The organism is Psychrobacter sp. (assembly GCF_041554015.1).
In the GTDB taxonomy this organism is placed as follows: domain Bacteria; phylum Pseudomonadota; class Gammaproteobacteria; order Pseudomonadales; family Moraxellaceae; genus Psychrobacter.
In genome coordinates this window covers 1-94,609 of record NZ_JBFFMS010000007.1, presented here as the reverse complement: position 1 = coordinate 94,609, position 94,609 = coordinate 1, and the positions used below count along the sequence as shown (strand labels likewise).

Below are 94,609 nucleotides of genomic sequence, written 5' to 3'. Positions count from 1 at the left end.
TTGCTTAAGCGCCTTAAGACTGTCCATCGTCCACGTATGAGCAGGTGGGTTGTTCAATGTTAGCGTTGCAGTATGACCATCAATCGATAGTTTTAAGTTGGTATAATCCGTCATGATCAAACATCCTTATCATAAAATCATTTTATTCATATAATAGGTTAGCGCAGCTGGCTCAATGCCTCGTCTTGCATGAGCTGACGCGAGACAATCACGCGCATAATCTCATTGGTGCCTTCCAAAATTTGATGTACGCGCAAATCTCGCACATGACGCTCAAGCGGATATTCATTGAGATAGCCGTAACCACCGTGTAGTTGCAGTGCTTCGTTAGCGACATCAAAACAAAGATCAGTCGATAAGCGCTTTGCCATTGCGCAATAAGTAGAGGCTTGCGCATCGTTATTATCGACTTTGCTCGCCGCTAAATACAGCATTTGTCGTGCGGTGATGGTTTGAGTCAACATATCGGCAAGCTTAAATTGAACCGACTGTAAGCTGGCAATCGGGCTACCAAACTGACTGCGCTCTTGTACGTAATTGGTCGCTGTCTCAAGCGCCGCTTGCGCTGTCCCTACTGCACAGATACCAATATTAATCCGGCCGCCATCAAGCCCCTTCATAGCAATACGAAAGCCTTGACCTTCTTCGCCTATCAAATTTTCTACTGGAACTTTGACATCTTTAAAGCTAATCGTCCGTGTCGGCTGTGCTTTCCAGCCCATTTTATGCTCGTTTTTGCCGTATTCAATACCAGCGCTATCAGCATCAACTACGAACGCTGAAATCCCCTTTGGTCCTGCGCCGCCCGTACGTGCCATGACTACCAATATATCGGTTGAGCCCGCCCCTGAAATAAAGGTTTTTTCGCCATTAAGGACATAATATTCGCCTTGCTTATCGGCTTTGGTGCGCAGTGATGCGGCATCAGAGCCCGCATTAGGTTCTGTTAAGCAGTAGCTGCCAAGCCATTCACCACTGACCATATTTGGCAAATATTTTTTGCACAATGTATCACTGCCAAACTCACCAATCATCCAGCCTGCCATATTATGAATACTCATATAAGCAGCGACCGCAGTATCACCCCATGCTAGCTCTTCAAAAACCATGGCAGAATCTAAACGCGGCAAGCCCAAGCCATCATATTCAGGGTTGGTATATAACCCTAAAAAGCCAAGCTCGCCTGATTTTTTGATCACATCAATTGGGAAGTGCGAGGTGCGATCCCATTCAGCGGCATTGGGCTTTAGCTCTTTTTGGGCAAACTGTCTGGCAGTTTGGCGAAAGGCAATTTGGTCATCGGTTAATGAAAAATCCATGGGGTCATCCTTGTGCTGAATAGGGTGTATTAAGTCGTCAGTGCAAATATAGGTGATTCAGCGTTAAATTGAAATAGTCGTATTGACACCGCGACTTGCTTCATCATCAAACCAGCGCGCCGTAACAGTCTTGGTTTGGGTATAAAATTGCACTGCTTGCTTACCATAAGGACCCAAATCACCAAGCTTGCTAGCACGTGAGCCTGAGAATGAGAACATCGGTAGTGGCACAGGAATCGGCAAGTTAATACCGATTTGACCGACTTGGATGTCTTGCTGGAACTTATGCGCGGCAGCTCCTGACTGAGTGAAGATAGCCGTACCATTACCATGCGGGTTGGCATTCAGCATCTCTATCGCTTCATCTAAGCTATTAGCGCGCATGATACACAGGACAGGTCCAAAGATTTCTTCTTTATAAATTTGCATATCGCTAGTGACATTATCAAAGATAGTTGGGCCTACAAAGTTGCCCTTTTCATAACCTTCAACCGTAATGCCACGACCATCAAGTATCAAGCTCGCTCCTTCTTCTACCCCTGTGCCAATCAAATGCTCAACACGCGCTTTTGCCGCAGGAGAAATCAATGGACCCAAATCTTTATCATGTTTACCGGCTGAGACTATTAAACCTTCTGCTTTGGCCTTAATATCATCAATCCACTCACCTGCAGCACCGACTAGGACAACGACAGACAGCGCCATACAACGTTGGCCAGCAGCGCCAAAGGCAGCACCTGCTAGCTGATTAAGGGTTTGCTCTTTATTGGCATCTGGCAGGATAACGCCATGGTTTTTCGCGCCCATCATACACTGAGCGCGTTTACCTGATTGACTAGCACGCTCATAAACGTGTTTGCCGACGTTGGTCGAACCAACAAAAGAGACTGCTTTGATGTCAGGATGATCACAAATCGCATCAACGGTAGCTTTGCCGCCATGGACGACGTTTAGCACCCCTTCAGGTACACCCGCTTCAACCGCAAGCTCAACCAGACGCATGGTCACCATCGGATCCTGCTCAGAAGGTTTTAAGATAAAAGTATTACCCGTGGCAATCGCCATTGGGAACATCCACAGTGGAATCATCGCTGGGAAGTTAAACGGCGTGATGCCTGCACAAACACCCAGTGGCTGCCAAATACTATAGGTATCAACGCCTGAGGCAACGTTTTCAACAAAGTCGCCAATCTGCAAGTTGGCAATACCCGCTGCATGCTCAACCACTTCTAAACCACGGAACACATCACCGCGTGCATCAGCAATCGTCTTGCCCTGCTCTGCGGTCAAGATTTCTGCCAGCTCATCCATATGGTCGCGAATCAGCGCCTGATACTTTAAAAAGATACGAGCACGTGTAGTAATCGGTGTTTTGCGCCACGTTTGAAAAGCCTTTTGAGCGGCAGCGACGGCTTGATTGATTTCATCATCAGTGGTTTGCGGTACTTTGGCAATGACTTCTTGAGTGGCAGGATCAGTAATATCAATCCATTCGCTAGTATTAGAATCAACAAATCGACCATTGATGAGCTGCTGAACGTGGTGCATAAGATATCCTTATCTTGTTTGCAAGACTGTCATTAGCTGACGTCTTAGAATATTGAAAGTTTTGAATTTATCATTTTGTTATATGATTTTAAAATGATTTATTTCGTATCGTTATTGACTATAACAATAAAACAATTTTAGGGTCAAGCTCTTTATGTTGCTTTTAGCAAAGTTAATGTTAATGACCGATTTATTTATCATTATTGGTAAGTTATTCGCGACAATAAAAAAAGCCCATGAGCATTCATGAGCTTTTTAGATAAAGATAATTTTAAAGTGTTGTTTAAAGCATGCCTAAAAATGTGCCTAGTAATCTTTCATAGATTGCTTGACCGCATCGATGGCCGTTGGATTATCTAGGGTAGACATATCACCAGTAGGCTTATCCTCTGCTAACGCCCGAATGGCACGGCGTAAGATTTTACCAGAGCGTGTCTTTGGTAGTGCTTGCGGGAAATAAATCGCCGCAGGCCTTGCAATACCGCCTAAGGATTTTACCACCGCGCCAATGACCTGCTGCTCAAGGCGGAAGCGGTTTTCAGTGGTTGCCACCAGTTCATGGTCTTTTAGCACACAAAAAGCTATCGGCAGCTCGCCTTTTAGCTCATCTTGAATACCCACCACCGCGCACTCTGCGACCTCGGCATGGGTACTAATCGCCTCTTCAATCTCTTGAGTACCCAGTCTATGACCGGCGACGTTGATGACATCATCAGTACGACCTAGGATATGAAAATAGCCGTCTTCATCAACGACTGCATAGTCTGACGTCGAATACTGATTGCTATCCGTTAAGCTAAAATAGCTGTCAATAAAGCGCTTATCATTACGCCAAACCGTGGTCAAACAGCCCGGTGGCAAGGGTGCGCGAATTGCCAGTAAACCTTTTTCACCCGCTTTACATGGTTCTCCAGTTTCTTCATTGATGACCTGCGCATCGTAGCCATACATAGGATAGCCAGGTGAGCCTTGTTTATGCGCTTTATCATTAAACTTGGGCGTATTACTTAAAATCGGCCAACCTGACTCTGTCTGCCAATAATGGTCTAAAATCGGTACGCCTAAATGCTTGGTCAGCCAGCTGGCAGTCGACTCATCTAGTGGCTCACCTGCCAAAAAGAAGGATTTGACGCTTGAGACATCGTAACGCGTCATCCATGTCTCATCTTGCTTTTTGAGCATACGTACACCAGTCGGTGCGGTGAATAAGATATTAACCTTGTTGGCTTCTACAATTCGCCACCAGATACCAGGATTTGGTAGATGCGGTAAGCCTTCATACATAACACTGGTCATGCCGGCGAGCAATGGCGCATAGATAGTATAAGAATGCCCAACAGCCCAGCCGATATCGGATATCGCCCAAAACGTCTCGCCCGCCTTACCGTCGTAGATATAGTCCATCGATGTGGTCAGTGCGACCGCATGACCGCCCGTATCACGCTGTACGCCTTTGGGTGTGCCCGTCGTACCAGAAGTGTAAAGCAGATATGATGGCGTATTAGACTCAAGCCATACAGGTTCGACGATAGCATTGGCTTCACAGCTGATCCGGCGCTCAGTGGCATAGTCGACATCTAGCTCTTTTACGTCAAACGGCAAAATACCACGGTTGACCACCACCACATGCTCAGGCTTGGTGGTTGCCTGCTCAATACCTTGATTGACAAGGCTCTTATAATTGACGACTTTACCACCGCGCAAACCAGCATCTACTGTGATGACCATTTTTGCCTCAGCATCATCCATACGAATGGCTAAGTTATGGGCAGCAAAGCCGCCAAATACCACCGAATGCATCGCACCGATACGCGCACAGGCGAGCATGGCATAAGCGGCTTCTAAAATCATCGGCATATAAATGATGACACGATCGCCCTTCTCAATACCATGACGTTTTAATATATCGGCAAAATAATTCACTTCTTTATAAAGGTCGTTATAAGTCAAACGGCGCTTGGTGTAATCGGTATAAAACTCAACGTTATTGCCCAAGTCTTTAAAGGCATCGACCACAGCAGGATAGGTCTCTATCAGTTCTTGATTAACCTCTGATGACAGCCAAATAAAGGCGTCCTGCTCTGCGCGCTCTGCAAGGTGACGATCGACACAGTTATAACAAAGATTGGTTTCACCGCCGACAAACCACTTGGCAAATGGCAAATGACTGTCATCAAGGATTTGTTCAGGCTCTTTATGCCAATAGATACGCTTGGCTTGCTCTGCCCAAAACGCTTCTTTATTTTCGATCGATGCGCGATAAATATCAGCAAACTCTTGAGTACTAGCAGCTTGAGTGCTAGTGAGTGTCTGAAATGTTGGGGTTGACGCTTGATTGGTCATTGCAGTGGCGGTTTGCGCGCTCATAGTAGCTGTCCTTAGCATAAATGATGGGTGATGCGATATGATGTGTCCGATAATATCATAATATAAGACTGGCTATCCCGGCCAGCTATCCTTACCAAACTAAAAAACCGATACACTACGTATCGATTTAGTGTATCGGTTTAAAATGTAGCAGAGCCAATCATAAAGGTCAACTGTTAAGCAAGCTATCTGCTCAATAGTTGACCTACGTGAAAGATTATACGTCGGACTGTTTATACTTCAGTCTGATTGGCATACATCTCACGCATCACTTTTTTGTCATGTTTACCAACCGAGGTTTTTGGTAGCTCGTTGACAAACTTAAACTGATTGGGCACGCCGTATTTTGGAATAATACCGCGTGATACCGCCTGCTCGGCCAGTGCTTTGATATCTTCAGCTTTGATATCTTCAGCTTTGGTATCTTGGCAGTTTGGTTTAAGTACTACCAGTGCCAATGGACGCTCGCCCCATTGCTGATCAGGCACCCCAATCACCGACACATCTGCTACCGCAGGATGTAGGGATAGGATTGTCTCAATCTCTAGCGAGGAGATCCATTCGCCACCTGATTTAATCACATCTTTTAAGCGATCGGTGATTTTGATATAGCCATCAGGACGTATATAAGCAATGTCTTGGGTGTGCATATAACCGTTTTCCCATAGCTCTTTGCCAGCGTCATCATTTTTTAGATAGCTTTGGGTGAGCCACGGTGCGCGTAATACCAGCTCGCCAGTATTGTCTTGACCCATACCGACCGGCTGATTGCTCCCTCCCCATACTTGCGCATCTACCATAAGTACAGGCTTACCCGTCATACAACGGCGGGCGATATCGTCTTCTTGACTCAGCTGCGGCTCATTAAGACTAAAATCCGTCAAACTGATAAGAGGCGCAGTCTCTGACATCCCATAACCGGTATAGACTTCAATACCCTGATCCATCGCCGCTTTTGCCAAGCCCTCTGTCAATCGTGAACCACCAATGATCATTTTTAGACCATTAAAGCTGGCACCGCGATCTTGCGCTTCTTTGAGGATCATTTGCAAAATGGTCGGTACACAGTGGGTGATACTGACCTTCTCATTAATAATCAAATCCATCAACAAATCGGGGGCATAACGACCCGGATAAACTTGCTTCAGTCCTGTCATGGTCGCCGTAAATGGAAAACCCCATGCATGGACATGGAACATCGGGGTCATCGGCATATACACATCGCCATAGCTGACGCCTTGCTTATTTGGCAACATACCAATCGACGCCGCTTCAGTCAGCGTATGCAGTACCAATTGGCGATGACTAAAGAACACCCCTTTTGGGTCACCTGTCGTACCTGAGGTATAAAAGGTCGTAGCAATGGTATTTTCATCAAAATCTGGGAAATCAAAATGGTCAGCAGCGCCATCAAGTAGCGCTTCATATTCCCCTTTGACACGGTTCTGATTGCCACCGAATACGCCGTCAGAAGTGACACCGTTATCATCTAGCCAAATGATGTGCTCGATGCTGGAGTTTTCAAATTGATAATCTTTGACCAGTGGCGCAAATTCAGAATTGAGTAGCAGAACTTTTGGTTTTGCATGATTGATGGTATAAAGGACTTTATCGGGTGACAGGCGGATATTGACCGTTTGCAAAATATACTCTGACATCGGTACAGCAAAGTAGGATTCCAAATAGCGGTGACTGTCCCAATCCATCACAGCGACCACGTCACCAGCATCAAGATTTAAGCCATCTAGAACATTTGCCAAACGATTGATACGATTAAACAAATCTTTGTAAGTGAAACGTTTTTTATCTGCATAAATGATTTCTTGATCTTGTGAGACGGTTTTGGCACGGTTTAATAACTGCTTGACCAATAGCGGAAAATCATAGGCAGATGGCGCGCTGTGATAGATATTTGACATAAGTTTGACGTCCTTGTTTATAGTATTTTTGGGTGCCGATAAAAACTGACTGTCATGTATAATTACAGGCTGATATTTTTATCAATAACCTCTTGATAGTAAGAAAAAACCAGCCTTATGTAAAGGCGTGACACGTAAGTAAGACAATACTCGGTGTTCAGAAATAATCGCCTTTCACTCTCTGAGCTTATGATAGCTTATTCTATCTCTTATATTCATTTATCTGGCATTAAGCAGGACGCGGTTTTGTTTTTACCATGCCAAAACTTGCCACTAAAAGCGCCAATATTTGCACAAATAATAATAGCCAAACGGTCAATGACCACTCCCCATGAGCATAAACGATACCGCATAGCCATGCACCCATGGTACCACCTGCATAATACGCCATATAATACAAACCTGAGGCTAATGAACGTCCTTTTTTGACATTGACGGCGATATAACTGATGGTTGCCGCTTGGGTGACAAAGACGCCTGACGACATAATAGCAAGCCCGACAACGATGCCCCATAGCGGCGTGACCAGCGTTAATAACGCCCCAAGCATCGAAAAGATTACTGCCACTCGAACGGTGCGCGCTGCCCCAAATCGGCGTAACAGTGTCGTCGATAATGGTGTAATAACGACGCCGATTAAATATACTGCAAAGATATTGGCAAGGGCGCCGGTACCAAGCTCATAAGGCGTGCCAGCAAGATGCAAGTTAATAAAGGTAAAGCAGCCAACGAGTGAAAACAGCACACAAGCACCGAGCAAACATGCCGTTACCACGTAACGGTTGGTCAGATGCTCGCCCAGCGTCTGCATCGCTGAGCGAAAATTTGGATTGGCCACAAAATGTTGCGACGATGGCAACATCTTGCCAACCCAGAGAGCTCCGATAAGTGTCATGGCTGCCATCACATAGTAGCCTGCACGCCAGCCTATCAACTCATGCAGATGACCCAGCAAAAACCGCCCCATAAAGCCGCCGAGTACCGAACCTGAGACATAAAAAGACATCAGCTCTGTGACAGCCCGCCCCTCAAATTCCTCACCGATATAGGCAATGGTCACCACCGTAATACCGGGGACAGACAATCCTTGCATGAAGCGCCACATCCCCATCCAGCCAATACTTGGGCTTTGGGCAATCAATGCTGTGGGTATCGCTAAAAATAGTAACGCACCAACAATAAAGGATTTGCGACCGACCGCATCAGACAGCATCCCTAAAAACGGTGACATGATAGCAATCGCCATTACTGTTGCACCAACAACCATCCCTGCCTGCACTTCAGTAGCTGAAAAATCCACCATTAGTACTGGCAACACAGCTTGGATAGAATATACCTGCAAAAAGGCAAACATTCCTATCAAACCGATCGTTAGCTTCAGTATCCATGAAGGAGAATCAAAGGATATCTGTGTCGTGTTGTTATTTATATGATTATTCAAAAGAGTGCTGACTTTAGAAAAGGCTCTTTTAGCTTAGGCTAAATGGGCGTGGGTAATAGAAAGGTGACAATACAAAAGGTAAATATATAGCTGAGTGTCAAAGTAATGAAATAGTAAAGTAATGAAGTAGTATTTTATCACAGCCCATATCACACTCAGATTTTGCTATGTTATTAACATACGCTCAACACGTTAATGGTAATCGCTCGAATGGCAGTAGCCTGCAAATTTAAGCCTAGAACGATAAAAACGGCTTATAAAGCGCTCAATAACAAACTGCGAATAAACTCAAACACCTATTGAGTCAGCCTAGGTAGGGTGCTATTTTACAGTCCCTGATTGTATATGGCACTTATCAGCCACAAAAATGGGCGTAAAATAACGATTTGTCCGCATTTCTGCTACAGTACCGCCCCTAGTATCACATATATTACCTGCCGCTTTAGCTAAAATACTATGCTCAATTTAAGAAGGATGTGAGTCATGATTAATACCAAAATATATAAGTCCGTCTATACCTTAGCGGAAAAACTGCTCGAAGCCGATAGAAAAGGACATCAAGAAGCCTTTAATTGGCTGTATGGCGAGCTAAAAGCAGTTTGTGTCGATAATGAAAATACTGATAAAGACCACCCAGAGCAATGGGAGACGCTGGCAGACTTCACCGCAGACTTTGACGAAGCGTTAGTCATTTATGACAAAGCGCTTGAGAAAGCCAAAGCCATCAACTCAAAAGACCATTTATCATCGATTGCGTTTTCGATGGCGGTTATTCAAGTTGAGTTGGGACAAAAAGATACTGCAATCACTAGCCTACAAAACGCAAAAATCACTGCCAATAAAATCGAAGATAAAGAGTTTAAAGCGGAAATCGATGAATTGCTTACCAAGTTGTTAGTAGAGTAAACCGCTCAAAATTTCAATCCGATGCCAACATAACATCAAATCAATACATTTTTACCTTCGTATGTTGGTACATATCCTGCTATCTTTTTTATGGCAAACTTTATATACCTATACATACACCTGACGATATATTAGTAGCCGTAAGGCCATTAATATACTTTAAGAAAACAAACCATAAGGATACGTATTAATGAGCGATAAAATCATAGATTTGGGTGCAGGATTTTGGAACATTCGTGGTACGTTTCGCCTAGGCGGTGTGCTGAATATCGGCACGCATTGCTCATTGATTAAGCTTGCCTCTGGGCGGTTTATTTTTTTAGACAGCTATACCTTGACTGATGAGGTACGAGCGCAAGTAATGACGCTAACCAATAATGGGCAAGATGTCGAAGCCGTGCTGAACGTGCATCCTTTTCATACGGTACACTGCGCGCAGATGGCAAAAGATTTTCCGCAAGCAACCTTTTATGGCAGCAGTCGCCATCATAAAAAAGTACCTGAGGTACAGTGGGCAGAAGAGTTGGTCGAAAGTGATGCGGTCGCTAAGCGTTATACCGAGCTTGAATTTTCGCTATCACAAGGCATCCACTATATCGCACCCAATGAGATGATCCATGCAGGTTCGCTGCTGGTATTCCATCCTGCCAGTAACAGCTTACACGTTGACGATACGTTTATGAGTCCGCCGACCAAATTACTAGAAGCGGTGTTGCCTGAGTTATTGCTGCATCCAACGACCAAAAAAGCGCTGAAAAATGAGCCAGACGCCGGTAAGCAATACTGCGATTGGGCAAGCAACTTGGCGCATGACTGGCGCGAGGTACGCAACTTTTGCGCAGCACATTCTTATTTGGTCAAATTTAAAGAGGGTGAGTTTGAGAAAGCCTTATTAAAAGCGATTGCAAAAGCACGTCCTAAGCTTGAAAACGCGTAATGACGGATAATATAAATAAAGACCCTTGATTTATGAAAATCCACTTAACCTATATAACAACCTCACCCATTTTGGCTGAAATTTGCTACAATACGCCCAATTTTGAGTGACTATTTTACCAAGCTTTATAATGACTAAGCACCAAGTCTTATACTGACTGATTTTATTACTATATTGAGAGCATGTTATGGGTTTTAATTGCGGCATTGTCGGTCTACCAAACGTGGGTAAATCCACCCTGTTTAACGCCTTGACCAAAGCGGGTATCGCCGCTGAAAACTTTCCATTTTGTACCAAAGATCCCAATACTGGTATCGTTCCAGTACCTGACCCACGCCTGAAAAAACTGGCTGATATCGTCAACCCTGAGCGCGTATTGCCGACAACGATGGAATTTGTCGACATTGCAGGTTTGGTCGCTGGCGCCTCAAAAGGCGAAGGCATGGGCAACCAGTTCTTAGCCAATATCCGCGAGACTGATGCCATTGCTCACGTGGTACGCTGTTTTGATGATGATAACGTCGTCCACGTTGATGGTCGCGTCAGCCCTATCGATGATATCGAAACCATCAATACCGAGCTTGCATTGGCAGATTTAGAGGCTGTTGAGCGTGCTATCCACAACCAAACCAAAAAGGCGAAAGGTGGCGATAAAGACGCGCAAGCATTGCTTGATGTGTTTAAAAAAGTTGAGCCATTATTAGCAGAAGGTAAAGCGGCACGTGCAGCAAACCTTGATAGCGATGAGAAAAAACTCATCAGAAGTTATGGTCTAATCACACTAAAGCCTACCATGTATATCGCTAACGTTGCTGAGGACGGCTTTGAGAATAATCCATATCTTGATGCGGTACGTGACTATGCGACGGGCGAAGACTCTATCGTTATCGCGCTATGCAACCAAATCGAATCTGAGATTGCTCAGCTTGATGAAGACGATAAAAAAGACTTCTTAGCTGAGATGGACATGGAAGAGGCCGGTCTTGATCAAGTGATTCGTGGTGGTTATGATTTGCTTGATATGCAGACTTACTTTACCGCTGGTGTAAAAGAGGTCCGCGCATGGACAGTCGCTGTTGGTGCAACCGCTCCTCAAGCCGCTGGTGTGATTCATACCGATTTTGAGCGTGGTTTTATTCGCGCTGAAGTCATTGCTTATGATGATTTTATTGAATATAACGGCGAAAAAGGCGCTGCCGCTGCCGGTAAATCACGCTTAGAAGGCAAAACCTATATCGTGCAAGATGGCGATGTGATGCATTTCCGTTTTAACGTTTAAGGCTTAACCTTTTAACATCTAACACTAGATAGCGTGTTTACACAGTCTTAGCATAGAACAACCAAAAGCCAGCCTTGATGCTGGCTTTTTTTATTATACTGGGAGCGACAACCATTAAATAATAAGAATAAAGGATTAGGTACTATGATCACCCTTATCAATAAACCCTTAAATAGCCGTAGCCATTGGGCAACACTATTTAGTGCCCAGCGTTTAGGCAGCCATAAAAAAGCCCCTGCCGAGGACAGTGCGCGCTCTTCTTTTCACAAAGATTACGACCGATTGGTGTTTTCACACTCTTTTCGGCAGCTAAATCAAAAGACGCAAGTTCACCCATTGACCAATCAGCTCGGTATTCATACCCGACTTACGCATTCGCTAGAGGTTTCTTGTATTGGGCGCTCTTTGGGTATTATGGCAGCAGAGAAGCTACATGATAAACTGGATGGCGGCTTACCAGATGGCGTATCGCCCGCTGATATCGGCGTCATCGTACAAGCGGCCTGCCTTGCCCATGATATCGGCAATCCGCCGTTTGGGCATGCAGGAGAATATGCTATTCGTGACTGGTTTATGGATTCTAAACGTCAAACTATTCTGAACAATATGAGCCACAATGAGCAATTAGACTTGCTGGCTTATGAGGGTAACGCACAAGGATTTCGCATACTTACCCGTAATGAGCATCACCCTGATGTGGGCGGTATGCGCTTGACTTGTGCCACGCTAGGCGCGTTTATGAAATACCCTTGGCTTGCAACGCATAGTAATCATGACCTTCAAAGCAGTCATCAAAGCACGCTGCAGAGCAGGATATCCGCTCAGGCAGAAAAAAAGGCACAGAAATTTGGCTGCTTTGATAGTGAAGCTAGTCAGCTTGAGAAGCTGGCAGCCCACCTCCATTTGCCGCGCTCATTGCACCATGGTGGTTATGCCCGTCATCCGCTGGCGTACTTATTAGAAGCTGCCGACGATATTTGCTATGCGCTGATAGACTTAGAAGATGGTATCAATCTAAATATGCTGACGTATCACGAGGTTGCAGCGATATTTTATGAGCTGATTGGTGAGCGACCTTGTACCATTAGCTTGCCTGCGCATATGTCCATCAGGCAACATTTGGCGTCGCTACGTGCACGGGCAATGATGCGATTGGTCAATACCGTCACTGATGCCTTTGTTGATAATAGCGAGGCGATGCTAGCGGGTACATTACAAGGGAGCCTATTTGCTCACTGTGATGCGACCGTTCAACAGGGTATTACTAAAGCCAAAGATTTGGCGCGTGAAAAAATCTTTAATCATCCAAGTAAAGTGCGCATGGAGCTAATGGCCAATCAATGTCTGCATCGCCTGTTAGATGCTTTTATGCCGTTAGCTTGGACAAATGAGATAAGCACACCGATGTCCTTTGAGCAACAGCGACTGCTTATGTTGCTACAGCCACATCTTGATGAGCATCACCGCGTTTTAACAGATGATATTTATCAAAATATGCTCAATGTCTTAGACTTTATAACGGGTATGAATGACCATGAAGCTTATCGTTTGGCACAAGAACTACAGGGACATTGGGGAACCATCGTCTAGAACCTAGGTCTAAAAATCAAATTATCCGCTAAACCGAGCTATTTTATTCGTATTTTTACAATGAAATGAGTATGATAGACATCTATTGGTTAATTTTGAAATATTATGAGCAGTCGCGAACAAAAAAAACTTCAAACTCGGCACGCCTTTTTTAATGCAGTGCTTGATTTATGTATGACAGGACAATCTTTTAGCTCTATTAGTCTCAGGCAAGTCACGCGCGAGGTTGGTGTGGTGCCGACCGCATTTTATCGCCATTTTGACGATATGGAATCGCTTGGTCGCGCTTTGGTGATTGAGGAGCTGGGCGGTACCTTAGCAACTTTAAGTGAGAGTCTACATATTGGACGTAAACGCAGCTTTGAGCGTCAAATCGCCAAGAGTATTCAGCTATTTTTACATATGGTCAGCGAGCAACCATACTATTGGCAGTTTTTGGTCAGTGAGCGCTATGGTGGCTCGGATGCTGTCCGCAAAGCCATCAATGAGCTTATCAAACAGCATGGACAAAGCCTAGCAGACGACTTGGCGCTACAGCCGGCGTTTACCCATATTAATACTTATGATCGCAGACTGCTGGCTGAGGCTGGGGTCAATATGTTCTTTTCTTGGATTATCGATTGGCTAGAGCTGACCTATACTGAAGATCATGATGATGAAGTGGACTTGGCTGAAATTGAGCAGCGCAAGCAGCTGATGCTACATAATTGTACGCGCCAAGCGCAGATGTTATTTTATGGCGCTTATAATTGGAAATCTACTGAAGAAACCCATCTAAGTGATGAATAACAGATATCTTTGAGTGCCATTTGGTAGTTATTATTTCATGATAACCATCAAAAGCTTGGTCGAAAAGCCCAAAGTCGCTGCGTCACCACGCGAACCTCTTTGGGCTTTTTGTTGTCAGTATTCTTGTCACTGCTATTATTACTATTAGCGCTATTGGCATTACTGGCACCATCGTTCGTATTGCTGCTATTGCCTATATTATCTGTCGCAGTCTTACTAATAATAATGGTTGCATAGCGCTGTCTTACCTGACCAACAGTTGCATTATCCGTAGCAGTGATAAGTGCTGTAAACGCTTGGCTATCAACAGCTAATAAAGGTGTAATGGCTTTTCGCTGCTTTTCATCAAGCGTACTCAACATTGGCAGCTGCCATATCTCATTAATCGATTCGAATACCTGCTTTTCTCGCAGCTCAACGATGCTTTGCATTTGCTGAGCAGTTGCGCCATCGATTAGAGCAGCCAGTACTACCGGACTGGCTGTATTGATATTAATAGGCAAATAATGCGGCACTACTGTGATATAAGGTCGTAACGCTGCCAATACCTCCGCATTGACACCTTTCACATTTTGCAGCTGATCCATATTGACCAATCCTTGATTGGGCACGTCGCTATCTGCTGAACCATTTGACTGCTGACTGTAAACCGTACTTTCATCACCGCCATCTCGGTAAACTTCACTGTCTGCATCTTGATAATCAAGGATAGCAATAGCAATATCTGGTGCCAAATTCAATTGGGTCAAAAGCCTTTCAAAGACGATTAAAGCTGGTGTATCAACTGCCCCATTTTGATAGAGATTATTGATGTTAAAGCGACTGGCTTCATCACGCATCTCAATGCCAATACTATGCGTGCCTAAAGTATAAGGAGGTATAGGCTTTGCCCAAATATCTTGCACGCTATCAGTGTCATTAAGATGAGCATCAGCACGAATCATCGTAACGGCCAATTGCTGACCGGCGTCGATATCGTGTAAGAGCTGGTTTTGATCAAATAACAAGCCGCTGCGTCTAATGGCAATTTTTTGGCTGGCAAGCATCGCTCCTGCAACCACTGTAATACTGACCACTAATAATAAAATAGTCAGTAGTGCGACACCGCGCTGAGAATTGGCTTTCATGGGCATAGCGGGCATGCTTGGCATATATTAAATTCCGTTCTCTGAATTATTATTATCTACATTGCCATTGGCTGTATCACTGTTGCCGTTGCCGTTGCCGTTGCCGTTGCCGTTGCCGTTGCCGTTGCCGTTGCCGTTAGAATTATCAGGGGTATTATTTTTATTTGCATGATTATTTGGTATTGGCTGGACAGCAAGCGCCCACTGCCAAGTGATCGGCATATCTTGATAAGTAAAAGTGATAGCAACTCCTTTCGGTAGCAGCATTGTCTCAGCAGCCTCAGTCTGAGCCGTAGTTGACACCGCCCCTTGTCCAAATTGGCTGTTCAAGCTGGCACTGTTATTATTGTCTTTACTGGGAAACTTTGTACTGATTTCTGGCAAATACGCGTGCCATTGCCCTGCTGTCACGCCTTCAAGCAAGACACTATCCAAGCTGATGCTATCACTGCCTCCCCCTATACTGGCATATTGACGGCGAATTAAACGCTCATCAGCAAAAATATATTCAACGTGCTGCATGCTAGGACTGCTTTGATAACGGGGATCAGGATCAGCAAAACGGACAAAGCTGATACGCTCATTATCCACCCTCATAAAAGGCTCAGGCGCAGGCTGTAGCGCATTTTCTTGATTGCTATTATTTGCCTTATCAACATTTAGGGCAGCCGTATTTTGAGTATCTACTGCTTGATAAGGAATGATTTGTCCCATATCTTGCTGTAATTGTAAGTACGCATATTGTAATACAGCCAAGTTATCTGCATGGAGCTGGGCCCGTTCTCGAGCGCGGTTAACGCTATCGAATACCTGCCAGCCTGCCACTGCAAGCATGGCAAATATCGCCATGGCAACCATCAGCTCAAGCAAGGTAAATCCATGCTGCGATCTCACAGAATACCTCCATTTGGGTTTGCGCCGGTCAAATCCAAACTGCCTATCTCTTGCTCAGGATTGCTAAGTATCATATTGATATCATTAACCGCGTTACCCGCTTGACCATCTATGATGGGCGCAACGGCGATATTCACCTCTTTTAATGCTGGCGTTATACCGCCGCTTACAGTCATCGTAATTTGCCAGTCACGACCTTGAGCATTGATAGTTTGGGTACTGTTAGCTGTTAGCCATGTCCCTTGAATACGCAAATCAGCAGCAGCATTTTGGGCAACAAAATGCGCAAGCGTGCGCGTACGCAGCACATCTACCGAGCTCAAATAAGCGCTACTTGCACGGCTCGCCGCAACTGCCACTACTGCTAAAATTGCCAAAGCAACCATTACTTCTATTAAGGTAAATCCGCTCTCGTGCTTGGATGCAGTAGGCGTTTGGCCTATTTGAGCAAAATTGTCATTATTAGTCATCCGCTAAGACCCTTTTCCTATCGATATACTGCCATCAGGCATCAGGGTGATAACCTCACCGACCAAGCGTGAATGATGGCGTATCTCGATGGTAACCGGTGCCGCTTGCCCTGTGCCAAACCATAAAACTTGTGGTACGTTTTGGTCGGTAAACCACGGCTGTAACGCTTGATGTTGTCCTGTACTGGATACATCTCCAGCATCTAGGCTTTGTATGGCCAAGCTCACCCCAGCGGGCAACTCAGGTAAGCTAACTTCCGGCTCAAGCTCCCAACTTGGCGTCGGTAATGTATTGCCTCCAGAGGTTGACATATTGGCTAAGTCAGCGGACAGCTCCATTGAATTTTTGGATGTGCTATCGCCACTAGAAGACGTTGAACTGTCTGTTTGATAAGCGATATAAGGATTGGATAGCGTAACGATAACCGGAGCAACTTGACCTTGCTTATTTGCTTGCAGGCTCAAACCCATCGGCTGCATACGCTCAGCCGATAACAGCCGAACGTAGCTCAATGAATCTGTCAGATGCTCATAAAAAGCGCGGTTTTTACGCGATTCGCTACTACCGACCGATAAACTCATCATGCCAGCAAAGATAGATAAAATAACGACGACGACGACGATTTCAACCAGCGTAAAGCCAGATTGGGTATGATGAGCTGTCATCAATGATGAGGGTTTTGACATGCATTTTGACATACAGAAATCATCTAGGATGGCGTCATTGCTTTAAAAATGACGTTATATTGGATGTGATATCAAACGAGAAAGGATTGATTGTAACCAATAAAGGTTAATGTGCTGCCATACAGAAGATAACAACACGGACCGTTATAAAATAATAGCTGACTGCGTTTAAAATAGAATAAAAAGCTAGTAATTGGTATTACGGTGTTCTTCTGACTCAGTTTCTATTTGCTCTACCAGCTCTTGCATATCCTCATCCATCACCTCGTCATCGACCGCTGGATAATGGCTTGGCAACTCAAGCATTTGCTGCACAAAAGCATAACGCAAGGTATCACGGCGACCTAAGTAGCGCTGATAAAAACTTGAGTTTAATAATCCTGCGCCGCCTTGACCCATCGCCCAAATCGAGGACAAATAATCGCGCGTACTTAAGCTGCTATGCTGCTCTTGAAGATACGCACTGATAATATCAATCAAACGCTTCATGCGCTGACGACGAATATCGTAAAGCTCACCAAACAGGCGATTCAAACCCGTCACCGATGCCGCCAAACGCTCTTCAATTTGGTTCAGTAGCATGGCTTTTTGCGGATTAAACAGTTGCTGGAAAATCATACGTGCGACGCCTGCCGATGGACAGTCATCAATACGGTTAATCTCAAACAACTGCTCTTCGTAACGAATAATAATACGCAAGTAGAGCTCATCTTTACTAGAAAAATGTTTATACAGGGTACCTTTGGCCAAATCAAGCTGGTCTGCCAAACTGTCTAAAGTGATATCACCATCGCCTGACTCAAGTAGCAACTGCTCCGCCATTGCTAAGATATTCTCTTCTCGTGCCTTGAATTGATGCTGACGACTCATAACCTCTCCTAAAACTTGACAATATCATGCATATGACCACAGTTTGCATTGGTCTATCGCCCTCTAGAGTATGAAGCCATACCATGTCTGCGCGAGCACCACAATAAAGGAATATGCTTATGTTTACTAATTAATCGTTTATAATCATGCAGTTATGTTTGTATCTATCAATATATCATCGATAAACGGTCGCATGGTCAATAAATGACTGAGTGGTCATAGCATAACCATTTTACTGGTACTGCGCCAGTAAATTCTCAAAGTTTTTTGCAGTCAACATTCCCACTTCCTCTGCACTACAACCGTACATCTCTGCGATACAGCTGGCGACATAAGGCACATATGCCGGCTAATTGGGTCGACCACGTTTTGGCACAGGCGCTAAATAAGGGCTGTCGGTTTCGATGAGTATTCTGTCCCTTGGCATATTTTGCGCTGCATCTTTGATATTTTGTGCACTCTTAAAGCTAACAATGCCAGAGAATGAGATATAAAACCCTAAGTCCAAAGCACGTTTGGCCGTCTCCCAATCCTCAGTAAAGCAATGAATAATGCCATGTTCTGCACCTTCTGCTTTTAGAATATCAATGGTATCTTCTTTGGCATCACGCATATGGATAACAAGCGGTTTTTTCAGGCTTTGGCTGGCATGAATATGACGGGCAAGGCTGTCTTGCTGTGCTTTTTTATTTTCTGTCGACCAATAATAATCCAATCCCGTCTCGCCTATTGCCCATACATGGTCAGCATTTGCCGTTTCTATCAAACGCTCAACGGTTGCCGCTTGTAAGACATCGATGTCCTCACAAGGATGAATGCCGACGCTCATACCAAGATTTAAGGTGTCATCGCCATATGTTTTGACGATATTGGCAATTTCATCGTATTCAGCAAAATCACACATAATCGCCATGGCACGAGTGACATTGGCTTCCTTCATCGCGGCAATAGCGCCTGACAATTGACCGTCGTACTTGGTCAAATCTAAACGGTTAAGATGACAGTGACTATCGGTAAACATAAGTAATCTCGTTATTAAAAAATAAATAAAATATCTTAGAACAATGTCTTAGAAAAAGACTTAGCAATCGTAAGAGTATTCATTGCTTTGATAAGGGCGCTTTTCAAGTCATGATTAGCAAGCTTATTTTTAATGCAAAGGCAGCTTTTAATGAAGCGGAACTACGCGCATTACCTCTTCTATGGTCGTTACCCCTTCACTAATACGCTTTGCTCCAGATAAGCGCAGCGGCTGTACGCCTTCACGGTATGCTTGTTGTTTAAGCGCATCTAAATTGGCATCAGCGGCAACCAGCTTCTTTAGCTCATTCGATAAGGGCATGATCTCATACAGTCCAACTCGACCTTGATAACCCGTATGGCGGCAATGCTCGCAACCCTGTGCCTTATAAATCTGCGCTGGCACGGACGCGCGCCACGGCTGTACCAATTCTTGCCACTGAATAGCAATCTCGCTGTCTTGGCCTACATTGAAGGCTTGCTTACAATGCGGACATAATGTCCGTAACAGACGCTGCGCCATGATGCCCAGTATCGTGGCCGAGGTTAAAAAAGGCTGAATACCCAAATCATGCAGACGGGTGATTGAGCTTGGCGCATCGTTAGTATGCAGAGTCGATAGTACCAAGTGCCCTGTTAACGATGCTTGCACCGCCATATTGGCAGTCTCAGCATCGCGAATCTCACCGACCATTATGATATCAGGGTCTTGGCGCATCAAAGAGCGAATACCATCAGCGAAATGCAAATCAACCCCTGGATTGACCTGCATTTGATTAAAGGTGGGCTCAATCATTTCAATCGGGTCTTCAATAGTACAGACATTGACCTGCTCAGTAGCTAATTGCTTGAGCGTACTATATAAGGTGGTCGTCTTACCCGAACCTGTCGGACCAGTGACCAATATAATACCGTTTGGATGCGCGGTCAGCTCGTGCCACGTCTCAAGCTGCTTACCAGATAAGCCAAGCTGAGCAAATGAGCGCACCAGTACCTCAGGGTCAAATACCCGCATGACCAGCTTTTCACCAAAAGCAGTCGGCATCGTGGATAAACGCAGCTCAGTCTCTAAGCCTTTGGGCGTACGGGTTTTTAGTCGTCCATCTTGCGGCTTGCGCTTTTCTGCGACATTGAGCCTTCCCAAGATTTTAATACGTGCCGTTACTGCGACGATAATCGCAAGTGGCATCTCATACACACTATGCAATACGCCATCAATACGAAAGCGTACCTTGCCCATCTCGCGGCGTGGCTCTAGATGAATGTCGCTTGCACGCTGCTCAAAAGCATATTGCAATAGCCAATCAACCACTTTGACAATATGTTGGTCATTGGCATCGGGGTTGGTATTATCGCCCAGCTGCAATAGCGCTTCGACATTGGTAATATCAGACGCCGACCGCTTATGTAGGGAGTTCGCGCCCGCTATTGCTTGCGTGACTTGATAGAACTCTTGCCGGTAGCGATTGATTTGTTCAGGATTGATAAAAACCGTACGATAGCTTTTTGACTTAATGAGCTTTTCGATATTGCCATGCCAGTCGGTATAAAACGGCTGATCGGTACCGATAACCACTTCATCAAGTGTCACCTCAATCGGCAAAATATGCTGCGAGCGCGCATACTCAAACGACATCAGCTGCGTGACCGCCGGTACATCTACCTTTAACGGATCAATACGCACCAGTGGCATATCTGCTTTGGCAGCTAACCATTGATTTAACCATGCCAGCGTTAACTTATTGTCAGAATGACTATCAAGCGCATGACTATTTGGCAGACCAAACTCACTAATGGTCAATAGCGGATGCTGCCCCTTAGTGCGGCGACTGGTAATAACGAAATTATAGCCGCGTTGATCGATGACTTTATCTGCCAACAACTCATCAAGACACCAACGTAAATCAATCACTATCGAGTACGGTTGAGCGGGCATAATTTTCTTCTTTTATGGTTTAAGTCGTATCATTAATGATTATATGCACTGCAATGTTTTATATTTCTACCACTGCGGTTATCTGTAATTCGCCCGATTCCAGCAATTGAAAACTGACATCAACAGTTTTATAACGCATGATAAATGGTGTATGTGTCTCTTTACGACGATAAGCAGGGCGTGGGTCTTGCGCTATTAACGCTTTGATAATATCAAGATCAGACCTTAATATCTGCTGTTGGATTTTATCAATGACTGCGTTTACCGTTACTTTTTCATTGTGAACGGTTTTTTCTACTTCATTATGACTACTTTGATTGGCGATAATTTGCACAAACTGCTCATAAGCCAATTTAGTAATCGTCACATCCAACAAATGCGGCGCAGAGGGCGCAAAACCGCTTTGAGCATCAGGTAAGGCATCGCTATAAGCCACATAAGGCTTAATATCGATAATGGGCGTACCATCTATCATATCAGCACCACTGACGATAAGTAATACTCGTCCTTCTGCAATCTCAATAGCTTCAAGCTTCACCACAGACAATCCAAGCGCGGATGGCCGATACATACTGCGACTGGCAAACACGCCAATTTTTTGATTGCCACCCAAACGTGGCGGGCGCACTTGCGCACGAAAGCTGCTATCGGCTTTATTAAGCTGGCTGTCATCATTAAGCAGCCCGTCTTTCTTTATCTGCTTTTGTTTAGGTAGATAGTTATGATGAAACTGCCAGCTGACCCAAATATGGCTAAAATCTTCCAGACCAACAAATGCCGCTGGCGTATCATAAGGCGCAATCATCTCAATCACGCTGGTGAGCGCTACCAAGTTTGGCTGTCTTGGCGCGCCAAACTTCTGTGAAAGCGGCGCACGATGGTAACCGATAATCGGTGCTATATGATTACTTAAAGCAAAATCAGTCTGAGAAGACATAGATCAAATCCAAAAAAACAGGTTTTTATAGTTTCACACAAGCGCTATAAAAGCCATCTATAGTTAATTATAGATAATAACTCACTAACGATATTCCATTTTATCATGCCATACCAAAGCTGCTTGACAGATTTTTATTTTAAAGTTTGTTATGATGAGCGAGAAATTTATTGAGAATGGCTTGCATTCATCAATAATGGCTTAAAAATCGCAGTCATGTACGCCGCCTCAGCTTATAACGCCGAATAATAATGTTAAAATAACAGAGTGATGGCTCAGTCAGCATTGATAGCACTTATCTTCTATTAAAATTTTGCTCCATTTTGACTTTATCATGGAAAATGAGTATTCAGCATTTATTTAGATTGATACAGATTACCACTTACTAACGAGGAATTTATGTCAAAACTCCGCACCGAAACGGTTACAGAGGTTCATCATTGGAATGACGCCCTATTTAGCATCAAAACCACACGCGACGACGGCTTACGTTTTCGTAATGGTGAGTTTGCCATGATTGGTTTGGTCGTTGATGGCAAGCCGTTACTGCGCGCCTACTCAATTGCCAGTCCTAATTATGAAGAACATTTGGAGTTTTTCTCTATTAAAGTACAGGACGGTCCATTAACTTCGCGTTTGCAACATATCAAAATCGGTGATGAGCTATTGGTCAGCAAAAAACCAACGGGCACTCTCGTATTAGATGATCTACTGCCAGGTAAGAACCTCTATATGCTGTCAACCGGTACAGGTGTGGCGCCATTTTTAGCATTGGCACGTGACCCTGAAGTCTATGAGCGTTTTGAAAAGATCATTTTGGTACATGGTGTACGCGGCGTTAGTGACTTGGCTTATCGTGATATGTTCGAAAACGAGCTGCCAAATGATGAGATTTTTGGTGAAGACTTCCGTGAAAAATTTATCTACTACCCAACGGTCACTCGTGAAGAATTTAGAAACACTGGTCGTATTACTGATTTAATGAAATCTGGCAAATTTTTTGAAGATATCGGTTTGCCTCCGATGAATAAGGAAGATGATCGCGTCCTCATCTGCGGTAGCATGCCATTTAACGCTGAAGTTTCCGCTATTTTAGATGGTTTTGGTCTAACCGTCTCTCCGCGCATGGGTGTGCAGGCAGATTATGCCGTTGAACGCGCTTTTGTGGGTTAAAATCTAAATTTTTATTCAAAATAACATAAATAATTCTTGACGGGTAAATTTAGGCTGCTATAATACGCAGCCTATACAGAGATAACCCTGTAGCCCAATTCGATAATGTTTGTAGTATCTAAACTTTATCACCTAACATGCCAGTGTGATGGAATTGGTAGACATGACGGATTCAAAATCCGTTGCCTTTAAAAGCGTGTCGGTTCGAGTCCGACCACTGGTACCATATAGCAGTCTGTAGTTGTACGATGATAGTCAATGAGCCCATACGCCTAAAGCGTTTGGGCTTTTTTGTGTCTGTAGTTATCTGTATAAAAATGAAATTAATAACAGTCAACTTAACAGTAATGACCCTTTTTACTGTTTTCATAAGCTAAAATGACTCTCTAACGATAAAAGTTAAGATTAGAAACACTGTTAGAAAGTCAGGTTCTAATATGGTCTAGGCGACAACCCATTATACTTTTGCTGTCTCAGGCTTAGATATCGCTCGCCACAAAATCACAAACAGCGCGTCAAACTCTTTATTGATTGGAGTATGGCTTTGACGCATGATATGCATAAAGCCCAAACGACTGATAAAACCCATAAACACATCAAATAGAATGTATAGCGGCACGCTGTCGTTTAATACCCCTCGTTTTTGCCCATCTTCAAGCACATCCAAAAATGCCCCAATCAGCTCTTTATTTTCATAAATAGCAATACTACGAATGCGTGATACCGATATCGAGGACAGCACCATCACTGCATCAGGATGGCTGTCGACAAAATCAAAACAGACCCAAAGTGTCTTACGCAAACGATCTTTGACGCTATCAATCCCTTGTAAGTGATCCATGATGCGCTCAGCCAGCCTACCAAGCACGATATCCATAATGATATTAAACAGGGTTTGCTTATCACCAAAGTATTTATAGAGCGTTTGCAATGACACATTGGCGGACTTGGCTATTTGCGCCATCGTGACTTCGCTAGGATCAAAACCTGCGAACACTTTACGAACCGCTTTTTCAATCTTATCCAAGGTCGCAGGTCGCATATCTGATAACGATGCCAAGCACTGAGTAGTATTAATACTACTCTTTTGATCGCCTCTATTCATGCTCATGACGCTCTACTCCCCTTACGATCTACTTAGACGACAGTCAGTTTCTTTATTTAAAAAGTGGTTTTATTTAAGGTAATACACATTACTATTTATTTTAGAGATATTGTGCAAAGCCTTTTGCTCATCTAGTATATCTTCTACAAGTTTTTATTTACAGGGATTTGTAATAGCAAACTACAGGGTAATATAAATTACCCTAAATATTAATTTAAATACCATGATTATCAAGGATGAACTGCATGAGTATTGAAGCCTTTGCCTCAAACTGGATGACCGAAGAACATAGCATGGTCTATGACAGTGCTTTAAAGATGTTTAAAAGCTGGGAAGATAAAGACGAGCAGTGGCGTGAAAACGGCATGATCGATCGTAAAGCTTGGCACGAGGCAGGCGATATGGGCTTTTTATGTGCCTCAATACCTGAAGAGTACGGCGGTGGCGGTGGTGATTTTGGTCACGAAGCCGCTATTTTGTTGGCTCAGGCACAGGCAAACCAAGCGGGTTTTGGCGGTATGGTTCACTCAGGTATTGTTGCGCCATACATCTTAAAGCATGGTACTGAAGATCAGAAAAAAGCATGGATACCTAAACTGGCTACGGGCAAATCTGTTGGCGCTATCGCAATGACTGAGCCAACGACGGGTTCCGACTTACAGGCAATCAAAACCTATGCGGTAAAAGACGGCGACGACTATATCATCAACGGTTCAAAAACTTTCATCACAAATGGTCAGCACGCAAACCTTATCCTTTTAGCTTGCAAAACTGACCGTGAGCAGGGCGCTCAAGGCGTGTCTCTGATTGTCGTCGAAACGGATGGCTTAGAAGGCTTCGAGCGTGGTCGTAACCTTAAAAAGACTGGGATGTCCGCTCAAGATACCTCAGAGCTGTTCTTCAGCAATGTCCGTGTGCCACAGAAAAATCTATTAGGCGGTATAGAGGGTCTTGGCTTTATTCAAATGATGCAAGAATTGCCACAAGAGCGTTTAATCATTGCGCTAAGCGGTTGCGGCGCTATCAAGCTGGCGCTAGAGTTGACACTTGAATACGTAAAAGAGCGTGAAGCCTTTGGAAAGTCAATTTGGAAATTCCAAAACACGCGCTTTAAGCTCGCTGAAGTTCAAGCTGATTACCTAGCAGTAAGGGCGTTGTGTGACTCTGCTGTTGAATCGATGATTAATGGCACTCTAACGACACCGCAAGCGTCATTAATCAAGTATTGGGTGACCGAAAAACAGTGCAAGGTCATGGATGAATGCTTACAGTTATTTGGTGGTTACGGCTATATGACAGAGTACCCAATCGCTCGTATGTATGCCGATGCTCGCGTCCAAAAAATCTACGGCGGTACCAATGAGATTATGAAGGAGCTGGCTTCACGCTTTATGTAGTCGCTTATGATTGCGAAACGTACGTTTTCCTCAACACTTCATTATTGAACACATATCCAATGCAATATTAAAGGGACTTATTATGACCCAGACCGCTTATATCTATGATGCCATTCGCACCCCACGTGGCAAAGGCAAAAAAGATGGCTCCCTCCATCAGGCATCACCTATCTGGTTGGTTCGTACGCTACTAAAAGAGATGCAGCAGCGCCATAATTTAGATACCAGTTTGGTAGACGACGTTATTTTGGGCTGTGTGACACCAGTCGGTGAGCAGGGTTCTAATATCGCACGTATCGCCGTTATCGACGCCGATTGGCATGAGAGCGTGGCAGGGTTAACGCTGTCACGCTTTTGTGCGTCTGGTTTAGAATCCATTAACCTTGCGGCAACCAAAGTCATGTCTGGTATGGAAGACTTAGTCGTTGCCGGTGGTGTTGAGTCGATGAGCCGTGTACCCATGGGTATGGACGGCGGTGCTTGGTATATGGACCCTCGTGTAAACGATGCGGTTCAGTTCGTACCTCAAGGCGTTGGCGCTGATACCATTGCTACCTTGAAAGGTTTTAGTCGTAAAGACGTTGATGAGTTTGCATCAGAGTCACACAGAAGATCCGCTGCGGCTTGGGAAAAAGGCTACTACGATAAATCAGTGATTCCAGTCAAAGATCTAAACGGTTTATTGCTATTAGACAAAGACGAAACCATTCGTCCAAACACAACGGTTGAGACGTTAGCTGGCCTAAACCCATCATTTATGATGCCCGGTAAAATGGGCTTCGATGGCATTATTCTTGATAAGTACACCACGATTGAAAACGTCAATCATGTTCACCATGCGGGTAACTCTTCGGGCATTGTTGATGGTTCAGCATTATGTCTTGTGGGTAGTAAGGCTGCTGGCGAAAAAGCTGGTCTAAAACCACGCGCTAAAATCACCATGGCGTCTGTGATTGGCTCAGAACCAAGCATTATGTTGACTGGCCCTACCCCTGCCTGTAAAAAAGCATTGGCTAAAGCCGGTATGACTGCTGCTGATATCGATCTTTGGGAGATTAACGAAGCCTTTGCTGCCGTACCTCTTAATACTGCTGATGACTTTGGTCTCTCACTTGATATCGTCAATGTTAATGGTGGCGCTATCGCTATGGGTCACCCACTAGGTGCGACAGGTGCGATGCTACTGACCACGGTGCTTGATGAGCTTGAGCGCCGCGATCTAAAAACAGCAATGATCACCCTGTGTGTCGGCGGCGGTATGGGTATTGCGACTATTATTGAACGTGTATAAGCCTCAAGTATGACTGATATAGTCTAGATATGGACATAACTTACGCATAAACATAAGGATATCAAATGAGTACTAATAGCGTAGATGCCATCAATGCATTGAAAGACTTTTCTGCCGAATCTGGTCATGGAATTATCACCGTCACTATTGACCAAACCGATCGTAAGATGAACGTCATTGGTGATGGCTTTAATGACGCCTTTGCTAAATTGACTGACGCTTTTGTCAACGACCAAGAAGCAAAAGGTTTGATTTTAACGTCTGGTAAATCAACCTTTGTGGTCGGCGCAGATATTGATCAATTAGCGACGATTAAAACCGCTGAGCAAGCGTTTGACTTGGTTGAGGATTTAAAAACGAGCCTACGTAAACTTGAAACTTCAGGTAAGCCAGTAGTTGCTGCCATTACTGGTACGGCATTGGGTGGCGGTTTAGAGCTGGCTTTGGCTTGTCATTATCGTATCGCTATCGATTCCCCAAAGACAGCGTCTAAAACCAAGCTGGGTCTACCTGAAGTCAAGCTTGGTCTGTTACCTGGTGGTGGCGGTACTCAGCGCCTGCCACGCTTGATCGGTATTCAAAAAGCACTTGAGCTGATGACGCAAGGCAAAGAGCTTAGCCCGCAGCAGGCGGTTGAAATTGGTCTTATCGATGATATCGCTCATGATAATGATGAGCTTATCAGTAAGGCAAAAGCGTGGATCAATGCAAATCCAACAGCGCAGCAGCCTTGGGATAAAAAAGGCTATAAGATCCCAGGCGGTGACAGCAATCATCCTAAAGTAGTACAAGTATTCTCTATTGCGCCAGCGATGGCAAATCAAAAATCGCATGGCAACTATCCAGCAATCACCCATATTTTATCTAGTGTGTTTGAGGGCTGCTTAACGGATATCGATAACGGTCTTAAAATTGAGTCGCGCTTTTTTGTCGCCTGCGTGCTATCAGATGTGTCTAAAAACATGATTAATACGCTTTGGACACAGCTGAACAGCATCAAAAAAGGTCAGTCACGCCCAGCAGGGTTTGAACGCTCTAAAGTGAGCAAGGTCGGTATCCTTGGCGCCGGTATGATGGGCGCTGGTATCGCTTACGTCTCAGCCAAAGCGGGTGTGGAAGTGGTGCTGTTGGATACGGCTATCGAAGGTGCTGAAAAAGGCAAAAGCTATTCTACTAAGTTGCTCGACAAGGCTATTAGCCGTGGCCGTTCAACACAGAAGAAAAAACAAGCCTTATTAGACCTTATCAAGACTACAACGTCTTATGACGATTTAGAGGGCTGTGATTTAATCATCGAAGCAGTCTTTGAAGATGTGGATATTAAAGCAGAATGCACACGTAAAGCTGAAGCCGTTATTCCAGAAACTGCCGTTTATGCTTCTAACACGTCAACCTTGCCTATTACTGAACTTGCCAAAGCCAGCAATCGTCCAAACCAGTTCATCGGTCTACATTTCTTCTCGCCAGTAGATAAGATGCCATTGGTTGAGATTATAGTAGGTGAAGAAACAGACGATGCAACGCTAGCAAAAGGCTTTGATTATGTTGGTCAAATCGGTAAGACACCGATCGTGGTCAATGACAGTCGCGGCTTCTACACTTCTCGCGTCTTTGGCACTTATGTATCAGAAGGTATCGCTATGCTTGGCGAGGGTATTCACCCACGCAGCATTGAAGTAGCAGGTATGAAGTCTGGTATGCCGATGCCACCACTTGCACTGCAAGATGAGGTATCACTAAGCCTGTCACTACACGTGATGGAGCAAACTAAAAAAGCATTGCAAGCTGCAGGCAAAACCTTTACCCCGCATCCTGCCATGCCAGTGGTAGAAAAGATGGTCAACGAGCTTGGCCGTGAAGGTAAAAAGGTTGCTAAAGGCTTCTATGACTATTTTGAGGATATTGAAAAACGTCTATGGCCTGAGCTCACTAGACTGTACCCAACGACAGATGAGCAGCCGACTCAGCAAGACTTAGTAGAACGCCTACTTTACGTGCAAGCCAATGAAACTGCGAAGTGCTTTGAGGAAAACGTCGTACGTACTGTGGCTGATGCCAACGTCGGTTCAATCTTCGGTTGGGGCTTTGCACCAAACCAAGGTGGTACGCTACAGTTCATCAACTCAGTAGGTGTCGATAAATTTGTAGAGCGTAGCCGCGAGCTTGCTAGCAAATACGGTCAGCGTTTTGAGCCTGCGCAAATATTAGTAGAGATGGCTTTAAGTAGCGAGGAGTTTGTAGATGGTTAATCAAGCTGATGTTATGAAAGACTGCCTGCAGGGGTTACGCGTCGTTGATTTGACGCGTAACCTACCAGGGCCTTTTGCGACTAGGCTGCTTGCAGACTTGGGCGCAGATATTATTAAGATTGAACCACTTAATGGCGATCCAGCCCGCGCTTTTGGCGAGCTGTTTAGCGCGTTAAACCACGGTAAAGAGACTCAAAAAGTTGATTTTCGTGATCCAGCAGGTATTGAAGCTATCAAAGCGCATCTTAAAGAAAGCGACGTTATGCTCGATAGCTTCCGTCCTGAGGTGCTTGAGGGTATGGGATTGGACGCTAAGACTTTGCATGCAATTAATCCTAAGCTGGTCATGGTGTCTATTACTGGTTATGGCGTGGCTGATAGTGATGACATCACTCACAATTGGGCTCATAAAGCGGGTCACGATATCAACTTTATGGCGATGAGCGGCGTGCTTGACCAATTGAAAACCGCAAATGGCGATCAGGCAATGCCTAATATCCAGTTTGCGGATTTGGCAGGTGGCAGTGATACAGCAGTGATTGCCCTTTTGGCTGCTGTGTTTGCAGCACAGCGTACTGGCAAAGGTCGTCACGTTTCGGTCAGTATGACCCATAGCTTATATCAGCATTTAGTCATGCCAAAAGCGACTGGTAAATTGGTCGCGAGCTTCTCCGGTAAAAGCCCAAAGCCAGAGCATGACTTCCTAGGTGGTCTACTACCCTGTTATCGTTTATACAAAACCGCCGATAGTCGTCATATGGCAGTTGGCTCTTTAGAGTTAAAGTTTTGGCAAGGGTTATGTGAGGTATTAGACTTGCCTCATCTTAAGAGCACACACTGGCAAATGGGTGTTATGCCTAATACTAAGGACAGTCAAGAAGCAGCGCAAGTGGTTGCTGATACCTTTGCCAGTCACGATCTTGCTCACTGGCAACAGGTTTTTGAGGCAGCCGATGTTTGTGTGACCCCAGTCTTAACATTAGAGGAAGCACGTGCGCATCCATTATTTGCCCACCAAGATGCGTATGGTGCAACATTGGGCTGGCAGTAAAGTGACATACTAACGCTGACATTTAGAGCTAAGCGCCAAAAACTAAGGATAGGTTATTATCGCCTCAGTCATAGTCTCGCGCATTTTCTAGTTTTGCCAAAGAACAGTCGGTCTATCCTTTAATCAGGCCAAACCGACTGCTAGCCTAGCATCAGACTATGATCACATTGTTTTAATACAACAGATGCGCCACGCTAGTAATAACCACCAAACTGATAAGCGTACGTAGAATAAAAATCATAAACAGCTCTAGCACATTAAGCTTGATATTTGATTTCAATATCAGCGCGCCAACCTCAGACATATAGATAATCTGGGTAATAGAAGCAGCCCCAACGATAAACCTTGTCATCTCACTCTCAATACTTTTACCGACCAAAGCTGGCAAATACATATCAGCAAAGCCCATAATCATCGCTGGAGCAGCTTCTGCTGCTTCTGGAATTTGTAGCAATTCAAGCAGTGGTACGAGCGGTGCCGATAACCAATTAAACACAGGTGTATACTCGGCTAAGCCAAGACCGATGGTACCGATAGCAAAAACCACTGGAATCAAACCAAAATAGATGTCAAACAAGTTCTTTAGGCTGTGTTTAAAAACTTTACCCAAGCTTGGCATAGAGTGCGCGCGCGTGATGGCACGGTTGAGCGCCCATTGATAGGTGGTGTACTCAGTCGGAATCTCTTCATCAAGCATGCTCTTACCTGAGTGATAAGTATCAGGCTTTAAAGATAATGGCGGTATGCGCGGCATAATAATGGCGGCGATAAAGCCCGTTAAAGCAATGGTCAGATAAAAATATACAAAGTTATTGTCTACGCCGATGGTTTTGGCAACCACATAAGTAAAGGCGATGGAGGTAACCGAAAAAGTCGTCGCGATAATAGCGGCTTCGCGCTGACTATAATAGCTCTTATCATACTCTTGCATGGTAACAAGCAGGCCAATGGAAGCGGCACCAAACCAAGAGGACATAGCATCGACCGCTGAGCGACCGGGCAACTTAAACAGTGTAATAAATATTTTACTCGACAACGTACCCAAAAATTCCATCAAACCAAAATCAGTCAAAAACGGCAGCGACAAGATGGCAAAAAAGAACAAAGGAATCAAAATCGGTATCAAATCTTCAAAAATGACGCCGCCGGTATTGCGGTTGATAATAAATTCAGGACCGATTTGTAGATAAATCATCCATACAAATAACGCCCCTAAAAACCGCGTCACTAGCCAAAACCAATTGACATCAAAGAGTTTGGCGCGCATAGAATCAGCTGGCAGATTGGGGGCAAACAGCTTGACCGTCAGCGCTCCAATAAAAGAAACCGTAACAAGCGCTAATGCAGCATAAGTGACCGAACCACCAAGCAATGCTTGCAAGGTGTCGGTCAGCACGCCCAATAAAATCGTGACCTTACCATCCCACTGAAATGGAATAATAAATAAGGCAATACCCACTGCCGAAAACAATAAGAACTTCCACATTGCAGCACGCCACTGTGTGCCTTGCGGTGTCTCTGACGCGCTAGCATGATTGCCCAATATGGGCTGCTGCGACTGATCAATAACTTCTGACATCTGATTCCTCCTTGATAGACGACGCACGCCAATTTTTCCCTTTGGCGGTCTGACCGATAGATGGTTTAAGCGAATTGGTTATTTTTATGACAAAGCAATGTTTAGCTAAAGCTGCGAAACGCTTTACCCATGTCAATCAAAAATTCATCCGCCTCATCAACTTCGTAGATGAATGGCTGAGTACCTTTGATATCTGCTTTTAATGCCTCAAGTAGCTGCTGTTTAGCGATGATTCTACGATAACCTGCCCCAAATCCTGCCGCTAACGGTTCGAAATTTGGGGTTTTGATATTGACCCCAATTAAAGGTAAGCCACCCTCTTCCATATACCGGCGAATCTCTCCATAACCTTGGTTGTTCCATAACAACACAATCAATGGCAGCTCAAGCTCAGCGGCGCAGATGAGCTCGGCAATGGTAAACTGAATCCCACCATCACCAATTAGACTAATGACCGGCGCTTTTGAGCCAATCATAGCCCCAATAGCAGCAGGCAAACCATATCCCAAAGTGCCAAAGCCAGTTGATGAGTTAAACCATCGACGCGTGGCTAATGCTTCAAAGCCAAGATTGCCACTATAGACAGGCTGGGTTGAATCGCCAACAAAGATGACACCTTCTACCTCATCTCTGATCAGCTGTAGCAATGCATTTTGACCAGCAAAATCTGGTGTCATTTCTTCTATCAACGCTTGCTTTACCTTTGCTACTAGCGGTGCTGCTTGATGATTCAGCGGTTGACTCTCTAAGCGCGTACATAAACCGCTGATAGCCATTTGCGCATCAGACAAAAGCGCAATATCCGCTCTAAACGGACGCTGTAATTGCTGAGCATCGCAGTCGATACGAATCAGCGTGCCATTGATTTGGAACCCACAATTAAAAAATACATCGTAATCAGTCTCACCAAGCTCAGTCCCTATCGCTAAGACCAAATCCGCCTCGCTAATGACAGCGCGACCTGCGTCTAATGATTGGTTGCTACCCAAACTCAGCGGATGAGCTGGCGGCAACAAACCTTTAGCATTAATAGTCAAAAATGTCGGCGCATCTATCAATTCTGCCAGTTTTTGCGCGTCATTATCAACATCAACGCAGCCACCGCCATAGAGCAGTACTGGGTTTTTTGCCACTTTTAAGGTTTCAACAATCAAATCTAATTGTGCAGGATGAGGTAACGGTTTGGTAACTTGTGGTTGCGTCAAACGATGATGAGCAGCCTGATTATTTTCAGGATTACTTAGTTTAGGTGGTTTAGCGACATGGCTGGCATCAGCGGTAATTACATCGATAGGCAACTGGATATGCACCGGTCCCGGACGCGCGCCATTAAATAAAGCAAAAGCTTCGGCAATGACTTTTGGTAACGACTCAGGCTGCCAGATGGTTTTACTCATAAGCGCAACCTTACTGACCATACCTTGCTGATCATGTAACTCATGCAAATGCCCTTCACCGCTGCCGGTATGCTGCACTTTATTGACACTAGAGATCACCAGCATCGGTATCGAATCTGCCAATGCTTGCGCCATCGCCGTCATGATATTGGTCATGCCGGGTCCGGTGATAATAAAACACACTCCGACTTTACCAGACGCACGATAATAACCGTCAGCCATAAAGCCTGCGCCTTGCTCATGACGCGGCGTCACATGGCGAATATCAGTATTGGGCAGACCGCGATATAGCTCGACCGTATGTACGCCCGGAATACCAAATACCGTCTCAACCCCATAATATTCTAACCACTGTACGAGCAGCTCACCGCAGGTTAGAGACGAGGTAGTTGGCGAGGCAACTGGCAATGAAGAAGGCGTCTGTAAAGAGTGCGTCATGAGTCAATCATCCTAAAAATTCAATAGCAATTAGATAAGTCGTTCAGTGTTAAACCCAAGCTGCCCTTTAATCCCTTATAAAAAGCAGTTTGCGATTATAAATCATTCTTAATAAATGGCTTTGACTTTATCGTCGTAGCGCACGCCCGGTAGGATACATAGCATCTCAAACAGCAAGTTTGCCGCCAACACTGACGTATTACCAAACGGATCATACGGCGGTGATACTTCTACCAAGTCGCCGCCAACCACATCAAGTCCACGCATACCGCGAATGATTTCGATACCTTGCGTTGACGTCAAGCCGCCAATTTCAGCAGTACCTGTACCCGGAGCAAACGCAGGATCGATGCCATCAATATCAAAACTTAGATAGACAGGACCATTGCCTAGCTTTTCGCGCACTTCCGCCATCAGCGGTGTCAGTGACTTATACCAGCATTCTTCAGCAGGCACTACCCGAAAACCTTGCTCGGTTGACCAATCAAACTCTTCAGCGCTATAACCTGTACCACGCAAGCCAATCTGCACCACACGGTTACCATCAATAAGGTTTTCCTCCACTGCGCGGCGGAACGGTGTACCATGGGCAATTTTTTCACCAAACATTTCATCATTGATATCAGCATGCGCGTCGATATGCACCATCCCGACAGGACCATGTTTTTTGGCAAGCGCACGTAAGATAGGCAAAGCAATGGTATGGTCGCCGCCTAACGTTAGTGGAATGGCGCCATGTTTGACGATTTTATCGGTATAGAATTTCTCAATAATATCAACGCTTTTTAGCAGGTTGAAAGTATTAATAGGGACATCGCCGATATCAGCAACTTGTAAGGACTCAAAAGGGGCTGCGCGCGTAGCGACATTATAAGGGCGAATCATACGTGATTCATCACGAATCTGACGTGGCCCTAGTCTGGCACCGCTACGGTTCGACGCACCGATATCTAAAGGGACGCCAACGAATGCAACATCTAGCCCTTCTGCATCCGCTTGAGTTGGCAGGCGCATCATAGACGCAAAGCCGCCAAATCTTGGCATGTCATTACCGCTTAATGGTTGATTAAATTCCATCATTCACATCCTTGTTTTATTATTACATTTATCAAGACAGATAATTTCTCTATACCTTTGACCATACCTAACTACATAGATATAGACCATGGTAAAATTTAGAAGTAAACTTCTGAATTTTCGTAGTAAGTAAGATTTATTCGTTATTTATAGAAGCTTAAACAAACTCGACAGACTTAATGAATACTAAGGCATCACCCTATATGCTAGATGAACTAATAAAGATAGATATAAAAACCCTGCGAAGTTTTATGGCGATTGTCGAGTGTCAAGGCGTGACGGCGGCGCAGTCGCGCTTAAATATCACTCCCTCTGTCATTAGCGGACATTTAACTCATTTAGAGGACAGACTGGGCATGACCCTATGTCATCGTGGGCGCGCAGGTTTTAGTCTAACAGAAGATGGTAAAGCAGTTTATGAGGCTTGCTTGAGCTTTAATGAAGCCGTTGCCAGCTTTCAGCACCAACTGCATTATATTCGTCAATTGGATTCGGTTCGTGGCGGTCATATTCGCCTATGTTTAACGGATCAGATGCCGACGTTTTTTTATGATGCTTTGCAGCAGTGCTTAGCTACCAGTTATCGTGACAATCCGCTTATCCATTTTTCAATCGATGTGCAAAGCCCTGAGAGTATGTTAGATAAGCTGCTTAGCAATGAAAGCGATATTGGCGTTGGTTATTTCGGTAGCTTTCCACCGCTGCTCAGCTTTAAACCTACTTTTATTGAGCAGCAGGTGGTTTGCTGCGGGCGGGCGCATCCTTTATTTGATAAATCAGAAGGACTGAGCTTTGAGGACTTAGAACAGCATCATCCTTGGATAAAGCGTGGCTATGTGGTCGACCACAATATTAACCATATCCGCCCCAAAACCCTGAGCGCGACTACCTATCACATGGATGCAACAGCGCAGTTAATTCTTGCCGGTCATCATGTCGGCTATCTACCTTATGATTTTGCTAAGCGCTATAAAGATGCGGGTCTGATGAAAATCTTATTGCCCGATGTGGCAAGTTACGAGGTCAAACATCATTGGGCATATCGTGAAAACCTGCATAAGCACGTCGCTGAATTTTTAGAGCAGATGATGAGCCTATTACGAAAAAACCCCTTTAAAGAATAAATACTCTTTAAAGGGGTTGGTGTTTAGATAGTGTTTAGATGTTGCTTAATAAAATGCTGTTCTTTTTAATTTACTGCTTGTGCTTTTTGGTGTTTACGGACATTGGAACCATCTTTACGCGTAATCGTTATCCCTGTAAAACCAAACAATATCGTCAGTAGCAGTGATAGATAACAGAAGAACGCATAAGGTAGGTAATCAAGCACGGGTACACCCAACGCTTGGCTAATAAAGACACCGCAGACACTCCAAGGTACAAGTGGATTGATAACGGTACCGGCATCCTCAATGGTGCGCGATAGATTTTTTGGATGTAAATTCAAGCGCTCAAACGTCGGACGAAATGCTGTACCAGATAACAGAATACTCAAGTACTGTTCACCGATAAGGACGTTGATGCTCAGTGCTGACATGGCAGCAGCAAAAATGGCACGTCCAGCTGTCGTTAAATTGTCTTTGATGCCAGATAATAGTGCTGGCAAAATACCCAACGCTGTCAGTAGTCCACCTAAACTTAGCGCCAATATCACAATGGCTTGGGTAAAGAACATGCTTTGTACACCGCCACGCGATAGCATACCGCCCACTTCACCAAGCTCTAACGACTCTGCAGGCGTGTAACCAGCAAAGAAATAACCACCTAACTGCCCAAAGTTTGGCGAGCTATGTATATAGGTAATGATAATCGCCACAGCGATGGTGCAGATAATGGTATAAATAGCATTGACTCGCAGTAGCGCTAGCGCAATCAAAACCACAAATGGCAATACCGCATAACCATGTACCAAGCCGCTGTCGATCAGTTGTCCTTGTAACATCGTTACTTCACTCAAATCAGAGCCAGCTGTCTGTCCTGAGAAAAACCAAAATAATATAACCGTCAGTATCCATGCTGGCACGGTGGTATACATCATATTGCGTATATGCTCAAACAAATCGATGCCCACAACCGCTGATGCAATGGTACAGGTATCCGACAATGGTGACATTTTATCACCAAAGAATGCCCCTGATACCACGGCGCCCGCCGCTATTGCGACATTGGCATCAAAGGCATTGCTCATACCAATGAACGCCACGCCAAGTGTGGCGGCAGTCGTCAAACTACTGCCCAAGGCGATGCCAATGATAGAGGTCAACACAAAGGCTGAGATATAATAATACTGCGGCGATATCAGCTCAAAACCAAAATACATCAGAGTTGGAATGGCACCAGACATCATTAAGGCGGCGACCATCAGACCGATAAAGAAGAATAAATAGATTGCACCAATACCGCGCATAACGCCAGATGCCATTTGCGCTTGCATGTCATCAAAACTTAATCCTTTAAAGATACCTATGCCTAGTAGCACACAGATAGCGAGGATTAATGATAAATGCGGTACCCAGCCAAAGCCAATCATGGTAACGCCCATGATAGCAATAACAATGGCTGAAATCATAAACGCCAGTTGAGCTGAGATTTGGGTTAGAATTTTTGGAGGCATCACACATCCTTAGAGTGCCAGTAGTTTCTGGCAACAGGGTTTGATTTTAGGGTGATAAGTTTAATCAGTTGTTAGCAGTATTGCTACTCTGATTATTTGGTGAGTAGACTGTCGGTCTTGGCTGACATAACAAAATCATTGCGATGCAAACCTTTGATGCTGTGTGACCACCAAGTAACGGTCGCCTTGCCCCACTCTACCATGATACCCGGATGATGCCCTTCTGCTTCAGAAATCTCAGCAAGCTCATTGGCAAATGCCATTGCTGTGACAAAGTTTTTAAATTTATATTGGCGCTGTAATTGCTTGATACCATCGACTTCAATCAACGTCCACTCTGGGATTTGTTGCAATAACTCTGTGGCTTCGCTGTCGCTAACGGTTGGTGCGCCGATACGGCAGGCTTCACAGCTGGCTTGTGATAATGTCGTCATTATAATGTCCCTTTATCTTCATTGTTAATTTTTAATAAATATACGTCCGTGTTGACGTCAGATTTGTTATTACTTATAAAAACACACCGTCTATTATGCCGTTTTTATAGCATACGTCGGCTCAAACAGCCCTAAATTCATCGCCTTTTTTACAGCGCCCATAATATCGCTATTCACGATATCAAATAGCGTATCCAAATCGTCAATCGCATAATAGATAGGCTGTATTTGGTCAATACGGTAAGGCGTGCGCAATACGTCAATCAAATCAAATGCACGACAGTCCGGCGTATCGCTTAGAGCATAGATGGTTTCAGATGGTGAGCTTAAAATACCTCCGCCGTAAATCTTGCGAGTTTCTTTTGCTGCACCCACCAAACCAAATTCGATGGTGAACCAATACAGGCGCGCCAAGTAAAGACGCTCTTGCTTAGTTGCATTGAGACCAAGCTTGCCATAGGTTTCATTAAATGCTGCAAACGCAGGATGGGTCAAGAGCGGACAGTGTCCAACGATTTCATGAAAAATATCTGGCTCTTCGATATAGTCCATATCATCAAATCGGCGGATAAAGGTTGCAACCGGAAAGCATTTATCCGCTAAGAGTTTGAAGAATTTACCAAAGCTGATCAATGCCGGTACTGCTGCAGTTTGCCAACCGGTCGTCGCTTGCAATACCTCATCGATATCTTGTAGCTGCGGAATATGCGTTGCCGGTAGCTTGAGTTTCTCTAGACCTTCAAGATAGGCTGAACAGGCACGATCGGGTATTTGCTTGGCTTGGCGCTCAAGCAGCGCTTGCCACATCGCATTCTCATCGGCACTATAATGGATATGTCCATTAGTGTCTGGCTGATGCGATAGGTAAGGTTGCTTTTTCTGAGTAACATGATGGGTAGACGCTTCAGTGCTCGTTGATTCAGCATTGAGCGCTTCATCATTGAGCGTATTCACACTGACAGGCTTTGTATGTGCAGTAGTCTGTTGACGGCTTTCCATGCCCAGTTTCCTTGTATTGCAATGAGTCTAATACCTTGGTATCAGTCATTTACTCTATTCACTTTATCCGCCCAGCTTTTAGCTTTATTATGAAATAGCAGGACAACAAAGGTAATAAGGACAAGATAAACCCCTTTCATCTTGCCCCTTTAATGCTTACTCTACGATCTCTGACAGTTATGGCGTTTCAGTCTCTTCCTGACCAACCATGCCGCGGCGTACTTGGTCACGCTCAATTGATTCAAACAGGGCTTTAAAGTTACCTTCACCAAAGCCTTCTTCGTAATCGCCTTTACGCTGGATAAATTCAAAGAAGACTGGGCTACCTAAGATGGTTTCAGAGAAAATCTGTAGCAGCAGACGCGGCACATCGCCCTCAGTCGTGCCATCTAACAAGATACCGCGCATTTGTAGCTCAGAGATATCCTCACCATGACCTGGAAGACGCTCATCAAGCATCTGATAATAGCTGTCGTTTGGCGCTGTCATAAGCGGAATACCCATCTCTCGCAACTTGTCGATGCTAGACAATAAGTCATCACTTAATAGCGCGATATGCTGGATACCTTCACCATTAAACTGCATCAGGTACTCTTCGATCTGACCGCCGCCCTGCTTTGACTCTTCGTTCAACGGAATGCGGATTTTACCATCAGGCGCGGTCATCGCTTTACTGGTAAGGCCAGTGTATTCACCTTTGATATCGAAATAGCGGATTTCACGGAAGTTAAAGATACGCTCATAGAAGTCAGCCCAGTACGCCATGCGACCACGGTAGACGTTATGCGTTAGATGATCGATTACTTTGAAACCAAAGCCTTTTGGATGTTTATCAACATCAGGCAGATATTCAAAATCGATGTCATAGATAGAGTTGCCAGCGTTAAAGCGGTCGATAAGATAGATAAGCGAGCCGCCGATACCTTTAATTGCTGGTAGACGCAGCTCCATCACCCCTGTCTTAACATCGACTGGCTCAGCGCCGTTTTCGATCGCCAAATCATAAGCTTGCTGGGCATTTTTTACACGAAAGCCCATGCTACAAGCGCCTGCACCATGCTCACCTAAAAAGTAGCTGCCATGACTTTTTGGCTCACGGTTTAAGATTAGATTGATGTCTCCTTGGCGAAACAAGGCAACATCTTTTGAGCGGTGATTGGCGATATGGGAAAAGCCAAGGTTGCGAAACAGCTCTTCGACAAGCTCAGGCTCTGGAGAGACGAACTCTACAAAATCAAAACCTTGTAGGCCCATAGGGTTGTCAAATAAATCTGCCATTGTCATCATCCTTAATTGCGATTGGTGGTATAAAGCGCTAAACATCAGCTAAATATAGATTTCATCAATAATTTCTATTGACGATGCATTTATATTAGATTAGCTTGATTTATAAGACTAATCGTATTTTTTGATTTATTTATCAGGTTTACTTATGAATATCAGCATTCGCCAACTCACCGCTTTTATCAAAGTCGCTGACACTGGCAGTTTTACGCGTGCTAGTGATCAGATGCATCTGACCCAATCAGCGGTCAGTGGCTTAATAAAAGAGCTCGAATCTAGCCTTGGCATCGTATTATTTGATCGCACCACACGCCAGCTGTCTTTATCCGCAGTTGGACGGCATCTATTGCCACAAGCGCGGCGCATTTTAAATGAGATGCAGCTGTTTGAAAATGAAGCCAGTAGTTTGACAAGCTTGGCGCAAGGTCAGGTCCGGCTTGCTGTATCACAGTTTGCCGCGTCCTCTATGCCAGCGGTGATCGCTCAATTTGCCAAAGAATATCCTGACATCAGCGTGTCTTTGCTTGATTGCTCAGCAGAGAATGTCTTAGAACACATTCAAAACATTGAGGTGGATTTGGGCGTGGGCACTGAGCTTGAATTTATGGACGCTGAAGATGATATCAGCGCCGATTTGTTATATCAGCTGCCATTCTGTGTGGTCATGCCTGATAGTCACGCGCTGGCACGTAAGACTGAGATTGTTTGGCAGGATTTGATTGATACGCCCCTTATTACTCTACAAGGTCCATTTATTGAGCAAGTGACCGCTGAGCTTGATGAGCGTATCGCAACCCATATCCAACAAGCGCGCTATAAAGTCAACTTTATGTCAACGGCGCTTGAGATGACCCGTCAAGGCTTTGGCATTACCTTGTGTCTGCCTTATATGCCGGAGGTGATAGACTGGGTTAGCGCCAATGGTTTACAGATGCGACCGTTGACGCAGCCCATCAAAATGCGCCGATTTTTTATTTACCAACGCTCATCGCGCGCCCTATCACCAGCCAGCGTTGCTTTTAAGAATTTTTTGCAGGGCTATTTTGCTAGCCATTTTGATGATTTGCAAAATATTTAATAGCCAGTTTTATACCCTTTATCAAAACAAGTTAAATGATGATGCCAGAAAAATAGCATGACTAAGCAAAAAAATGCATGAATTGGTGGGGATAATGGAATCTAACATTGAGTTAATGCCCAAACTGGTTTATGCTTTTTAGCGCCTCAACTTATACCTTTATACTTATATCCCTTGTAAGGAAAACACATGTTTGAACGTATCGATTATTATGCCGGTGACCCAATCTTAGGATTGATGGACAAATTTGCCGCGGACACCAACCCAGATAAAGTCAATTTGGGTGTCGGCGTATACTATGATGAAGATGGCCAAATGCCAGTACTTGAGTGTGTAAAAACTGCTGAACAGCGTATTGCTGATCCTATCTCACCGCGTCCTTATTTGCCAATGGCAGGCTTACCAGGACATCGTAAAGGCTGTCAAGAATTGCTGTTTGGTAAAGACGCTCAGATTTTACAAGATGGCTTGGTTGCTACTATCGCGACCATCGGTGGTTCTGGTGCGTTAAAAGTTGGCGCAGAATTCATCCACGAATGGTTCCCGCAGTCTAAGTGCTATGTCAGCGATCCTACATGGGGCAACCACATTGCTATCTTTGAAGGCTCGGACGTCGAAGTCGGTAAATACCCGTACTACGATACTGCTACTGGTGGCATCAAATTTGACGAGATGATCGCGTTTTTTGAGACATTGAATAAAGACGACGTTCTGCTGCTCCATCCTTGCTGTCATAACCCTACGGGCGTTGATTTGACGCGTGAGCAATGGGATCAAGTACTAAACGTCATTCAAGCGCGTGAGCTGATTCCATTTATGGACATCGCCTATCAAGGCTTTGGTGAAGATATGGACAGCGACGCTTACGCCATTCGTAAAGCGGTCGAGATGGGTCTGCCATTATTTGTCAGCAACTCGTTCTCTAAAAACTTATCACTATATGGCGAGCGTGTCGGTGGTCTGTCCGTTGTTTGCCCAACTACAGATGAAACTGATCGCGTCTTTGGTCAGCTGAACTCTACGGTACGTCGCATCTACTCAAGCCCGCCGTCACATGGTGGTCGTGTGGTCGATATCGTTATGAACGACGAAGCGCTACATGAGCAATGGGTTGGCGAAGTATATGCCATGCGTGACCGTATCAAATCTATGCGCAGCAAGCTCAAGTCAGTATTAGAAGAAAAAATCCCAGGTCGTAGTTTTGGTTACTTGACCGCACAAAACGGTATGTTTAGCTTTACAGGTCTAACGCCTGAACAAGTTGCACAACTACAAAGCAAGTATGGTATCTATATGGTATCGAACTCACGTATGTGTGTCGCTGGCTTAAACAGCAGTAATATTGACTATGTTGCCAATGCGATGGTTGACGTTTTAAAAGATTAATCAATTCATATCATCTATTAAGATTTAAAAAAGGCTGAGCATTATTGCTCAGCCTTTTTTATGCGTTAGATTTCGTAGTGGTGATATTTTTAGCAAAAAAGGCAAATATAGTCAAAATACTACAGTACTGCTGGTACAAATTTTTTGCAGCCTCTGTCTGCATGGGCACAGCAAGCAAGAAAAATTGATACCAGCAGTACCTAATGTGTCGATATGACTTTTCACTGACTATAGCTTTTAGTCTCGGTCAAAACTCAATCAATTTATAGAACCATCACATAAAAAACTTGCAATCAATTACGCTATAAATTACATTATACGTAAGTAGTTAATTATAACGTAATTTAATATTCGCTTTAGCAAGGAGCCGATCATGTCAACGATTGACAAAAACCTCTCATCTTTCCTCGATATCGCAACCGATTCTGACTTCTCTATTCATAACCTACCTTATGGCATTTTTAGCGATACTGCCGACGGCAAACGCCGCGCCGGTGTGGCTATTGGTGAGCACGTATTAGACTTATCCGTACTTGAAGCTGAAGGGCTATTAAGTTTGGACGGTGGTCCATATTTTGATCAACCGACCCTAAACGCCTTTATTGATTCTGGTCGAGACAACTGGACCAAAGCACGTAAAACCATACAGACGCTACTTTCTAGTGACTGTGATACCTTGCGTGATAACACAGACTTGCAGCAAAAAGCCCTATTTAAGCAAGCAGATGTCACCATGCATCTGCCTGTGCAAGTGCCCGGTTTTACTGATTTTTATTCGTCTAAAGAACACGCAACCAACGTCGGCACTATGTTCCGTGATCCAAATAACGCCCTACTACCTAACTGGACTGAGATGCCAGTCGGTTATAACGGACGCGCTAGCACCGTTATCGTCAGTGGCACGGATGTGATACGCCCATCGGGTCAGCTAAAGCCCAATGCTGATGATCGCCCTATTTTCTCGCCTTGTAAGCGTTTGGACTTTGAGCTTGAGACCGCATTTGTCGTTGGTAAAGGCAATAGCATCGGTCAGCCGATTGCCGTAGATGATGCCGCGGATCATATCTTTGGCATGGTATTACTCAATGACTGGTCAGCTCGTGATATTCAAAAATGGGAATATGTGCCGTTAGGTCCATTTAATGCCAAAACCTTTGCCTCTGAAGTATCACCTTGGATTGTGACCATGGATGCCTTGGCACCATTTAAAATGCCATGCCCGACACAAGAGCCAAAACCATTGGCTTACCTAAATGAAAAAGATTCTGATAGCAGCTTTGATATCACTCTATCGGTCGAGCTATTGCCTGAAAATGCTGAAGAAGCAACGGTGGTTTGTAAGACCAATTTTAAATATATGTATTGGTCTATGGCGCAGCAGCTGACCCACCATACGATTACTGGCTGTAAAGTAGAAGTCGGCGATATGATGGGCTCAGGGACTATTTCAGGACCGACGCCAGACTCTTATGGCTCGATGCTGGAGATTGCGTGGAATGCGACCAAACCAGTGACTTTAAAAGGTGGCGAGACACGTAGCTTTATCGAAGATGGCGATACGGTCATCATGAAAGGCTATAGCGAAAAAGATGGTATTCGTGTTGGCTTTGGTGAAGTGCGCGGCAAAGTGTTACCTGCCCTTACTTTTGATTTTGACAAATAACAGTCGGATATAAACCAGCTGTATAAATAAACGGCTCACACTGTCAGAGAATGATTATCTGTTAATGATGCTCTGACAGTTTTTTGAATCGCATACCCTATCAAAAGGAGTTTGATATGAGTTTTAAAATTGAAAAAATCCATCATGTCGCCTATCGCTGCAAAGACGCCAAAGAAACCGTTGAATGGTATAAAAAACATCTAAATATGGACTTTATCTTAGCCTTTGCAGAAGACCATGTGCCTTCAACCAAAGCCTTTGACCCTTATATGCATGTGTTTTTGGATGCCGGCAATGACAATGTGTTGGCGTTCTTTGAATTACCAAATCAGCCAGAAATGGGCTCAGATCCTAATACTCCTGATTGGGTGCAGCACTTAGCAATGAAGGTCAAAGACCGTGATGCTTTAATGGCGGCTAAAAAACATTTGGAAGATAACGGCATTGATGTGGTCGGTGTGACCAATCATGGCATCTTCCATTCTATCTATTTCTTTGATCCAAACGGCCATCGTATGGAGCTTACCTACGACGATGTCACCTCAGAAGAAAAAGTCTCGATGATTACAGAAGAGATGAAGTATGACATGCTAGATGAGTGGTCACGTACCAAACGTGCCCCAGCTCATACCCAGTTTTTACATGCAGAAGAGCTGGCTGAAGCACGAGAGGTCGCACCTGTCGGTGAGTGATGTGTTTTAGTTATGCAGATGACTCTTTATAAAATAGCTAAGATAAGTCTTAGCTATTTCATGAGCTACACTATTTGATAACGCTGCGCTATCGCCAGTATTTGCTCGACCACATTATGCTGCTCACTCATGGGCAACTGCTCTGTAGTACCGATGATGGTAATGGCATACTCCAATGGCAAGCTATCGATTGACAACGTGCCCATACTGGATGCGGTTATACTGCTATCATGCTGAGGTATGATGACCGGAATCGTAATCGCATTAATCCCCATCAGCATATCACCGGTGACAGTCGCATAGCCTTGAGTACGAACTTGCACTCGCAATTGGTTAAATTGTTGCCATTTCTCTGTTATTGCTGTCTCTTGCTTTGCTTGCCATTCTGCGATGACCAAGGGTTTGATAAGGGTATCTGGTTGATAGCTTGCAAACAGATGACCTGTCGCCGACGTGGTCAGTGGCATACGCGAGCCGATGCGGGTGATGATACTAATAGCGCTATCTGGTTCAACCGATTGTATGATAATAGGTCCTTCGCTAAACCATTTGGCGATTTGAACGCCGCAGTGTAGCGTGTCTCTAAGCTCATTAGCAATATGTGTTAGGCGATCCAAGATATTGTTTTGATTAAACCCACTATGCCCCATAGCTCCGAGTATGCCCATTGCCTGAACTCTATCGCCCAGCCCATAGCGTCCATCACTGAGCTGGCGAGCATAGTGTTTACGAATAAGACTGACCAGATAACGGTGGCACTTTGCTGGATGCATTTGCAGCGCTTGAGCAATATCCTTTAGCATCATCGGCTCATTATAATCAATGAGCACGTCTAATACTGACAGCCCAATTTCAAGCGATTGGACACCGCCTTGGTTTTTATTCATAGTAGCATGAGTGTCTATCAGGTTTTTAGCTGCTGGCATGGTTTACTCTGTGAATGATGTACAAAATGCGTTATCAATACAATATTAGAAAATTAAAACTTAATGTCATAATCGTTAGCGTTAAGATAACGATAGACCCCGTAATTATAACCCTTTATCTTACTCACAACACAGCATAATAAAAGGAATGCATTATGATGACACTTTATGGCTACTTTCGTAGTAGTACCTCTTATCGTACCCGTATCGCCATGAATTTAAAGCAGTTAGATTATGATTATATTGCGGTTAATTTAGCAAAAGACGAGCAATTAGAAGCCGTCTTCCAATCTATCAATCCTCAAGGCTTGGTGCCCGTATTGCAAATAGAGGATTTATGGTTATATCAAAGTCCTGCTATTTTGGAGTGGTTAGAAGAAGCATATCCTGAGCATCCTTTGTTGCCTAAAGACGCAGCAGGTCGCATGCAAGTACGGGCGCTGAGCGCTATGATTGGCTGTGATATCCATCCGCTAAACAACCGACGGGTGTTGCAGTATCTGCGTAATGAGCTATCAGTAGCTGAAGATCAAGTAATGGCTTGGTGCCACCGCTGGATGAGTGAGGGTTTTGACGCTCTCGAAAAACGCTTAGCCCAAGACAAAACACGTGGTAAATTCTGCTATGGCGACAGTCCCACGTTTGCAGATTGTTATTTGATTCCACAGGTCTCCTCTGCTGAGCGCTTCAAAGTAGATTTGAGTGCTTATCCGCATATTGTTGCCATCGACGCTCATTGTCGAACCTTAAAGGCTTTTGCCGACGCTGACCCTATGGTACAGCCTGATGCACCACACGCATGATATAAGTACAAGAAAGCCTCCTAAATCGGAGGCTTTTTTCTGGGAATATAGTGGTGCTATTGTCATTTAGACGGTTTAATTTAAAATATAGAAAATAGTATAGTCAAATATTCATATCAGATTGTGTTGCAGCCACTATTTTTATCGGTACTGCAAACAACCAAGCGCTACCACAATTACAATAAAAACAGCCATCTCTAAATTCGACAATATAAGCGGTGAAATCGTTCCCACACTGATCCATCATCGCTTGTTCGTCACTCTCATCATCGACTGCGCACCATATTTGTTCATCGCCTCGTGCAAGCAATGCGCGTGTTAAATCACTCCCTCTCAACTCATTATTCATATCCAGCTCCTTAACTGCTCTTAGCTTGAGCCATTCGTCATGGAATATAGGTTTTTCGATAATGACCTTTTCTACTGAAGCGATGCAAATCCATTTGCTGCTATTCTGTACCCATCAGACATTATTCCTATATTTAACAATTATTTAGCTTTTTAGCTTTACTCTATAAAAGCTTTGTATCCTAGCTGTCTTATTGTAACGCTATACTAGCAAAAATGTAACGATTCGATATCGTATTTCCGACGAATGGTCAAGATATGAATATGAATGGTCAGTACAATTAGCAATATTACGCTATTTATCAGATTTAACTCTTTCAAAAACCAATTTTTTCTTTAAATATTGACGATGAAAACTATGATTATAACTCACAACATATGTTAAGTATTTAAATAACTTTAAATATTGCATAAAGCTTCTGTTGTTATCAACTCATATAATATCTCTCATCTTTTAAGTGAATACGGAGACTGAAATAACGGCACAAATTCAGGTAAAATAGTTCTATGACGACACCTGTTACCCTAACAAATGCTAAGCCCGCCATGAACCAACTTGATCTTCGAAAAATCATTCATATCGATATGGATGCTTTTTATGCCAGTGTAGAACAGCGCGATTTCCCTGAGTTACGTGGCAAACCATTGGTGGTTGGCGGCGATCCCAATGGTCGCGGCGTGGTTGCGGCAGCAAGCTATGAGGTCCGACAGTTTGGCGTACGCTCTGCCATGTCATGTTATGAAGCCAGAAAACGCTGCCCTGAGGTGATATTTGCACCGCCGCGCTTTGATGTCTACCGCGCTGTTAGTAATGAGGTACGTGGTATCATGCACAGTCTGACCCCGCACGTTGAGCCATTATCATTAGATGAAGCCTATTTGGATGTCACCGGATTAACGGCTCATCAAGGCTCAGCCACATTGATGGCAAATTGGTTACGGGCGCAGATTTTAGAACAAACGGGGTTAAACGCCTCTGCCGGTGTCTCATTTAATAAAATGCTGGCAAAAATCGCCTCTGATATCAATAAACCCAATGGCACAGCGGTCATCACGCCAGCGGATGCTGATGCCTTTATCAGCACCTTACCTATTGAGCGCTTCCACGGTATTGGGAAGGCAACGGCCAAGCGTATGCATGCCATGGGCATTAGTAACGGCGCTGACCTTCGGCGCACGCCAGCTGCCCTATTGGTCAATGAGTTTGGTAAGCGTGGACAGTTTTATCATGATATCGCTCACGGGCGTGATGAGCGTGCCGTCAAGTCTGAACGCATCCATAAGTCGGTTGGCTCTGAGACCACGTTTAAAGACAATTTGACCGATGACAATGAGCTGAAAAGACAAATCTACGCGCAAAATGCCGACGCCTTTAATCAGCTGTGCAAAAAAAAGCTCATTGCCTATACCATTACGCTAAAGATAAAATACGCCAACTTTACGCAAGTTACGCGCTCGCATACGTTATCGACAGCATTTGATAGTGCAGAATCCGCTCACTTCTGGATAGACAAACTATTTTTGGATATTCCGCGTGCCCTTCCTATACGCTTGGTTGGGGTGACGTTTTCTTCCCTGACCTCTGCCACCGAGCTCACACCACAATTAAATTTATTTGAATGATTCTGTGCGTAATTTTTTAAATCACTTTCCTATACAGACTTTTTTAAATTTTACTTAGGCTATTTTACTGATAATCGAAAGCGAATCAAACAATGCTGCTTAGTAAAACATGCTTTCAAACCCTCTTTTCTGCTACAATTACCCTCAAAATTTCCTGCTATTGAAAGACTTTCTTATGACTGATTTTGCACCTCAAACCTTAACTCCTCACTCTAAAATCACTGCCAGTCATAATGACGATACTTTAGACTACTTAAGTGTTGATGATTACGACTATGAGTTGCCAGATCAGCTGATAGCCCGTTATCCATTGGCGCAGCGCTCCGCATCCAAGCTACTTTATTTACCTGCCAATCATGTAAGTACTCATGTTAAAGTTGCAGATAAACAGTTCTCTGAGTTGCCAGATTTACTTAATGCCGGCGATTTGATTATTTTTAACGACACCAAAGTGATGAAAGCGCGCTTATTTGGTCAAAAAGATACCGGTGGCAAGATTGAAGTATTAATAGAGCGTTTAGTCTCGCTATCGGATTTGCATAGTAATGATTATAGTACTGATTTAGACGCAATAGCGGCACAGCCTGACATCATAGACATGACAGTTCTGGCAGAAAAGCATATCGCTCTTTGTCATATCAAAGCCAGTAAAGCGCTAAAGCTTGGGCAAGGTTTTGTACTTGCTGATGGTCATATGACTGGTATCATGGTTGGGCGTCAAGATAACTTATTTATCTTGGCATTTGATGCTCCCATTCTGCCTGATTTAGAGCAGTATGGTGAACTACCGATTCCACCCTATTTTGAACGTCATGCAGACGCCACCGATAATACTCGCTATCAGACTGTATTTCATGATCCTGCTAAGCTTGCCAGCGTCGCTGCTCCAACAGCAAGCTTGCATTTTGACGAACTCGTATTAGAAAAGCTTGCGGCAAAAGGTATTCAAACCGCTTTTGTGACACTGCATGTTGGCGCAGGTACTTTTGCTCCGGTAAAAACAGAGAATCTGCTGAACCATACGATGCATAGTGAGTATGCGCATTTGCCTCAAGATACTGCCGACCTTATCAATCAGACCCATGCCAATGGCAAGCAAGTCATCGCTATTGGAACTACGGTCACACGTGTCCTTGAAACAGCCTACCAACAAACCGCAGTCGATGGACAACCCCTCTCTGGCTGGGCAGGTGATACAGATATTTTTATCTATCCAGGTTTTAAGTTTGGTGTCGTTGATAAACTATTGACCAATTTTCACTTGCCAAAATCTACTCTGCTGATGCTGGTTTCCGCATTTGCCACAAAAAAATCTATCGAAGAAGCCTATCGACATGCCGTCGAATCTGAATATCGGTTTTTTAGTTATGGTGATGCGATGCTGCTTGATAAAAAAGTTGACTGATGTGTATAGATATTAAGCATATAAGTGAGCTATTGATCGCAACAGCAGTGGAATAAACTGGTAAACTAAACACTATTTTGTTATAACAATACAGACAACTTTTACTCCAAAGGGCTGCATATGTCTTGTCATTTATCTTATCGCTTGACTAGCATACATCGTGCAGTATCGATGGCATTATTTTGTTCGGTAAGTTATGCAGCCTTAGTATCTAGCGCTCAAGCAGCGACTATCGGTAAGACCGTTGTGATTTCAGCTCAGCACGAACCTTTGGTTGCCAGTATCATGGTAACCGATATTGAAAGTACGGACTTTTCAGCCAGCTTGGCGAATTCTGCTATCTATCAACAAATGGGTCTGTCGCCAACTGACTCCATGAACGTACGCTTTCACCCGACGTCAGCGACCAGTGGTCAGGTTTTTATTACCACTACCAAGCCTATGTCGAAACCCTTTGCCGATGTGGTTCTAGCGATTAACGATGGCAATCAGCGCAATGTGATTCCAAAGACATTATTGATGCCATTGAATGACAGCTTACCGATTGCAACTTCTAAAAATGTCGTAACAGGTGCGAATAAGCCTAACTTACCCATGGTTTCTACCACAAATGCACAGCCATTAACGATTAGACATGGTGCGCCGCCGCCTTTATTAGCATCTGATTCATCAAAGTCTATCCTAAAGGCTGCGACACTACCTGAGCGCAATATTCAATCGCCTAGTATACAAGCGCCTGTTATTCAAACCTCAAGCTCCCAAACACCCAGCGCTCAAGCAACGACATCGAGCAATACCACAACCTATGCGCCTAGCCGTTTAGAAAACGGAAGATTAGACGGTGCTGTGGATGTGACTAACAGCGTCTTAGTAACGAGTGCAAAGGATCGTAACGCAAATCTGAGCCTCTCATCAAAAAAGATGCCTTCTGATGCTAGCGCCACTGACCAACAGTTTGATATCTTAAATATACAAGTCACTCGTCAGATACAAGCTAAAGATAAAAACAATGCAACCATAACGACCGCTAACCCTATGCATCCTAAAAATTTAGACTCTAACGAAGTCGCTTTAACCCCTAAAGACAACGCTATTAACATAAACAATAGCCACAATACGCCATCAAATGATATCACTGCTCACAATAAGCCTTCTAACTCGGTGGCTTTACAGCAAGAGGCACCATACAAGTCTTCTAGTGTTGCCTCAACTCAGACAGCCAGTACTGAGATGAGCTATACCGTACAGCGTAACGACAACTTATGGGTGATAGCACAGCAAATCGCAGAAAAAAACAATATCGACGTCCAAACCGTCATGAAAGAGATTCAGACGCAAAATCCTGACGCTTTTATCAATAAAAATGCCAATCAATTAAAAGCAGATGCACAGCTAAGCTTGCCAAATTATGATGCGCTACCTTCACAGCAGAAACTTGAAGCTGCTATCAGTGCTCAAAGGCGATATAGAGGTGCCAATACCCCTGTCGCAAAAAAATCAGCTGCATCAAATCCTATGTCCAAAGGTGTTAGTGCGCAAAAAACCTCACCTACTAATAAGCCTGTGACCACCAAGACCCAGATTTTACCAAAGGCACAGTTTTCTGTCCTTGCTCCCGGTTATGAAGGCAGCGCAGAGGGTACTAAAACCAAAGCGGGCATGGCAACGGGTAACGGACTGAGCACTGAGGTGTTAAGCCTGCTGAAATCATCAAGACAACATACCGCCGCGCAAGCTCAGCAATTATCAAAAACCAGTGGTACGCTTGACAGTTATACTCGAAAACTACAATTACAAAATCAAAAACTGGCTGAGCTGCAAGCTCGTCTCGAAAAATTACGCAATCAATAATTGCCTAACAGATCAATGCAAGCAGCTCTGATCGTAGGCGTGGAGTAACTATGGATAATATGCTATATATCATCGCCGGATTGGTGGTTGTTTTACTTGTTGCGGTCTTGGTCATGCGCAAGAATAAAGCCCAGCAACCATCAGAGCGATTGAGTACAAATACTGGCAAAATTGAGCCTGTATCGAAGCATGCTGCTACTACCAGCATATCGACTCAAACAGCTAACAATCATGAGAAAAAGTTTGATCATGTTGAGATTGCTCAACGTTTTATGGACCAGCAGCGCTACGATAAAGCGATTGAAACCCTCAATCGCGGCTTAAATGAAAAGCCAAATGACAGCCAGCTATCGCTCAAGCTCCTTGCGATATATGCCACGATAGATGAGTCTGAGAACTTTAATAAAGTCTATGATGCTATTAAAGCAAATAATGATGACAAAAGCATTGCCCAAGCTGATGAGCTAAAAGCTTTGCTGACCGAAGAGCAAAACCAAGTCGCTAAACAAACGATGTCAGCAGACAACAGCGCAGATGCTGGGTTTGAGAGTTTAGATTTTGATCTACCGACTGATAAAGTCAGCAGCAATAGTGCTGTTCTTGATAGCAATTCGGTTCAAAACGTTGCCCACAAAAACGACTTGTCAGAAACAACGAGTGAAACCCTAACGGCTTCAAATGCTTTTGATGATAATGATTTCGATCATATTGAGCAAGCGTTTGATCTTAGTCTGAGTGATTTAGAAGACAGCATTGATAAACCTGTGCATACTGATACGAATTCAGCATCTGTCACTACGTTTGAAGCAGTAGATGAAGATATTTTTACTGCACCTGTAGCTATAAACAGCGACACTGATACTCATCTTGGTACTGATAGCGACTTTGATTTTGAGTTCTCTGAGCCAAGCCTTATCGTTATAGAGGCTCCTACTAATGACGCTACCGTTCACACTACCAATGATAGTTTTAACAACAGTTTAAATGCTCTATCATTAGACGATGACTTTGTCTTAGATTTAGACACTGACACTGACACTGACACTGATAACGTTATCAACGATGTGCCTATCACAACAGAAACAGCTTATTTAGAAGATGATCATTTGAGCTTATCTTTAGATAGTGAGGATGGGTCACATAAGACGCCAGATCAAGTAGAGACTCAGCATTCTATTGTCGAAGATAATTTTGAAGACTTTATTTTTAAAGATACTAGCTTCGAAGATATCAATTTCGAAGACACCAATATTGAAACTATCATCGCTAAAGAAACAGACAGCATAAAAAATGAGTCTGCCGCTTCTAGCACTGCCCCTACTACTTTAAGGTTCGATGATGATACGGTCATAGACGATGATTTCGATTTTGATTCTTTATCTTTATCAGAGTCTCCAACAGCAGTTACGCCAGTTGAAAGTGATCACGAGTATGTCAGCACCCCTATCGATGACGCTATTGACATAGCTCCTGCAAACGATACTAGCCTTACTGAAGAATTTTCATCACGGTTTGCAGCAGATTTTGATTTTGTCAAATCCTTAGACAGCAATCAAGTCACACTAGATTTAGCAGGTCAATACGTGCAGCTTGGCGAATATGATAGCGCCAAACGCCTACTTAATGAAGTCATTGCTAAAGGTAATGATGAACAGCAGCAGCAAGCACAACGACTGCTCGATCGCACTGCTTAAAACTACTGTTATGACAGCGAGTATTCTACCCGTTTAGGATACTCGCTGAATTTATTATAACAATGCTGTTTGTTTTACTATCTCTTCTCTAGCAATGATGGCTCTTTCCATCAAACTAATTCATCGTCTTTGCAATTTAAAACCAATATAGTGCGCTCCTCTATGACAAATACAATCTCTGCACCTCTCCAACTTATTTATGCTGGCGGCACTTTTGGCAGTTATGGTCGCCCATTAGCGCCACTATCAGCAGAGATTTTTTTGCCAACTTTGCAGCAGTTATTGACTGAGCCTAATAATGCGCCCAATCTAGCGCCCATTGCTTGGCTTCACAATACCCTGATTAAAGACAGCAGTCAGTTTACACCCAGTGATTTTGTGCATTTTTATCAGCTGATACTGTCCGCTTATCAACAAGGTAGCAGACGTTTTGTATTAATTACGGGCACAGACACACTCAGCTACTTAGGCGCGTTCTTAGCAGAAGCCTTTGCAGGTAGCGATATTTGTATTGTTGTTACCGGTAGTATGCGTCCGCTGCTAGATAGCGAGGAGCTGCATTCTTATAAAGTAGATGTACAAAGTGATGCTTGGAACAACCTTACTGACTCTTTAAAGCTAGCAAGTGCTGGTGAATCTGGGGTGAAGATTGGTTTTGGCGGCGAATCATGGCCCGCACAAACAGTACAAAAAATACATAGCCATGACTTTATGGCATTTACGGGTCACTCTAGAGCCGCTTATCCTGCCAACAGTTATGTCAAAACCTTGCCAGATACGCGTCGGCAGCATTGGCTTGATGACCAACACAATATCAGCTCAGATATTGCCGTTCGCGCCGAGAATGCTTACGTTCATGCGTTGTACTGCTTGCCCAATGCAACCGATGCATTAAACCAACAGCTGCGCGCGCTATTATCGCAGCCGCCTTGTGGCATTATCTTATTAGGTTATGGTGCTGGCAACGTTCCTTATTCAGTAGAGTTGGCAGAAACACTACAGCTGGCTTATGAAAAAGGTCACATGGTCGTATGCGCTAGCCAATCGCCGTTTGGCGGGGTGAGCGATACCTATGCTGCGGGCAGTTGGCAATATGATTACCAAGTGATAGCCGGTGGTCGTTTAACCATTCCAGCTATTTATGCGCGTCTATTGTGGTTATTGCTGCGCTACGACAGTCCAGCACGGCGTCGACAACGCTGGTTAAATAACGTCCAGCAAATGAGCACCAGTATCAAAAAACGCTAAACCATCACTCATAAACTTCGTATAAGCTTTAACATGACCATATCCGTAAACGCAAGTAACGAAGAACACCGCCCAACCTATAACTTAGCCATTGCTATTGAATTTTTGGGCACTCACTATCACGGTTGGCAACGCCAAAGAGAAGTACTTGGCGTACAAGAGGCGTTAGAAACCGCCATTAGCACTGTAGCCAATGAGCCAGTAGAAGTGATTGCCGCAGGTCGCACCGATTCAAGCGTTCATGCCGGCAATATGATTGCCCATTTTGTCACCCACGCTTATCGGCCTACGCACAATTGGCTACGCGGTGTGAATAGCCTCTTGCCTGACGATATTGCTTTGCGCTGGATTCAGCCCATGCCCGATGACTTTCACGCGCGTTTTGCCGCTATCGCCCGTCGTTATCGCTATATTACTCTCAATCAAACTCAGCGCCCTGCTATCCTCAATCATCAAGTCACCCATATTCATGAACCGCTTGACCTAAAAGCCATGCAGCTTGCGGCAGCCGATATCGTTGGTACGCATGATTTTAGTAGCTACCGCGCAGCAGCTTGTCAGTCCAATCAGCCTATACGCCATATTAGCCATGCTAAGCTGTTTGCCCATGGCTCATTTATCGTCTTTGATATTCAAGCTGATGGATTTTTGCATCATATGGTACGTAATCTAATGGGTACGCTCTATGCAATTGGCCAACATGAATTAGAGCCAGCGGATTTTTTGAACATTTTGGCTAAAAAGGATCGCACTGTCGCGCCGCCCACAGCTTCTGGTGATGGGCTATATTTTATCAATGCCTATTATCCTGAGCGCTTTCAAACCTTATTACCTGAGTCGCCGCTCACACCTATTTGGTTAAATCTCCCCGAGTAAAGCAATATGAGCTGATATACATATCACTTAAAGGCTGTCAAGTAAAAATCAGGTTCTGTATTGCTTTAAGCGGCTAACTTACGTATAATATGGGCTTATTTTAAATTGATTGATGATACAAATTATGGCAAAAGACGATATTATTGAATTTGAAGGCGAAGTTATTGACACTCTTCCAAATACTTTGTTTAAAGTTCGTTTAGAAAACGGACACGAAATCATTGCGCACATCTCAGGTAAGATGCGTAAGCATTACATTCGCATTTTGACTGGTGATAAAGTTAAGGTCGAGATGACACCTTATGACCTATCAAAAGGTCGCATCACTTACCGTGGTAAAAACTAAATTCTTATCTACTAAAATAGTTATAAGAGCAGATGTATAATGCTTGAGTGGTTTAACTGATAATAATAATGATACTGCTAACCTGCTCATTATTGACTATCATATTTTAGTAAATGAATATTGTTTTACCATAAAAAATACCGCTAAATATCAGCGGTATTTTTTTATTTAAGATTTAGCCCCTACTTAATCTCAACGGTTGCCCCACTTTGTATCACGCCAAGTAATGCAAGTGCGTCCCAGTTAGTAAGACGTATACAACCAGCTGATGCCTGACGACTGATGCGAGCAGGATCAGGGGAACCATGAATCCCATAAGAGGGTTTACTGAGTCCAATCCATACTGACCCTACAGGATTATTAGGGCCCGGTGGCAAGATAGACTTACTGCCATTATTCGCAGTATACGTATAGTTGGGTTCATGTACCTTAACCTTGACTGTATGCGTTCCTGTTGGTGATGGTGTGGCCGTACTACCTACAGTCGTTGGATAGCTGGCTACCAAGACGTTTTTATCATCATACGCATATAGTGTTTCAGTGGTCTTATCCGCAACCACTCGACTAACAGGCTTAGTATTGGGATTGCCCGGATTGTAGACAGTGATGGTTTCACCTACTACAAATTTAGCATTCGGATTGAGCGCTTTGAGGTAGCTCTCGCTGATATGAAACTTTTCTGCCAAACCCTCAAGCACGCTTTCATAGTACATTCCTTCAAGCTTAGCTTTGGCTTCCGCTCCTGCTGGAATGACCGTAGTCTTTATATTGATATCCGCATCAGTCAGCTGATAGTTAACCAATACTGGCTGTGCCATTAGCGTACTATTCTTGGTTAACGCTTGCCACGTCTCCGTATTTAACGTATCAGTCACGGTCAGTCCATTTGCCATCTGGAAAGCTTGCATCGCTTTACGAGAATTCTTTCCCCAATAGCCATCCACCGCCCCAACCCCATGTTGATGCCAGTTTAATAGAGCTTGCAACTTAGTGGTAGTATCACGATTTCTTTTCATACCTTGTTTCCAAGTTGCACTATTAACTTTTTGGGCAACGGTCGGCAAACTTTCAGTACTATATTTTATGGTTGGCAAAAACTTATTCAGCGATGACGCTGTTTTACTTTTACCAGCCACTTTCTGACTCACGCCATTGGTTACTGGACTGACATCGTTGCTATCGTTATTACTATTACTGCTGGCTGCTGCACTAGCAAGGCTTGTATTAGCAGACTCCGTGCTCTTGTTGGCAATCATCTTTGCACTGCCTTCCACAGCATCATTTTTGACATCGCTTGTTGCCGCGATACTTTGCCCCATAAATACCAGGGTTGATAGACCAAGCGCTGCGATTGACGTGCTGATTTTGGTCAATTGATACATGTCTTACTCCAATTTTTTAAATTATTATTTTAATAATAAAGAATCACAAAGTTATAATTGTTAATTATTCAAATCGATTACAGGTATGCTATGGTGACATATTCTCATGTGAGCATATAATATCATTGTGTTAATAAGTTCATGAGAGTACGGTGTCTGTGTTAAAACAAATGCTTTTATGCAGCTTTCTGTTTAAAGCATTAACATTAGAGAATACTTGCCCTTACTAAAATCAAGCTGTAAAAAAACCCATAACTTGCTCAGCAAATTATGGGTTTTTTATAATTTTAAGAATTTCAGATAATAAATAAGAAGCTATTTATCTTTATTGGAGCAGTTTTGCTAATACCGCTTGCCCCATTTGCTGACAACCAACTTGTTTAAGTCCTGTCTCGCTACGATCCAAAATATCAACCGTACGTAAACCATCATCAAGCACATCGCTGACAGCTTGCTCAATCGCTTGGGCGGCCGCTTCTTGTTTAAAGGTATAACGTAACATCATAGCGACCGACAAAATAGTTGCTAGAGGATTGGCTATATCTTGTCCTGCAATATCAGGCGCTGAACCATGACAAGGCTCATACATACCCTTACCTGCTTCATCAAGGCTGGCTGACGGTAGCATACCAATAGAGCCTGTCAGCATCGCCGCTTCATCAGATAAGATATCACCGAACAGATTGCCTGTTACCATAACATCGAATTGTTTTGGGTCTTTGATCAGCTGCATACAAGCATTGTCAGCATACATATGTGATAACGCCACATCGCTATATGTTGCCTGCTGTAGCTCAATCATGGTCTGTTTCCAAAGCTCAGTGACTTCTAGCACATTGGCTTTATCGATAGAGCAGACTTTGGCCGTAGTTCCTGCCGCTTGTGCACGTGTTTGTGCCAACTCAAAAGCCACTTTACCAATACGATTGATCTCGCTGGTGCTATATACCATGGTGTTATAGCCTTGCTGCTCACCATTTTCTAATGTGCGAATACCGCGCGGCTCGCCAAAATAAATACCACCGGTCAATTCACGTACAATAAGCAAGTCTAGACCTGTGATAATCTCAGGTTTGATGCTTGAAGCATTCACAAGCTGCGGATAAAGTTTGGCGACGCGCAGATTGGCAAACAAACCAAGCTCACTGCGGATTTTTAGCAAACCGCGCTCAGGGCGTTTACTACGTTCGATACCGTCCCACTTAGGACCACCAACAGCACCTAATAACACGGCATCTGCTGCACGTGCAAGTTTTAGCGTCTCTTCTGGCAAGGGTTCACCCGTAGCATCAACTGCCACACCGCCGATTAATCCAGACTCAAGGGTCAAACCTAACGCAAACTTATCATTGACCGCATTGAGCACATCAATAGCCTGAGTCATGATTTCAGGGCCGATACCATCGCCCGCTAATGTTAAAATCGTTGCCATACTGGTCCTTGAGGTTGAGTAAATTTATATTGCTATTATTTATTAGGCGCTTATGTTTTTTTAGCCAATAACGACAGTTTTTGATGATTATACTTTGGCTCTCACCTTTACTTTTGATGGCATTGCTGCCGCCTTAACCATACCCGTTTCTACAAATTCTCCTTGATGCTCAGTACCAATCTGCTTGCAGAAGCGGCGTTGTACGGTGTTGCCCTGATAAAGCTCAACACATAAAGGCTCTGGTGATGCTGTTTCTAACAAGCTGCCAGAACTCTGACCTGGCTTTTTTTGATAAGCACGTAGCTGATAAGTACCAGGGCTAGCAAAGTCATGAATCATAGCAAAACGCTCGACATAACCTAGATTATTCTCTGGATAAAAATTGATGTGCACTTCACGTTTGGCAGGTTTGACCCGAACATAATAGTTAGTCAGGTTCGGCATAGCAGATGCTGATAATGGTACAACTTTAATGGCATTATTATGAATAAGCGGAGTCATATCCATCGTCATAGCAGCTTGAGCATGCTTACTGCCCATGCGAGTTTTGGTGTTTTGGCTTGTAGCCTTCATCGCAACCACCATGCTGGCATTCACAGGTTTGTGAGTTTCAGGCGATATAACCATGGTGCGATCTAGCTTTACAATCTCACAATGGTAGGTGCCGACACAGGCAATATTTACCTCGCCAGCGATGGGTTTAATAGTACCCGTCCATACCCTTGCGCTTTCTGCTTGCTCTATCTTTTGATAGCCTGTCAATGCCTGACAACCAGATAATAAGGTTACAGCAATAGCCGTACTTGTCCATACCGCAAAACGTATTTTATTCATAATGGTGGCTGCTATTTATCAGATAAAAAGATAATAATGTAAGAATAGATCAGCGTTCATTTTAGCCACTTAATCGCCATAACTCAACGCTGTATTAGCGCTAAGCCCGTTTTTATGGCGACTCATATTCGTTATTCATCGTTTGCCATTAGTGGTTTGATTTTATGATTAACCACTAGGCTCTGACCTCATTAAATATCCAAGGCGTTTTTTGCATCATTTTATGCTCATAGTCTTTGATCGCATCGCTTTGCTGCAACGTCAGCCCAATATCATCAAGACCGTTTAATAAGCAGTGCTTACGAAAGTCATCGACTTCAAACGCATACTCTTCACCAGTTGGAGTAATCACTACTTGACGCTCAAGATCGGTAGTCAGCTCATAACCTTCATTGGCAAATGTGGCTTTCATTAGGCTATCAACGACTTCTTCATCCAATACAATTGGTAGCATGCCATTTTTAAAGCAGTTGTTATAAAAAATATCGGCAAAGCTTGGTGCGATCACGGTACGAAAGCCATACTCTGAAAGCGCCCAAGGAGCATGTTCACGGCTTGAGCCACAGCCAAAGTTTCGGCGCGCGAGCAAGATGGTCGCGCCTTGATAGCGCGGCTGATTTAAAATAAAATCAGGATTGATAATACGTGCACTATTGTCTTGACCCGGATAGCCTTCGTCGAGATAGCGCCAATCATCAAATAAATTGACCCCGAAACCAGTACGTTTAATAGACTTTAAAAACTGTTTGGCGATAATTTGATCGGTATCAACGTTTGCGCGATCAAGTGGGCAAACGATACCGGTTTGGGTGTTATAAGCTTGCATAGTATGTCCTATCAAATATATTTATTATTGATAAATAAAGCGTCACGATTAAAAGGTGCGCACATCAACAAAATGACCAGCTAACGCTGCCGCTGCTGCCATCGCTGGGCTGACCAGATGCGTACGACCACCATTGCCTTGACGACCTTCAAAATTACGGTTCGATGTTGAGGCACAGTGCTCTTGCGGCTCAAGCTTATCCGCATTCATCGCAAGGCACATCGAGCAGCCAGGCTCACGCCATTCAAAACCTGCGTCCGTAAACAACGCATCTAAGCCTTCTGCTTCTGCCTGTAACTTCACTTGCCCAGAGCCAGCCACTACGATCGCTTCTTTGATACTATCAGCAACTTTACGACCTTTAATCACGGCGGCAGCATCACGCAAATCTTCGATACGTGAGTTGGTACAAGAGCCGATAAAAATACGATCAAGCTGAATATCAGTAATTTTTTGACCCGCCTGCAAGCCCATATAGGTATAAGCACGTAACCAGCCTTCTTCTTGCGCTTCATCAACGGCTTGATCAGGCGTTGGCACAGATTGAGTAATATCAACGACCATTTCAGGTGAGGTACCCCAAGACACTTGCGGGGCTATCTCGCTACCATCAATCTCAATCACGCTATCAAACACAGCGTCGTCATCTGAATACAAGGTACGCCAATAAGCTTCCGCTTGCTGCCACTGCTCAGCAGTTGGCGCATAAGGACGCCCTTTCACATAGTTAATGGTCGTATCATCGACGGCAACCATACCGACGCGTGCGCCCGCTTCGATTGCCATATTACAGACGGTCATACGACCTTCCATGCTCATATCTTCAAACACTTGACCCGCAAATTCAATCGCATAGCCGGTGCCACCAGCGGTGCCGATTTTGGCAATAATAGCAAGCACCACATCTTTTGAGGTCACGCCAGCGCCAAGCTTACCGGTGACCCGAATCTGCATGTTTTTTGATTTCTTTTGAATCAAACACTGGGTTGCCAAGACATGCTCAACTTCAGAGGTGCCGATACCATGCGCTAAGCAGCCAAGTGCGCCGTGCGTGGCAGTATGAGAATCGCCGCAAACAACCGTCATACCAGGCAACACTAAGCCTTGCTCAGGACCGACCACGTGCAAGATACCTTGGCGTGCATCATTAATGGTAAATTCAGCGATATCAAATTTGCTACAGTTTTCATCTAAGGTCAGTACTTGTAAGCGTGAGACCTTATCCTTGATACCTGCCACGCCTTCTGAGCGCTCTTTGGTGACTGTCGGCACATTATGATCCGGGCTTGCAATATTGGCTGATAAACGCCACGGCGCTCTATTAGCCAACTCCAAACCCTCAAACGCTTGCGGACTGGTCACTTCGTGGAGCAAATGGCGGTCGATATAAATCAGGCTCGAACCATCATCACGCTTGGTGACTTCGTGAGCATTCCAAAGTTTGTCATATAACGTTTGACCGGCCATATTGCTATCCTTTTTAGTGGCTAATGACTGTATTCTCATTTACTAAAACCCTAGTATTTAGACTGTGGTTTTATCTATTACTTACTAATGTTTGCGATAATTGATGCCTAAAATAAGAGTTATGGCGCAGATTATCAAGTAAATACAATAAATATGTCGAAAATACGTTTCGATGTCTTGTGATTATAGCAGGCTAATCCTATAATAATAATTGATGATTCTTTCATAGTTGCAAACTTTTATTTCTAATACATTATGATTGGCTCAGCCAACTTTTATTTATAGCTCGCTATACAGCTAAGGACAACGGTGTGAATACCACAAATTTGACGACATTCGTGACTGTGATGAATACAGGTAGCATTTCGGGTGCAGCAGAAAAGCTTTTTATTACTCAGCCTGCGGTCAGTAAACGCATCAAAAACTTAGAAGATGAGTTTAATATCACGTTATTTGATACGGTGGGTCGCGGTATTGTCCCAACCCAAGCCGCCAGTGAGATGTTACCTCATGCCAAACGCTGGCTTGAAGATTATGAAAACTTTAAAATCAATCTGCAGCATTCTAAGCATATTGTATCCGGCAAGCTTGTCATTGGTACGAGCCATCATATAGGCTTGCACCATCTTGCCCCTGTTCTTAAGCACTTTATCCAAGCCTATCCTGCCGTACAGCTAGAGGTGCATTTCGTTGATTCAGAAACCGCCCATAAAGCGGTGCTTGATGGTGATTTATCTTTAGCCTTTTTGACTCTGCCACCTGTTTATGACAAGCGTTTGACCTATCATACGCTATGGTCAGACCCGCTTTATTTTATGACTGGCACCTTGTCACCTTTGGCGAGTAAGTCTAATGTGACGCTTGAGCAATTGGCGCGCTACCCTGCCATCTTACCATCTGCCAATACCTTTACCAGTCAAATCACCTTAGCGGAATTTGCCAAACATAATCTAAAACCTTATGCCACCATGAGCACCAACCCGCTTGAATCTATTCGTATGCTAGTGTCTGTAGGGCTTGGTTGGTCAGTATTGCCGCAGACCATGATTAGTCAAGACTTAGAGCGCATAGATATGGCAGATAATATCGAATTGCAGCGTCATTTAGGCGTGGTTATTAATCCAAAACTGACCCAATCAAGCAGTGTGACTGCGCTATTAGATTTGCTAGCACCCATTGAATAGTGAATCTAATAGCAAGTTGCTAAATAGCCACTTACTTGATAAAAGCACGTAGTCTACTGTAGTTAAATAGCTAAAATAGCTAAAATAGCTAAAATAGCTCTACTTGATAAAATAATACTTGCTAGCAAAACATGGCGTTAGCATTTGCGACATTCATACGTTATAATGCCGCTGACGTTTTTTATAACATAATTTTACCCAACTGACACTGATAATCATATATTGCACACCTTCAGTAATATATGATAGTAAACAGTAGGTTTAATGGTTTTAAATGATTGGTTATATAAGTGGCTATTATTTGGCAAGCGGTAAAGAGAAGATGGCATTTAATCCAGTAAGACAGCAATATCTTTGCCCTTTTCTATACAATACTGTTTAATAAGTATTGGCACTAAAACAGCATCAATCATATAAAACTAACAGAAGATATTGGAAAAAAGCCATTATGTCCTACTTAATGGCTTTTTTTGTCTATAGATATTGTTTCTAACATCGTCTTGCAAGACTTAATTTTCTCGTTAAAAATAATGACAGCCAACAATGTTGGTTAAGGACTATTTATATGAACGGAGTTTCTAGCGGCGTACTGATATCACTTGGCGCTTATTTCTTAGTGATGATTGGCATTGGGGTTTATGCTTATTTTAAGCAATCAAACGATACTGAAGGCTATATGCTTGGTGGTCGTAACCTAGGTCCAGCTGTGACTGCACTGTCAGCAGGTGCTTCAGACATGTCAGGGTGGTTACTACTTGGCCTGCCGGGCTATATGTATGCGGACGGTGTCGTCAGCATCTGGATTGCACTTGGTTTGACATTGGGTGCTTTTTTAAACTATATCATTGTGGCACCACGCCTGCGCGTTTATACGGAAGTCGCTGACAATGCCATTACCTTACCCGATTATTTTGCTAACCGCTTTGAGGATAAATCGCACATGCTGCGAGTTATCTCAGCAGTCGTAATTATCTTATTCTTTACCGTTTATACCGCAGCAAGCTTGGTTGGCGGCGGTAAACTCTTTGAAAGCTCACTAAACCTTTCTTATAGCACGGGTCTATGGGTCACCGCTGGTGTGGTCGTTGCCTATACCTTATTCGGTGGTTTCTTAGCCGTATCCATGACCGACTTTGTACAAGGTGTCATCATGCTATTTGCCATGGTGATCGTCCCTGTCGTCGCCTTTACTGATCTTGGCGGCATTTCAGCCACGACTGAAGCGGTCAGAAACATTGATCCAAACCTACTTAATGTCACCAGCGGTATGACCATCCTTGGCATTATCTCATTGATGGCTTGGGGCTTGGGTTATTTTGGTCAACCACATATCATCGTGCGCTTTATGGCTATTCGCTCAGTCAAAGACATACCAACGGCACGAAACATTGGTATGAGCTGGATGATTGTCAGTTTAATTGGTGCATTGATGACAGGTTTTGCAGGTCGTGCTTATGTACAAAAGACAGCAATGACCCTTGATGATCCTGAAACTATTTTCTTAGTATTTACACAGTTTTTATTCACACCCCTCGTTTCAGGTTTCTTGTTAGCTGCTATTTTAGCCGCGATCATGAGTACCATCTCATCTCAGCTATTGGTGGTATCGAGCTCATTAACCAAAGATGTGTATAAGCTATTTTTTGATAAAGATGCTCCAGAAGAACGCCAAGTAATGGTGGGTCGTCTGTCTGTTATTGCGGTCGCCATCATTGCTATTTTGCTGGCTTCTAATCCTGAAAGCTCTGTATTAAGCTTGGTCTCTAACGCTTGGGCAGGATTTGGTGCGGCATTTGGACCGCTGGTTATCTTCAGTCTAATCTGGCGCGGTATGAACCGAAATGGTGCAGTTGCAGGCATGGTTGTCGGCGCATTGACCGTTATTTTATGGATTTATGGTCCTTTTGAGATGAATGGTATGGCCTTAAATAGCTGGTTATATGCTATTGTGCCAGGTTTTATCTTAAGTACCATTGCCATCTTTGCTGTAAGTATCATGACAGGTGGTCCAAAAGCTTCAGTCTCAGCGAAGTTTAGAGAGATGGAAATGAACTTAGATAAATAAGTATCGTTGGATTATCGTCATGAAATGAAAACCTCGCTACTGTCATAGTAGCGAGGTTTTTAATTGTCTGATCAGACTTCCTAAATGCTAGATTATACCTTACGCTCATTGCTCTTAGCTCATTAATTAGTATAGCAAAAACAAGTATAAGCAACCCTCTAAATTCTATAATCTGATGGCTATTCTCCATCAATTCTATGAAGCCTTATCTACATATCTCTATGATCTTTATATTTATTTAAATTCAACCAACAAGAAAGCGACCCATAATGGATCGCTTTCTCATGTCTAACTTAGTTGTCTATAATAACTTCTTATTTTCCTTGGTAAGAAAGCTTCACACCAAGAATGTAACCATCATTATCTTGGAAATCACCAACGATTTGTTTGGTTGGTAACTGACCTTTGGCATCACCAAACCATAAGTATTTACCACCAGCTGATACCGCCCATTCAGGAGTAACATTGTATTTTGCTCCTAAACCGACACTGTAGTAGCCATCGACAGGACCTAGTGACGTTGTTGGATCACCAGCGCCGCTGTCCCAACCTACCGTACCACTAACCGCTAAAGCTGGTGCTAGACGTTTAGCAAGACCAAGCTCAACTTGCCATTGATCTTCACCATACTCAACCAATGCTAAACCGTCAGGGCCGTACAACCCACTATCGACACTAACCTTATTATATAAAGGCGGTGTAATGTTAAAATCACCCCATGGTACCCAACGTACTTTTGCGGTGGCTAGAGTTGTTGGGTTAACACCAGTCTGAAAATCGAAGTTTACTGATTTTGGTGTTGTAATTTCCATCGCATTAGTTTGAGTCGCTGCAGCCGGATTACCAGCTTGAAGACCTGCTAATGGATATGTCTCAGTAATGTCCATCCTATGGTCAATTTCAGAACGATAAGTCAAAGCTGCTTTTAAAGCAATTTCAGGTTTGCTATAAGATGCCCCTACTATATAGCCATAATCTTGATCTGGGCTAATATGTGACGTATATCCTGTCGCTGGCCCATAAGCGCTTCCACGTAACTTAACATCAGCCTGCACACGTTGTGCTACTGGGCCACCATAAACTTGAAATTCTTTATTGGCACCAAATTTAGCACCCAAAATAGCAGTGATACTTTCAGAACGCACTTCAACATTCGTACCTTCCGTATTAGCAAGTTGACCAGCAGCGTAACCATTTAACCCTTCTAAAGGAGCCAATCGTTTTTTACCTGCTGCTAAATCCGCTTCACCTTGTGCAACTTGTTCTAACCCATCTTCAATTCTTGGGTTTAGTATAGGAGCAAGTGCTGGGTTTTGCGCTAAAAGTGCTTGTGCATCTCTAACTTGCTGTCTACCTGCTTCTAGTCGAACTTCTGAATCCGCTATAACTGCTTGAGCACCTTTAACATATGTATCAAGGCCTGCAGCGCTAGTAATTGTTTGCCCTGGAACCTTCCCGTTTAACTGTTGTGCAATGAGACCATCAATCGCTGCAGTTGGAGCGCCTGTGAAGTTATTATCCCCAGTGTAAGCAGCAGCAGCACCAAATGGCTCATCATATAAGATACCGACACTAAATGTGTCATTGATATCTGTTTTTACACCATAACGGAAGAAATCATATGATTCAGCAATGTCACCGGTGCTATTACCTTGAACATAGCCTTTATCGTCAGTCGCAACACGAGCATTATCAAAGCCACTGACATCAGCGTCAATATAGGTATAGACTGCTTCGGCGTAGGTGCCATCTGGTAAGAATGCAGTGATATCTTGACCCGAGCGATCAAGACCTGCAGCATTAGTCATACTAGCTACAGAAAGAGTAGCTATCGCTACAGCAAGAGTTTTTAAATGAAAAGTAGCGCGCATTGAGTATCTCCAAACATCCTCGTTGTTAAATCATTTTCATAATTTATATTAAACATTGTTGCTCAAAATATAAACTTATGTAAACGATGTCCTGAATGAATAGTAATCACTTTTTAGCACTAAAACAACACTTAAAACACTTTATTTCTTAATAATGACTGTTCAGTACATTTATCTAGGTCTGAAGAAAACGAGCAAAATTACAAAACAAATATTCACAAAAAAACTCATAGATTTCAATCCCAGCAAACTTAAATCTAGTAGTTAGCAATTCTAGATTTTTAATTCAAGACACGAAAAAGCGACCCATTATGGATCGCTTTTTATAGATAATGACATCAGACTTATATCAAGTTCACTTATGATATTTTAGTTAAATTTTTGCTTAGCTTGATAAGATAGTTTCACACCAAGGGCAAATCCATCGTTGTCTTCAAAGTCACTAACAACAGTTTTGCTCGGTATCTGACCTTTAGCATCACCGAACCATAGATACTTACCGCCAGCAGATATTGCCCAGTTGTCAGTTAAGTTATACTTTGCACCAAGACCCGCACTGTAATAGCCTTCGATAGGACCTAAAGATGTGACTGGATTACCAGCCCCGCTGTCCCAGCCAACCGTACCGGTCACTGCTAATAATGGCGTTAGACGTTTAGCGAGACCTAATTCAACCTGCCACTGGTCTTTATCATAGCTAACCAAGTCTAAACCTTCAGGAGGAATACCAGGCTGACCTGCTAATTTTTGGCTAGTCTCATTGTATAATGATGGCGTAATCGCAAAATCACTCCAAGGTACCCAGCGCACTTTTGCTGTGGCTAGCATCGTAGGATTAATACCCGTTTGGAAATCAAAATTCACTGATTCAGGGGTGGTAATCTCAATATTATCGATTCTATTTGGAGAAAGACCAACTTTCTGAGCGAAAGGATAGATTTCTGCAGCCTCTGTATTATGCTCAATTTCTGAGCGATAGGTTAATGCCGCTTGCAGAGCAATTTCAGGCTTACTATAAGCAACACCTGCTATCCAACCATAGCCCTGATCAGCACTGATATTTGTCGTATAACCATTAGCGATACTATAAGCTGTGCCACGTAACTTCACATTGGCTTTCACACGCTGAGCTACTGGACCAGCGTATACTTGGAAGTTTTTATTTTCACCAAGTTTTGCACCAACAATACCAGTAATACTTTCTGTACGTACTTCTACATTGGTACCTTCGCCATTTCTAGGCGAAACAGGATTCTGGTCAACAAAATCATTTTTACCACTATAGTCAGCTGCTGCGCCAAAAGGCTCATCATATAGAACACCAATACTAAACGTGTCATTGATATCCGCTTTTACACCATAGCGGAAAAAGTCATAAGACTCCGCGATATCGTCAATTTTATTACCCGAAGAATCTTTACCAGTGACATCACCATCAATATAAGTGTAGACCGCTTCAGCATACACACCATCTTGTAAAAATGCTGTGATATCTTGGCCTGAACGATCAAGACCCGCAGCACTCGCGACACTAGCAACAGAAAGAGCAGCGATAGCTACTGTAAGGGTTTTAAGATTAAAATTTGCGCCCATTGTGTATCTCCAAACATCCACATTGTTTACCGCTAGCCCGAACTTTGTTAGGTAGACGGCATATAAGGGGAAAGATACTAATGTTTTTCTTACACTAAAACAACATTATTTCTTCAATATGACTGAATAGTGTCTTTAATTAAAAATTTACATATAAATTTAATTAATAAAATTTGATTTATTTGCTAATTAAGCATGGCGATATTTTGTTTAGTAATGTGGTGGTCGATCTGCCATAACGTCAAAAGGTGCCACGCCTGCATCGCTATCTTGGCTTGTAACTTGCTTATAAATAAACTGCAGCTGTCTTTGTAGGGTGTGAATATGTTTGTCTTGACGGGTGATCACCTCATCAAGCCGCTCCACGGTAAGCTCAAGATGCGCCATATTCATCTGCAACTCTATCAACTGTGACTGTAAGCTTGCTTCAGTGTCTAAATTGTCAACTTGAATAGCAGATACATTTTTATTTTCTAAGTCTGTTTTTTTCATATTTTTCTCGATATTAAAATATTAGGGCGATGTCTAAAGTAGCGGCAAAATGACTAAGCCACTACATGACTATTAGATAAAATCCTACTGATTAAATTGTGCTGATAATTCTATTTACACACACTACAGTTAGGTGACAGCATGTTATACTGCTGCAAATTTTGCAACAATCCTTATCTCTCTATTATATAAGCTTAAGATATTCTATGGCACTGATACATTTAAAAGATATTCATCTCGCTTTTGGCGTTGCACCTGTTCTTGATGGTGTGGACTTTAGCATTGAAGCTGGCGAGCGTGTGTGTTTGATTGGCCGTAATGGCGAAGGCAAATCCACCTTATTTAAGCTAATCAATGGCAGCTTATTGCCAGATAGCGGCGAAGTCATTATTAATAGTAGCGTGCGTGTGGCGATGCTCGAGCAAGACGTGCCAGAATCTAGCGGTCGTATTTTAGATATCGTTATGGGCGGCAGCAAACGCACCGCCGAGCTATTGATCAACTATAATGCGCAAACTGATTTATGTGCAAATGGTGACATGGATGCCTGCGAGCGCATGGCAGACTTGCAGCATGACATCGATGCAGTACATGGTTGGGATTTAGAACGTGAAGCGACGCGTTTAATTACTACGATGGGTCTCGATCCAGAAGCTGACTTGTCATCACTATCTGGCGGTCGTAAGCGCCGTGTATTATTGGCGCGCTCGTTAGTGACTAAGCCTGATGTACTGCTCCTCGATGAGCCAACCAACCATTTAGACGTTGATAGTATTGAGTGGCTTGAGCGCTTCTTATTAGATTGGCAAGGTCTGACATTATTGTTCGTGACCCATGATAGAGCGTTCGTGAACAAACTATCGACTCGTATCATTGAGCTTGATCGCGGTCAATTGACCAGCTATGACGTCACGCAAGGCGAAGGCGGTTATGCACGCTACCAAGAGCTAAAAGAGCTACAGTTATTAGCGGAAGAAAAGAACAATGCCAATTTTGATAAAAAACTGGCGCAAGAAGAAGTATGGATTCGCCAAGGTATCAAAGCGCGCCGTACTCGTAATGAAGGCCGTGTCCGTGAGCTAAAAGCCTTACGTGAAGAGCGTAGCGCTCGCCGTGAGCAAGTGGGTAATGTTAATATCACCATGGGCCAAGGCGAGAAAAGCGGCAAGCTGGTCTGTAAGGTTAAAAATCTACATCTACAGTATGATGACCATGTGTTGGTCGACAACTTTAGCACCACCATCATGCGCGGTGACAAAATCGGTATCGTCGGTCCTAATGGTGCGGGCAAAACCACACTTATTAAAGCCCTACTCGATATGTCAGACGATGATGTGATCAAAACAGGCAGCGTTGAATTAGGTACCAACCTAAAAATCGCTTTCTTTGATCAGCTGCGTGACCAGTTAGATCTTGAAGCCAGTGTCGCGCAAAACGTTTCAGAAGGCTCTGACTTTGTCGAAGTTGGAGGTCGTAAGACACACATTATGAGCTATTTGCAAGACTTCTTGTTTGCACCCGAGCGTGCGCGTACGCCAGTCAAGGCGCTATCAGGTGGTGAACGTAACCGTGTACTGCTTGCCAAGCAGCTTTTAAAACCTGCAAATATTCTGGTACTTGATGAGCCGACCAACGATTTGGATATGGCAACTCTTGAGTTATTAGAGGAGTCCGTTGCAAGCTTTGGCGGTACGATTTTACTCATTAGCCATGATCGCTCATTTATGGATAATGTCGTTACCTCTACTTGGGTATTTGATACCGATGAAGATGGTAAAGGGACGGTCAGCGAATATGTCGGCGGCTATCAAGAATATTTGGTACAAAAGAATCGAGCAGAAGCTGCTAAGGCAGCTAAGTCTTCTACTAATACTGCTAATAGTAAATCTGCCAATAAGCCAGTGGCAGCAGCAAAGCCTAATAATGCGGCTAAAAAGCTCAATTTTAACGAGCAGCGTGAGCTTGATAATCTGCCAAAAGAAATTGCTGCACTCGAAGCAGAGCAGCAGCAACTTGAAGAAAAACTGGCAGATGGCAGCTGGTTCACTCAAGATATGGAAGCGGCCACTGCAGCAAGTGAGCGCTTACTGGTTATCGAAGATGAGATGATGACCAAGCTTGAGCGCTGGAGTATACTCGAGAGCTAATTTAAGAGCTGATGCACATGATTATCATCATTTTCTAATATAATGTGGTGATAATCATGTCACAGCGACTTACAAAGTAGTGATGTGCTGAAAGTTAGTGAACATTATCGTAATTTCAAGTATCATTCGCTATTGCCGAATACCCTTATCATTTATAAGGTCATCATCCATCGTATTTATGTTGATATAAAGCCGTTATTAACTATTGATAATTAAGATGTTCTGTCTTAATCGCTTTGTTTGACGGTAAAGCGTGCCCTATCAAGGTTGCTTTATTTTTAACACAATAATTTATTTTATGACCAAAATAGCTTAGAATAGCAACAATTAGCAAAATTAGGCACAGCTAACGTGGCTTGATAATTGTTTCTATTCCAAGTCACAAACCCAGTGTGGGATAATCCCATTTCATTCACCTGGAGGAAGTATTAATGAGCCATGCCGAAGGCGTTAACGTACAACGCCGTAGAGTTCTTATTGCCTCGACTGCCGTAATTGGTGCAGCTGGGGTAGCTGCTGTGGCAACACCTTTTGTCCGCTCTTGGACCCCAAGCGCTAAAGCTGAGGCTGCCGGTGCGGCAGTGACCCAAGATATTGGTTCTATCGAAGCAGGACAGATGATTGTCGTCAAATATCGTGGCAAACCTATCTTTGTGGTCAAGCGCACTGAAGAGATGCTGACCATGCTTGATTCAGTAAAGCCATTATTGTCTGATCCTGATTCTGATGCGTCTTTGCAGCCTGAGTACTGTAAAAATCCTGAGCGCTCTATCTCACCAGAAGTGCTGGTAGTAGAAGGCGTCTGTACGCATTTAGGCTGTGCACCAAACTACCGTCCTGATGTTGGCGCAGCCGATTTAGGTGGCAATGACTGGTACGGTGGATTTTTCTGCCCATGTCATGGCTCTAAATACGATTTAGCGGGTCGCGTTTATAGTGGCGTACCTGCACCGCTTAACTTACCTATCCCCGAGTACGGCATGGATGGTACCATCTTGACGATTGGGGAGGCTTAATATGAGCATGGGTAAAAAGTTAATGCATTGGGTTGACGCGCGCTTTCCTGCGACCGAAACCTATGAATATCATATGTCAAAGTACTATGCACCAAAGAACTTTAACTTTTGGTACTTCTTTGGCGTACTATCTATGGTCGTACTGGTCAACCAGTTAGTCACTGGTATTTGGCTAACGATGATGTACAACCCTAGTGCCGAAGGGGCATTTGCCTCTGTTGAATACATCATGCGTGATGTCAAAGGCGGCTGGCTCATTCGTTATATGCACTCAACCGGCGCATCTGCGTTCTTCGTGGTTGTTTACTTGCATATGTTCCGCGCCTTGCTATACGGTTCATACCAGAAACCGCGTGAGCTGATTTGGCTTATCGGTATGGGTATTTACCTAGCATTGATGGCGGAAGGTTTCTTCGGTTACCTACTCCCTTGGGGCAACATGTCATTCTGGGGCGCTCAGGTTATTTTGAACTTACCTGCAGCTTTGCCTGTCATTGGTGACGGTCTTGCTGAGTGGGTTCGTGGTGATTATATTATCTCAGGTATCACCCTAAACCGCTTCTTTGCCTTGCATGTGGTTGCGATTCCGCTTGTACTTGTGGGCTTAGTCTTTATGCATTTGGTGGCTCTGCATCATGTTGGTTCAAACAACCCTGATGGTATCGACATCAAAAAGCTAAAAGATAAGAATGGCGTACCATTAGACGGTATCGAATTCCATCCGTACTATACCGTACATGATATGGTTGGTATCGTTGTCTTCTTTATCTTGTTCTTTGCAGTAGTGTTCTTCTTCCCAGAAGGCGGCGGTTTCTTCCTTGAGCCACCAAACTTTGAGACAGCGAACTCACTAAAGACACCAGCGCATATTGCACCAGTATGGTATTACACGCCTTTCTATGCCATTTTACGTGCCGTTCCTGATAAGCTTGGTGGTGTTATTGCGATGGGTGGTGCAATTGCCGTATTATTCTTAATCCCATGGCTCGATAGATCACCAGTACGATCGATACGTTATAAAGGTATCTTGTCTAAGATTGCGCTGACTATCTTTGCGATTAGCTTTATCGTACTTGGCTACTTAGGTGCGACACCTGCGACGCCAACAGCGACTATCATGTCACGTATATTTACTGTTCTATATTTCTTGTTCTTCTTATTGATGCCGTTCTACACTGCTATTGAGAAGTGTAAACAGCCACCAGAACGCGTTACCGGAGGTCACTAATGAACACGCTAATTAAATCCCTAGCTGGTCTAGGCTTAGGCGCGGCATTGACCTTGACTGCTGGTAGCGCACTGGCAGCAGGCGGCGGTGGATGCGGTACGTTTGTCAATGCTGAAGGTGTTGAAGAACATTTAGCCTGTAGCACAGCCCCTATTGATTTTACAAATAAAGGCTCACTACAAAACGGTGCCAAACTGTTTATGAACTACTGCGCTGGGTGTCACTCAGCACAGTACGTTCGCCACTCACGCATTGCTAAAGACTTAGAGATACCACCTGAGCTGGTCGAAAAGTATCTGATGGTGACCACCGATCAAATCGGTGATCATATCAATGCTGAGATTGATCCTGAAGTACAAGCATCATGGTTTGGCGCCGCTCCTCCAGACTTATCACTTGAAACACGTCTGCGCGGTGATGACTGGGTATATACGTATCTGTTGTCATTCTATGAGGATCCAAGCCGTCCCTGGGGTGCTAATAACTTAGTACTTGCCAATGCTGCCATGCCTCACGTCTTGCACAATATGCAAGAAGAGCTCAGTCAAGAAGAGTTTGAGTCTGAAGTCGGTGACTTGGTCAACTTTATGGCGTGGATGGCAGAACCTGTTCGTCACGACCGTCAAGTGATTGGCTTCTTTGTGATTTTATTCTTATTAGTATTATTGATTCCAGTGTACTTATTGAACAAAGAGTTCTGGAAAGACGTAAAATAATTTAAGTATTAAAATTGAGATGTAAACATAAAAAAGCATTACTTCGGTAGTGCTTTTTTATGTTTTGAAAAACCGTTAAATACTAAAATATGAGCTTAAAGTAAGGCTGCCGCCTAATGTTTACGTACATCACCTTGATAAACACAGCAACATTGTTTACGATGACAGGCTTTACTATTAACATTAGGCTTTCATGATTGATGCGAATGACATTCCAAGTAGTCAGCTAATTTTATACGCTGATGACGGCTACGACAGTCATGTAGTGCGCCTATTGCTTGAAGAGAAGAAGCTCGATTATTACTTATCACGGCTGCATTCTGAGCGTCCAGAAGATTTAACTGAGTTAAACCCCTATCATACCCTGCCTGTGTTGCAGCAGCGTGAGATTGCGCTGTATGAAATTAACGTTATCTTTGAGTATCTTGAAGAGCGTTACCATGCCAATAAATTATTGCCTGAGACGCCGCAAGAGCGAGCGCAGTTTCGCCAACTAGCATGGCGTATTCAGCGTGATTGGCTAGCTCTCGGTAAACGCTTGCTTACGCATCCAGATAGCTTCAATAAAGCCCAAGCAGCTATCGCCAAAAAGCAGCTGAGCGATTCGCTCATTACTATATCCCCGCTATTTGCGCACAAGTCTTATTTTATGGCAGATGAATTTGGCTGGTGTGATGTCTTGCTAGCGCCATTATTATGGCGTTTGGAAGAGATGGGTATTGAATTACCGCGTGCTATCAGTCGCCCTTTATTTGACTACCAAAAACGCGTTTTTGAGCGCGATAGCTTTCAAAAAAGCGTGCGCTAATTAGACAAAACCTGATGACTGCCCTAAAATAGACGCTGCTAAAAAATGATATATTTGCTGTGTCTTTATAAAAACTCCCAACCACTAAAAGATTGCGGCAAATATTTTATTAATCATTACTTAATAATTTTATGATAGGAAATCAACAGATGAGCGAAACCACCTCTATTACTCCAACACGTCCCTATATGGTACGCGCGCTATATCAGTGGATAGAAGACAATGCGCTTACGCCTTATCTAATGGTTGATGCCACTGCTGATAATGTACAGATTCCAAAAGAGCATGTGCAAGATGGTCGTATCGTCTTAAACATTGCCAGCCGTGCGACCGGTAATATGAGCATGGAAAATGACTACATTCATTTTAGCGCGCGTTTTGGCGGGGTGTCACAAGAGATTTGGGTGCCGCTAACGGCAGTGCTGGGTATCTATGCCAAAGAGAACTCTCAAGGGATGTTTTTTGACCCTAATGAATATGACAATTATGTGCCTGAGGACGACGCTGTTGCGAGTAGCAGCTCTAAAACGAACGTTGCCGCTCCTAAGCCTAAACGCGATAATAAAGCGGGTTTAAAAGTCTTAAAATAACAAAATATATCGTACAAAAAAGCTGAGCATATTTAATATGCTCAGCTTTTTTATTGTCAGCCAAAAAGTGGTGATAACCTTAAACGATTAGGTTCTTGGTAAAGTCACGCCGCGCTGACCTTGGTATTTACCGCCGCGGTCTTTATAGCTGGTCTCACAGACGTCATCCGCATCACTTTGGAAGAATAACATCTGTGCAACGCCTTCGCCGGCATAAATACGGGCTGGCAAATTGGTAGTATTACTAAACTCTAGAGTGACGTGCCCTTCCCACTCAGGCTCAAGTGGTGTGACGTTGACGATGATACCGCAGCGGGCGTAGGTTGATTTACCAAGGCAGATAGTCAATACATCACGTGGAATGCGGAAATACTCCATTGTCCGCGCTAATGCAAACGAGTTTGGCGGAATAATGCACTCATCACCGATAACATCAATAAAGCTTTTTTCATCAAAGTTTTTAGGATCCACAATCACTGAATGGACATTGGTGAAAACTTTGAACTCAGGGGCACAACGTACATCATAGCCATAGCTTGAAGTACCATAACTGACCAAACGCTCGCCTGCGTCATTAAAGCGTACTTGACCTGGCTCATATGGCTCAATCATGCCGTGTTCTTCAGCCATTTTACGAATCCAGCGGTCAGATTTGATAGACATTGTTGTTCCTTAGCAAATATTAAATGATGGTGATGGTTTGAACCGTATTTTGATAGCGTCGATTATACGGAAATGAACGCTCAATTTATAGGCTTGCCTGCGTTTAATATCAATCTACAATCAACACAACCCACGCCTACCATTTTGCAAAATGGTCTTCTGCCAGCCCCATCACCTTATTAAGCTTAATCACTTTATCTTGTAGACGAATCTCACCACTATAAAAACCTAGCCACTGCTCAAATATACTGGCAAGCACACCAAAGTTATCAGTTTTCTTATAAACGCTTATCGGTGTAAAGGTCAAATCGATATCGACATTGCTCCAGCCAAGGTTTTGATGATAAATGCGCCAAGGCTGCGGCGTGTCCTCTAAATTATCAGCAACACTGTCTTGCTGAGCAGGCGGCAAGTTTAAAGCATCACGAACAAACATCACAGGCGGTAAGTAATATATCTGCCCATCAAGCCAGCAAGCGTTTTCACTAGCGCCTGTTTCATTGACGCCCATTGCTAGATTTAAAGCAAAATGACGACCATCTGGTAAGTAGCGATTAATACAGCTCCAAAACCAATTGGTCTTGTGACGCATATAGCCAAGTGTCCAATCGAGATTGGCAATGGTACTATCGCTAAATGCTATTTTTTGAGCTTGTTGTTCGTTATTAAACGTTGAATTGACTTTAATAGCTAAGTGACCTGCGACTTTGGTCGGCGGCTCTTTTTGCGTAAAAGTCCAACCACGCCTGCCAGTCGGTGTACAGATAGCGAGTGGCTGCGCCTGCCGCTGTAATGTTGCTTCAATCGCCAGATACTGACTGTCTAGCGCAGCGTTGATTTGTAATGGGGTAAAATCCAATGTCAATGTTAGATTGTTATGTCTAAATGCCATCTGCCCTTGATAGCAGTCACCTTCTAAGTGAGTTTGATGCATCAAAGGCTGTAAAGCTTCACACACCTCTATTTGATTTGTTTCATCGTTATAAAGATAAACAAAGGCACTGCTCGCAAGCTTAATGGTCGCCAGAGCCAAGCAGACTCGATAAGGCGGCTGAATAATTTGAATAAAACAGAATTGATTGGCTTTTAAGTATTTACGCCAATTGGGCAGAGATTTTTGTGAGATAAGGTGGCTGTGATAATCTAAATAGTTGATGTCTTTGACTTGGACAAAAACACCGAAATGAGGCTGACCGTTTCGGATTAATTGCTCAAGCCTCAATGGTTTCACTCTATCGGAAAAGTATTGCTGAGCTTGTTTGTTGTTGTTTTGATTCATAAGGGTGGCATCCTAGCCAAATTTATACCAAGAGTTAAGGTGTTTATTATGTAATGGCTATCACTTGCTACTACTTTTCTTATAATAGCAAACAATAGCCCATTAAACATCAGAACACTGTGACTCCGAGTATTCTAGCGCCCTAGCCCTAACAATGAAGCTTTGCCACTAAAAAATACGCTTATCATCGACCGGCTTGGCAAATTTATCGATATTGGTTTCAATATTTTTGGCAATGCTTAGATAGTAGGACGCAAACTCATCATCCGCTAAGACGCTTGGCTCACCTTTATCTACTTGTGCACGAATGCCACTGGCAAGTGGCAACTGCCCTAATAATGGCACTTGATATTGTTCAGCGATTTTTTCGCCGCCGCCCGTACCAAAGATAGCTTCGGTATGATTGCAGTTGCTACAAGTATGGAGCGCCATATTCTCAACCACACCAAGCACAGGGATCTTGGTTTTGTTGAACATCTCAATGCCTTTTTGGGCATCAAGTAACGCAATATGCTGCGGCGTCGTCACAATAACAGCGCCCGTCACCGGAATACGCTGAGCAAGGGTGAGCTGAATATCACCGGTACCTGGCGGCATATCAATCACAAGGTAATCTAACTGTGGCCAATTGGTTTGATTGTATAACTGCATCAGCGCGCCAGTGGCCTTTGGACCGCGCCATGCAACAGGCGTATTATCACCATCAAGTAAGCTACCAATCGACAGCATCGCCATTCCATGGGCATTGATAGGCACAAACTGCTCGTTTTCAAGCTCAGGTTTGACACCATCGACCCCTAACATCGCAGGCATACTAGGACCATAAATATCCGCGTCCAATACCCCAACACGGTTGCCAAGCTTTTGTAATGCCAAAGCGATATTGACAGTGGTGGTCGATTTGCCTACGCCGCCTTTACCAGAGGCAACCACAATGATATGGCGAATACGTGGATGCGCGGCTAATGACGCTTGGGTAGGAGCTTGCTTAGTAATAGGTGGCTCAGCATTTTCTGCATTGGTGTTAGCAGCAGGTTTACTGTGACTGTCCATCGCATTGGTGGTTTTTGGCATTGCTTTTGGCAAGCTTGAGCCATCACCTTTCATCGGCGCTGGTATCCGTACATTCATATGAATGGTATGAATACCATGCGGCTGCAATAGTTGACCAAGCGCTTGCTGAATGACCTCAGGATCGCTTTCATGTGGTAGGCGTAAGTCTAATGTTAGCTGACTACCACTACGCTCAAGACCTGTGACCATAGTAGCAATACTACTATTACCAACCTGATAACCGAGCAGCACTTTATCAACAGCGCTATCAAGCGCAGCTTTTTGCTCTGGCGTTTCTGTTTGTGCGGTGGGTTTTTTCTTCATAAAGTTAAACATAGCGACCGTGACTGCCTATACAAGTGGGTTGGTATGCTAAAAAATGCTGCGCAATTTTAGTCAAACCTTTTATCGTATTAGTGTAGCTCAATTGCAAGGATAAAAAAACCATGATGCCAGTAGGACAGCGTTTTGCGGACCATTTTGAACCTGCGGTATTTTCAAGATCAAATAATATCGATGAATTATTTTATGACACGAGACAAGGATGAGTTTTTACATCAAAGCGACTGTATCATTACCTGATGATTCTTATAAACCTCTTTAACCAATGGACAAAAACTGAGAGGCGATAAACAAATAAATCAGTACCCCCGACGCATCACACACAGAGGTAATCAAGGGCGCACTGGCAGTAGCGGGGTCAAAGCCAAGCTTATTTAATATAAAGGGCAAGCTCATCCCAATCACGCAGCCTATCATCACCACAGACATCATACTCATTGCCAATACCAGCGAAACTATGGCATCACCGCGAATATAGCCAATGATTGAGATTGCCACGGCCATGGTCGCACCTAGCATTAAAGCAACGATTGCTTCTCGGCCCAGTAGCGAAAACCAATCGCGCATCACCACATCGCCCGTTGCTAATGCCCTTACCATCAATGTCGCTGACTGCGAGCCAGCATTACCGCCACTATCAACTAACAATGGTAAAAAAAACACCAATACTAAGTTTGCAGCAATTACTTCTTCAAAATTTGCAATACTCAGTCCTGAAAGTAAGTTGCCAAAGACCAAAAACACCAGCCAAAATACCCGTTTACGGTATAGAACTCGGACACTGACGTCTTTTAAACGACCTATCACGGTCGACACCCCACCCGACTTATGGAAATCATCGGTGGCTTCGTCACTAGCGACGTCCATGGCATCATCGTGAGTAACAATACCGACCAATGCACCGCTGGCATCGATAATGGGCAATGAGATCAAATCATAACGAGCAATGGTTTTTGCGACGTCCTCTTGATCGTCATTTACCTCACAAGAGATGACTGAGCTGAGCATAATATCTTTTATAAGCTGTTCTGGTGGCGCCAAAATCAGCACCCTTAACGACACCACACCTAGCAGCTGACGCATTTTGTCAATCACATAGGTATGATAAATGGTTTCGGCATCCGGTGCTTCTAATCGTAGTGCATCTAACGCTTCAGATACGGTCATCTGAGCCTGTAATGTCGCATAATCAGAGCTCATAAGGGCGCCGGCAGTACGCTCCTCGTAAGCGGATAATCGCCTAATATCTTCACGTTCTGCTTGTGCTAATGCCGGTAATAAAACATCACGCTGCTCTTGGCTTAGATGCTTATATAAATCTGTACGCTCATCAGATGGCATCTCGCCTACAATCTTCGCCAAAATAGCACGAGGAAATACTGAAGCCAGTGCCACTTGAATATCAGTATCTAGATACGCAAATATCGTCGAGCGATTGGGCAGATGCTCTAATAATTGCCAAGCAAGTTTGGGCTTAATCAGTGCTATCACATCAGCAATATCAATAGGACGTAACGCCTGTACAGCTTCAGTCGCTCGCTTAAAATCCTGTTGCTCAATGGCACCGCTGAGCTTTACTGCCATATCATTATTATTCATCACCTTACCTCTATACCTAAACTTATAAAGCAAGCGCTCATAAAAAAAGAGCCAATATCATTGGCTCTGGTTACTATTTGGCTCTAGTTACTATAAAGCTAAACTCTAGTCGATCTTTTTTAGCAAGCTCATACAATTAAGCTGGTAGATCAAGCACGTTTTTAATCTGTATCGTTAATTCATAAACCAGCCGTGACTTGCAACAATCGACTGTCCGGTAAAGACAGTGCTTGGGAAGGCTGCTAAAAATAAAGCCAACTGAGCAATATCATCAACCGTGGTAAATTCTTTATCAACCGTATTAACGAGCATGATGTCATTTATCACAGACTCTTCGGTGATGCCTTTTTCAGCGGCTTGCTGCGGGATTTGTTTTTCGACCAAAGGCGTTTTGACAAATCCTGGGCATATGACATGTGAGCGTACATTATGGGCAGCGCCTTCTTTTGCCACTACGCGGCATAGACCGAGCAAGCCATGCTTGGCAGTGACATAAGGCGCTTTAAATAATGACGCTTCATGCGAGTGCACAGAACCCATATAAATGACTGTACCACCTTTATCACCTTCATACATATGTTGTACGGCAGCTTTGGTGGTCAAAAACGCGCCATCTAGATGAATGGCGAGCATTTTCTTCCAGTCTTCAAACGCCATTTTATGAATCGGATCAATGATTTGGATACCGGCGTTAGATACTAGAATATCAAGACCGCCAAAGGTATCGACCAGTTTTTGTATGCCATCATTAACAGCCGCCTCAGACGTTACATCCATCGCTATCGCAAGGGCACGCCCGCCTGCGGCTTCAATAGCATCGACGGTTTTTTGAGCCGCTTCAATATTGATATCTGCAATACCGACTAGCGCGCCAGCCTTAGCATACGTTTCAGCGATATCACGTCCGATACCACTAGCAGCACCTGTGACCAATGCCACCTTGCCAGTCAAATCCTGTTGCAATTGGGTCGCCATATATTGTCCTTAATCATAAAAATATTGAGCATGTATGTAGACTAGCGCCTCGCAAGATTCTTTATTGAATAATGGTCACTGGCGTCTTCTGTTGTAACTCATCGAAGCTAACACCATCGGCAAGCTCAACCAGTTTTAGTCCTTTATCAGTCACATCAAGTACTGCAAGCTCGGTGATGATACGATCAACGACCCCTTTACCCGTCAGTGGTAGCTCGCAATTGGCAAGGATTTTTGGCTCGCCGTGTTTGTTAACTTGCTCCATCAACACAATCACGCGCTGCACACCTGCGACTAAATCCATCGCGCCGCCCATACCTTTGACCATCTTTTTGGGAATCATCCAATTCGCCAAATCACCCTGCTCTGAGACTTCCATCGCGCCCAATATCGCAAGGTTAACATGACCGCCACGAATCATGGCGAACGACTCTGAGCTACTAAAATAACTGGCACCCGATTCGGCAGTGACGGTTTGTTTACCGGCATTAATCAAATCTGCATCGACGTTTTCTTCGCTAGGAAACTCGCCAATACCCAATAAGCCATTTTCTGACTGTAGCCAAACGTCGACGTCTTTAGGGATATAGTTTGCAACGAGGGTCGGTAGACCGATACCCAAGTTGACATAATAACCGTCTTGTAGCTCTTGTGCGGCACGCTGTGCCATCTGCTCTCTTGTCCATGCCATGCTAACTTCCTTAATTTTTACGATATTCTAGTATTATTAATTTTTTTACAGCTCCAAGAACTAAGCGCTTTCGACTGCTTTAGTCGTGGTTTTTTCGATACGCTTTTCAGGACTGCTATTCAATACGATACGCTGCACAAAGATACCCGGCAGATGAATCTCATCGGGATTAAAGGTACCTGTTTCTACGATCTCTTCAACTTCAACAATAGTAATCTTACCTGCCATCGCACAGTCTGGATTAAAGTTACGGGCAGTCTTATTAAAAATTAGGTTACCCGCTTTGTCCGCTTTTTGCGCCTTAATTAGGGCGACATCGGCGCGTAATGAATGCTCAAGCACATAGGTGCGACCATCAAAGTCACGGGTTTCTTTGCCCTCAGCGACCTGAGTGCCGACACCCGTTGCGGTATAAAACGCTGGGATACCGGCACCGCCTGAACGCAGTTTTTCTGCAAGTGTGCCTTGCGGGGTCAGCTCAACCTCTAACTCGCCTGCCAAATACTGACGTTCAAACTCTTTATTTTCGCCCACATATGATGAGATCATTTTTTTAATCTGGCGTGTCTGTAACAGTAGCCCCAAGCCAAAGTCATCAATACCAGCATTGTTACTGATACAGGTCAAATCTTTAACACCACTATCCCGTAAGGCCTTGATCAAGGCTTCAGGAATACCGCACAGACCAAAACCACCGATTGCCAGTGTTTGTCCATCAGACACAATACCACTCAGCGCCGCTTCAGCGCTGTCATATACCTTTGATTGACTCATGCTTATCTCCTTGCAGGTCACATTTTTATTATCTACATTGATTCATTATGGATTTTGCTCATATAAGCAAACACCAGATTATTAATTGGTCTTATACTTAAAACAATACATTTTATATCACTATAAAATGTAGAGTAAAGTGGTAATAACTTAACATATAATTGCCCTAGCGACTAGAGAATAATACGAAGCGTATCCAAGCTGACATAGCTTATACGATGTGTGAGAGATCGCTTTCTCCTTTATCTAGAATAATGTTTGATAAAATACGTTGAATAAGGGGTTATGTTTAATTTTATTGACCTATCTCCCTAGTCCCTGCATACTCTCAGGCTTAACTTAGCCAAGGAGGGCGGTCATGTTTAGCACACTTGCTATTATTATTACTTTATTACTCTTGATGTTCTTTGCTTATCGCGGTTATTCGGTACTGATTTTAGCACCGATTATGGCCGCTTTAGCCGTACTGCTTTCAGGTGATTTCTTAAGCAGTATTCCTGCCTATACCGATGTATTTATGGGCGCATTGAGTGGCTTCTTACTCAAATTCTTCCCTATCTTTTTATTGGGCGCATTATTTGGGCGTTTGATGGCAGACTCTGGTGCGGCAACGGCGATTGCCAAAACCGTGGTCGAAAAGCTTGGTGCCAGTAAAGCGATTTTATCCGTTATCTTAGTCTGCGGTATTTTGACTTATGGTGGTGTATCGCTGTTCGTTGTAGCATTTGCCATTTACCCAATCGCTAAAGATTTGTTTAAAGCTGCTGATATTCCTAAGCGTTTGATTCCAGCAGCGATTGCGCTGGGTTCATTTACCTTTACGATGACCGCATTACCGGGCACGCCTGCCATTCAAAACGCCATTCCGATTCCTTATTACAATACCAACGTCTTTGCTGCGCCTATTTTGGGTCTTATTGGCGGTACCATTATGTTTGTTTGTGGTTGGTTGTGGCTACAGTCGCGCGCTAGAAAGGCCAATGCCGCGGGCGAAGGTTATGGCGAGCATGATGAGAGCGATGTAGGCGGCGTTGGTGGAGGCGCAGCAGAGACCAATTTGCTCAGCACCCATCACACCTCATTTACCGTTGCGATGATTCCATTATTTTTGGTTATTGGTTTGAACGCTCTGCTTACGTACGTTGTTTTTCCGTCAATGGACTTTAGTGGTCTTCAAACCCAGTTTCCAGATTTGAATATCGCAGGGTCACTAGGGCTATGGTCAATTATTATCTCATTGGTTGTGGCTTGTATTGTTCTAATCGTTCTTCGTCTCGGACATTGGACCAATCTTCAAAAAACCATCAACCGTGGTACTTATGATTCGATGTTGCCGATTTTTAACACTGCATCGGAAGTCGGTTACGGTGCAGTAATCGCTTCATTGGCAGGCTTTCTACTCATTCGTGACAGCATCTTGAACCTAACACCTGGTAACCCTCTTATATCAGAAGCGGTCGCTATGACCACGCTGGCTGGTATTACGGGTTCATCGTCTGGTGGTTTAAGTATCGCCCTATCGACGCTTGGTGAAGAATATCTAAGAATGGCCGTAGCTGCCGGTATTGATCCAGAGCTGATGCACCGAGTTGCGGTGATGGCAGCAGGCGGTTTGGATACCTTGCCGCACAGCGGGGCAGTCATTACTTTGCTGGCGATTTGCGGTCTAACGCATAAACAGTCTTACTTAAACTTAGCAATGGTCACTATGATTATTCCATTGATTGCGGTCACAGTGGTGATTACTTTAGGCACACTGTTTGGGTCGTTCTAATTGAATCCGTAAAGCCTGTGATAGATTCCATTTAAAAACCCCGTTAAGCTTTTGCTTAGCGGGGTTTTTTATGAGCGTTTTATAAGGTTTCAGTATGTTAGCTTCGATGATACACAGCGATGAATGAATGCCATCTTATAGGCTATATAGCGCTGATTGCCGTATTAATTGATAAGGAATATCACAAATTTAGCCGAATTACGGTATCATAGGCACACTTTTTCAATTTCTATTGATAATCAATCCGTTTATATAAAAATATAGGTGATGCAAGTGCGTGAGATTCTAGTAACCAGTGCCCTGCCCTACGCCAATGGCGACATCCACTTGGGGCATCTTGTAGAGTATATCCAAACTGATATTTGGGTGCGGTCGATGAAGGCGCAAGGTCATAAGGTGACTTATGTTTGCGCAGATGATGCTCATGGTACTGCCATCATGCTTAAAGCTGAAGACAATGGCATCACCCCAGAGCAGCAAATCGCCAATGTACAAGCCGCACATGAAGCGGACTTTGCGAAATTCTTGATCGATTTTGACAATTATCACTCAACCCACTCTGACGAAAACCAAGCCTGCTCTGAGCTGATTTACCGTCGTTTAAGAGATGCCGGTCATATCTCTACCCGTGATGTTGAGCAATTATTTGACCCTGAAAAACAGCTGTTTTTAGCGGATCGTTTCGTCAAAGGCACCTGCCCTGAATGCGCCGCCCCAGAGCAATATGGTGATAACTGTGAAGTCTGCGGTACGACCTATGATGCGACAGAGCTTAAAAATCCGTACTCTACCTTATCAAATGCGACGCCAGTGCTTAAAACTTCTAAGCATTATTTCTTTGATTTGCCAGAGTTTGAGCAGTTTTTAAAAGACTGGACGCGCAGTGACAATCGCTTGCAAGTCTCAGTTGCCAATAAGTTGCAAGAATGGTTTGACGCCGGTTTGACCAGTTGGGATATCTCACGCGATGCGCCTTACTTTGGTTTTCAAATCCCTGATACGCCAAGTGATGAGCCAGACAAATATTTCTATGTATGGCTAGATGCGCCTGTGGGCTACATGGCAAGCTTTAAAAACTTGTGTGAGAAACGTGCTGGTACTGATAAAGCGCTTGATTTTGACCATTACTGGATGCAAGAAAACGAGCATAAAACCGAGGTTTATCACTTTATTGGTAAAGATATCGTTTACTTCCACGCCCTATTTTGGCCAGCCATGCTTGCCGGTAGTGAGTTCCGTACCCCGACTGGGGTCTTTGCTCATGGCTTTTTGATGGTCAATGGCGAAAAAATGAGTAAGTCACGCGGCACCTTTATTAAAGCCGACACTTATGCCCAATACCTGCATCCTGAATATCTGCGCTATTACTTTGCCAGCAAACTGTCTGATAAAGTCGAAGACATTAACCTCGATTTAGAAGACTTTATGCAAAAGGTCAACTCAGACCTCGTGGGTAAAGTGGTCAATATCGCCAGCCGCAGCGCTGGATTCTTGGTTAAAAAATACGACGGTATGTTATCAGAGACCTGCGTTGAATCAGAGTTATTAGAAGACATCACCAAAACTGGCGATGAGATTGCGGCTGCTTATGAGAATCGTGAGTTTTCTCGTGCCATGCGCTTGATTATGCAATGTGCCGACAAAGCCAATGAGTATATCGATAACAAAAAACCTTGGTCACTTGCCAAGCAAGAAGGCACTGAACAAGAAGTTCAAGACGTCTGCTCAGTGGCCATTAATATCTTCCGTCAATTGATGGTTTATCTGGCACCTGTTTTACCTGAGCTAACCGCCAATGCCAAAGAATTCTTAAATATTGAGAGTTTAAGCTTTGCTAGCCGCAATGAGTGGCTACTTGGGCATCAAATCAATAAGTTCAAACCGTTGATGCAGCGCATTGAAGAAAAAGATATCGCAGCGATGGTTGAGGATTCTAAAGCCTCGTTAGGCGTAACGACGGCAGCCGCCGCCACCCAAGATGCGAAAGCAACTACCAAGAATACGAAACCAGCAGCGAAAGACGCTAATGCAAGTGTAGAGCAAGCAGACTATATCGGGATAGAGGACTTTGCCAAGGTCGAGATGAAAGTGGCTCATGTTATCGCTTGCAACCATGTCGATGGCGCGGACAAACTGCTACAGTTCACTCTAGATGTGGGTGAAGCGCAGCCGCGCAATGTCTTTAGCGGTATTCGTAAATTCTATGAGCCTGAGCAATTGCTCGATAAAAAGGTTATTTGCGTGACCAATCTTGCGCCGCGTAAGATGAAGTTTGGCGTATCAGAAGGTATGATTCTCTCTTCAGGCGATCCAAAAACAGGTCTGGTGGTCATTACCTTACCTGATGAAGCCGTCATCGGTGATACGCTTGCTTAAAAACGTTAAATGAATTAAGTCATTTAATTAAATAATAAAAGAATAAAACAAAAAACGGTCTAAATAGACCGTTTTTTATGTTAAAAATAATAGAAAGTAAGCTTGCTGTTTATCTAGTCAAGATATCAATGATCTGCAACGTGTCATTAATCACTGTCACAATTTTATTTTCTGGCGTGCGGATACGAACGTAGCGGTCATCATAACGGTCTAAAATTACCGAACGATCATAAATATCTCTATCAATATTGCCAACTACTCTGTAACCGTATTGATCGAGATCACGCTTGAATGAAGCGTTAGGGCTAGCATTGCGATAAGCGTTGATATTAGGTTTGGCGTTGCTACTATAACCATTTTTAAATTTATATTTTTCTGACTGATGCTGTTTGAGGTGTACTTGTTCATACTTATCTTTAATGACATACGCAGATTTGTCCTTGCTATGGTTATTACCGTGACCATCTTTTGCCATAGCAGGTAAGGAAATCAATGAGATCGCTGTAATGCCAGCGATGGTTAATAACTTAAGATTAGTAGTGTTCATAATATCGTCCTTAAAATATTCATTTGAAAAAGATTAAGTAGATGGTAGAGTCTGTTGAACATTCACTAATGCCAACATGATTCATAATGATATAGATTTCAGACTCACTTTAACTTTTATATAAAAATTAGCTTACGTTCATTATAAAGTGCGTTTGTAATCGCTGAATTGCTAGTTTGTGCGTTTTTTAAGCGAATTTTTGCCAAATAAAGGTGATTTTGCCGAATAAAACAGTTAACAATTGCTTTAATAACACTGGTGACGAATACGCTTTAATTTTTTATTGCGATAAGTTACATTACTGTCATAATATGGATGTAATGATCAATGGATTGATTACTTTGATGTTAGCCCGTTATCTCAGCATTCACATAACATTGACTCGGGTAACCTGCACTTTCTAACCTACGAGCCACTATAAAATGATTTTTGCTACTACTTTACGCTTTAGCCTATTTGGTGCTGCGATGGGCGCCGCACTTGGATTATCAGCCTGCTCCAAACCTGCAGACACTGCGACGACTACCGATGACAGTGCCACCTCTGCGCAAAAACCTGCCAAAACCTTGGCAATCACTCAGATCGTTGAGCATCCCTCATTGGATGATATGCGTCGCGGTATTATTGATGAGCTTGCGGATAATGGTTATGTCGAAGGTCAGAATCTAAAGGTTAACTTTCAAAGTGCGCAAGGCAATACCGCAACCGCCGGACAAATTGCCAAGCAATTCGTCGGTGACAATCCTGATGCTATCGTCGCTATCTCAACCCCGTCAGCACAATCTATCGTCGCTGCAACCACGACCATTCCAATTATATATACCGCTGTCTCAGACCCACTAGGTGCCAAGCTTATTACAGAAGATGGCAAACCCTTTCAAAGCAATTTGACCGGACTATCAAGCCAGCTGCCATTAGAGCCGCAGCTAGATTTGCTACAAAAAATCAAACCTAACCTCAAAACCATTGGCTATGTCTATAGTCCTGGCGAAGCCAACTCTGTATCACTACGTGAGGAGCTCAAAAAAGCCCTACCAGCACGTGGCTTATCATTATTGGATATTCCAGCTAACCGTCCAACCGATATCGGTATGGCAACGCGTAGCCTACAAGGACGCGCCGATATTATTTATACCTCATTTGACAATAATGTTGCTTCAGCGTTTGAGGCTATGGCGCAAGCTGCCAATGAGCTAAAGCTGCCTATCGTTGCCTCTGATGAGTTCAGTGTCCAGCGCGGTGCCACAGCGGCACTTGGGGTCAATGATTATGACTTTGGTCGTACGACAGGTAAGATGGTTTATCGGATTTTAAATGGCGAGGCGGTTAGCAGCGTTAAGCCTGAAGTGATGAATGAATTGACGCTTTATGTGAGCCCTAAACATGCTAAAACCCAAGGCGTTACATTGTCAGATGAGCTGCTCAAAAATGCCATTAATGTCGATGAAAAAGCAAAAGCTGCCAGCAAATAATCGCCGGTAGCTAAGAGTAAATATGCAGTAGATAGCTTATAATTTATAACAAACACTGTTTATGACGGCTGTACGCAAGACCCTTTATTTATCTTTTATATAATGTACGGACACATTATTATTTTCAGGAGTCAGACCCATGTTGTATCAAAATCGTTTTGCCAAAGCTCTTTTATGGGGCGGTGTTTGTACCGCAATTTTGACCGGTTGTAACCAGCCAGCAAAGGATGCTAGCACGGATGGCGCTGCTACTACTGGTAGTGATACCAGCACTGCTATGAAAACGGTGGCTATTACTGCGATCGTTGAGCATCCAGCGCTTGACGATGTGCGTAAAGGTGTGATCGATGAGCTAAACGATGCCGGCTTTAAAGATGGTGAGAACCTAAAAGTTAATTTCCAGAGTGCACAAGGTAATACCGCTACCGCCGGTCAGATTGCCAAGCAATTTGTCGCAGACAACTCAGACGTTATCATCGCTATTGGTACGCCATCAGCGCAGTCGGTCGCTGCGGCAACCAGCAGTATTCCATTGGTGTTTTCAGCAGTGACCGATCCCGTTGAAGCCAAATTGGTTTCAAAGCTTGATGGTTCTGGTACCAACGTCACTGGGGGTTCTGACGCGCTTCCTTATGAGCCACAAATCGAGCTGATGCGCCAGATTATTCCTAGCCTCAAAAACGTCGGTTATGTTTATAGCCCAGGTGAAGTCAATTCAACGATTATCCTCAAAAACCTAAAAGAGAAGCTATCACCACTTGGTATCAAGGTACACGAAGCCCCTGCACAGCGTAGTACTGATATTGCGATGGCAGCACGTAGCCTAGAAGGTAAGGTCGATATGATCTATACCTCAACCGATAATAATGTGGTCTCCGCTTACGAGTCCTTATATCAAGCCGCTAAAGAAAGTAAGATTCCATTAATCGCCTCTGATACCAGCTCAGTTGAGCGCGGTGCCATCGCAGCATTGGGTGTTAACTACTATGATCTAGGTCGTGAAACTGGCAAAATCGTTGTACGTATCTTAAATGGTGAAAAAGCAGGCGCCATTCCTGTTTATACACCAAAGGTTCTTGACTTATATGTCAGTCCAAAACATGCTAAAGAGCAAGGCATCACTTTGCCGCAAGCCGTTATTGATAAAGCAAAAGAAGTGGTAGAATAAATCTTACTCTCTACGCTAAGTAGTGATACTTAGCCTCTACCCTAAATATTGAGTAGAAAGTAGACGATAATGTTGATTGCGCAAGCACTCGTTATCGTCTACATTAGCGTTACCTTGCTATGTATTGGTACGAGTTATTGTGACAAACAAAACCCAGCTATGTGTCAGTAGGCTGGGCTTGTTGTTTAAAGGCTTTCAATAAGCAAAGATTATGATCATTTATGACAGTGATCGGTTGCGCTTTACCCTAACTGCAGATTATACAATCTGTTAAATTCACCGCCTAAGTGTTTGGCTTGCAGATGACGCTATATATATCACTCATCTTCAACTTTCTTTCGCTAAACGCTTGGTTATGACTTACTGATCTCTTATGTCTTTAATTGCTTTTTTTGGTGCGCTTGAAAGTGGTCTGATTTATGGCCTTGTGGCGCTTGGCGTCCTTATCTCATTTCGTACCCTCGACTTTCCTGACTTAACTGCTGACGGTAGCTTTCCGCTGGGTGGCGCTGTCGCTGGTATCTCTATCATCGCGGGTGTCAATCCATGGCTTGCCTGTGCTTTTGGCATGCTAGCTGGGTCCATTGCCGGTATCGTCACTGCTTGGTTACACGTTAAGCTTGGTATTTTGCAGTTGCTTGCTAGTATTTTGGTGATGGTTGCGCTCTATTCTATAAACCTACGGATTATGGGTGCACCAAACTTGCCGTTATTGGGTGAAACGACGGTATTTAGTACCTTGGTCAGTGATGGCAATGGCTATTGGATGCGCTGTCTGATTATTGGTGTGGTCGTGCTGTTCGCCATGTTATTCTTGAATTGGTTTTATAGTACTGAAACCGGTTTATCTATGCGCGCAACAGGCTCAAACCTGCGGATGGCACAAGCGCAAGGCATCAATACCTCGTGGATGACCATCATCGGTATGGCAATCTCTAACGGTTTGATTGCATTAGCAGGTGCGCTTTTTGTGCAGACGCAAGGTGGCGCTGATATCTCAATTGGTATCGGGACGATTGTCATTGGTTTGGCAGCAGTCATCATCGGTGAGACTATCATTCCTGCCAAGCGAATTTGGCTGATTACCTTTGCGGTGGTCGTTGGTGCGGTGCTTTATAAGCTCTTTATTCAGGTGGCTCTATCAAGCAGTACGCTACGTAGTATCGGATTTGGTCCACAAGATTTAAACTTGATTACCGCGCTACTCGTGGTATTGGCCTTGGTCTTACCAAAAGCTAAAAATAAATTTTTAAGTCGTAAAGTTCGGGCTTAATGTCAATGTGCAACCATAAGGAATTATAATTATGATGCAAGCTACAGATTTGCGGTTGACCTTTAATCCTGGAACGCCAATTGAAAACCCTGCCCTACGCGGTATCAATTTAAATATCGCCGATGGTGAATTTGTCACCGTCATCGGTACCAATGGCGCGGGCAAATCGACCTTTTTAAATGCCGTCAGTGGCACCACGCGCGTCGATAGCGGTTCAATCTTGTTAAATGGTATTGATGTCACCAAAAAAACCGCGCACCAACGCGCGCATTGGGTCGCTCGCGTATTCCAAGACCCGATGGCAGGAACTTGTGAGGCGCTAACCATCGAAGAAAACATGGCGCTTGCCTATAAGCGCGGCGGCAAACGTGGTTTGAACTTTGCCCTTAATCAGAATAACCGTGACTTATTTCGCGAGAAATTATCGGTTTTAAAATTGGGTTTAGAGAATCGTTTAACCGACCGTATGGGCCTGTTATCCGGTGGCCAACGCCAAGCCGTGAGCTTACTGATGGCGTCATTGCAACCGTCTAAGATTCTACTGCTTGATGAGCATACGGCGGCCCTTGACCCTAAAACTGCGGCGTTTGTTTTAGAGTTGACTGATAAAATCGTTACCGACAATCAGCTGACAACGATGATGGTCACGCACTCGATGCAGCAGGCCTTAGCCCATGGCACGCGTACTGTGATGCTTCATCAAGGGCAAGTAGTATTAGATGTATCTGGTGATATCCGTAAAGGCATGAACGTGCATGATTTACTGGATATGTTTGAGCAAACCCGCGGTGAAAAGGTCGAAGATGATAGTTTGATATTAAGCTAACTCATTTCGCAAAATATTTTGAATTTAAAAATAAAACGCCTTCTCTTTAGGCGTTTTTTTATGGCTGTTTTAGTTTTTAAGAATCAAGCATGACCAATTTTTGAATCAATTCACTGACATGCTGCGCTTGCATTTTCTTCATCACCTGTGAGCGATGTACCTCTACCGTACGTACCGATATGTCTAGATGATCGGCGATATTTTTATTCAGATTACCTTGCATCAGCTCATGAGCGACCTGCTTTTCTTTCTCAGTCAGCTGCGCATAGAGCTTTTTTATACTATAAAGCTCAGCTCGTTTGATTGTTAATACTTGGGCGCGTGCAAGCGCTTCTTGGAGACGGTGACTATTAATCGGTTTCTCTAAATAATCAGCGGCGCCTTGTTTGAGCATATTAACAGCATCAGCAATCTCACCTTGACCAGTTAATGCAATAAGCGCTATCGGGCTATCGTGTTGATTAAGGTGCGCTTGTAGTGCTTGACCGCTCATGGCTGGCATCATTAAATCACTGACGATCACCGCGGGATAATAGATATCAACTTGCTGCAAAAAAGTCAGGGCACTTGACCACACTTGGGTCGGCAATCCTAAGCTGCTAATTAAAAAATTACAGGAATGACGCACGCTTTCTTCATCGTCGATGATATGAATCAGTAGAGGTTCGCTAACGCTAGCAGCTGAACCATTACCAGCTGTTTGAGAATTTAAGTATTTTAAGTCCTTATTGAGATGATGCTGAGCATTCATACGCAACCTTATGACTAAATGAATTTGCAAGATTTATAAGCGCTTGGTTATTCATAGCTCTCTTATGCTTACGTTCACTTTTGCTTACTGTCTCTTTTAATCGCTTTATTTCTCAGCATTATCAGCCAAATGTAGCGGCAGATAAAAAGACACTTGCGCACCTACCCTGTTTGCTAATGGATGAGTGTTTTCCGTTTTTATCAAGCGCACTTTACCATTTAAGTGACGCTTAAAGCATTGCTGATAACCACCTAACGCTTGTATAGTATTAAGCTCATTCTGCACTTCAATATTGCTCAGCTGCATCATACCGCCAAGTGACTTGCACAAGCGCTGACATATCATCAGACCCAAACCTAAACCATTGGCTTTAGTTGATTTGGTGGCGTAATGATTGGGTAGACGCTGCTGTGATTTACTCTCGACTAGCTGCTTATTACCAGCTAACGGTTTATGGTCAAGCAACTGCGCCTCATCAAAACCGCCTGCATCATCGGTCATATGCAATACTAGATATGATTTGCCATTATAATCTTCTGCCTGATAACGTAACATTATCTGCGTCGCCCCTTGCTGCTCGGCGTTTACCATACTGTTCATCAATAACTGGTCAAGAACTAGGTTTGGCAACTGCAACGATGGATAGTCGCTCGTTAGCCAAAAACTCATGGCTGAAGCCTTCTCACCGAGCAGCAATATACACTGCTCATAGGTAGTGGCGATATCCACCCTCACTTCATCCGGCTGTGAGCGCCCTGCCCAGCGCCGAATATTACTGATAACAGCCGCGACCCGCTCGGTTTCATTGACAATTTGCTGCAATGCACTTTCTGTCGCTTGTTTATCTGCCACTTGTTTGTCAGTGGCTTGTTTATCAGTTAGCGACTTTTCTAGCACATTCAAACGATTTACCGAGTTTTTATCCAGACTCGTACTTTCTTGACCGCCTTGACTAATTTGATTGCTTTGACTGCGAATCAGTAATCCTTGAGCATAATTTTGAATGGTCGCCAGCGGCTGATTGATTTCATGGGCGATGGAACCACTCATCTCACCGATGACAGCGAAGCGTTCTGATTGATGTAGCTGCTGGTCATAATCACGAATCAATCGATTTTGCAGGGTTATTTTTTGCCGCCGTCGCCATGCCAGCCAACTCATCCACGCATAATTTACTGTTGATATCAAAATAATTAAAACAATAACCGCCATCCACAATCGATGCGCCTTTACCCATTCAACCATATGCGCGCCCAGCTGCTTTTGGGCGGGATGACGGTTCATATCATAGAGGATACGCTCAGCATTACTACTCGATTCGGGTGGTAGCCA

The 94,609-nt window shown here is 43.8% G+C and carries 77 protein-coding genes, 1 tRNA gene and 1 pseudogene; 38 read left to right on the top strand and 41 right to left on the bottom strand.

What is annotated here, in order from left to right:
- Positions 1 to 158 precede the first annotated feature (158 nt).
- From ABYU67_RS03880 to ABYU67_RS03860, 5 genes are all read right to left on the bottom strand, one after another.
- Complete coding sequence (locus tag ABYU67_RS03880; protein WP_372843692.1) at positions 159 to 1,319, bottom strand: acyl-CoA dehydrogenase family protein; 1,161 nt, start codon at positions 1,317 to 1,319, stop codon at positions 159 to 161.
- 63 nt (positions 1,320 to 1,382) lie between these two features.
- Entirely contained in the window at positions 1,383 to 2,867 is a 1,485-nt protein-coding gene (locus ABYU67_RS03875; RefSeq protein WP_372843691.1) for a CoA-acylating methylmalonate-semialdehyde dehydrogenase, read from the bottom strand.
- A 306-nt stretch (positions 2,868 to 3,173) separates the two neighbouring features.
- Entirely contained in the window at positions 3,174 to 5,234 is a 2,061-nt protein-coding gene (locus ABYU67_RS03870) for a propionate--CoA ligase (RefSeq protein ID WP_372843690.1), read from the bottom strand.
- A 233-nt stretch (positions 5,235 to 5,467) separates the two neighbouring features.
- On the bottom strand, positions 5,468 to 7,153 hold the full coding sequence (locus ABYU67_RS03865) for a fatty acid--CoA ligase (protein ID WP_372843689.1): 1,686 nt from the start codon (positions 7,151 to 7,153) through the stop codon (positions 5,468 to 5,470).
- 229 nt (positions 7,154 to 7,382) lie between these two features.
- Entirely contained in the window at positions 7,383 to 8,594 is a 1,212-nt protein-coding gene (locus ABYU67_RS03860) for an MFS transporter (RefSeq protein ID WP_372843688.1), read from the bottom strand.
- A 483-nt stretch (positions 8,595 to 9,077) separates the two neighbouring features.
- Between ABYU67_RS03860 and ABYU67_RS03855 the strand changes: the two genes are divergently transcribed.
- The 5 genes from ABYU67_RS03855 to ABYU67_RS03835 all read left to right on the top strand — a co-directional run bounded on the left by ABYU67_RS03855 (position 9,078) and on the right by ABYU67_RS03835 (position 14,095).
- On the top strand, positions 9,078 to 9,500 hold the full coding sequence (locus tag ABYU67_RS03855; RefSeq protein WP_372843687.1) for a tetratricopeptide repeat protein: 423 nt from the start codon (positions 9,078 to 9,080) through the stop codon (positions 9,498 to 9,500).
- A 190-nt stretch (positions 9,501 to 9,690) separates the two neighbouring features.
- Positions 9,691 to 10,437, top strand: coding sequence for a hypothetical protein (locus ABYU67_RS03850; RefSeq protein ID WP_372843686.1), 747 nt, complete (start codon positions 9,691 to 9,693; stop codon positions 10,435 to 10,437).
- A gap of 187 nt (positions 10,438 to 10,624) precedes the next feature.
- Positions 10,625 to 11,716 (top strand): redox-regulated ATPase YchF, encoded by a 1,092-nt coding sequence (ychF, locus tag ABYU67_RS03845; protein WP_372843685.1) that lies wholly within the window; start codon positions 10,625 to 10,627, stop codon positions 11,714 to 11,716.
- A 144-nt stretch (positions 11,717 to 11,860) separates the two neighbouring features.
- Complete coding sequence (locus ABYU67_RS03840) at positions 11,861 to 13,306, top strand: deoxyguanosinetriphosphate triphosphohydrolase (protein ID WP_372843684.1); 1,446 nt, start codon at positions 11,861 to 11,863, stop codon at positions 13,304 to 13,306.
- Between the two features lie 105 nt (positions 13,307 to 13,411).
- The gene (locus ABYU67_RS03835; RefSeq protein WP_372843683.1) at positions 13,412 to 14,095 is read left to right on the top strand and encodes a TetR family transcriptional regulator; all 684 of its coding nucleotides are present in this window, start codon (positions 13,412 to 13,414) and stop codon (positions 14,093 to 14,095) included.
- 47 nt (positions 14,096 to 14,142) lie between these two features.
- Here the strand turns inward: ABYU67_RS03835 and gspK are convergent, their stop codons facing one another.
- From gspK to tsaA, 8 genes and pseudogenes are all read right to left on the bottom strand, one after another.
- Positions 14,143 to 15,246, bottom strand: coding sequence for a type II secretion system minor pseudopilin GspK (gene gspK, locus ABYU67_RS03830; RefSeq protein WP_372843682.1), 1,104 nt, complete (start codon positions 15,244 to 15,246; stop codon positions 14,143 to 14,145).
- A gap of 3 nt (positions 15,247 to 15,249) precedes the next feature.
- The gene (gspJ, locus tag ABYU67_RS03825; RefSeq protein ID WP_372843681.1) at positions 15,250 to 16,116 is read right to left on the bottom strand and encodes a type II secretion system minor pseudopilin GspJ; all 867 of its coding nucleotides are present in this window, start codon (positions 16,114 to 16,116) and stop codon (positions 15,250 to 15,252) included.
- Positions 16,113 to 16,586, bottom strand: coding sequence for a type II secretion system minor pseudopilin GspI (gene gspI / locus ABYU67_RS03820; protein ID WP_372843680.1), 474 nt, complete (start codon positions 16,584 to 16,586; stop codon positions 16,113 to 16,115). Before gspI ends, gspJ begins: the two co-directional genes overlap by 4 nt.
- Positions 16,587 to 16,589: 3 nt before the next feature.
- Positions 16,590 to 17,273, bottom strand: coding sequence for a prepilin-type N-terminal cleavage/methylation domain-containing protein (locus ABYU67_RS03815; protein WP_372843679.1), 684 nt, complete (start codon positions 17,271 to 17,273; stop codon positions 16,590 to 16,592).
- Between the two features lie 186 nt (positions 17,274 to 17,459).
- On the bottom strand, positions 17,460 to 18,143 hold the full coding sequence (locus ABYU67_RS03810; protein ID WP_296193596.1) for a TetR/AcrR family transcriptional regulator: 684 nt from the start codon (positions 18,141 to 18,143) through the stop codon (positions 17,460 to 17,462).
- Between the two features lie 232 nt (positions 18,144 to 18,375).
- Positions 18,376 to 19,164: pseudogene (locus tag ABYU67_RS03805) on the bottom strand (TatD family hydrolase).
- 147 nt (positions 19,165 to 19,311) lie between these two features.
- A complete protein-coding gene (locus ABYU67_RS03800; RefSeq protein ID WP_372843678.1) occupies positions 19,312 to 21,099 on the bottom strand; it encodes a GspE/PulE family protein in 1,788 nt (595 codons plus the stop codon).
- Positions 21,100 to 21,157: 58 nt separating this feature from the next.
- Positions 21,158 to 22,036, bottom strand: coding sequence for a tRNA (N6-threonylcarbamoyladenosine(37)-N6)-methyltransferase TrmO (gene tsaA, locus ABYU67_RS03795; RefSeq protein ID WP_372843677.1), 879 nt, complete (start codon positions 22,034 to 22,036; stop codon positions 21,158 to 21,160).
- Between the two features lie 399 nt (positions 22,037 to 22,435).
- On the opposite strand from tsaA, the gene ABYU67_RS03790 reads away from it, so the two are divergent.
- Together ABYU67_RS03790 and ABYU67_RS03785 are read left to right on the top strand one after the other, a co-directional pair.
- Positions 22,436 to 23,209: a ferredoxin--NADP reductase gene (locus tag ABYU67_RS03790; RefSeq protein WP_372843676.1), complete on the top strand. Its 774-nt coding sequence runs from the start codon at positions 22,436 to 22,438 to the stop codon at positions 23,207 to 23,209.
- A gap of 139 nt (positions 23,210 to 23,348) precedes the next feature.
- Positions 23,349 to 23,435, top strand: a tRNA-Leu gene (locus tag ABYU67_RS03785).
- A 231-nt stretch (positions 23,436 to 23,666) separates the two neighbouring features.
- Here the strand turns inward: ABYU67_RS03785 and ABYU67_RS03780 are convergent.
- Complete coding sequence (locus ABYU67_RS03780) at positions 23,667 to 24,320, bottom strand: TetR/AcrR family transcriptional regulator (RefSeq protein WP_372843675.1); 654 nt, start codon at positions 24,318 to 24,320, stop codon at positions 23,667 to 23,669.
- 239 nt (positions 24,321 to 24,559) lie between these two features.
- Between ABYU67_RS03780 and ABYU67_RS03775 the strand changes: the two genes are divergently transcribed.
- The 4 genes from ABYU67_RS03775 to ABYU67_RS03760 all read left to right on the top strand — a co-directional run bounded on the left by ABYU67_RS03775 (position 24,560) and on the right by ABYU67_RS03760 (position 30,302).
- Positions 24,560 to 25,711 carry an acyl-CoA dehydrogenase family protein gene (locus tag ABYU67_RS03775; protein ID WP_372843674.1) on the top strand — a complete coding sequence of 384 codons (1,152 nt, stop codon included), beginning with the start codon at positions 24,560 to 24,562 and terminating at the stop codon, positions 25,709 to 25,711.
- 82 nt (positions 25,712 to 25,793) lie between these two features.
- Positions 25,794 to 27,002 carry an acetyl-CoA C-acetyltransferase gene (locus tag ABYU67_RS03770; RefSeq protein WP_372843673.1) on the top strand — a complete coding sequence of 403 codons (1,209 nt, stop codon included), beginning with the start codon at positions 25,794 to 25,796 and terminating at the stop codon, positions 27,000 to 27,002.
- Between the two features lie 65 nt (positions 27,003 to 27,067).
- Positions 27,068 to 29,251 carry a 3-hydroxyacyl-CoA dehydrogenase NAD-binding domain-containing protein gene (locus tag ABYU67_RS03765; RefSeq protein ID WP_372843672.1) on the top strand — a complete coding sequence of 728 codons (2,184 nt, stop codon included), beginning with the start codon at positions 27,068 to 27,070 and terminating at the stop codon, positions 29,249 to 29,251.
- Complete coding sequence (locus ABYU67_RS03760) at positions 29,244 to 30,302, top strand: CaiB/BaiF CoA transferase family protein (protein WP_372843671.1); 1,059 nt, start codon at positions 29,244 to 29,246, stop codon at positions 30,300 to 30,302. Before ABYU67_RS03765 ends, ABYU67_RS03760 begins: the two co-directional genes overlap by 8 nt.
- Positions 30,303 to 30,474: 172 nt before the next feature.
- Here the strand turns inward: ABYU67_RS03760 and ABYU67_RS03755 are convergent, their stop codons facing one another.
- The 3 genes from ABYU67_RS03755 to speB form a co-directional block, all read right to left on the bottom strand.
- Entirely contained in the window at positions 30,475 to 31,881 is a 1,407-nt protein-coding gene (locus ABYU67_RS03755) for a YjiH family protein (protein ID WP_372843670.1), read from the bottom strand.
- 101 nt (positions 31,882 to 31,982) lie between these two features.
- On the bottom strand, positions 31,983 to 33,716 hold the full coding sequence (locus ABYU67_RS03750) for a 5-guanidino-2-oxopentanoate decarboxylase (protein ID WP_372843669.1): 1,734 nt from the start codon (positions 33,714 to 33,716) through the stop codon (positions 31,983 to 31,985).
- Between the two features lie 108 nt (positions 33,717 to 33,824).
- On the bottom strand, positions 33,825 to 34,793 hold the full coding sequence (gene speB, locus ABYU67_RS03745) for an agmatinase (protein ID WP_372843696.1): 969 nt from the start codon (positions 34,791 to 34,793) through the stop codon (positions 33,825 to 33,827).
- 203 nt (positions 34,794 to 34,996) lie between these two features.
- Here speB and ABYU67_RS03740 point away from each other — a divergent pair, with 203 nt between their 5' ends.
- Positions 34,997 to 35,917, top strand: coding sequence for a LysR family transcriptional regulator (locus tag ABYU67_RS03740; protein WP_372843668.1), 921 nt, complete (start codon positions 34,997 to 34,999; stop codon positions 35,915 to 35,917).
- A 65-nt stretch (positions 35,918 to 35,982) separates the two neighbouring features.
- Here the strand turns inward: ABYU67_RS03740 and nhaC are convergent, their stop codons facing one another.
- The 4 genes from nhaC to hppD all read right to left on the bottom strand — a co-directional run bounded on the left by nhaC (position 35,983) and on the right by hppD (position 40,118).
- Positions 35,983 to 37,407 (bottom strand): Na+/H+ antiporter NhaC, encoded by a 1,425-nt coding sequence (nhaC, locus tag ABYU67_RS03735; protein WP_372843667.1) that lies wholly within the window; start codon positions 37,405 to 37,407, stop codon positions 35,983 to 35,985.
- A 92-nt stretch (positions 37,408 to 37,499) separates the two neighbouring features.
- A complete protein-coding gene (locus ABYU67_RS03730) occupies positions 37,500 to 37,841 on the bottom strand; it encodes a 4a-hydroxytetrahydrobiopterin dehydratase (RefSeq protein WP_372843666.1) in 342 nt (113 codons plus the stop codon).
- Positions 37,842 to 37,934: 93 nt separating this feature from the next.
- Positions 37,935 to 38,840, bottom strand: coding sequence for a phenylalanine 4-monooxygenase (phhA, locus tag ABYU67_RS03725; RefSeq protein ID WP_372843665.1), 906 nt, complete (start codon positions 38,838 to 38,840; stop codon positions 37,935 to 37,937).
- Between the two features lie 177 nt (positions 38,841 to 39,017).
- Entirely contained in the window at positions 39,018 to 40,118 is a 1,101-nt protein-coding gene (hppD, locus tag ABYU67_RS03720; protein WP_372843664.1) for a 4-hydroxyphenylpyruvate dioxygenase, read from the bottom strand.
- A 154-nt stretch (positions 40,119 to 40,272) separates the two neighbouring features.
- Between hppD and ABYU67_RS03715 the strand changes: the two genes are divergently transcribed.
- The 4 genes from ABYU67_RS03715 to ABYU67_RS03700 all read left to right on the top strand — a co-directional run bounded on the left by ABYU67_RS03715 (position 40,273) and on the right by ABYU67_RS03700 (position 44,943).
- Positions 40,273 to 41,202: a LysR family transcriptional regulator gene (locus tag ABYU67_RS03715; RefSeq protein WP_372843663.1), complete on the top strand. Its 930-nt coding sequence runs from the start codon at positions 40,273 to 40,275 to the stop codon at positions 41,200 to 41,202.
- A 189-nt stretch (positions 41,203 to 41,391) separates the two neighbouring features.
- Positions 41,392 to 42,588 carry an aromatic amino acid transaminase gene (locus ABYU67_RS03710; protein WP_372843662.1) on the top strand — a complete coding sequence of 399 codons (1,197 nt, stop codon included), beginning with the start codon at positions 41,392 to 41,394 and terminating at the stop codon, positions 42,586 to 42,588.
- 373 nt (positions 42,589 to 42,961) lie between these two features.
- On the top strand, positions 42,962 to 44,251 hold the full coding sequence (gene fahA / locus ABYU67_RS03705) for a fumarylacetoacetase (protein WP_372843661.1): 1,290 nt from the start codon (positions 42,962 to 42,964) through the stop codon (positions 44,249 to 44,251).
- A 116-nt stretch (positions 44,252 to 44,367) separates the two neighbouring features.
- Positions 44,368 to 44,943 (top strand): VOC family protein, encoded by a 576-nt coding sequence (locus ABYU67_RS03700; protein ID WP_372843660.1) that lies wholly within the window; start codon positions 44,368 to 44,370, stop codon positions 44,941 to 44,943.
- Positions 44,944 to 45,008: 65 nt separating this feature from the next.
- On the opposite strand, the gene ABYU67_RS03695 is transcribed toward ABYU67_RS03700, so the two are convergent.
- Positions 45,009 to 45,869, bottom strand: coding sequence for an IclR family transcriptional regulator (locus tag ABYU67_RS03695; RefSeq protein WP_372843659.1), 861 nt, complete (start codon positions 45,867 to 45,869; stop codon positions 45,009 to 45,011).
- 158 nt (positions 45,870 to 46,027) lie between these two features.
- On the opposite strand from ABYU67_RS03695, the gene maiA reads away from it, so the two are divergent.
- Positions 46,028 to 46,672: a maleylacetoacetate isomerase gene (maiA, locus tag ABYU67_RS03690; protein ID WP_372843695.1), complete on the top strand. Its 645-nt coding sequence runs from the start codon at positions 46,028 to 46,030 to the stop codon at positions 46,670 to 46,672.
- A gap of 103 nt (positions 46,673 to 46,775) precedes the next feature.
- On the opposite strand, the gene ABYU67_RS03685 is transcribed toward maiA, so the two are convergent.
- Positions 46,776 to 47,021 (bottom strand): hypothetical protein, encoded by a 246-nt coding sequence (locus ABYU67_RS03685; protein WP_372843658.1) that lies wholly within the window; start codon positions 47,019 to 47,021, stop codon positions 46,776 to 46,778.
- 506 nt (positions 47,022 to 47,527) lie between these two features.
- Here ABYU67_RS03685 and dinB point away from each other — a divergent pair.
- The 7 genes from dinB to infA all read left to right on the top strand — a co-directional run bounded on the left by dinB (position 47,528) and on the right by infA (position 56,063).
- Complete coding sequence (gene dinB / locus ABYU67_RS03680; RefSeq protein WP_372843657.1) at positions 47,528 to 48,643, top strand: DNA polymerase IV; 1,116 nt, start codon at positions 47,528 to 47,530, stop codon at positions 48,641 to 48,643.
- Between the two features lie 175 nt (positions 48,644 to 48,818).
- On the top strand, positions 48,819 to 50,048 hold the full coding sequence (queA, locus tag ABYU67_RS03675) for a tRNA preQ1(34) S-adenosylmethionine ribosyltransferase-isomerase QueA (RefSeq protein ID WP_372843656.1): 1,230 nt from the start codon (positions 48,819 to 48,821) through the stop codon (positions 50,046 to 50,048).
- A gap of 120 nt (positions 50,049 to 50,168) precedes the next feature.
- Complete coding sequence (locus ABYU67_RS03670) at positions 50,169 to 51,899, top strand: FimV family protein (protein WP_372843655.1); 1,731 nt, start codon at positions 50,169 to 50,171, stop codon at positions 51,897 to 51,899.
- 50 nt (positions 51,900 to 51,949) lie between these two features.
- Positions 51,950 to 53,593 carry a FimV/HubP family polar landmark protein gene (locus ABYU67_RS03665; protein WP_372843654.1) on the top strand — a complete coding sequence of 548 codons (1,644 nt, stop codon included), beginning with the start codon at positions 51,950 to 51,952 and terminating at the stop codon, positions 53,591 to 53,593.
- Between the two features lie 162 nt (positions 53,594 to 53,755).
- Complete coding sequence (locus ABYU67_RS03660) at positions 53,756 to 54,841, top strand: asparaginase (protein WP_372843653.1); 1,086 nt, start codon at positions 53,756 to 53,758, stop codon at positions 54,839 to 54,841.
- Between the two features lie 33 nt (positions 54,842 to 54,874).
- On the top strand, positions 54,875 to 55,717 hold the full coding sequence (gene truA / locus ABYU67_RS03655) for a tRNA pseudouridine(38-40) synthase TruA (RefSeq protein ID WP_372843652.1): 843 nt from the start codon (positions 54,875 to 54,877) through the stop codon (positions 55,715 to 55,717).
- 124 nt (positions 55,718 to 55,841) lie between these two features.
- Complete coding sequence (infA, locus tag ABYU67_RS03650) at positions 55,842 to 56,063, top strand: translation initiation factor IF-1 (protein ID WP_021814850.1); 222 nt, start codon at positions 55,842 to 55,844, stop codon at positions 56,061 to 56,063.
- A 182-nt stretch (positions 56,064 to 56,245) separates the two neighbouring features.
- Here the strand turns inward: infA and ABYU67_RS03645 are convergent, their stop codons facing one another.
- From ABYU67_RS03645 to leuC, 5 genes are all read right to left on the bottom strand, one after another.
- The gene (locus ABYU67_RS03645; protein WP_372843651.1) at positions 56,246 to 57,445 is read right to left on the bottom strand and encodes a L,D-transpeptidase family protein; all 1,200 of its coding nucleotides are present in this window, start codon (positions 57,443 to 57,445) and stop codon (positions 56,246 to 56,248) included.
- A 325-nt stretch (positions 57,446 to 57,770) separates the two neighbouring features.
- Complete coding sequence (gene leuB / locus ABYU67_RS03640; RefSeq protein ID WP_372843650.1) at positions 57,771 to 58,877, bottom strand: 3-isopropylmalate dehydrogenase; 1,107 nt, start codon at positions 58,875 to 58,877, stop codon at positions 57,771 to 57,773.
- Between the two features lie 87 nt (positions 58,878 to 58,964).
- Positions 58,965 to 59,711 carry a hypothetical protein gene (locus ABYU67_RS03635; protein WP_372843649.1) on the bottom strand — a complete coding sequence of 249 codons (747 nt, stop codon included), beginning with the start codon at positions 59,709 to 59,711 and terminating at the stop codon, positions 58,965 to 58,967.
- Positions 59,712 to 59,886: 175 nt separating this feature from the next.
- Positions 59,887 to 60,537, bottom strand: a complete 651-nt coding sequence (gene leuD / locus ABYU67_RS03630) for a 3-isopropylmalate dehydratase small subunit (protein ID WP_372843648.1) — start codon at positions 60,535 to 60,537, stop codon at positions 59,887 to 59,889.
- A 48-nt stretch (positions 60,538 to 60,585) separates the two neighbouring features.
- Positions 60,586 to 62,004: a 3-isopropylmalate dehydratase large subunit gene (leuC, locus tag ABYU67_RS03625; RefSeq protein ID WP_372843647.1), complete on the bottom strand. Its 1,419-nt coding sequence runs from the start codon at positions 62,002 to 62,004 to the stop codon at positions 60,586 to 60,588.
- 311 nt (positions 62,005 to 62,315) lie between these two features.
- On the opposite strand from leuC, the gene ABYU67_RS03620 reads away from it, so the two are divergent.
- Positions 62,316 to 63,188, top strand: a complete 873-nt coding sequence (locus ABYU67_RS03620) for a LysR family transcriptional regulator (protein ID WP_372843646.1) — start codon at positions 62,316 to 62,318, stop codon at positions 63,186 to 63,188.
- A gap of 565 nt (positions 63,189 to 63,753) precedes the next feature.
- A complete protein-coding gene (putP, locus tag ABYU67_RS03615; RefSeq protein WP_372843645.1) occupies positions 63,754 to 65,253 on the top strand; it encodes a sodium/proline symporter PutP in 1,500 nt (499 codons plus the stop codon).
- Positions 65,254 to 65,567: 314 nt separating this feature from the next.
- Here the strand turns inward: putP and ABYU67_RS03610 are convergent, their stop codons facing one another.
- The 3 genes from ABYU67_RS03610 to ABYU67_RS03600 all read right to left on the bottom strand — a co-directional run bounded on the left by ABYU67_RS03610 (position 65,568) and on the right by ABYU67_RS03600 (position 69,209).
- The gene (locus ABYU67_RS03610; RefSeq protein WP_372843644.1) at positions 65,568 to 67,124 is read right to left on the bottom strand and encodes an outer membrane protein transport protein; all 1,557 of its coding nucleotides are present in this window, start codon (positions 67,122 to 67,124) and stop codon (positions 65,568 to 65,570) included.
- A gap of 369 nt (positions 67,125 to 67,493) precedes the next feature.
- Positions 67,494 to 68,717 carry an OmpP1/FadL family transporter gene (locus tag ABYU67_RS03605; protein WP_372843643.1) on the bottom strand — a complete coding sequence of 408 codons (1,224 nt, stop codon included), beginning with the start codon at positions 68,715 to 68,717 and terminating at the stop codon, positions 67,494 to 67,496.
- 210 nt (positions 68,718 to 68,927) lie between these two features.
- Entirely contained in the window at positions 68,928 to 69,209 is a 282-nt protein-coding gene (locus ABYU67_RS03600; protein ID WP_372843642.1) for a SlyX family protein, read from the bottom strand.
- Between the two features lie 206 nt (positions 69,210 to 69,415).
- Between ABYU67_RS03600 and ABYU67_RS03595 the strand changes: the two genes are divergently transcribed.
- The 6 genes from ABYU67_RS03595 to ABYU67_RS03570 all read left to right on the top strand — a co-directional run bounded on the left by ABYU67_RS03595 (position 69,416) and on the right by ABYU67_RS03570 (position 75,714).
- A complete protein-coding gene (locus ABYU67_RS03595; protein ID WP_372843641.1) occupies positions 69,416 to 71,356 on the top strand; it encodes an ATP-binding cassette domain-containing protein in 1,941 nt (646 codons plus the stop codon).
- Positions 71,357 to 71,787: 431 nt separating this feature from the next.
- The gene (gene petA / locus ABYU67_RS03590) at positions 71,788 to 72,372 is read left to right on the top strand and encodes a ubiquinol-cytochrome c reductase iron-sulfur subunit (RefSeq protein ID WP_201551024.1); all 585 of its coding nucleotides are present in this window, start codon (positions 71,788 to 71,790) and stop codon (positions 72,370 to 72,372) included.
- A gap of 7 nt (positions 72,373 to 72,379) precedes the next feature.
- A complete protein-coding gene (locus ABYU67_RS03585) occupies positions 72,380 to 73,600 on the top strand; it encodes a cytochrome bc complex cytochrome b subunit (protein ID WP_372843694.1) in 1,221 nt (406 codons plus the stop codon).
- Positions 73,600 to 74,316 (top strand): cytochrome c1, encoded by a 717-nt coding sequence (locus tag ABYU67_RS03580; protein ID WP_372843640.1) that lies wholly within the window; start codon positions 73,600 to 73,602, stop codon positions 74,314 to 74,316. Before ABYU67_RS03585 ends, ABYU67_RS03580 begins: the two co-directional genes overlap by 1 nt.
- A gap of 193 nt (positions 74,317 to 74,509) precedes the next feature.
- The gene (locus tag ABYU67_RS03575; protein ID WP_372843639.1) at positions 74,510 to 75,124 is read left to right on the top strand and encodes a glutathione S-transferase N-terminal domain-containing protein; all 615 of its coding nucleotides are present in this window, start codon (positions 74,510 to 74,512) and stop codon (positions 75,122 to 75,124) included.
- A gap of 149 nt (positions 75,125 to 75,273) precedes the next feature.
- Entirely contained in the window at positions 75,274 to 75,714 is a 441-nt protein-coding gene (locus ABYU67_RS03570; protein WP_372843638.1) for a ClpXP protease specificity-enhancing factor, read from the top strand.
- 87 nt (positions 75,715 to 75,801) lie between these two features.
- Here the strand turns inward: ABYU67_RS03570 and dcd are convergent, their stop codons facing one another.
- The 7 genes from dcd to ABYU67_RS03535 all read right to left on the bottom strand — a co-directional run bounded on the left by dcd (position 75,802) and on the right by ABYU67_RS03535 (position 83,090).
- Entirely contained in the window at positions 75,802 to 76,377 is a 576-nt protein-coding gene (gene dcd, locus ABYU67_RS03565) for a dCTP deaminase (protein ID WP_102076576.1), read from the bottom strand.
- Positions 76,378 to 76,513: 136 nt separating this feature from the next.
- Complete coding sequence (locus tag ABYU67_RS03560) at positions 76,514 to 77,656, bottom strand: DUF2804 domain-containing protein (RefSeq protein WP_372843637.1); 1,143 nt, start codon at positions 77,654 to 77,656, stop codon at positions 76,514 to 76,516.
- Between the two features lie 168 nt (positions 77,657 to 77,824).
- Positions 77,825 to 79,045 carry an iron-sulfur cluster carrier protein ApbC gene (apbC, locus tag ABYU67_RS03555; RefSeq protein WP_372843636.1) on the bottom strand — a complete coding sequence of 407 codons (1,221 nt, stop codon included), beginning with the start codon at positions 79,043 to 79,045 and terminating at the stop codon, positions 77,825 to 77,827.
- A gap of 264 nt (positions 79,046 to 79,309) precedes the next feature.
- Positions 79,310 to 80,650, bottom strand: coding sequence for a magnesium transporter (gene mgtE, locus ABYU67_RS03550; protein ID WP_372843635.1), 1,341 nt, complete (start codon positions 80,648 to 80,650; stop codon positions 79,310 to 79,312).
- A 174-nt stretch (positions 80,651 to 80,824) separates the two neighbouring features.
- Positions 80,825 to 81,625, bottom strand: a complete 801-nt coding sequence (locus ABYU67_RS03545) for a 3-hydroxybutyrate dehydrogenase (protein ID WP_372843634.1) — start codon at positions 81,623 to 81,625, stop codon at positions 80,825 to 80,827.
- Positions 81,626 to 81,686: 61 nt separating this feature from the next.
- Positions 81,687 to 82,316 (bottom strand): CoA transferase subunit B, encoded by a 630-nt coding sequence (locus tag ABYU67_RS03540; protein WP_372843633.1) that lies wholly within the window; start codon positions 82,314 to 82,316, stop codon positions 81,687 to 81,689.
- A 60-nt stretch (positions 82,317 to 82,376) separates the two neighbouring features.
- The gene (locus ABYU67_RS03535) at positions 82,377 to 83,090 is read right to left on the bottom strand and encodes a CoA transferase subunit A (RefSeq protein ID WP_372843632.1); all 714 of its coding nucleotides are present in this window, start codon (positions 83,088 to 83,090) and stop codon (positions 82,377 to 82,379) included.
- Positions 83,091 to 83,448: 358 nt separating this feature from the next.
- Here ABYU67_RS03535 and ABYU67_RS03530 point away from each other — a divergent pair, with 358 nt between their 5' ends.
- Together ABYU67_RS03530 and metG are read left to right on the top strand one after the other, a co-directional pair.
- Positions 83,449 to 84,864 carry a GntP family permease gene (locus ABYU67_RS03530; RefSeq protein WP_372843631.1) on the top strand — a complete coding sequence of 472 codons (1,416 nt, stop codon included), beginning with the start codon at positions 83,449 to 83,451 and terminating at the stop codon, positions 84,862 to 84,864.
- Between the two features lie 267 nt (positions 84,865 to 85,131).
- A complete protein-coding gene (gene metG / locus ABYU67_RS03525; protein WP_372843693.1) occupies positions 85,132 to 87,240 on the top strand; it encodes a methionine--tRNA ligase in 2,109 nt (702 codons plus the stop codon).
- A gap of 109 nt (positions 87,241 to 87,349) precedes the next feature.
- Here the strand turns inward: metG and ABYU67_RS03520 are convergent, their stop codons facing one another.
- Complete coding sequence (locus ABYU67_RS03520) at positions 87,350 to 87,787, bottom strand: hypothetical protein (protein ID WP_372843630.1); 438 nt, start codon at positions 87,785 to 87,787, stop codon at positions 87,350 to 87,352.
- Positions 87,788 to 88,209: 422 nt separating this feature from the next.
- Between ABYU67_RS03520 and ABYU67_RS03515 the strand changes: the two genes are divergently transcribed.
- From ABYU67_RS03515 to ABYU67_RS03500, 4 genes are all read left to right on the top strand, one after another.
- Positions 88,210 to 89,259 (top strand): ABC transporter substrate-binding protein, encoded by a 1,050-nt coding sequence (locus tag ABYU67_RS03515; RefSeq protein WP_372843629.1) that lies wholly within the window; start codon positions 88,210 to 88,212, stop codon positions 89,257 to 89,259.
- A gap of 139 nt (positions 89,260 to 89,398) precedes the next feature.
- The gene (locus tag ABYU67_RS03510; RefSeq protein WP_372843628.1) at positions 89,399 to 90,427 is read left to right on the top strand and encodes an ABC transporter substrate-binding protein; all 1,029 of its coding nucleotides are present in this window, start codon (positions 89,399 to 89,401) and stop codon (positions 90,425 to 90,427) included.
- 373 nt (positions 90,428 to 90,800) lie between these two features.
- Positions 90,801 to 91,700 carry an ABC transporter permease gene (locus ABYU67_RS03505; protein ID WP_372843627.1) on the top strand — a complete coding sequence of 300 codons (900 nt, stop codon included), beginning with the start codon at positions 90,801 to 90,803 and terminating at the stop codon, positions 91,698 to 91,700.
- 31 nt (positions 91,701 to 91,731) lie between these two features.
- Positions 91,732 to 92,526, top strand: coding sequence for an ABC transporter ATP-binding protein (locus tag ABYU67_RS03500; protein ID WP_144296483.1), 795 nt, complete (start codon positions 91,732 to 91,734; stop codon positions 92,524 to 92,526).
- Between the two features lie 76 nt (positions 92,527 to 92,602).
- Here the strand turns inward: ABYU67_RS03500 and ABYU67_RS03495 are convergent, their stop codons facing one another.
- Together ABYU67_RS03495 and ABYU67_RS03490 are read right to left on the bottom strand one after the other, a co-directional pair.
- Positions 92,603 to 93,277, bottom strand: a complete 675-nt coding sequence (locus ABYU67_RS03495) for a response regulator transcription factor (RefSeq protein WP_372843626.1) — start codon at positions 93,275 to 93,277, stop codon at positions 92,603 to 92,605.
- A 105-nt stretch (positions 93,278 to 93,382) separates the two neighbouring features.
- Positions 93,383 to 94,609: sensor histidine kinase (locus ABYU67_RS03490; protein ID WP_372843625.1), on the bottom strand; the 1,227-nt coding region annotated here is incomplete at its 5' end.

Bases quoted from the DNA above. Each gene is read 5' to 3' on its own strand.
- ABYU67_RS03880 (WP_372843692.1), bottom strand. From the start codon at position 1,319: ATGGATTTTTCATTAACCGATGACCAAATTGCCTTTCGCCAAACTGCC.
- ABYU67_RS03875 (WP_372843691.1), bottom strand. From the start codon at position 2,867: ATGCACCACGTTCAGCAGCTCATCAATGGTCGATTTGTTGATTCTAAT.
- ABYU67_RS03870 (WP_372843690.1), bottom strand. From the start codon at position 5,234: ATGAGCGCGCAAACCGCCACTGCAATGACCAATCAAGCGTCAACCCCA.
- ABYU67_RS03865 (WP_372843689.1), bottom strand. From the start codon at position 7,153: ATGTCAAATATCTATCACAGCGCGCCATCTGCCTATGATTTTCCGCTA.
- ABYU67_RS03855 (WP_372843687.1), top strand. From the start codon at position 9,078: ATGATTAATACCAAAATATATAAGTCCGTCTATACCTTAGCGGAAAAA.
- ABYU67_RS03850 (WP_372843686.1), top strand. From the start codon at position 9,691: ATGAGCGATAAAATCATAGATTTGGGTGCAGGATTTTGGAACATTCGT.
- ychF (WP_372843685.1), top strand. From the start codon at position 10,625: ATGGGTTTTAATTGCGGCATTGTCGGTCTACCAAACGTGGGTAAATCC.
- ABYU67_RS03840 (WP_372843684.1), top strand. From the start codon at position 11,861: ATGATCACCCTTATCAATAAACCCTTAAATAGCCGTAGCCATTGGGCA.
- ABYU67_RS03835 (WP_372843683.1), top strand. From the start codon at position 13,412: ATGAGCAGTCGCGAACAAAAAAAACTTCAAACTCGGCACGCCTTTTTT.
- gspK (WP_372843682.1), bottom strand. From the start codon at position 15,246: ATGCCAAGCATGCCCGCTATGCCCATGAAAGCCAATTCTCAGCGCGGT.
- gspI (WP_372843680.1), bottom strand. From the start codon at position 16,586: ATGACTAATAATGACAATTTTGCTCAAATAGGCCAAACGCCTACTGCA.
- ABYU67_RS03815 (WP_372843679.1), bottom strand. From the start codon at position 17,273: ATGTCAAAACCCTCATCATTGATGACAGCTCATCATACCCAATCTGGC.
- ABYU67_RS03810 (WP_296193596.1), bottom strand. From the start codon at position 18,143: ATGAGTCGTCAGCATCAATTCAAGGCACGAGAAGAGAATATCTTAGCA.
- ABYU67_RS03800 (WP_372843678.1), bottom strand. From the start codon at position 21,099: ATGCCCGCTCAACCGTACTCGATAGTGATTGATTTACGTTGGTGTCTT.
- tsaA (WP_372843677.1), bottom strand. From the start codon at position 22,036: ATGTCTTCTCAGACTGATTTTGCTTTAAGTAATCATATAGCACCGATT.
- ABYU67_RS03790 (WP_372843676.1), top strand. From the start codon at position 22,436: ATGTCAAAACTCCGCACCGAAACGGTTACAGAGGTTCATCATTGGAAT.
- ABYU67_RS03780 (WP_372843675.1), bottom strand. From the start codon at position 24,320: ATGAGCATGAATAGAGGCGATCAAAAGAGTAGTATTAATACTACTCAG.
- ABYU67_RS03775 (WP_372843674.1), top strand. From the start codon at position 24,560: ATGAGTATTGAAGCCTTTGCCTCAAACTGGATGACCGAAGAACATAGC.
- ABYU67_RS03770 (WP_372843673.1), top strand. From the start codon at position 25,794: ATGACCCAGACCGCTTATATCTATGATGCCATTCGCACCCCACGTGGC.
- ABYU67_RS03765 (WP_372843672.1), top strand. From the start codon at position 27,068: ATGAGTACTAATAGCGTAGATGCCATCAATGCATTGAAAGACTTTTCT.
- ABYU67_RS03760 (WP_372843671.1), top strand. From the start codon at position 29,244: ATGGTTAATCAAGCTGATGTTATGAAAGACTGCCTGCAGGGGTTACGC.
- ABYU67_RS03755 (WP_372843670.1), bottom strand. From the start codon at position 31,881: ATGTCAGAAGTTATTGATCAGTCGCAGCAGCCCATATTGGGCAATCAT.
- ABYU67_RS03750 (WP_372843669.1), bottom strand. From the start codon at position 33,716: ATGACGCACTCTTTACAGACGCCTTCTTCATTGCCAGTTGCCTCGCCA.
- speB (WP_372843696.1), bottom strand. From the start codon at position 34,793: ATGGAATTTAATCAACCATTAAGCGGTAATGACATGCCAAGATTTGGC.
- ABYU67_RS03740 (WP_372843668.1), top strand. From the start codon at position 34,997: ATGCTAGATGAACTAATAAAGATAGATATAAAAACCCTGCGAAGTTTT.
- nhaC (WP_372843667.1), bottom strand. From the start codon at position 37,407: ATGCCTCCAAAAATTCTAACCCAAATCTCAGCTCAACTGGCGTTTATG.
- ABYU67_RS03730 (WP_372843666.1), bottom strand. From the start codon at position 37,841: ATGACGACATTATCACAAGCCAGCTGTGAAGCCTGCCGTATCGGCGCA.
- phhA (WP_372843665.1), bottom strand. From the start codon at position 38,840: ATGGAAAGCCGTCAACAGACTACTGCACATACAAAGCCTGTCAGTGTG.
- hppD (WP_372843664.1), bottom strand. From the start codon at position 40,118: ATGGCAGATTTATTTGACAACCCTATGGGCCTACAAGGTTTTGATTTT.
- ABYU67_RS03715 (WP_372843663.1), top strand. From the start codon at position 40,273: ATGAATATCAGCATTCGCCAACTCACCGCTTTTATCAAAGTCGCTGAC.
- ABYU67_RS03710 (WP_372843662.1), top strand. From the start codon at position 41,392: ATGTTTGAACGTATCGATTATTATGCCGGTGACCCAATCTTAGGATTG.
- fahA (WP_372843661.1), top strand. From the start codon at position 42,962: ATGTCAACGATTGACAAAAACCTCTCATCTTTCCTCGATATCGCAACC.
- ABYU67_RS03700 (WP_372843660.1), top strand. From the start codon at position 44,368: ATGAGTTTTAAAATTGAAAAAATCCATCATGTCGCCTATCGCTGCAAA.
- ABYU67_RS03695 (WP_372843659.1), bottom strand. From the start codon at position 45,869: ATGCCAGCAGCTAAAAACCTGATAGACACTCATGCTACTATGAATAAA.
- maiA (WP_372843695.1), top strand. From the start codon at position 46,028: ATGACACTTTATGGCTACTTTCGTAGTAGTACCTCTTATCGTACCCGT.
- ABYU67_RS03685 (WP_372843658.1), bottom strand. From the start codon at position 47,021: ATGAATAATGAGTTGAGAGGGAGTGATTTAACACGCGCATTGCTTGCA.
- dinB (WP_372843657.1), top strand. From the start codon at position 47,528: ATGACGACACCTGTTACCCTAACAAATGCTAAGCCCGCCATGAACCAA.
- queA (WP_372843656.1), top strand. From the start codon at position 48,819: ATGACTGATTTTGCACCTCAAACCTTAACTCCTCACTCTAAAATCACT.
- ABYU67_RS03670 (WP_372843655.1), top strand. From the start codon at position 50,169: ATGTCTTGTCATTTATCTTATCGCTTGACTAGCATACATCGTGCAGTA.
- ABYU67_RS03665 (WP_372843654.1), top strand. From the start codon at position 51,950: ATGGATAATATGCTATATATCATCGCCGGATTGGTGGTTGTTTTACTT.
- ABYU67_RS03660 (WP_372843653.1), top strand. From the start codon at position 53,756: ATGACAAATACAATCTCTGCACCTCTCCAACTTATTTATGCTGGCGGC.
- truA (WP_372843652.1), top strand. From the start codon at position 54,875: ATGACCATATCCGTAAACGCAAGTAACGAAGAACACCGCCCAACCTAT.
- infA (WP_021814850.1), top strand. From the start codon at position 55,842: ATGGCAAAAGACGATATTATTGAATTTGAAGGCGAAGTTATTGACACT.
- ABYU67_RS03645 (WP_372843651.1), bottom strand. From the start codon at position 57,445: ATGTATCAATTGACCAAAATCAGCACGTCAATCGCAGCGCTTGGTCTA.
- leuB (WP_372843650.1), bottom strand. From the start codon at position 58,877: ATGGCAACGATTTTAACATTAGCGGGCGATGGTATCGGCCCTGAAATC.
- ABYU67_RS03635 (WP_372843649.1), bottom strand. From the start codon at position 59,711: ATGAATAAAATACGTTTTGCGGTATGGACAAGTACGGCTATTGCTGTA.
- leuD (WP_372843648.1), bottom strand. From the start codon at position 60,537: ATGCAAGCTTATAACACCCAAACCGGTATCGTTTGCCCACTTGATCGC.
- leuC (WP_372843647.1), bottom strand. From the start codon at position 62,004: ATGGCCGGTCAAACGTTATATGACAAACTTTGGAATGCTCACGAAGTC.
- putP (WP_372843645.1), top strand. From the start codon at position 63,754: ATGAACGGAGTTTCTAGCGGCGTACTGATATCACTTGGCGCTTATTTC.
- ABYU67_RS03610 (WP_372843644.1), bottom strand. From the start codon at position 67,124: ATGCGCGCTACTTTTCATTTAAAAACTCTTGCTGTAGCGATAGCTACT.
- ABYU67_RS03605 (WP_372843643.1), bottom strand. From the start codon at position 68,717: ATGGGCGCAAATTTTAATCTTAAAACCCTTACAGTAGCTATCGCTGCT.
- ABYU67_RS03600 (WP_372843642.1), bottom strand. From the start codon at position 69,209: ATGAAAAAAACAGACTTAGAAAATAAAAATGTATCTGCTATTCAAGTT.
- ABYU67_RS03595 (WP_372843641.1), top strand. From the start codon at position 69,416: ATGGCACTGATACATTTAAAAGATATTCATCTCGCTTTTGGCGTTGCA.
- petA (WP_201551024.1), top strand. From the start codon at position 71,788: ATGAGCCATGCCGAAGGCGTTAACGTACAACGCCGTAGAGTTCTTATT.
- ABYU67_RS03585 (WP_372843694.1), top strand. From the start codon at position 72,380: ATGGGTAAAAAGTTAATGCATTGGGTTGACGCGCGCTTTCCTGCGACC.
- ABYU67_RS03580 (WP_372843640.1), top strand. From the start codon at position 73,600: ATGAACACGCTAATTAAATCCCTAGCTGGTCTAGGCTTAGGCGCGGCA.
- ABYU67_RS03575 (WP_372843639.1), top strand. From the start codon at position 74,510: ATGATTGATGCGAATGACATTCCAAGTAGTCAGCTAATTTTATACGCT.
- ABYU67_RS03570 (WP_372843638.1), top strand. From the start codon at position 75,274: ATGAGCGAAACCACCTCTATTACTCCAACACGTCCCTATATGGTACGC.
- dcd (WP_102076576.1), bottom strand. From the start codon at position 76,377: ATGTCTATCAAATCTGACCGCTGGATTCGTAAAATGGCTGAAGAACAC.
- ABYU67_RS03560 (WP_372843637.1), bottom strand. From the start codon at position 77,656: ATGAATCAAAACAACAACAAACAAGCTCAGCAATACTTTTCCGATAGA.
- apbC (WP_372843636.1), bottom strand. From the start codon at position 79,045: ATGTTTAACTTTATGAAGAAAAAACCCACCGCACAAACAGAAACGCCA.
- mgtE (WP_372843635.1), bottom strand. From the start codon at position 80,650: ATGAATAATAATGATATGGCAGTAAAGCTCAGCGGTGCCATTGAGCAA.
- ABYU67_RS03545 (WP_372843634.1), bottom strand. From the start codon at position 81,625: ATGGCGACCCAATTGCAACAGGATTTGACTGGCAAGGTGGCATTGGTC.
- ABYU67_RS03540 (WP_372843633.1), bottom strand. From the start codon at position 82,316: ATGGCATGGACAAGAGAGCAGATGGCACAGCGTGCCGCACAAGAGCTA.
- ABYU67_RS03535 (WP_372843632.1), bottom strand. From the start codon at position 83,090: ATGAGTCAATCAAAGGTATATGACAGCGCTGAAGCGGCGCTGAGTGGT.
- ABYU67_RS03530 (WP_372843631.1), top strand. From the start codon at position 83,449: ATGTTTAGCACACTTGCTATTATTATTACTTTATTACTCTTGATGTTC.
- metG (WP_372843693.1), top strand. From the start codon at position 85,132: ATGCAAGTGCGTGAGATTCTAGTAACCAGTGCCCTGCCCTACGCCAAT.
- ABYU67_RS03520 (WP_372843630.1), bottom strand. From the start codon at position 87,787: ATGAACACTACTAATCTTAAGTTATTAACCATCGCTGGCATTACAGCG.
- ABYU67_RS03515 (WP_372843629.1), top strand. From the start codon at position 88,210: ATGATTTTTGCTACTACTTTACGCTTTAGCCTATTTGGTGCTGCGATG.
- ABYU67_RS03510 (WP_372843628.1), top strand. From the start codon at position 89,399: ATGTTGTATCAAAATCGTTTTGCCAAAGCTCTTTTATGGGGCGGTGTT.
- ABYU67_RS03505 (WP_372843627.1), top strand. From the start codon at position 90,801: ATGTCTTTAATTGCTTTTTTTGGTGCGCTTGAAAGTGGTCTGATTTAT.
- ABYU67_RS03500 (WP_144296483.1), top strand. From the start codon at position 91,732: ATGATGCAAGCTACAGATTTGCGGTTGACCTTTAATCCTGGAACGCCA.
- ABYU67_RS03495 (WP_372843626.1), bottom strand. From the start codon at position 93,277: ATGAATGCTCAGCATCATCTCAATAAGGACTTAAAATACTTAAATTCT.